Origin of the sequence: Cellulosimicrobium marinum, from assembly GCF_020551945.1 — a bacterium.
Lineage (GTDB): Bacteria > Actinomycetota > Actinomycetes > Actinomycetales > Cellulomonadaceae > Cellulosimicrobium > Cellulosimicrobium marinum.
Map to the genome: position 1 here is coordinate 114,034 of NZ_JAJBZH010000004.1, position 114,379 is coordinate 228,412.

Annotated in this window: 100 protein-coding genes, 3 tRNA genes and 1 pseudogene (2 of these 104 running past the window's edge); 56 read left to right on the forward strand and 48 right to left on the reverse strand. The window is 75.0% G+C overall.

The window, feature by feature from the left end:
* From LGQ04_RS10390 to LGQ04_RS10405, 4 genes are all read right to left on the reverse strand, one after another.
* A protein-coding gene (locus LGQ04_RS10390) for an ATP-binding cassette domain-containing protein (RefSeq protein ID WP_229243632.1) crosses the window boundary here: on the reverse strand, positions 1-177 show its 5' end (the start). Its footprint begins 822 nt before the window's first position; the window shows 177 of its 999 coding nt (coding positions 1-177); its start codon is at positions 175-177; its stop codon lies beyond the left edge, outside the window.
* Positions 178-383: 206 nt separating this feature from the next.
* Positions 384-1,697, reverse strand: coding sequence for an aspartate aminotransferase type Ic (locus LGQ04_RS10395; protein ID WP_229243633.1), 1,314 nt, complete (start codon positions 1,695-1,697; stop codon positions 384-386).
* A 10-nt stretch (positions 1,698-1,707) separates the two neighbouring features.
* Positions 1,708-2,991, reverse strand: a complete 1,284-nt coding sequence (rocD, locus tag LGQ04_RS10400) for an ornithine--oxo-acid transaminase (RefSeq protein WP_229243634.1) — start codon at positions 2,989-2,991, stop codon at positions 1,708-1,710.
* Positions 2,988-3,914 (reverse strand): dimethylarginine dimethylaminohydrolase family protein, encoded by a 927-nt coding sequence (locus LGQ04_RS10405; protein WP_229243635.1) that lies wholly within the window; start codon positions 3,912-3,914, stop codon positions 2,988-2,990. The genes rocD and LGQ04_RS10405 overlap by 4 nt, the downstream gene beginning before the upstream one ends.
* A 315-nt stretch (positions 3,915-4,229) precedes the next feature.
* On the opposite strand from LGQ04_RS10405, the gene LGQ04_RS10410 reads away from it, so the two are divergent.
* Positions 4,230-5,048: a PadR family transcriptional regulator gene (locus tag LGQ04_RS10410; protein ID WP_229243636.1), complete on the forward strand. Its 819-nt coding sequence runs from the start codon at positions 4,230-4,232 to the stop codon at positions 5,046-5,048.
* A gap of 121 nt (positions 5,049-5,169) precedes the next feature.
* Here LGQ04_RS10410 and LGQ04_RS10415 read toward each other — a convergent pair whose 3' ends face one another.
* Genes LGQ04_RS10415 through LGQ04_RS10425 form a run of 3 tightly spaced genes read right to left on the reverse strand, consistent with a single transcriptional unit; the run spans position 5,170 to position 7,135 of the window.
* The gene (locus LGQ04_RS10415) at positions 5,170-5,655 is read right to left on the reverse strand and encodes an SRPBCC family protein (protein ID WP_229243637.1); all 486 of its coding nucleotides are present in this window, start codon (positions 5,653-5,655) and stop codon (positions 5,170-5,172) included.
* A complete protein-coding gene (locus LGQ04_RS10420) occupies positions 5,652-6,605 on the reverse strand; it encodes a hypothetical protein (RefSeq protein ID WP_229243638.1) in 954 nt (317 codons plus the stop codon). The genes LGQ04_RS10415 and LGQ04_RS10420 overlap by 4 nt, the downstream gene beginning before the upstream one ends.
* A gap of 11 nt (positions 6,606-6,616) precedes the next feature.
* The gene (locus tag LGQ04_RS10425) at positions 6,617-7,135 is read right to left on the reverse strand and encodes an OsmC family protein (protein ID WP_229243639.1); all 519 of its coding nucleotides are present in this window, start codon (positions 7,133-7,135) and stop codon (positions 6,617-6,619) included.
* Between the two features lie 86 nt (positions 7,136-7,221).
* Here LGQ04_RS10425 and LGQ04_RS10430 point away from each other — a divergent pair, with 86 nt between their 5' ends.
* Genes LGQ04_RS10430 through LGQ04_RS10445 form a run of 4 tightly spaced genes read left to right on the forward strand, consistent with a single transcriptional unit; the run spans position 7,222 to position 9,786 of the window.
* Positions 7,222-8,046 (forward strand): thymidylate synthase, encoded by an 825-nt coding sequence (locus LGQ04_RS10430; protein ID WP_229243920.1) that lies wholly within the window; start codon positions 7,222-7,224, stop codon positions 8,044-8,046.
* Positions 8,046-8,582, forward strand: a complete 537-nt coding sequence (locus LGQ04_RS10435; protein WP_229243640.1) for a dihydrofolate reductase — start codon at positions 8,046-8,048, stop codon at positions 8,580-8,582. The genes LGQ04_RS10430 and LGQ04_RS10435 overlap by 1 nt, the downstream gene beginning before the upstream one ends.
* 53 nt (positions 8,583-8,635) lie before the next feature.
* On the forward strand, positions 8,636-9,004 hold the full coding sequence (locus tag LGQ04_RS10440) for a PadR family transcriptional regulator (RefSeq protein ID WP_229243641.1): 369 nt from the start codon (positions 8,636-8,638) through the stop codon (positions 9,002-9,004).
* The gene (locus LGQ04_RS10445) at positions 9,001-9,786 is read left to right on the forward strand and encodes a hypothetical protein (protein ID WP_229243642.1); all 786 of its coding nucleotides are present in this window, start codon (positions 9,001-9,003) and stop codon (positions 9,784-9,786) included. Before LGQ04_RS10440 ends, LGQ04_RS10445 begins: the two co-directional genes overlap by 4 nt.
* A 42-nt stretch (positions 9,787-9,828) precedes the next feature.
* On the opposite strand, the gene LGQ04_RS10450 is transcribed toward LGQ04_RS10445, so the two are convergent.
* Positions 9,829-10,593 (reverse strand): GntR family transcriptional regulator, encoded by a 765-nt coding sequence (locus LGQ04_RS10450; protein ID WP_229243643.1) that lies wholly within the window; start codon positions 10,591-10,593, stop codon positions 9,829-9,831.
* Between the two features lie 369 nt (positions 10,594-10,962).
* On the opposite strand from LGQ04_RS10450, the gene LGQ04_RS10455 reads away from it, so the two are divergent.
* From LGQ04_RS10455 to LGQ04_RS10480, 6 genes are all read left to right on the forward strand, one after another.
* Positions 10,963-11,919: a transporter substrate-binding domain-containing protein gene (locus LGQ04_RS10455; protein WP_229243644.1), complete on the forward strand. Its 957-nt coding sequence runs from the start codon at positions 10,963-10,965 to the stop codon at positions 11,917-11,919.
* A gap of 4 nt (positions 11,920-11,923) precedes the next feature.
* Positions 11,924-12,670, forward strand: a complete 747-nt coding sequence (gene ehuC, locus LGQ04_RS10460; protein ID WP_229243645.1) for an ectoine/hydroxyectoine ABC transporter permease subunit EhuC — start codon at positions 11,924-11,926, stop codon at positions 12,668-12,670.
* Entirely contained in the window at positions 12,667-13,314 is a 648-nt protein-coding gene (gene ehuD, locus LGQ04_RS10465) for an ectoine/hydroxyectoine ABC transporter permease subunit EhuD (protein WP_229243646.1), read from the forward strand. The genes ehuC and ehuD overlap by 4 nt, the downstream gene beginning before the upstream one ends.
* A 37-nt stretch (positions 13,315-13,351) precedes the next feature.
* Entirely contained in the window at positions 13,352-14,137 is a 786-nt protein-coding gene (ehuA, locus tag LGQ04_RS10470; RefSeq protein WP_229243647.1) for an ectoine/hydroxyectoine ABC transporter ATP-binding protein EhuA, read from the forward strand.
* A 107-nt stretch (positions 14,138-14,244) separates the two neighbouring features.
* A tRNA-Arg gene (locus LGQ04_RS10475) sits at positions 14,245-14,317 on the forward strand.
* Positions 14,318-14,392: 75 nt separating this feature from the next.
* On the forward strand, positions 14,393-14,965 hold the full coding sequence (locus LGQ04_RS10480) for a mycothiol transferase (protein WP_229243648.1): 573 nt from the start codon (positions 14,393-14,395) through the stop codon (positions 14,963-14,965).
* A 36-nt stretch (positions 14,966-15,001) separates the two neighbouring features.
* On the opposite strand, the gene LGQ04_RS10485 is transcribed toward LGQ04_RS10480, so the two are convergent.
* Complete coding sequence (locus LGQ04_RS10485; RefSeq protein ID WP_229243649.1) at positions 15,002-15,394, reverse strand: hypothetical protein; 393 nt, start codon at positions 15,392-15,394, stop codon at positions 15,002-15,004.
* Between the two features lie 67 nt (positions 15,395-15,461).
* Entirely contained in the window at positions 15,462-16,538 is a 1,077-nt protein-coding gene (locus tag LGQ04_RS10490; protein WP_229243650.1) for a hypothetical protein, read from the reverse strand.
* Between the two features lie 813 nt (positions 16,539-17,351).
* Between LGQ04_RS10490 and LGQ04_RS10495 the strand changes: the two genes are divergently transcribed.
* On the forward strand, positions 17,352-21,434 hold the full coding sequence (locus LGQ04_RS10495) for a PDDEXK-like endonuclease domain-containing protein (RefSeq protein WP_229243651.1): 4,083 nt from the start codon (positions 17,352-17,354) through the stop codon (positions 21,432-21,434).
* A 54-nt stretch (positions 21,435-21,488) separates the two neighbouring features.
* On the forward strand, positions 21,489-21,707 hold the full coding sequence (locus LGQ04_RS10500; RefSeq protein WP_229243652.1) for a hypothetical protein: 219 nt from the start codon (positions 21,489-21,491) through the stop codon (positions 21,705-21,707).
* 30 nt (positions 21,708-21,737) lie between these two features.
* Here the strand turns inward: LGQ04_RS10500 and mscL are convergent, their stop codons facing one another.
* From mscL to LGQ04_RS10515, 3 genes are all read right to left on the reverse strand, one after another.
* Positions 21,738-22,208, reverse strand: coding sequence for a large conductance mechanosensitive channel protein MscL (gene mscL, locus LGQ04_RS10505; RefSeq protein WP_229243653.1), 471 nt, complete (start codon positions 22,206-22,208; stop codon positions 21,738-21,740).
* Positions 22,209-22,308: 100 nt separating this feature from the next.
* Complete coding sequence (locus LGQ04_RS10510) at positions 22,309-23,022, reverse strand: SAF domain-containing protein (protein ID WP_229243654.1); 714 nt, start codon at positions 23,020-23,022, stop codon at positions 22,309-22,311.
* 163 nt (positions 23,023-23,185) lie between these two features.
* Entirely contained in the window at positions 23,186-23,503 is a 318-nt protein-coding gene (locus tag LGQ04_RS10515) for an FmdB family zinc ribbon protein (protein ID WP_229243655.1), read from the reverse strand.
* Between the two features lie 141 nt (positions 23,504-23,644).
* Here LGQ04_RS10515 and LGQ04_RS10520 point away from each other — a divergent pair, with 141 nt between their 5' ends.
* Positions 23,645-26,272, forward strand: a complete 2,628-nt coding sequence (locus tag LGQ04_RS10520; protein WP_229243656.1) for a penicillin acylase family protein — start codon at positions 23,645-23,647, stop codon at positions 26,270-26,272.
* 5 nt (positions 26,273-26,277) lie between these two features.
* Here the strand turns inward: LGQ04_RS10520 and LGQ04_RS10525 are convergent, their stop codons facing one another.
* Entirely contained in the window at positions 26,278-26,910 is a 633-nt protein-coding gene (locus LGQ04_RS10525; protein ID WP_229243657.1) for a 5-formyltetrahydrofolate cyclo-ligase, read from the reverse strand.
* A 206-nt stretch (positions 26,911-27,116) separates the two neighbouring features.
* On the opposite strand from LGQ04_RS10525, the gene LGQ04_RS10530 reads away from it, so the two are divergent.
* From LGQ04_RS10530 to LGQ04_RS10555, 6 genes are all read left to right on the forward strand, one after another.
* Complete coding sequence (locus LGQ04_RS10530) at positions 27,117-29,396, forward strand: NTP transferase domain-containing protein (RefSeq protein WP_229243658.1); 2,280 nt, start codon at positions 27,117-27,119, stop codon at positions 29,394-29,396.
* Between the two features lie 76 nt (positions 29,397-29,472).
* Positions 29,473-31,929, forward strand: a complete 2,457-nt coding sequence (locus LGQ04_RS10535; protein WP_229243659.1) for a glycoside hydrolase family 94 protein — start codon at positions 29,473-29,475, stop codon at positions 31,927-31,929.
* A gap of 137 nt (positions 31,930-32,066) precedes the next feature.
* Complete coding sequence (locus LGQ04_RS10540; RefSeq protein WP_229243660.1) at positions 32,067-32,711, forward strand: GNAT family N-acetyltransferase; 645 nt, start codon at positions 32,067-32,069, stop codon at positions 32,709-32,711.
* A gap of 71 nt (positions 32,712-32,782) precedes the next feature.
* Positions 32,783-34,012 carry a hypothetical protein gene (locus LGQ04_RS10545; protein WP_229243661.1) on the forward strand — a complete coding sequence of 410 codons (1,230 nt, stop codon included), beginning with the start codon at positions 32,783-32,785 and terminating at the stop codon, positions 34,010-34,012.
* 68 nt (positions 34,013-34,080) lie between these two features.
* Positions 34,081-34,156: transfer RNA gene (locus LGQ04_RS10550), tRNA-Ala, on the forward strand.
* A gap of 261 nt (positions 34,157-34,417) precedes the next feature.
* Positions 34,418-34,921 (forward strand): helix-turn-helix domain-containing protein, encoded by a 504-nt coding sequence (locus LGQ04_RS10555; RefSeq protein WP_229243662.1) that lies wholly within the window; start codon positions 34,418-34,420, stop codon positions 34,919-34,921.
* Here the strand turns inward: LGQ04_RS10555 and LGQ04_RS10560 are convergent.
* The gene (locus LGQ04_RS10560; RefSeq protein ID WP_229243663.1) at positions 34,918-35,202 is read right to left on the reverse strand and encodes a putative quinol monooxygenase; all 285 of its coding nucleotides are present in this window, start codon (positions 35,200-35,202) and stop codon (positions 34,918-34,920) included. The two genes, LGQ04_RS10555 and LGQ04_RS10560, sit on opposite strands and share 4 nt — an antisense overlap.
* A 102-nt stretch (positions 35,203-35,304) precedes the next feature.
* A complete protein-coding gene (locus LGQ04_RS10565; RefSeq protein ID WP_229243664.1) occupies positions 35,305-35,793 on the reverse strand; it encodes a DUF4190 domain-containing protein in 489 nt (162 codons plus the stop codon).
* Between the two features lie 180 nt (positions 35,794-35,973).
* Between LGQ04_RS10565 and LGQ04_RS10570 the strand changes: the two genes are divergently transcribed.
* From LGQ04_RS10570 to LGQ04_RS10580, 3 genes are all read left to right on the forward strand, one after another.
* On the forward strand, positions 35,974-37,566 hold the full coding sequence (locus tag LGQ04_RS10570; protein WP_229243665.1) for a hypothetical protein: 1,593 nt from the start codon (positions 35,974-35,976) through the stop codon (positions 37,564-37,566).
* Between the two features lie 138 nt (positions 37,567-37,704).
* Positions 37,705-39,144 (forward strand): beta-N-acetylhexosaminidase, encoded by a 1,440-nt coding sequence (locus LGQ04_RS10575; RefSeq protein WP_229243666.1) that lies wholly within the window; start codon positions 37,705-37,707, stop codon positions 39,142-39,144.
* 164 nt (positions 39,145-39,308) lie between these two features.
* The gene (locus LGQ04_RS10580) at positions 39,309-41,000 is read left to right on the forward strand and encodes an IolE/MocC family protein (protein ID WP_229243667.1); all 1,692 of its coding nucleotides are present in this window, start codon (positions 39,309-39,311) and stop codon (positions 40,998-41,000) included.
* 4 nt (positions 41,001-41,004) lie between these two features.
* Here LGQ04_RS10580 and LGQ04_RS10585 read toward each other — a convergent pair whose 3' ends face one another.
* Entirely contained in the window at positions 41,005-42,717 is a 1,713-nt protein-coding gene (locus LGQ04_RS10585) for a dolichyl-phosphate-mannose--protein mannosyltransferase (protein WP_267494742.1), read from the reverse strand.
* Positions 42,718-42,749: 32 nt separating this feature from the next.
* Here LGQ04_RS10585 and rsmI point away from each other — a divergent pair, with 32 nt between their 5' ends.
* Entirely contained in the window at positions 42,750-43,643 is an 894-nt protein-coding gene (gene rsmI, locus LGQ04_RS10590) for a 16S rRNA (cytidine(1402)-2'-O)-methyltransferase (RefSeq protein WP_229243669.1), read from the forward strand.
* A gap of 19 nt (positions 43,644-43,662) precedes the next feature.
* On the opposite strand, the gene LGQ04_RS10595 is transcribed toward rsmI, so the two are convergent.
* Both LGQ04_RS10595 and LGQ04_RS10600 read right to left on the reverse strand, forming a co-directional pair.
* Positions 43,663-44,190, reverse strand: coding sequence for a septum formation family protein (locus LGQ04_RS10595; protein WP_229243670.1), 528 nt, complete (start codon positions 44,188-44,190; stop codon positions 43,663-43,665).
* A 105-nt stretch (positions 44,191-44,295) separates the two neighbouring features.
* Entirely contained in the window at positions 44,296-44,892 is a 597-nt protein-coding gene (locus tag LGQ04_RS10600; protein ID WP_229243671.1) for an isochorismatase family protein, read from the reverse strand.
* 75 nt (positions 44,893-44,967) lie between these two features.
* Here LGQ04_RS10600 and LGQ04_RS10605 point away from each other — a divergent pair, with 75 nt between their 5' ends.
* Together LGQ04_RS10605 and LGQ04_RS10610 are read left to right on the forward strand one after the other, a co-directional pair.
* Positions 44,968-45,399 carry a MarR family winged helix-turn-helix transcriptional regulator gene (locus LGQ04_RS10605; protein ID WP_229243672.1) on the forward strand — a complete coding sequence of 144 codons (432 nt, stop codon included), beginning with the start codon at positions 44,968-44,970 and terminating at the stop codon, positions 45,397-45,399.
* Positions 45,400-45,566: 167 nt separating this feature from the next.
* A complete protein-coding gene (locus LGQ04_RS10610; RefSeq protein WP_229243673.1) occupies positions 45,567-46,751 on the forward strand; it encodes an aminotransferase class I/II-fold pyridoxal phosphate-dependent enzyme in 1,185 nt (394 codons plus the stop codon).
* 307 nt (positions 46,752-47,058) lie between these two features.
* Here LGQ04_RS10610 and LGQ04_RS10615 read toward each other — a convergent pair whose 3' ends face one another.
* Positions 47,059-47,493: a phage holin family protein gene (locus tag LGQ04_RS10615; RefSeq protein ID WP_229243674.1), complete on the reverse strand. Its 435-nt coding sequence runs from the start codon at positions 47,491-47,493 to the stop codon at positions 47,059-47,061.
* A gap of 130 nt (positions 47,494-47,623) precedes the next feature.
* On the opposite strand from LGQ04_RS10615, the gene LGQ04_RS10620 reads away from it, so the two are divergent.
* The 4 genes from LGQ04_RS10620 (at position 47,624) to LGQ04_RS10635 (ending at position 53,949) form a co-directional block, all read left to right on the forward strand.
* Positions 47,624-48,886, forward strand: a complete 1,263-nt coding sequence (locus LGQ04_RS10620; RefSeq protein WP_229243675.1) for a PQQ-dependent sugar dehydrogenase — start codon at positions 47,624-47,626, stop codon at positions 48,884-48,886.
* A gap of 248 nt (positions 48,887-49,134) precedes the next feature.
* Positions 49,135-50,427 (forward strand): resuscitation-promoting factor, encoded by a 1,293-nt coding sequence (locus LGQ04_RS10625; protein WP_229243676.1) that lies wholly within the window; start codon positions 49,135-49,137, stop codon positions 50,425-50,427.
* A 507-nt stretch (positions 50,428-50,934) separates the two neighbouring features.
* Positions 50,935-52,728, forward strand: coding sequence for a methionine--tRNA ligase (gene metG, locus LGQ04_RS10630; RefSeq protein ID WP_229243677.1), 1,794 nt, complete (start codon positions 50,935-50,937; stop codon positions 52,726-52,728).
* A gap of 189 nt (positions 52,729-52,917) precedes the next feature.
* Positions 52,918-53,949, forward strand: coding sequence for a TatD family hydrolase (locus LGQ04_RS10635; protein ID WP_229243678.1), 1,032 nt, complete (start codon positions 52,918-52,920; stop codon positions 53,947-53,949).
* A gap of 16 nt (positions 53,950-53,965) precedes the next feature.
* Here LGQ04_RS10635 and LGQ04_RS10640 read toward each other — a convergent pair whose 3' ends face one another.
* A complete protein-coding gene (locus tag LGQ04_RS10640) occupies positions 53,966-54,490 on the reverse strand; it encodes a DUF1648 domain-containing protein (protein WP_229243679.1) in 525 nt (174 codons plus the stop codon).
* Between the two features lie 189 nt (positions 54,491-54,679).
* Between LGQ04_RS10640 and LGQ04_RS10645 the strand changes: the two genes are divergently transcribed.
* From LGQ04_RS10645 to LGQ04_RS10660, 4 genes are all read left to right on the forward strand, one after another.
* On the forward strand, positions 54,680-55,852 hold the full coding sequence (locus tag LGQ04_RS10645; RefSeq protein WP_229243680.1) for a resuscitation-promoting factor: 1,173 nt from the start codon (positions 54,680-54,682) through the stop codon (positions 55,850-55,852).
* Positions 55,853-56,202: 350 nt separating this feature from the next.
* The gene (locus LGQ04_RS17745; RefSeq protein WP_229243681.1) at positions 56,203-57,654 is read left to right on the forward strand and encodes a resuscitation-promoting factor; all 1,452 of its coding nucleotides are present in this window, start codon (positions 56,203-56,205) and stop codon (positions 57,652-57,654) included.
* 98 nt (positions 57,655-57,752) lie between these two features.
* Complete coding sequence (gene rsmA, locus LGQ04_RS10655; RefSeq protein WP_229243682.1) at positions 57,753-58,643, forward strand: 16S rRNA (adenine(1518)-N(6)/adenine(1519)-N(6))-dimethyltransferase RsmA; 891 nt, start codon at positions 57,753-57,755, stop codon at positions 58,641-58,643.
* Positions 58,640-59,578, forward strand: coding sequence for a 4-(cytidine 5'-diphospho)-2-C-methyl-D-erythritol kinase (locus LGQ04_RS10660; RefSeq protein ID WP_229243683.1), 939 nt, complete (start codon positions 58,640-58,642; stop codon positions 59,576-59,578). The genes rsmA and LGQ04_RS10660 overlap by 4 nt, the downstream gene beginning before the upstream one ends.
* A gap of 74 nt (positions 59,579-59,652) precedes the next feature.
* Here LGQ04_RS10660 and LGQ04_RS10665 read toward each other — a convergent pair whose 3' ends face one another.
* Entirely contained in the window at positions 59,653-60,684 is a 1,032-nt protein-coding gene (locus tag LGQ04_RS10665) for an acetylxylan esterase (protein ID WP_229243684.1), read from the reverse strand.
* Positions 60,685-60,762: 78 nt separating this feature from the next.
* On the opposite strand from LGQ04_RS10665, the pseudogene LGQ04_RS17905 reads away from it, so the two are divergent.
* Together LGQ04_RS17905 and LGQ04_RS10670 are read left to right on the forward strand one after the other, a co-directional pair.
* A pseudogene (locus LGQ04_RS17905) lies at positions 60,763-61,254 on the forward strand (ATP-binding cassette domain-containing protein); the annotation flags it as partial.
* Complete coding sequence (locus LGQ04_RS10670) at positions 61,255-62,658, forward strand: ABC-F family ATP-binding cassette domain-containing protein (protein ID WP_372470053.1); 1,404 nt, start codon at positions 61,255-61,257, stop codon at positions 62,656-62,658. It begins immediately after the preceding pseudogene.
* Positions 62,659-62,704: 46 nt separating this feature from the next.
* On the opposite strand, the gene LGQ04_RS10675 is transcribed toward LGQ04_RS10670, so the two are convergent.
* Positions 62,705-63,997 (reverse strand): MFS transporter, encoded by a 1,293-nt coding sequence (locus LGQ04_RS10675; protein ID WP_229243686.1) that lies wholly within the window; start codon positions 63,995-63,997, stop codon positions 62,705-62,707.
* A 60-nt stretch (positions 63,998-64,057) separates the two neighbouring features.
* On the reverse strand, positions 64,058-64,828 hold the full coding sequence (locus tag LGQ04_RS10680; RefSeq protein ID WP_229243687.1) for a hypothetical protein: 771 nt from the start codon (positions 64,826-64,828) through the stop codon (positions 64,058-64,060).
* Positions 64,829-65,065: 237 nt separating this feature from the next.
* Here LGQ04_RS10680 and LGQ04_RS10685 point away from each other — a divergent pair, with 237 nt between their 5' ends.
* Together LGQ04_RS10685 and LGQ04_RS17750 are read left to right on the forward strand one after the other, a co-directional pair.
* Positions 65,066-67,102, forward strand: coding sequence for a sensor histidine kinase (locus LGQ04_RS10685; RefSeq protein ID WP_229243688.1), 2,037 nt, complete (start codon positions 65,066-65,068; stop codon positions 67,100-67,102).
* The gene (locus LGQ04_RS17750) at positions 67,099-67,761 is read left to right on the forward strand and encodes a response regulator (protein WP_229243689.1); all 663 of its coding nucleotides are present in this window, start codon (positions 67,099-67,101) and stop codon (positions 67,759-67,761) included. The genes LGQ04_RS10685 and LGQ04_RS17750 overlap by 4 nt, the downstream gene beginning before the upstream one ends.
* Here LGQ04_RS17750 and LGQ04_RS10695 read toward each other — a convergent pair.
* The 4 genes from LGQ04_RS10695 to LGQ04_RS10710 form a co-directional block, all read right to left on the reverse strand.
* Positions 67,746-68,258 carry a MarR family winged helix-turn-helix transcriptional regulator gene (locus tag LGQ04_RS10695; RefSeq protein WP_229243690.1) on the reverse strand — a complete coding sequence of 171 codons (513 nt, stop codon included), beginning with the start codon at positions 68,256-68,258 and terminating at the stop codon, positions 67,746-67,748. The genes LGQ04_RS17750 and LGQ04_RS10695 overlap by 16 nt on opposite strands.
* A 98-nt stretch (positions 68,259-68,356) precedes the next feature.
* On the reverse strand, positions 68,357-69,604 hold the full coding sequence (locus tag LGQ04_RS10700) for an ABC transporter permease (protein ID WP_229243691.1): 1,248 nt from the start codon (positions 69,602-69,604) through the stop codon (positions 68,357-68,359).
* Positions 69,601-70,557, reverse strand: a complete 957-nt coding sequence (locus LGQ04_RS10705; protein ID WP_229243692.1) for an ABC transporter ATP-binding protein — start codon at positions 70,555-70,557, stop codon at positions 69,601-69,603. Before LGQ04_RS10705 ends, LGQ04_RS10700 begins: the two co-directional genes overlap by 4 nt.
* Positions 70,558-70,618: 61 nt before the next feature.
* Positions 70,619-71,227: a TetR/AcrR family transcriptional regulator gene (locus tag LGQ04_RS10710; RefSeq protein ID WP_229243921.1), complete on the reverse strand. Its 609-nt coding sequence runs from the start codon at positions 71,225-71,227 to the stop codon at positions 70,619-70,621.
* A gap of 230 nt (positions 71,228-71,457) precedes the next feature.
* Here LGQ04_RS10710 and LGQ04_RS10715 point away from each other — a divergent pair.
* From LGQ04_RS10715 to LGQ04_RS10725, 3 genes are all read left to right on the forward strand, one after another.
* A tRNA-Gln gene (locus LGQ04_RS10715) sits at positions 71,458-71,529 on the forward strand.
* A gap of 30 nt (positions 71,530-71,559) precedes the next feature.
* On the forward strand, positions 71,560-73,227 hold the full coding sequence (glmU, locus tag LGQ04_RS10720) for a bifunctional UDP-N-acetylglucosamine diphosphorylase/glucosamine-1-phosphate N-acetyltransferase GlmU (protein ID WP_229243693.1): 1,668 nt from the start codon (positions 71,560-71,562) through the stop codon (positions 73,225-73,227).
* 67 nt (positions 73,228-73,294) lie between these two features.
* Positions 73,295-74,278 carry a ribose-phosphate diphosphokinase gene (locus LGQ04_RS10725; protein ID WP_229243694.1) on the forward strand — a complete coding sequence of 328 codons (984 nt, stop codon included), beginning with the start codon at positions 73,295-73,297 and terminating at the stop codon, positions 74,276-74,278.
* A 45-nt stretch (positions 74,279-74,323) separates the two neighbouring features.
* On the opposite strand, the gene LGQ04_RS10730 is transcribed toward LGQ04_RS10725, so the two are convergent.
* Positions 74,324-77,254 (reverse strand): hypothetical protein, encoded by a 2,931-nt coding sequence (locus tag LGQ04_RS10730; protein WP_229243695.1) that lies wholly within the window; start codon positions 77,252-77,254, stop codon positions 74,324-74,326.
* Between the two features lie 252 nt (positions 77,255-77,506).
* Between LGQ04_RS10730 and LGQ04_RS10735 the strand changes: the two genes are divergently transcribed.
* The 6 genes from LGQ04_RS10735 (at position 77,507) to LGQ04_RS10760 (ending at position 84,167) form a co-directional block, all read left to right on the forward strand.
* The gene (locus LGQ04_RS10735; protein ID WP_229243696.1) at positions 77,507-78,235 is read left to right on the forward strand and encodes a GOLPH3/VPS74 family protein; all 729 of its coding nucleotides are present in this window, start codon (positions 77,507-77,509) and stop codon (positions 78,233-78,235) included.
* 321 nt (positions 78,236-78,556) lie between these two features.
* Positions 78,557-79,162 (forward strand): 50S ribosomal protein L25/general stress protein Ctc, encoded by a 606-nt coding sequence (locus LGQ04_RS10740; protein ID WP_229243922.1) that lies wholly within the window; start codon positions 78,557-78,559, stop codon positions 79,160-79,162.
* A gap of 105 nt (positions 79,163-79,267) precedes the next feature.
* Positions 79,268-79,870 (forward strand): aminoacyl-tRNA hydrolase, encoded by a 603-nt coding sequence (gene pth / locus LGQ04_RS10745; RefSeq protein ID WP_229243697.1) that lies wholly within the window; start codon positions 79,268-79,270, stop codon positions 79,868-79,870.
* Between the two features lie 96 nt (positions 79,871-79,966).
* Positions 79,967-81,130 carry a glycosyltransferase gene (locus LGQ04_RS10750; RefSeq protein ID WP_229243698.1) on the forward strand — a complete coding sequence of 388 codons (1,164 nt, stop codon included), beginning with the start codon at positions 79,967-79,969 and terminating at the stop codon, positions 81,128-81,130.
* The gene (locus LGQ04_RS10755) at positions 81,127-82,986 is read left to right on the forward strand and encodes a Wzz/FepE/Etk N-terminal domain-containing protein (protein WP_229243699.1); all 1,860 of its coding nucleotides are present in this window, start codon (positions 81,127-81,129) and stop codon (positions 82,984-82,986) included. The genes LGQ04_RS10750 and LGQ04_RS10755 overlap by 4 nt, the downstream gene beginning before the upstream one ends.
* Positions 82,983-84,167, forward strand: coding sequence for a glycosyltransferase family 4 protein (locus tag LGQ04_RS10760; protein ID WP_229243700.1), 1,185 nt, complete (start codon positions 82,983-82,985; stop codon positions 84,165-84,167). The genes LGQ04_RS10755 and LGQ04_RS10760 overlap by 4 nt, the downstream gene beginning before the upstream one ends.
* Here the strand turns inward: LGQ04_RS10760 and LGQ04_RS10765 are convergent.
* Genes LGQ04_RS10765 through LGQ04_RS10785 form a run of 5 tightly spaced genes read right to left on the reverse strand, consistent with a single transcriptional unit; the run spans position 84,115 to position 90,803 of the window.
* On the reverse strand, positions 84,115-85,257 hold the full coding sequence (locus LGQ04_RS10765; RefSeq protein ID WP_229243701.1) for a glycosyltransferase: 1,143 nt from the start codon (positions 85,255-85,257) through the stop codon (positions 84,115-84,117). The two genes, LGQ04_RS10760 and LGQ04_RS10765, sit on opposite strands and share 53 nt — an antisense overlap.
* Positions 85,254-86,291, reverse strand: coding sequence for a glycosyltransferase family 4 protein (locus LGQ04_RS10770; protein WP_229243702.1), 1,038 nt, complete (start codon positions 86,289-86,291; stop codon positions 85,254-85,256). The genes LGQ04_RS10765 and LGQ04_RS10770 overlap by 4 nt, the downstream gene beginning before the upstream one ends.
* Entirely contained in the window at positions 86,288-87,424 is a 1,137-nt protein-coding gene (locus tag LGQ04_RS10775; protein ID WP_229243703.1) for a glycosyltransferase family 4 protein, read from the reverse strand. The genes LGQ04_RS10770 and LGQ04_RS10775 overlap by 4 nt, the downstream gene beginning before the upstream one ends.
* A complete protein-coding gene (locus tag LGQ04_RS17755) occupies positions 87,421-88,758 on the reverse strand; it encodes an O-antigen ligase family protein (protein WP_229243704.1) in 1,338 nt (445 codons plus the stop codon). Before LGQ04_RS17755 ends, LGQ04_RS10775 begins: the two co-directional genes overlap by 4 nt.
* A complete protein-coding gene (locus tag LGQ04_RS10785; protein ID WP_229243705.1) occupies positions 88,755-90,803 on the reverse strand; it encodes a glycosyltransferase in 2,049 nt (682 codons plus the stop codon). Before LGQ04_RS10785 ends, LGQ04_RS17755 begins: the two co-directional genes overlap by 4 nt.
* A gap of 185 nt (positions 90,804-90,988) precedes the next feature.
* Here LGQ04_RS10785 and LGQ04_RS10790 point away from each other — a divergent pair, with 185 nt between their 5' ends.
* Genes LGQ04_RS10790 through LGQ04_RS10800 form a run of 3 tightly spaced genes read left to right on the forward strand, consistent with a single transcriptional unit; the run spans position 90,989 to position 94,145 of the window.
* Positions 90,989-92,032, forward strand: a complete 1,044-nt coding sequence (locus tag LGQ04_RS10790; RefSeq protein ID WP_229243706.1) for an NAD-dependent epimerase/dehydratase family protein — start codon at positions 90,989-90,991, stop codon at positions 92,030-92,032.
* Positions 92,029-93,273: a class I SAM-dependent methyltransferase gene (locus LGQ04_RS10795; RefSeq protein ID WP_229243707.1), complete on the forward strand. Its 1,245-nt coding sequence runs from the start codon at positions 92,029-92,031 to the stop codon at positions 93,271-93,273. Before LGQ04_RS10790 ends, LGQ04_RS10795 begins: the two co-directional genes overlap by 4 nt.
* Positions 93,270-94,145, forward strand: a complete 876-nt coding sequence (locus LGQ04_RS10800; protein ID WP_229243708.1) for a glycosyltransferase family 2 protein — start codon at positions 93,270-93,272, stop codon at positions 94,143-94,145. The genes LGQ04_RS10795 and LGQ04_RS10800 overlap by 4 nt, the downstream gene beginning before the upstream one ends.
* A gap of 57 nt (positions 94,146-94,202) precedes the next feature.
* Here LGQ04_RS10800 and LGQ04_RS10805 read toward each other — a convergent pair whose 3' ends face one another.
* Genes LGQ04_RS10805 through LGQ04_RS10820 form a run of 4 tightly spaced genes read right to left on the reverse strand, consistent with a single transcriptional unit; the run spans position 94,203 to position 97,933 of the window.
* The gene (locus LGQ04_RS10805) at positions 94,203-95,507 is read right to left on the reverse strand and encodes an NAD(P)H-dependent oxidoreductase (protein ID WP_229243709.1); all 1,305 of its coding nucleotides are present in this window, start codon (positions 95,505-95,507) and stop codon (positions 94,203-94,205) included.
* On the reverse strand, positions 95,504-96,052 hold the full coding sequence (gene rfbC / locus LGQ04_RS10810; protein WP_229243710.1) for a dTDP-4-dehydrorhamnose 3,5-epimerase: 549 nt from the start codon (positions 96,050-96,052) through the stop codon (positions 95,504-95,506). The genes LGQ04_RS10805 and rfbC overlap by 4 nt, the downstream gene beginning before the upstream one ends.
* 1 nt (position 96,053) lies before the next feature.
* Positions 96,054-96,854, reverse strand: a complete 801-nt coding sequence (locus LGQ04_RS10815) for a glucose-1-phosphate cytidylyltransferase (RefSeq protein WP_229243711.1) — start codon at positions 96,852-96,854, stop codon at positions 96,054-96,056.
* Positions 96,851-97,933: an acyltransferase family protein gene (locus tag LGQ04_RS10820; RefSeq protein ID WP_229243712.1), complete on the reverse strand. Its 1,083-nt coding sequence runs from the start codon at positions 97,931-97,933 to the stop codon at positions 96,851-96,853. The genes LGQ04_RS10815 and LGQ04_RS10820 overlap by 4 nt, the downstream gene beginning before the upstream one ends.
* 241 nt (positions 97,934-98,174) lie before the next feature.
* Here LGQ04_RS10820 and LGQ04_RS17760 point away from each other — a divergent pair, with 241 nt between their 5' ends.
* Genes LGQ04_RS17760 through LGQ04_RS10840 form a run of 4 tightly spaced genes read left to right on the forward strand, consistent with a single transcriptional unit; the run spans position 98,175 to position 101,937 of the window.
* Positions 98,175-98,777, forward strand: a complete 603-nt coding sequence (locus tag LGQ04_RS17760) for a serine O-acetyltransferase (RefSeq protein WP_229243713.1) — start codon at positions 98,175-98,177, stop codon at positions 98,775-98,777.
* The gene (locus LGQ04_RS10830; RefSeq protein WP_229243714.1) at positions 98,774-100,699 is read left to right on the forward strand and encodes an HAD-IIIC family phosphatase; all 1,926 of its coding nucleotides are present in this window, start codon (positions 98,774-98,776) and stop codon (positions 100,697-100,699) included. The genes LGQ04_RS17760 and LGQ04_RS10830 overlap by 4 nt, the downstream gene beginning before the upstream one ends.
* Positions 100,692-100,928 carry an acyl carrier protein gene (locus LGQ04_RS10835; RefSeq protein ID WP_229243715.1) on the forward strand — a complete coding sequence of 79 codons (237 nt, stop codon included), beginning with the start codon at positions 100,692-100,694 and terminating at the stop codon, positions 100,926-100,928. Before LGQ04_RS10830 ends, LGQ04_RS10835 begins: the two co-directional genes overlap by 8 nt.
* Positions 100,929-100,938: 10 nt before the next feature.
* On the forward strand, positions 100,939-101,937 hold the full coding sequence (locus tag LGQ04_RS10840; protein ID WP_229243716.1) for a glycosyltransferase family 2 protein: 999 nt from the start codon (positions 100,939-100,941) through the stop codon (positions 101,935-101,937).
* Positions 101,938-101,974: 37 nt separating this feature from the next.
* Here the strand turns inward: LGQ04_RS10840 and LGQ04_RS10845 are convergent, their stop codons facing one another.
* From LGQ04_RS10845 to LGQ04_RS10885, 9 genes are read right to left on the reverse strand one after another with little or no spacing between them, the layout of a single operon-like run.
* On the reverse strand, positions 101,975-102,760 hold the full coding sequence (locus tag LGQ04_RS10845) for a polysaccharide deacetylase family protein (RefSeq protein ID WP_229243717.1): 786 nt from the start codon (positions 102,758-102,760) through the stop codon (positions 101,975-101,977).
* The gene (locus LGQ04_RS10850) at positions 102,757-103,899 is read right to left on the reverse strand and encodes a glycosyltransferase family 4 protein (protein WP_229243718.1); all 1,143 of its coding nucleotides are present in this window, start codon (positions 103,897-103,899) and stop codon (positions 102,757-102,759) included. Before LGQ04_RS10850 ends, LGQ04_RS10845 begins: the two co-directional genes overlap by 4 nt.
* Positions 103,896-105,026 (reverse strand): glycosyltransferase family 4 protein, encoded by a 1,131-nt coding sequence (locus tag LGQ04_RS10855; RefSeq protein WP_229243719.1) that lies wholly within the window; start codon positions 105,024-105,026, stop codon positions 103,896-103,898. Before LGQ04_RS10855 ends, LGQ04_RS10850 begins: the two co-directional genes overlap by 4 nt.
* Complete coding sequence (locus LGQ04_RS10860) at positions 105,023-106,228, reverse strand: glycosyltransferase family 4 protein (RefSeq protein ID WP_229243720.1); 1,206 nt, start codon at positions 106,226-106,228, stop codon at positions 105,023-105,025. Before LGQ04_RS10860 ends, LGQ04_RS10855 begins: the two co-directional genes overlap by 4 nt.
* Positions 106,225-107,175 (reverse strand): glycosyltransferase family 2 protein, encoded by a 951-nt coding sequence (locus LGQ04_RS10865; RefSeq protein WP_229243721.1) that lies wholly within the window; start codon positions 107,173-107,175, stop codon positions 106,225-106,227. Before LGQ04_RS10865 ends, LGQ04_RS10860 begins: the two co-directional genes overlap by 4 nt.
* Positions 107,172-108,137 (reverse strand): beta-1,6-N-acetylglucosaminyltransferase, encoded by a 966-nt coding sequence (locus LGQ04_RS10870; RefSeq protein ID WP_229243722.1) that lies wholly within the window; start codon positions 108,135-108,137, stop codon positions 107,172-107,174. The genes LGQ04_RS10865 and LGQ04_RS10870 overlap by 4 nt, the downstream gene beginning before the upstream one ends.
* Positions 108,127-108,945 (reverse strand): ABC transporter permease, encoded by an 819-nt coding sequence (locus LGQ04_RS10875; protein WP_229243723.1) that lies wholly within the window; start codon positions 108,943-108,945, stop codon positions 108,127-108,129. Before LGQ04_RS10875 ends, LGQ04_RS10870 begins: the two co-directional genes overlap by 11 nt.
* Before the next feature lie 19 nt (positions 108,946-108,964).
* Positions 108,965-110,179 carry an ABC transporter ATP-binding protein gene (locus tag LGQ04_RS10880; protein ID WP_229243724.1) on the reverse strand — a complete coding sequence of 405 codons (1,215 nt, stop codon included), beginning with the start codon at positions 110,177-110,179 and terminating at the stop codon, positions 108,965-108,967.
* 52 nt (positions 110,180-110,231) lie between these two features.
* The gene (locus LGQ04_RS10885) at positions 110,232-111,080 is read right to left on the reverse strand and encodes a hypothetical protein (protein WP_229243725.1); all 849 of its coding nucleotides are present in this window, start codon (positions 111,078-111,080) and stop codon (positions 110,232-110,234) included.
* 164 nt (positions 111,081-111,244) lie between these two features.
* On the opposite strand from LGQ04_RS10885, the gene LGQ04_RS10890 reads away from it, so the two are divergent.
* On the forward strand, positions 111,245-112,204 hold the full coding sequence (locus tag LGQ04_RS10890) for a glycosyltransferase family 2 protein (RefSeq protein WP_229243726.1): 960 nt from the start codon (positions 111,245-111,247) through the stop codon (positions 112,202-112,204).
* Here LGQ04_RS10890 and LGQ04_RS10895 read toward each other — a convergent pair.
* Positions 112,201-113,253: a glycosyltransferase family 4 protein gene (locus tag LGQ04_RS10895; RefSeq protein ID WP_229243727.1), complete on the reverse strand. Its 1,053-nt coding sequence runs from the start codon at positions 113,251-113,253 to the stop codon at positions 112,201-112,203. The genes LGQ04_RS10890 and LGQ04_RS10895 overlap by 4 nt on opposite strands.
* A gap of 224 nt (positions 113,254-113,477) precedes the next feature.
* On the opposite strand from LGQ04_RS10895, the gene LGQ04_RS10900 reads away from it, so the two are divergent.
* Positions 113,478-114,379: the 5' portion of a glycosyltransferase family 4 protein gene (locus tag LGQ04_RS10900; RefSeq protein ID WP_229243728.1), read on the forward strand. 247 nt of this gene lie beyond the right edge of the window; the window shows 902 of its 1,149 coding nt (coding positions 1-902); it begins with the start codon at positions 113,478-113,480; its stop codon lies beyond the right edge, outside the window.

Below are 114,379 nucleotides of genomic sequence, written 5' to 3' on the forward strand. Positions count from 1 at the left end.
GGCGAGCATCCGGACGGCCGTCGTCTTGCCCGCACCGTTCGGTCCGAGCACACCGAGGACGGTTCCCTCGGGCACGGCGAGGTCGATGCCGTCGACCGCCTTGGTCACGGACTTCCCGGACGTGAAGTGCTTGACGAGGCCTCGCGCCTCGATCGCGAGGTCGCTGGTCGCGGTCATGTCCCCTCCTGGCCGTCGCAGAGCCGCCCGGAGCCCCGGGCCACCCACCACCGACCGTCGCGGCCGGCGGAACTCATCGGTGGTGCGCGACCTCCATCGTGCGCCGCGCCACCCACACGTGGCCAGTGAGATTCGTCAGGAGCGGAACCGCCGCGCCCGGGGTGAGTACCAAGGTTCCCGAGTTACTCCCTCGGCGGACCGCGGTACTACTTCGCGGCCTGCTCCGCCGCGGCGAGGAGGACGCACGTCGCGACGCCGTCCATGGCGACGCGGACCTCGTCCAGCGGGGGGAGCGAGGGGGCGAGGCGCAGCACGGTGTCCTGCGGGTCCTTGCCGTACGGGTAGGCGGCGCCGGCGGGGGTGAGGGCGATGCCTGCGGCCTTCGCGAGCTCGACGACGCGCGACGCGGTCCCGGCGGGGACCTCGAGGCTGACGAAGTAGCCGCCCTTCGGGTCGGTCCACGACCCGACGCCCCACGGGCCGAGGCGCTCGGCGAGGATGCCGGTGACAGCCTCGAACTTGGGCGCGAGGATGTCGCGGTGCTTGCGCATGTGGGCGCGCACGCCCTCGGCGTCGCCGAAGAACAGGGCGTGGCGGAGCTGGTTGACCTTGTCGGGGCCGATGGCGCGCGACGACAGGTGGGTGCGGTGGGCGGCGACGTTCGCGGGCGAGGACGCGAGGAACGCGACGCCCGCCCCGGCGAAGGTGATCTTCGACGTGGAGGCGAACAGGACGACCCGGTCCGGGTTGCCCGCCTCGGCGGCGAGCCCGATCGCGTCGGCGGTGGTGACCTCGTCCTGCGTGAGGTGGTGCAGCGCGTAGGCGTTGTCCCACAGGATGCGGAAGTCGGGGGCGGCGGTCGGCATGGACACGAGGCGCCGGGCGACGTCGTCGGTGACGACCGACCCGTCGGGGTTGGCGTACGTCGGCACGACCCACATGCCCTTGATGCTCGGGTCGTCGGCGACGAGCGCGGCGACGGCCTCGGCGTCGGGGCCGTCGGGCGTCATGGGCACGGTGATCATCTCGATGCCGAGGGCCTCGCACACGGCGAAGTGGCGGTCGTAGCCGGGCACGGGGCAGATCCACCGCACGCGCTCCTCGCGGCCCCAGGGGCGCGTCGACCCGGGGACGCCGTACAGCACGGCGTCGGCGAGGGTGTCATACATGAGGGTGAGGCTCGCGTTGCCCGCGGCGAGGAGCTGGTCGACGGGCACGCCGAGCAGCTCGGCGAAGATGCGCCGGAGCTGGGGGAGGCCGTCGAGGCCGCCGTAGTTGCGCACGTCCGTGCCGGTGTCGTCCGTGTGGACGCCTTCGCCCGGGAGGGCGAGCAGCGCCTCGGACAGGTCGAGCTGTTCCGCGGACGGCTTGCCCCGCGTGAGGTCGAGCCGCAGGCCGAGGGCCTGCAGGTCGGCGTACGCGCGGCGCAGGTCGTCGAGCGACGCCGCGAGCGCGGCGGGGTCGGCGGTGGTCGCGGCGGTGGTGTCGGTGGGCTCGGACGGGTGCGCGGCGGTGGTCACCCTCCGGACTCTACCGACCGTGCGCGAGCGCCGTCAGCGCGTCCTCCAGCGCGGACAGGCCGGTCTCGAGGTCGGTCGCGGTGAGGGTGAGCGGGGGTGCGAGGCGGATGGTGGAGCCGTGGGTGTCCTTGGCGAGCACGCCGCGCGCGAGCAGCGCCTCGCACAGGTCGCGCCCCGTCCCGCGCGCGGGGTCGAGGTCGAGACCGGCCCACAGCCCGACGCCGCGCACCCGCTCGAGCAGCCCCGCGTCCACGAGCCCGTCGAGGCGCGCCCGGAACACCGCGCCGAGCGAGCGTGCTGCCGCCTGCGGCTCGCCCGTGCGCAGGAGGTCGACGACGGCGAGCGCGACGGCGCACGCGAGCGGGTTGCCGCCGAACGTCGAGCCGTGCGTGCCGGGCGTGAGGACGTCGAGCACGTCGCGGCGCCCGACGACGGCGGAGACCGGCACGACCCCGCCGCCGAGCGCCTTGCCGAGCGTCACGAGGTCGGGGCGCACGTCCCACAGCTCGCACGCCAGGGTCGTGCCGGTGCGGCCGAGCCCGGACTGGATCTCGTCGGCGACGAGCAGGACGTCGCGCTCGGCGGTGAGCGCACGCAGCGCGGGCCAGTACCCGTCCGGTGGCACGACGACGCCCGACTCGCCCTGGACGGGCTCCATGAGCACGGCGACGGTCGTGTCGTCGAGGGCCGCGGCGACGGCGTCCGCGTCGCCGAAGGGCACGACCCGGAAGCCGGGCGTGTACGGGGCGAAGCCGTCGCGCGCGTCGGGGTCGTCGGAGAACGACACGATCGTCGTGGTCCGTCCGTGGAAGTTGCCGGACGCGACGACGATCGTCGCCTCGCCGGGCGGGACGCCGCGCACGTCGTACCCCCACTTGCGGGCGGTCTTGATCGCGGTCTCCACGGCCTCGGCGCCCGTGTTCATGGGGAGCACGCTCGTGCCCGGGCCGGCGGCGACGCTCCCGTCCGCGCGCTCGCCGCCCCCGGCGGTGAGCGGTCCGACGAGCGCGGCGAGCGCGTCGGCGAACGGCTGGAGGAGGTCGTGGTCGAACGCGCGCGACGTGAGGGTGACGCGGCCGAGTTGGCGCGCCGCGGCGTCGACCAGGGCGGGGTGGCGGTGGCCGAAGTTCAGGGCGGAGTACCCGGCGAGGAGGTCGAGGTAGCGGCGCCCGGCCGTGTCGGTGACCCACGCGCCGTCGGCGGTCGCGATCGTCACGGGCAGCGGGTGGTAGTTGTGCGCGAGGGTGCCGCCCGGTGCGGGTCGGGCCGTGCGGCGCACGTCCTGCGCGGTCACGACGCGTGCCCGTCGCGCGCCGGGCGGACCTCGAGCGTGCAGCACTTCGCCCCGCCGCCGCCACGCAGCAGCTCGGACGTGTCGACGCCGACGGTCTCGTAGCCGCGCTCGCGCAGCGCGCCCGCGAGGTGCTCGGCGCGCGGGTTGAGCACGACGTGCGTCCCGTCGCTCACGGCGTTGAGCCCGAGGACGACGGCGTCCTCCTCGGACGCGAGGTGCGCGTCGGGGAAGCGGTCGCGCAGCACCTCCTGGGAGGCGGGGGAGAAGGCCTGCGGGTAGTACGCGACGTCGGGCGGGTCGCCCAGGAGGCCGGGGTGCTGAACCCCCGGGCCGGCCGCGCGACCGGCCGAGGCGCCCGGGGCGCTCGCCGGGGCGGTCGGACGGCCGCCCTGGTTCCCGCGGAGCACGACGAGCGCGGTGTCGAGGTGGTAGAAGCGCGGGTCGACGAGCTCCAGCGTGACGACCTCGCGCCCCCACAGCGCGGCGGCCTCGGCGTGCGCGGCCCGGTCGGTGCGGAACCCCGTCCCGGCGAGCACGACGTCGCCCGCGACGAGCAGGTCGCCCTCGCCCTCGTTGACGTGCTCGGCGAGGTGGGTGACGTACCCGTGGTCGGCGAACCACTTGAGGTAGGCGGGGCCCTCGGGGCCGCGCTCGGGGTGCCGGAACCTCGCGGAGTAGACGAGCCCGTCGACGACGGTGGCGCCGTTCGCGGCGTAGACCATGTCGGGCAGCCCCGGGGCGGGGTCGATCGTCTCGACGGTGTGCCCGAGGTCGCGGTGGGTGTCGCGCAGGCGTTCCCACTGGGCGACGGCGAGCGGGGTGTCGACGGGTCGGCTGCGGTCCATCCAGGGGTTGATCTCGTAGCTGACCGTGAAGTAGGTCGGCCGGCACATGAGGTAGTGCCGCCGGTGGTCTGCGTGCATCGCCGCCTCCTCGGTGAGCCGGGCCACGGGTGTCGGCCCGGGGTGCGCCGGGCGGTGGGTGGCCGCCCGGGGACGTGCTGGCTGCCAGCGTACGTCCGGGCGGTGCGGGCGGCCCGGCGCCGCGCTCACCGATCTCGGCGTTGACAGCGATACTCTGTCGATATATCGTCAGCGTATCGCTGAGTTGCCTGGTCCCGAGTCTCCGGACCCCCGACCAGGACCGCGACCCGGCCGGACGACGCGACACCCGTCGCGCCCGGCCCTCCACCCGGGCGGACGCGTCCCGGGTCCCCGACACACACCTCAGGAGCACCCATGAACCACGCACACCAGCACCGGGGCCGTCGCCCCGAGACCATGTCCCAGCCGTTCGGCGAGCAGGGGGGCGGGCGCGGCCCGGGCCGCCGTCGCCGTGACGGCTTCCCGCCCGTGCCCGACGACGCGGCCTGGTTCCGCGGCGACGTCCCCTCCGGCCGTGGCCGGGGCGGCGCGCGCCGCCCCGGCCACGGCGGCTTCGGCGGCCCCGAGGGCCGCGGACCGGGCTCTGGTCCCGGCTTCGGCCCGGGGTTCGGTCCGGGGTTCGGTCCGGGCGGGCGCGGCGGCCACCGTGGCCACCGCGGACCGCGCCGCGCCGGTCGCGGCGACGTCCGCGCCGCGATCCTCCTGCTCCTCGCGGAGCAGCCCATGCACGGCTACCAGCTGATCCAGGAGATCGGCGAGCGCAGCGAGGGCCAGTGGCGTCCGAGCCCGGGCGCCGTCTACCCGGCGCTCAACCTCCTCCAGGACGAAGGGCTCGTCGAGCTCTCCGCCGAGGGCGGGCGGCGCATGGCGTCCCTGACCGAGGCGGGCACCGCGCACGTCGCGGAGCACGGCGACACCCTCGGCGACCCGTTCGCCGACGCCGCCGACCGCGGCGGGCGCTCGCGCCACGCGCTGCGCGCCGGGGTCGAGGCCGTCGCGGCCGCCGTGCACCAGGTCGCCCGCACGGGCACCGACGAGCAGGCGAAGGCCGCGGCCGAGCTGCTCGAGCGCACCCGCCGCGACCTCTACCTCGTCCTCGCCGGCCCGGCGACCACGGACCCGGTCGAGGACGCACCCGTGGACGACGCACCCGGGGAGGACGAGCGGGACTGACCCCCGGCCCCCTCCCCGCCGAACCCCGGTTTGATCGGCACCGACAGTCGTCCGTGCCGCACAACCCGGGGTTCGGTACGTCCACGGGCTGCGCGGGTCGGGGCGCGGGTCGGGGCGCGGGTCAGGCCGCGTGGGACGCGAGCCGTGCGTCGAGCCGACGCAGCGACACGTGCATCATGACGCGCAGCGCGAGCCCGACGAGCGGGGCGGTGACGGCGCGGGGGAGCGGTCCGGCGAGGTAGGCCTCCTCCCACCACACGACGCGGCAGCGTCCGGCGTCCAGCGGCTCGACGTCGAACCCGGCGTCCCCCAGCAGGACGGGTCCTTCCTTGCGCACGCTGGTGCGTCCGGTCGTGCCCGCCGCCGCGGAGGGGCGCTCCACCGACGTCACGACCATGCGGTCGACGAACCCGCGCCACCCGCGCGCGACGCCCGGACCGCTGACCATCGCGAACCGGTCCCCGACCTCGGGGCCTCGAGCGGCGGGCGTCGCCATGCGCGTGAGGGGGATGAACCGTGGGTGCGTGCGCGGGTCGGCGACCCACGCGAACGCGACGCTCGCCGCAACGGGCAGCTCGCGACCGACGGCGACCCGGTGCGTCGTCACTCGGCGTCGCGGGTCGGGTCGTGCTTCGTACGACGGCGCGGCAGGAAGCGGCGACCGCGGCGCGGTGCGGCGTTCTCCGGCACCGGCACGAGCGTGGGGCGGGCGTCCTCGGTCGGCGCCTCGACGACCTCCAGGAGGCGACCGAACGTCGACGGGGGCGGCCCGAACGCGCGACGCGACTGCGCGACGACGCCGTGGCCGAGCGCACGCGCCCCGGCCACCCCGACGACCGCGCCGATCCCGAACGGCACGAGCCGCCCGAGCGCGAGGCCGGACTGCTTCGCGAGCTGCGTGCGCAGGAAACGGTTGCCGAGCGCCTTGTTGACCTTGACGAGCGTCCCGGCGGGCATGCGCGTGAGGAGCACCTTCCCCCAGGCGAGGCCCGAGCCCTGCGCGGCCCGTTCGACGTCGCGGGCGCCCTTCTCCCCGAGCACCGAGGCGAGCAGCAGGGCGCGGCGGCGCGCGACGTCGTCCACGGCGATGCCGTGCACGTCCGCGACGGCGAGCGAGAACGCGGCCGACGACGCGAAGAACGTCGCGATGTCGCTCGTCGTCAGCACGACCCCGACCCCGGTGCCGACGGCCGGGAACCCGGCCGCCGCCCCCACCGCGCCGCCCGCGGCCTGGATGACGAGCAGGTACTCGCGCTCCAGGATGCGGATGACCTCCGCCGGGCCCGCCTCCGGGTTGCGGCGCCGCACCGCGTCCACGTGGGACCGGACGACCTGCGACGGGATCGTCACCGCCTTGTCGAGCGCGGCGTCGAGCAGCGGGGTGGGCCGGTACGACCCCCACTCGGCGGCGTCCTGCGTCCCCACCGCGTCCTGCGACCCGGGAAGGTCCTGCGACGTCACCACCGTGCCCGCGGGGCCGTGGGGCGCGCCCGGCGTCCCGTAGTCGGGCGTGCCGTCGGGCGTCGTGCCCCGTGCGGGTTCCTGCTCGTGCGCCATCGCGCCTCCCGTCATCCCTGGGGCTGGACCTCGCGCCCGGACCCCTCCGGCTGGAAGAGGTACTCGACCTCCGCGCCGGCCTTGACCGTGCGTCCTACCGTGCACGCCTTGTCGATCGCTCGCGCGGCGACCGTGACGAGCCGGTCGCGCACGTCGTCGTCGAGCGACGACAGGTCGATGTCGTACGTGCCCGTGATCGTCGGGTAGCGGTCCTCCTCGACGAGCTTGGCGCCCTCGACACGGATCGTCACCTGGTAGTCGTCGCCGAGGCGTCGCGCGAACGTCTGGTCCGTGCTCATGCCCGCGCACGCCGCGAGCGCGATCTTCAACAGCTCACCGGGCGTGAACACCGCGCCCTCGCTCGCCGGGCCGATCGACACCTGCGCGCCGCGCCCCGAGAAGCCCGTGTACGTGCGCGTGCCCGTCCGCTCCACCCACAGCGGATCGGTCGGGGCGGGCGAGGCGGGCGGCACGTCGCGCTCGGCCTCGGCGGCGGGGCTCAGGGAGTCGTCGGCAGGCTGGGTCGTCATGGCCCGATCCTCGCACCTCCGTGGGGCGGGCGTGCATCACGTGCGCTGCGGCGTGCTCGTCATTGCCCACCTAGACTGGCGCCGTGGTGAGCGACGAGACGCCGATCCCGACCCCCATTCCGACGCCCTACGAGGACCTCCTGCGGGACGTCCTGGAGAACGGGACCCCGAAGGGCGACCGGACGGGGACGGGCACGCGCAGCGTGTTCGGCCGGCAGGTCCGGTTCGACCTGTCGCAGGGGTTCCCGCTGATCACGACGAAGCGCGTGCACCTCAAGTCGGTCGCGTACGAGCTGCTGTGGTTCCTGCGGGGCGACTCCAACGTCCGCTGGCTCCAGGAGCGCGGCGTGAAGATCTGGGACGAGTGGGCGGACGCCGACGGCGAGCTCGGGCCGGTCTACGGCGTGCAGTGGCGCTCGTGGCCGACGCCGGACGGGCGCCACGTGGACCAGATCGCGCAGGTGATCGAGCAGATCCGGTCGAACCCCGACTCGCGCCGCCACGTCGTGTCGGCCTGGAACGTCGCGGAGATCGATCGGATGGCCTTGCCACCCTGTCACACGATGTTCCAGTTCTACGTCGCCGACGGCCGCCTCTCGTGCCAGCTCTACCAGCGCTCGGCCGACCTCTTCCTCGGCGTGCCGTTCAACATCGCCTCGTACGCGCTGCTGGTCCACATGGTCGCCGCGCAGACCGGTCTCGCGGTCGGCGACTTCGTGTGGACCGGCGGTGACGTGCACATCTACGACAACCACGTCGAGCAGGTGCGCGAGCAGCTCGCGCGCGACCCCTACCCCTCGCCGACGCTGACGCTCGCCCCGCGCGACTCGATCGACGCGTACGAGTACGAGGACATCGAGGTCGTCGGGTACCAGCACCACCCGACGATCACGGCACCGATCGCCGTCTGATGCTCGGACTGATCTGGGCCCAGGCGCGCGACCGCGCCGGGCGACCCGTCATCGGCGCGGGCGGCACCATGCCGTGGCACCTGCCGGAGGACCTCGCCCACTTCCGGCGCGTCACGTCGGGTCACTCCGTCGTCATGGGGCGCCGCACCTGGGACTCGCTCCCGCCCCGGTTCCGTCCGCTGCCCGGCCGGGCGAACGTCGTCGTCACCCGGCAGGCCGGGTGGGTGCCCGACGACGGCCCCGCGCCCGGCCGTCCCGACGCACCGGTGCACGTGGCCGGGTCGGTCGAGGACGCGCTCGCCGTCGCCCGCGACGCCGCCGGGCCCGACGGCGAGGTGTGGGTCATGGGGGGCGCGCAGCTCTACACGGCGACGATCGGGCGGGCGGACCGCTGCGTCGTCACGGAGATCGACCTCGTCGTGGACGGCGACACCGTCGCGCCCGAGGTCCCCGCGGGGTGGCGGACCGCCACGGGGGAGTGGGCGACGTCGTCCACCGGCCTGCGCTACCGGACGGTCACCCACCGACTACGGTAGGTCTCCTGGCGATGTAGGTTGTCTGCCGATCTAGTCAGCGATACTGTCTAGTCGTGCCCCACGATCCCGACTGGCCCGGCGAATGGCTCCGCGGCGTCCTCGCGGTGTGCGTGCTGCGGGTGCTCGCGGACGGCCCCACCTACGGCTACGCGATCGCCGCGGCGCTCGCGGACGGCGGTCTCGGCCCGGTCAAGGGCGGGACGCTCTACCCGCTGCTCAAGCGGCTCGAGGACGCCGGGCGGGTGGTCGCCGAGTGGCGCCCCGGCGAGGGCGGCCCGGGTCGCAAGTACTACGCGCTCACCCCCGCGGGGGTCGAGGAGCTGCGCCGGTCCGGCGATCGCTGGGAGGAGTTCACGGCGACGACGCTCCGGCTCGTCCGCGGCGGCGCGCCGCGCACGACCACGACGGAGGGGACCCGATGACGACCACGGCCCAGGAGCGGCGCGACGCCCGCCGGTACGCCGTCGAGCGCGAGCTCGCGCCGCACGTCGACCCGCGCTGGGCCGAGGCGATGCTGCTTGAGCTGAGGATCGAGGGCGTCGCGGGCCACCACATCGGCGAGGCCCTGAGCGAGGTGGAGTCGCACTGCGCCGAGAGCGGGGCGACGGCGGACGAGGCGTTCGGCGACCCGGTCGCGTACGCGCGGTCGCTCGGGCTGCCGCGCAGCCCCGGACAGGGCTCGTCGGCGGTCGTCCGTGCTGTGCTCCCCACGCTCGTCCAGCTCGCGGGGATGTTCCTCACGCTCTGGTCCGTGCCGGAGCTTGCCCCGGGCGGCGCGGTGGAGGTCACGGTCGGGCAGGTGCTCGCCGCGGCCGCGCTCGGGGGTGCGGTCCTGCTGCTCGCGTGGCGCTCCGAGCCCGTGCTGCGGGTGCTCGTCCGCCGGCCGGTCGTGGGCACCCTCGCGTTCGGGGCGGCGTCGGCGGCGCTCGTCGTGCCGTTCGTCCTGCTCCGCGGCGCGCTGGTCGCGCTGCCCGCGGCGGCCACCTGCGCCGCCGGGGTCGCGCTCCTCGCCGCCGGCGTGGCCGTCGAGGTGTCCCGCACCCGGCGGCCCGACGACGCGGACCCCGTCGTGGCGCCGCTCCAGGACTCGGCCTCGACGGCGCGGCGTCGGCGGGCCGACCTCCGGGTGCGGCTGCTGGGCGTGCTCCTCGTCCCGGCCTGGACCGTCGTCGTCGCGCTGCTCCTGTGGGGGCTGACCCGCTGACGAGGCGCGCGCGGCGCTCGCCCGCGCCGGGAAAGGCGCCGGTCAGAGGCCCGTCGGCTCGATCGGGTCGAGGCGCGGCGGGGGGACGGGGTGGGGTTCCTCGAGCGTCTCGACGTCGGCCTCCTGCGGGGCGGTGAGCCGCTCGACCGCGGCGGCGAGGTTTGCCGTGATCGCCGCGACGAGGCCGTCAACGTCGCGGGCCTCCAGCCGCTCGACGATGTCGGCGTGCGACTCGGCCGAGTCCCGGCGCACCGCGTACTCGTCGCTCACGGTGAAGCTCGCGACCCGCACCTCGACGATGAGGGTGGTCATCCAGCGCAGCAGCCACGGGTTGCCCGCCGCCGCGACGAGCGACCAGTGCAGCGAGAGGTCTGCGTCGCCGATGCGGCGGGCGTCCTGCGAGCGCCCGGCCTCGACGAGGGCGTCGTACGCGTCGCGCACGACGGCGACCTCCGGGTCCGTGGCGCGGGCCACGGCCAGCCGGGCGGCCGTCGTCTCGACCGTGGTGCGGGCGGCGTAGAGGGCGGGGATGCGGTCGCGGCCGATGGTCACGACGCTGAGACCGCGGCCGGGGGTGGACGTGAAGAGCCCTTCCTGGACGAGCCGCTGGGCGGCCTCGCGGAACGGCCCGCGGCTCACGCCGAGCTGGCTCGCGATCTCGACCTCGCGGATCGGCGCACCGACGCGCAGGGCGCCGGAGTACACGGCGTCGCGGAGCTCGCGGGCGATGAGGTCGACCGTCGAGGGGCGCGTCACCGGAGAGAGGAACGGTGCGGTGCCGAGCGGCGCGCGGGAGGTCGGGCTCATCGGTACTCCTTCCGTGGGGTCGTGCGGCGTGCCGCGGCGGTCGGGTCGGGGTCCAGGTCACGATCCGGTATCACATCATCCCCTGTCTTTCCCCTGTCTCGGGCGTTCCGGTGGTCGGTGCGCGGGTCCGGCCGCGCGGGTCGGGCGGCGGTGCGGTCGGGCGACGTCTGTGCTGGTCACCGCGGCTTTTCGGCGAGCACGCCGCACCGGGTACGTCCGGGCAGGACGCCGCGCGCTCGTCTGATTGTAGACAATCCGACGATCAGACGATCGGATTGTCGAACGCTCGACATGCCGCTAGCGTGGACGATCGTCCAACCACCCCACGACCGTCCGCGACCGCTCGCGTCGACGGGCACGAAGGGAACCATGACTTCCACGCGAACCACCGCGTCCCGACGCCGCGCGCTCCTCGGAGGCGGCGCGGCAGTCCTCCTCGCCGCCACCACGGCCTGCAGCAGCGTCGACGACGGCGGCAGCGAGACGTCGGACGGCGAGGGCGGCGGCACGCTCGCCGAGCTCCAGGACTCCGGCAGCATCACCGTCGGCTTCGCCGGCGAGGAGCCCTACAGCTACGAGGACGACGGCGGCGAGCTCACCGGCGCGGCCGTGGCGCTCAACGAGGCCGTCTACGCCGAGCTCGGCATCGACACCGTCGAGGGCACCCTCACGGAGTGGGGCTCGCTCATCCCGAACCTCAACGCGGGCCGCGTCGACTCCATCAGCGCCGGCATGTCGATCCTCCCGGAGCGCTGCGAGCAGGCCGCGTTCTCCGAGCCGGAGATCATGTACACCACGGCGTTCCTCGTGCCCGAGGGCAACCCGCAGAACCTCACCGACTGGCAGTCCGCCGTCGACGGCGGCGTCACGCTCGCCGTGATGTCCGGTGCCATCGAGGCCGGGTACGCCGAGCAGACCGACGTGTCGACGCTCGACGTCGGCAGCCCGCAGGACGGCCTCGACGCCGTCGTCGCCGGCCGCGCCGACGCGTTCGCGCTCACCGGCATCTCGCTGCGCGCGCTCGCCGAGAGCACCGACGCGGCCGTCGAGGCCACCGACGCGTTCGTCGCCGTGATCGACGGCGTGCCGCAGATCGGCGCCGGGTCGACCGTCTTCCGCCAGGGCGACACCGACCTCGTCGAGGCGTACAACGAGAAGGCGCAGGAGATCATCTCCGACCCCGACCGCTACGCCGAGGTGCTCGGGCCGTTCGGCTTCACCGACGCCGAGCGCCCGCCGTCGGGCCTGACCACCGAGATGCTCTGCGAGGGCGACCTCGAGGCCATCGCGGACGAGATCGGCCCGGAGCTGGGGCTGGACTCCTGACCTGATGTCCGACGACATCCAGACACTGGTCGACCGGCTGCCCCGCCTCGGGGACGCACTGCTGGTCACGCTGGAGCTGACGGTCGGCGGCGCGCTCCTCGCGATCGTCGTCGCCTTCCTCCTCGGGTTCGGCTCGCGCGCCCGCTCCTTGTGGGTGCGCGGGCCGTCCCGGGTCGTCGTGGAGTTCTTCCGCGGCACGTCCCTCGTGGTGCAGCTCTTCTGGATCTTCTACGTGCTGCCGGTGTTCGGGTACGAGATGGCGGCCCTCGCGGTCGGCATCGTCGCGCTCGGCCTCAACTACGGCGCCTACGGGTCCGAGGTGGTGCGCGGGTCCATCGAGTCCGTCCCGAAGGGCCAGTGGGAGGCCTGCACGGCGCTCAACATGAGCTGGGCGCACAAGGTGCGCCGCGTGATCTTCCCGCAGGCGTGGGCCCTCATGATCCCCATGCTCGCGAACCTGCTCATCCAGCTCCTCAAGGGGTCCGCGCTGGCGTACTACATCACGCTGCACGACCTCAACTACTGGACCGACCAGCTGCGCCGCGCCACGAACGACATCTTCTTCAGCTACACCGTCGGCCTGCTCGGTTACTTCGCGATCGCCTACCTGCTGACGTGGGGCATGAACTACCTCGAGGAGCGTGCCAAGCGCCGGCTCGGCCGCGGCACGCGCCCCTCGATCCGTGAGGCGCTGCGCGTCAAGCCCGACGTCGGCCCCGAGGCCATCGCCGGGAAGGGGGTCGCCGCGTGAACGACGACACCATCTGGCGCTGGGACCGCGCCTGGGAGGTGCTGCCGCACCTCCTCGAAGGCCTGCGCATCACCGTTCTCGCGACCGTGGTCGGCATGGTCATCGCCTCGATCCTCGGGCTGCTCATCGCCCTCGCGATGCGCACGCCGACCCGCTGGGTCCGGATCCCGCTGCGGCTCGTCACCGACTTCGTCCGGATGACGCCGCTGCCCGTGCAGCTCGTGTTCATCTGGCTCCTGCTGCCGACCGTGCCGTCCCTCGTCATCGGCTGCACCGTCCTCGGCGTCCACTACGCGACGTACATGTCCGAGGTGTACCGCGCCGGGATCGAGGCCGTGCCGCGCGGCCAGTGGGAGGCCGCCACCGCGCTCAACCTCCCGCGCTCGCGCACCTGGGTGGCCGTCGTGCTGCCCCAGGCGGTCCGCAACACCCTGCCGGGCCTCGGGAACTACGCGATCTCCATGTTCAAGGAGACGCCGTTCCTCTTCGTCATCTCGGTCGTGGAGATGTTCACCGAGGCGCAGAAGTTCGGCGCCAACACGTTCTCGTACATCGAGCCGCTGACGATGGTCGGGCTGCTCTTCCTCCTGGTGAGCTACCCGACGTCGCTGCTGGTGCGACGGATGGAGACCCGCCTTGCCTGAGACGACCGCCGAGACCACCACCGCTGGGAGCACGACCATGACCGACACCCCCGGGACCGTCCCCGCGATCGAGTTCCGCGACGTCGTCAAGAGGTTCGGCGACAACGTCGTGCTCGACGGTCTGAACTTCAGCGTCGCCCAGGGCGACCGCGTGACGCTCATCGGCCCGTCCGGCTCCGGCAAGACGACGATCCTGCGCCTCCTCATGACGTTGGAGGAGGCGAACGGCGGGCTCATCCTCATCGACGGCGACCCGTACACGCACGAGTACCGCGGCGAGAAGTGGGTCGAGGTCCCCGAGAAGCGGCGGCGCGTGGTGCGCAACCGCGTGGGGATGGTGTTCCAGCAGTTCAACCTGTTCCCCAACATGACCGTGCTGGAGAACATCATCGAGGCGCCCGTGCACGTCCTGCGCCAGTCGAAGGGCGAGGCGGTCGCTCGCGCCGAGCAGCTGCTGGAGCAGGTCGGGATGTCGGACAAGCGCGACTTCCGCACCAACCAGCTCTCCGGCGGCCAGCAGCAGCGCGTCGCCATCGCGCGCGCGCTCGCCATGGACCCCGAGATCCTGCTGCTCGACGAGGTCACCTCCGCGCTCGACCCCGAGATCGTCGCCGACGTCCTCGGCGTCCTGCGCGAGATCGCCGAGACCACGGACATCACGATGCTCCTCGTCACGCACGAGATGCAGTTCGCGCGCGAGGTGTCCAACCGGGTGCTCATGTTCGACCACGGACGCATCGTCGAGGAGGCCGACCCCGAGACGATGTTCACCGCGCCGAAGCACGAGCGCACGCAGGAGTTCCTCAAGGCCGTCCTCGGCTGAGCGCACGCCCGTCGCCGCCCCGGCTCGTCGAGCCCGGGCGGCGACGCGGCTTCGCGCCCCACCCGCCCGGGCGGCTAGGCTGTGCTGCGGCCCTGACCCGGGGCCACGCGCCTGTAGCTCAGGGGATAGAGCACCGCTCTCCTAAAGCGGGTGTCGGCAGTTCGAATCTGCCCAGGCGCACCGACACGACGCTGACGGCGTCGGTGGTCGCGCGTACGGTGGGTGGCGTCACGCCGAGCCGAGAGGACGCGCGCCATGACCGACCCGCTCTGGGAACCCCCGCTCGCCGGGACCGACGTCGAGCACCTCGTCGGGACACTCGAACGGCTGCGGGCGACGTTCCGCTGGAAGGCCGACGGGCTCGACGTCGACCAGCTCCGCGCCCGAGCCGTCCCCACGTCGGAGCTCACCATCGGGGGGCTGCTCAAGCACCTCGCGGTGTGCGAGGACGACGTCTTCTCCTGGCGGATGTCGGGCCGCGTCCCGGTCACCTGGGCGTCGGTCCCGGAGGACGACGTCGCGCGGTGGCAGTTCACCGTCGACCCGGACGAGACGGCCTCGCAGGTCTACGCCCTGTGGGACGCCGCCGTGGGTCGCTCGCGCGTGCGGCTCCGTGAGCTCCTGGCCGACGGCGGCCTCGACCAGCCGGGGCACCTCGAGTTCCACGACGCCCGGCCCACCGTGCGGCGGCACCTGCACGACCTCGTCGAGGAGTACGGCCGGCACACGGGCCACATGGACCTCTTGCGCGAGGCGATCGACGGCCGGGTCGGGGAGGACCCGCCGCCCGACTGGCCGATGCTGCCGCCCGACCCGGCGTCCCCCTGACGAACCCGCCCTGACGCGCCTGCTCTGACACCGCCCTCAGTCGAGGACGCGCACCGCCTCGACGTCGCACTGCACCGGGAAGGACTCGGCGCACACCTCGCCGACCCACACCTCGACCGCGTCGCCGGTCACGACGTCGGCCGGGTCGAGCGCCGCTCCGTCGCGGTCCACGAGGAGCGTGTCGCCCAGGTCGAGCGACATCCGCTCGTAGTAGGGGTCGGACGGCTCGACGAGCACGGCGCCCTCCCCGGACGACTCCGCGACCCCGGTCACCGTGGGCTCGCGGTCCGGGACGCCCGTGTCGCCACCCCCACAGGCGGAGAGGCCGGTCGCGACCAGCACGGTCAGCGTGACGGCCAGCGTCGAGGTCGGCGTCGAGGTGCCGGCCGTGGAGCGTCGTGCGGGGTGGTGAGGGCGTCGTCGGGTCACGGGGTCAGCGTGACCGAGCGCGTCCGCTGCTGTCGACCGTCGTCGACCAGGGGCGGAGAGCGGGAGCCTAGGCCGCGAGCCCGACGCTCGCGGACGGCGTCGGCGTGGGCTCGACCTGCTCGGTGGACCCGGTGTCCTCGCCCGAGGCGTCGCCGCTCTCACCGGTCCCCGTGCCGGTCCCGGTGCCTCCACCCGTGCCTGCGGAGCCGGCGCCCTCCCCGGGCCCCGCGGTGCCCGACCCGTCGGACCCGGTGCCGGGAGTCGCCGGGTCGGTGGGCTCCGGCGTCGTCTCGGGCTCCTCGGTCGGCTCGTCCGTCGGGGTGCTCGTCGGGTCCTCGGTGGGCGCGGGGGCCGGGTCCTCGGTGGCGGGGTCGGTGGGCTCGTCGGCGGGGACGGGCTCCTCGGACGTCGTGCCCGACGGCTCGTCCTGGAGCGGGGTGACGGGCTCCTCGACGGTGGTGGTCCGGCTGATCGACGTCCCCGAGCCCTCCTGGCCGCGCACCGCGTCGGACAACGGCTTGCCGATCGCGAGCTCCACCACGAGCACCACACCCATGACGACCACGAACAGCAGCGCCGCCGACGCGGCGAGGACCTTGCCCTTGCCGTAGCGGTCGATGAGACGGAACCACGGTCCCGGGCGCGACGCGTCGTCCCCGGTGTCGGTGGTGGTCCGGGCCGTGGAGTCGGCCGTCGAGCCGGCCGTGGGGTCGGCGGCGGAGTCCGCGAGGTCCGTCGTCGTGCCGCGCGGGACGCGCACCGCCTCCAGGGTCTCCGCGCCGCGGGCGCGGGGGAGGGGCTGCGTCTCCTCGCCGCGCGGCACCGGCGTGATCTGCGTGGTCGTCGTCGTGCGCCCGCGCGGGGCGAGGTGGCTGACGACCGGCTTGAGCTGGGCGTGGGTGCGCTGGATCGAGCGCGTGTAGAAGTAGTTCGCGAGGACGGTGACGACGCTCGCCGCGCCCGCGCCGATGATGGTGCCGGCGATGCCGAAGTACGACATGAGCACGGTGGTGCTCACGGCGGCGAGCGCGCTCGCGACGATCTGGGTGAGCGAGAGCTTCGGGGCCTCGGGTGCCGTCGAGTCGGGCTCGGGCGTCGCGTCGTCGGGCGCGCTCGGGGTGCGGCTGGCGGGGGTCTGGGTCACGTGGCTGCTCGTCCGGGTCCTCGGGTGGTGGTGGCCGCCCGCTCGTCCCGCCGGCCGTGGCCGCGCGCGCCGCGGTCCGGCGTCGGGCGCGGGCGTCCCTCCACGGTAGCCCGGCCGTGTGCGCGCCGCTCAGGGCGCCGGTGAGCGCGACGTGACGGAACGAGGAGATCGTGTGAGGACGGTGTCTCGGGACTTCCGTCCCTGAACCTAGACGCGTGTCGTGGTTTATCGTGGGAGGGCCGGGCGACCCGGCGAACCGTCCCCTCGACGGGTCGCCCGGCGACGACGGGCCGGGTCTCGGCCGACGTCGCACCCACCCCTCCACCGGCCGGTGACCCGGATTTTCCTGTGCTCGTCATGGACAGGTGTCCAAGAGCGATGACAGCGCGAGCGGGTGAATTCGCGCCCACGGCCGTCGCGAGTTGACGCACCCTCCTGACAGCGTGCAGACTAGAGCCCGACGGCGCGCATCGCCTGCCCCCTGCGCGGTGCGCGCCGTCTTCTCGTCCCGGCTCGACGCCGGAAGGCTGGAGCCCCGGACCTCGGTCCGGGGCTCTTCGCATTTGCGCGCCGAGGAGCCATTCCTGCGCGATTCTCACAGGAAACCTTCGGGTTTGCGCCCGCGCGCTCATGGACGGGCGTCTGGCGCAGTGGGCGACCGTCCCGGCGCGGTCCCCGGCGACCGGACCCAGGCCCGTCGCCGTCCGACCCGGAGCGCGCTCCTGCCCGGCGTGCCTCGTCCCCGGCGCCCGTCCGCGCGGTTAGCGTCGGAGGGTGAACGCCGCAGCCCGAACCAGCTCAGCCGCCCGGAGCGTGGCCGATCCGGACCGGCTGACACCGGACCCCGCCGGGACGCCCCGCGAGGACGGTGCCGCGCCCGCACCGCAGCGGCCCGCCCTCGTCCCCGAACCGACGACCGCCGACCTCGTCGAGGACGCCGTGACCCGGTGGCGCGGCGGTCTCGTCGAGCTCGCGGGCGGGTCGTCCCTCGCCGACATCTCGCTCCTCGGCGACGCCGTCGTCGACCTCACGGCCGCGCACCCCTCCGGGGTTGCCCAGCTCTTCGCCGGGCGGCCGACCCGGCTGTCCAACCTCTTCCGCGAGGGCGGCTCCCTGCCCGCCGCGCGCCGTCGGGCCCGCGCGGTCGTCGTCCGCGCCGCCGAGCACGCCCAGCGGTACGGCGTGGCGCCGACCTACCTCGCGATCGGCGTCGCGACCTGGACCGAGGGGGCCGTCGACCCCGAGCAGGCGGACGACGTCGGAGCCCTCGCCCGGGTCGCCGGACGCGGCCCGACCGTCCACGTGACCGCGGACGCCGCAGGGGACACGGCGACCCAGGAGCCCGCGGACGAGTCCCGCCCCGGCGAGACCTCTCCTGCCGAGAGCGCCCCGGACGAGAGCTCCCCCCACGACGACACCGCCCGCGAGCACTCCGGCCGCGACGACGCCGCCCGTGACGAGGAGTCCCCGGCCGACGCCGCGCCCGACGTGCGCACCGTGCGCGCGCCCGTCCTCCTGCGACCGGTGACCGTCACGCCGCGCGGCGACGGCGAGACCGACTACGAGCTCACGCTCGAACCGACGGCGGAGGTCAACCCGCTCCTCGCCCGCACCCTGCGCGCCCACGGCGCGCTGCTCGACCCCGTGACGCTCGCCCGCAGCACGTTCACGGGCGCGGGGTTCGACCCGGGCGACGCGACCGACCGCATCGCGGCGCTCGGGCGTGCGGTGCTCGGCGACTTCGAGCTCACCCACCGGGTGCTCGCCGGCACGTTCGTCCACCCCGGCCAGGTGCTCGTCGACGACCTCGACGAGCTCGCCCCGGGTCTGCCGCGCCACGAGATCGTCGCCGCCCTCGCGGGGGACGACGCCGCCACCGCCCGCCTGCGCCGCGACCTGCCCGCCCCGCGCGTGGGCGACGCGGACCCGGAGCTGGAGCGCGGCGTCGGGGACCTCGACCCGTCGCAGCGGCACGTCGTCGACGTGCTGACGACGGGGGCGCACCTGTTCGTCGACGCCCCGGCCGGGGCGGACGTGAGCGGCACCCTCGCCGCGGTCGTCGCCGAGGCGGCCGCGAGCGGGCGGCAGGTCCTCTACGTGCCGGGGCACCGGCGTGCGGCCGACTCGCTCGTCGCCCGGCTGGAGTCGCTCGGTCTGGGCGGGCTCGTGCTCGACGTCGCCCCCGAGCCCACGTGGCGCGCCGACGTCTCCCACCGTCTGCTCTCGGCGATGGCCACCGAGCCCGAGCCGGTGGAGGACGACGAGCTCGCCCGGACCCGCGACGCCCTCCTCGGGTCCCGCGCACGGCTCGCCGGATACATCGAGGCCCTCCACCTCACGCGCGACCCGTGGCACGTCTCCGCGTACGACGCGCTCCAGGCGCTCGCGCGGCTCGTGGCCCAGCGCCCCGCGCCCGACACGACGGTGCGCCTGGCGCCCGAGGTGGTGCTCGGCGTCGGGCCGCGGCGCGACGAGGTCGCGGCGGACCTGCGCGAGGCGGCCGAGCTCGGCGTGTTCACCGCGCGCGCGACGGCGACCCCCTGGTACGGCGCGGACCTCACGACCGGGGAGGCCGCGCAGGACGCGCTGGTCCGGGTCGAGCGCTTGCGCTCGCACACGCTGCCCCGGCTGCGCGCGCAGATCGAGAGCGTCGCCGAGGTCACCGGGCTCACGCCCGCGACGACCCTGCGCCAGTGGGGCGACCAGCTCCGCATGCTCGGCGGGATGCGCGGCACGCTCGACGTGTTCCAGCCCATGATCTTCGAGCGCACCGCGCAGGACATGGTCGAGGCGACGGCGAGCCGTGCGTGGCGCGAGGAGCACGGCGTCGACATGGGCTGGTTCGCCCGGCGGCGCCTGCGCCGCCGGGCCAAGGACATGGTGCGCCCGGGCGTGCGCGTCCCCGACCTGCACGCGGCCCTCGTCGAGGTGCAGGCGCAGCGCGCCGTCTGGCAGGCGCAGTGCCCCGGGGGCGGCTGGCCCCGGCTGCCCGAGGGGCTTGCCGGCATCGAGGACACCCACGAGGCCGTGCGCATCGACACCGAGGAGCTCGAGCCGGTCCTGCGCGGCACGCGGCACGGCGGCGGCCTCCTCGACGCCCCGCTCGACGACCTCGCCGCGCGGCTCGACGAGCTCGCCGACGACACCGAGTCCCTCGACCAGCTGCCCCGCCGCACCGCGGTGCGGCGCCGGCTCTCCGCCGCCGGTCTCGACGACCTCGTCGCCGACCTCACGGCGCGGCGGGTCGAGCCGGACCTCGTGGGTGCCGAGCTCGAGCTCGCGTGGTGGAGCTCGGTGTTCGAGCAGGTGCTCGCCCAGGACCAGGCGCTCGCCGGCCAGGACGGCGCGGGCCTCGACGCCCTCGCGCGGCGGTTCCGCGACCTCGACCGCACGCACGTCGCGTCGCTCGCGGCACCGGTCCGGGCGGCGGTGCGCGAGCACCTCGCCACCGCGATGCGCGAGCACCGCGACGAGGCGGAGGACCTGTTCACCGAGCTCCTCGAGGGCCGGCTCGTCAGCCTCCGGGAGACGTCGGAGAAGCACCCCGAGGTGCTGCGGCGGCTGCGTCCCGTCCTCGTCGCCACGCCGACCCTCGTCCCGCACCTGCTCCCCGCCACCCGCACGGTCGACCTCGTCGTGCTCGACGCCGTCGAGCACGCGCCCGTCGAGCTCGTGCTCTCGGCGCTCGCCCGCGGCCGCCAGGTCGTCGTGGTCGGCGACCGGCGCGCCGCGTCCGCCTCGACGGTCGGCGACCTCGCCGACCTGCTGCCTATGGTGCGGCTCCTCGCCGACGGCTCGCGCCGCGACCCGTACGTCACCTCGTTCCTCGCCGCGCACGGGTACGACGGCGTGCTGCGCCCTTCGCCCCTGCCGCGCGCCGAGGCGCTCGTCCAGCTCGACGTCGTGGACGGCGCGGGGATGCCCGACCCGGTCTCGGGGGCCGTGGAGAGCACGCAGGCCGAGGTGGAACGGGTCGTCGAGGTCGCGATCGAGCACGCGCTCACCCGCCCCGACGACTCGCTCGCGATCGTCACCATCAGCACCGCGCACGCCGACCGCATCCGCGACGCCCTCCTCGTCGAGGTGCGCCGCAACCCCGCGCTCGCCGGGTTCTTCTCGACGTCACGGCCCGAGCCGGTCGTCGTCGCCGACATCTCCGGGGTCGCCGGTCTCGTGCGCGACACCGTCGTGCTGTCCGTCGGCTTCGGCCGCACCCCGCACGGACGCGTCCTGCACCGGTTCGGCATCCTCGGGACGCCCGGCAGCGAGGCGATGCTCCTCGACACCGTCGGTGCGACCCGGCGACGCCTGCACGTCGTGTCCTGCTTCACCGCCTCCGACCTCGACCCCGAACGGCTGCGCGGCCCCGGCGCCCGGCTGCTCGCCGAGGTGCTGGACCTCGCCGAGCAGCGCAGCGGAGCCGCCGACCAGGTCTTGCTCGGCAACGGCGTGGACGTCGGCGGCAGCCCGGACCGCCTCGTGCTCGACCTCGCCGAGCGGCTGTGGCGCGCCGGCCTCGTCGTCGAGACCGACTACGGCATCGGGGACGGCGACCGGGTCCCGCTCGTGGTGGGCCACCCCGACCTGCCGGGCGAGCTGCTCGTCGCCGTGCTGACCGACGACGCGGCGTACGTCGCGGAGCGCAGCGTGCGCGTGCGCGACCGGCAGATCGGCGAACGCCTCGAACGGCTCGGGTGGACGGTCGCCCAGGTGTGGTCCGCCGCGGCGTTCCTCGACCCGGCGAAGGAGGCGGAGCGCATCCGGCGCGTCGTGCAGGACGTGCGCGACGCGCGGCTGCCGGAGTCCGGGGGCGTCGCCCAGACCGGCGGGGGCGACCGGATCGTCGTCGTGCCGGTGCTCGACGACGACGCCGACCACGGCGACGACGACCTCTGAGGGACGACCCGCGGGAACGGTCCGGTGCGCCGATTCCGGTGGGACGATGGGGTCGTGACGACCTCACCCGATCCCGCGCCCGAGCCTGACCGACCGCGCGCCCGCAGGCCGCGGCGCGCCGTCCGGCGCGGGACCGAGACGTCGGCCGTCGCCGGGCTCAGCGAGGACGAGCGCCCCGGGGGCTGGGGCGACGCCGCGCCGTCACCCGAGAGCCGTGGCGCGGACGACGAGCGCCTGCTCCGCGACGTCCCGCCGCACTACGGCCGGCATTGACGCTCGGACAGGACGGTTCAGGCGCTGCGATCAGATCCGGTCGGACGGGCCGGCCGAGGGGCCGCCCGCCGCCGGACCGCCACCCAGGGAGCCGGTGCCGGGCGCGGAAGCCTGCGCGGCGAGCAGGTCGCGGATCTCCTGGAGGACCCGGACGTCCTCGGCCGGGGCCTCGGGCTCCGGCTCGACGTCCTTCTTGCGCCGGGCGGCGAGGTGGTTCATCGGCACGACGATGACGAAGTAGATCGCGAGCGCCACGAGCAGGAACTGCAAGATCGCGTTGAGGATGAGGCCCATGTCGATGGTCGCCTCGTTGATGGGACCGATCATCCAGATGTTCGAGATGTCGGGCTTGCCGAAGATCATCGCGATGAGCGGGCTGATGAGCCCGTCGACGATCGCCGTGACGACCGCACCGAACGCGGCACCGATGGCCACGCCGACCGCGAGGTCGATCGCGTTGCCGCGGAGCACGAACTCCTTGAACCCGTTGAGCATCCCCATGGGAGGTCCCTTCACGTCGCTGACCGCGTGGCGACGGCGCCACGACCGTGCAGAGACGATCCTGACAACGGTGACGGTGGGCGGCAACAGCGCGCGCAGCTCAGGGCACGAGCACGGCGGTCACCTCGCCCCAGCCCGCGACGGCCGCGAGGCGCTCCGCCTCGCCCGCGCGCACGGCGACGAGGGTGACGTCGGCACCGCCCCCGGACGCGGTCCCGAGCAGGCCGCCGCCCGAGGGTTCCGCAGCCCGGCCAGGGACGACGACGGCGCCGCGCGCCAGGTAGGGGTCGTCGGCGCCCGCCTGCGCCCCGGCGTCCGGGGGAGCGGCCAGCCCGGGCGCGACGAGCAGGTCCACGCGGTCGCCCGGCGCGAGCAGGCCACCGACCGCCGGGTCGAGCCGCACGGGGGCGACGACCGTCCCGTCGGGCGCGGCGGCGACGAGCTCCCCGGCCGCGACGAGCGACTCCTGGAGGAGCGTCCCCGGGGCGAGGCGGACCGAGGCGGTGCGACCCACCGCGTCGGCGGTCGAGCGGAGCGCGGCGGGGGCAGAGGCGGCCGCGACCTCGACCAGGCGCACGTCGTCGGAGCCGACCGGCTCCCCGGCCTCCACCTCGCGCGTCGTCAGGACGACGGGGACGGTGTCCGGGGGAGGTGGGCGCAGCGCGGCGACCGAGGCCGTGGCGGCGAGGCCGCAGCACAGCGCGGCGGCGACGAAGCGCAGGCGCCACCAGGCCGCGCCGAGGAGGCGGCGGGCCGAGCGCGCACGGGCACGGGCGTCGTCGGGCAGGCGGGGGCCACGGGCGAGGGGGTCCATGGGCCGCGACCGTAGCCGGGGCACGGGTGCCGGCCGCCGGAGCCTGTGGACGGGTGGGGCGCGGGGTCGCGTCCTCCACGAGCGAGGCCGACGCTGTGGTCGACTTTCGGAGGTGGTGTGTCGCGCTCGAGGGCCAGGAGCCCGAGGGCCAGGAGGCCGAGGGTCAGGAGGCCGAGGAGCCCGTCGACGACGAACCGGTCGACGAACCCGAGCTCGACGTCGAGGCGGCCGCGCCGGACGAGGCGCCGCCCTTCGCGGTCTTCGACGACGAGCCTGACGACGCGCCCGACGACGAGCCCTTCCCCGCGCGCGAGTCGTTGCGGTAGAAGCCCGAGCCCTTGAAGGTCACGCCGACGGACGAGAACACCTTGCGCAGACGGCCGGAGCACTCCGGGCACACCGTGAGCGCGTCGTCGGTGAAGGCCTGGTGGATGTCGAAGGCGTGTCCGCAGGCGGTGCAGGTGTAGGCATAGGTGGGCACGGGTTCTCCTCGTTCACGTGACGGCGCCGTGCCGGGGACCGGTCGCTGCCGCCAGGTCGCCACGGGCTGGCACTCGAAACTTCCGAGTGCTAATCATACGCGGGGCCGGGCGGGGTGACGGCCCGGGGTAGTCTCGCACCCGTGTCTGCCCACGAGAACGCCCCCGACGGAGAGGCCGCCCCGACCCCGGCCGAGACCCCCCGCCGACGCTCGACAGGCCGCCGGGTCCTCGTCGGCGTCGCGGCGCTGCTCGTCGTGGCCCTCGTCGCGGGCGCGGCGTTCGTCGTCGTGACGGTGCGTCGTCCGCTCCCGCAGGCCGGGGGCGAGATCCAGCTGTCCGGCCTGGACGCCGAGGTCACGGTGCTGCGCGACGCGCAGGGCGTGCCCCACGTCTACGCGGACACCCCCGAGGACCTGTTCCGCGCCCAGGGCTACGTGCAGGCGCAGGACCGCTTCTTCGAGATGGACTACCGGCGGCACGTCACGGCCGGGCGCCTCGCGGAGCTCGTCGGCGACAACCCCGACGCGATCGCCGCGGACAAGGTCACCCGCACCTTCGGGTGGCGGGAGGTCGCGGAGGCGGAGTGGGAGGTCGTCGAACCCGAGACGCAGGCCTATCTCCAGGCGTACGCCGAGGGCGTCAACGCCTACCTCGACGACCGCAGCCCGGGCGAGCTCGGGCTCGAGTACACGGTCCTGGGCCTCCAGGTCGAGGTCACCGACCCGGAGCCGTGGGACCCGATCGACTCGCTCGCGTGGCTCAAGGCAATGGCCTGGGACCTGCGCGGCAACTACGACGACGAGCTCGAGCGCGCCCTCGCCTACGGCACGATGCAGGACACGGCGCGCGTCGCCGAGCTGTTCCCCGCGTACCCGAGCGACGTCAACGCCCCGATCCTCCAACCGGGCGAGCTGGAGAACCCGCAGCGCGTCTCGGCCGACCTCACGGCGGAGGGGGAGGAGACGTTCGCGTCCGACCACCTCCAGGCCGCCGTCGAGGCCGCGGACCGCGCGCTCGACGCCGTCCCCGTGCTGATCGGCCGCGGCGAGGGCACGGGCTCGAACTCGTGGGTCGTCTCGGGCGAGCACACCGCGACGGGGCAGCCGATCCTCGCGAACGACCCCCACCTGAGCCTCGGCGCCCCGGGCATCTGGGCGCAGGTCGGTCTGCACTGCACCGAGGTCGGCCCCGACTGCGGGTTCGACGTCGCGGGCTTCTCCTTCGCCGGCTTCCCCGGCGTGGTCATCGGGCACAACGCGCAGGTCGCGTGGGGCCTGACGAACATGGGTGCCGACGTCACGGACTTCTTCATCGAGCGCGTGCGCGACGACACGTACCTGCGCGGCGACGAGTGGGTGCCGCTCGAGACCCGGACGGAGACGCTGCGCGTCGCCGGCGGGGAGGACGTCGAGCTGGAGATCCGCTCCACCGTGCACGGGCCCGTCGTGTCCGGGGTGGTCGGCGAGCTCGACGCGGTCACCCAGTCACCGGTCGACGGCACACGGCTCGGGGAGTACGCGGTCGCGCTCCAGTGGACCGCGCTCGAGCCCGGCCGCACCGCGGACGCCGTCTTCGCGTTCAACCTCGCCGCGGACGCCGAGGACATGCAGGCCGCCGCGGCGCTGTTCGAGGTGCCGGCACAGAACATCGTGTTCGCCACGACCGACGGGCAGATCGGGTACCAGGCCCCCGGGAAGATCCCGGTGCGAGGCTCCGTCTCCGGGCCCGTCGCGTCCGACGGCTCCTGGCCGCGCCCCGGCTGGGACGAGCGCTACGACTGGCAGGGCTACGTCCCGAGCGAGCAGATGCCGCGCGTCGTCGACCCCGCCGAGGGGTTCGTCGTCGCCGCCAACCAGGCCGTGCTCCCCGCAGGCGTCGAGCCGTTCCTCACGACCGACTGGGACTACGGCTACCGCGCGCAGCGCATCCGCCAGCTCCTGCAGGACGAGATCGCGGCGGGCCGCGAGATCGACGTCGACACCATGAACGAGATCCAGGTGGACGACCGCAGCCCGTACGCGGAGGTGCTCGTCCCGATCCTCCTCGACCAGGAGATCGACGACGACTTCGCCGCCCAGGGTCAGGAGCTCCTCGCGGACTGGGACTACCGGACCGACACCGACTCCGCCGCGGCCGCGTACTTCGCCGCCGTGTGGCGCAACCTCCTCGAGCTGACGTTCTGGGACGACCTGCCGGAGTCCGCGCGACCGAACGGCGGGAGCCGGTGGCTCGCCGTCGTGCAGGGCCTGGTCGACAACCCGACGGACGCGTTCTGGGACGACCGCGAGACCGTGAGCGTCGTGGAGACGCGGGACGAGGTGCTCACGCAGGCGCTCGTGTCCGCGCGGCTCGACCTCACGGTGGAGCAGAGCAAGGAGCCGGACGACTGGCGGTGGGGGAACCTCCACGTCCTCGCGCTGCAGCACCCCGTCCTCGGCGGGGAGTCGATCCCGGCGCCGGTCCGCGACTACGTCAACCCCGACCCCGTCGGCATGCCGGGCGGGTCGTCGATCGTCAACGCCACGGCGTGGGACGCGGCCTCCGGCTCGTTCGAGGTGACCGCGGGCCCGTCGATGCGCATGGTCGTCGACCTCGACGACCTCGACCGGTCCACGTGGGTGACGGTGACCGGGACGTCGGGCCACCCGGCGTCGCGCCACTACGACGACCAGCTCGCGACGTGGGCCCGGGGCGAGACGTTCGCGTGGCCGTTCGGCGTCCAGGCGGTCGCCGACGCGGCCGAGGACGAGCTCACCCTCGTCCCGTAGCCCGGTCAGGGCAGCCAGCGCCACCCGTTCGGCGTCGCGACGGCGTCGACGGGGCGGTCGTGCGCCTCGCGCGGCAGGGGGCGGTCCGCGGCGTCGTAGACCTCCTCGGGGAAGACGACGGCCACGACCTTCGCGTCGGGGCGTGCGTGCTCCAGGGCGCGGTCGTACCAGCCGCCGCCCTGGCCCAGGCGCACGGCCCGCGTGTCGACCGCGAGCGCAGGGGCGACGACCACGTCGGCGAGGCCGATCGCCTCGGGGCCGAGGGGGTCGCTGCCGGGCTCGGGCGGGCGTCCGGGCGCGCGCACCTGGAGGTCCTCGGGGCCGGCGTACTCCGCCCAGTCGCGCTGCAGCCCCGCGCCGAGGACGGGCAGGAGGATGCGGACGCCGCGGCCCGCGAGCCGCTCCAGGAGGTCGAGGGTGCCGGGCTCGGCGGGCCGCGCCGCGTACGACGCGACGCAGGTCGCCGCCGCGACCTCGGGGATCGTCTCGACCACGTCCGCGATGGCGGCGGCCGCTTCCTTGCGGAGCCGCTCGGACCGGGTCTGGCGGTTGGTGCGGATGGCCTTGCGGAGGATCTCCTTCGCGTCCTCGGCTTCGATGCTTCCGTGCAGGGGGTACGGCTGGACCGGGCCACTCATGTCCCTATTGTCACCCCGCGGGACCCGCCGGGGGTGCACGAGCGGCGGCGCGCCCGTCCGCGCGGTCGCGGATCGGCGGGTGAGAACGGTGTGGACGAGTTCCGCGCACGGCTCGGGCGGGCCTATGATCGGAGCGCGTAGTAGTTCGGACTCCTGACAAACACGGTCTCGCCGGGTCCGGCCCACCACCGACCCTGAGGGGCGACATGACCGCACCGTCCATCGCACCGACCACCGCGGCGAGCGCCGCGTCACCCGCCGCGCGCGGCGCGTCCGTCCCCCTGGCCGCGGGCGCCCCGCGGGCCGCACGGGCCGCCGTCGTCCTCGCCGCCGGGCACGACGCCGCGTCGCGCGACCTCCTGACCCGCCCCCTGGGCAGCGCCACCGTCGTGGAGCTGGCCGTCGCGAACGTCCGCAAGATCGTCGACCCGTCGCGCGTCGTCGTCGTGGTCTCGCCCGACGACCCGACGGTGCGCGAGCTGCTCGGCGAGGACGTCGTCTACGTCGAGCAGGCGGAGCCGCGCGGCACGGGGGACGCGGTCCTCGCGGCGCGGGGCGCGATCGCGTCGGTCCTCGGCGCCGGTGCCGAGGGCTCCGTCCTCGTCGCGTACGCGGACACGCCGCTCCTGCGCTCCGAGTCGCTCCTCGGCCTGCTCACGCGCCACGCGCTGACCGGCGCGGACCTGTCGCTGCTGTCGGCCGTCGTCGACGAGCCGCAGCCGAGCTCGGGCCTCGTGGTCCGCGCGGAGGGCCAGATCAGCGCGATCGTCGAGGCCGAGGACCGTGCGGGCGCGCCGGTCGGGGACCGCCCGGAGGTCAACGTCGGGGCGTACGTCGCGTCGCCCGACCTGCTGTTCCGCGAGCTGGAGACGATGGCGGCGGGCGGGGAGCACCGGCTCACCGAGCTCGCGCGCCGCGTCATCGGCGCGGGTCGTCGCATCTCGTCGTACCGCATCTACGACACGGACGAGGTGCGCGGCATCAACACGCCCGCCGAGCTCGAGGAGGCCGCCGACGTCGTCCTCAAGCGCCTGTTCGTGCCGAAGAAGAACACCGACACGAAGATCGTGTTCGGCACCGGCGGGTGGCGCGCCGTCATCGGCGAGGGGTACACGCTCGCGAACGTGCGCCGCCTGTGCCAGGCGATCGCCAACGAGACGGTGCGGCAGGGGATCGACGGCCGCGGGGTCGTCATCGGCGGCGACCGCCGCTTCCTGTCCCGCGAGTCCGCGATCGCGGCGGCCGAGGTGTTCGCCGGCAACAACATCGCCGTGACCCTCCTGCCCGACGACGTCCCCACGCCCCTCGTGACGTTCGCCGCCCCCTACCTCGGCGCCGCGTACGGCATCATCGTCACGTCGAGCCACAACCCGCCCGAGTGGAACGGCATGAAGGTGTTCCGCGCCGACGGCTCGCTCCCGCTCGACGAGGAGACGGACCGCTACCAGGACGAGGCCAACGCGCTGTCCGTGGACGACGTCATCACGCTCGACATCGACATCGCGCGCCGCACGGGCGTCGTCGTCGACCGCGTCCTCACCGACCCGTACGTCGACGCGATCGAGGAGATCATCGACGTCGACGCGGTGCGCGGCTCCGACCTGCAGGTCGTCGTCGACCCGATGTACGGCACGAGCCAGCTCACGCTCGGCACCATCCTGTCGGACATGCGGGTGCGCTCGGAGTTCATCCACGCCGCGCACAACCCGCTGTTCGGCGGCGTGGCGCCCGCACCGGACCTGCAGCGCCTGAGCACGCTCGTCACGATGATCCGCAACGGCGGCGGCCGCTACGACCTGGGCATGGCGACCGACGGCGACTCCGACCGGATCGGCATCGTCGACGAGACCGGCGAGTACATCTCGACGAACGACCTCCTGCTCCTCCTCTACTGGTACCTGCACGAGGTCCGCGGGGAGAAGGGCGGCGTCGTGCGCAACCTCGCGACGACGCACCTGCTCGACCGGCTCGCCGCCCACCTGGGCGAGGAGTCGCGCGAGGTCAAGGTCGGCTTCAAGCACGTCACGGCGGGCATGGAGGAGATCGGGGCGGTGCTCGGCGGCGAGTCGTCGGGCGGCCTGACGATCCGCGGCTGGATCCTCGGCAAGGACGGCATCTTCGCGTGCGCGCTCGTCGCCGAGATGCTGGCCCGCACGGGCAAGCGGATCTCCGAGCTGCGCGCGATGATCTACGAGATCACGGGCCGCCTGTACACGCTCGAGGCGGGCGTGCCCGCCACGCCCGAGATGCGCGTCGAGGTGCCGCGTCGTCTGGAGGCCGAGCCCCTCACGCACGTCGGGCCGTACCCGGTCGTGTCCGTGTCGCACCTCGACGGCACGAAGATCCTCCTCGAGAACGACAACTGGGCCCTGCTGCGGTTCTCCGGCACCGAGCCCGTGCTGCGCATGTTCGTCGAGGCGGACACCCCCGAGAAGGCCGCCGAGCTGCTCGACTGGCTCAAGGGCTTCGTCACCGCCGGCGTCTGACCGGCACGGCGCCCGGCCGCTCCGGGCGTCCGCACCACCCGCCACGCCGCACCACCGGATTGGAACCAGAGCAACGATGCGTTACGGCCACTTCGACACCGCGCGCGACGAGTACGTCGTCGAGCGCCCCGACGTCCCGGTCTCCTGGACGAACTACCTGGGCAGCAAGAACCTGTGCACGGTGCTGTCCCACACCGGCGGCGGGTACTCGTACTACAAGAGCTCGCAGTACGGCAGGATCACGCGGTTCCGTCAGAACGGCGTGCCCGTGGACCGTCCCGGCCACTACGTGTACCTGCGCGACGCGGCGGACGGCGACTACTGGTCGGTGTCGTGGCAGCCGGTCGGCAAGCCGTTCGTCGGCCCGGGCGAGGAGCTCGACCCGACCGGGGGCGCGGGCCGGTGGACCACGCGGCACGGCCTCGGCTACTCGACGTTCCGCGCCGAGTACAAGGGCGTCGACGCCGAGCAGACGATCTTCATCCCGGTGGACGACGACGTCGAGGTCTGGGACGTGCGCCTGACCAACACCACGGACGAGGTCCGCGAGCTGTCCGTCGGGTCGTACGTGGAGTTCAGCTTCCACACCATCACGATCGACAACCAGAACCTGCAGATGTCGCTCTACGCGTCCGGGTCCTCGTACGAGGACGGGATCATCGAGTACGACTTCTACTACGAGCCGTGGACGTACCACTTCTTCGCGTCGAGCGAGACGCCGTCGTCGTACGACTCGCTGCGCGACAACTTCATCGGGCCGTACCGCAGCGAGGCGAACCCGATCGCGATCGAGCGCGGCGAGGGCAGCAACGAGTCCGCCACGACGCAGAACCACTGCGGCTCGCTCCAGCACACCGTCACCCTCGCGCCGGGCGAGACGAAGCGCCTCGTGTACATGCTCGGCTACGGGTCGCGCGACGCCGCGGGCCGCGCGATCCAGGCGAAGTACTCCGACCTCGCGACGGTCGACGCCGAGCGGGCCCGCCTGCGCGACTTTTGGCGCGCCAAGCAGGACAAGCTGCGGATCCGCACGCCGCACGAGGGCATGAACACGATGATCAACACGTGGACGCTGCTCCAGGCGGAGACGTGCGTGCAGTGGTCGCGGTTCGCGTCGTTCGTCGAGGTGGGCGGCCGTGCCGGGCTGGGGTACCGCGACACGGCGCAGGACGTCATGAGCGTCATCCACTCGAACCCGGGCAAGACCCGCCAGCGCATCGTCGAGCTGCTGCGCGCCCAGACGGAGGCCGGGTACGGCCTGCACCTGTTCGACCCGAAGGCGTTCGACCCGGACGCGGAGAAGCTGCCCGACGTCCCGTCGCCGACGATCGTCCCGACGGTCGACCCGAAGGACCTCATCCACGGTCTCGAGGACACGTGCTCGGACGACCACCTGTGGCTCGTGCCGTCGGTCGTGGAGTACGTCAAGGAGACGGGCGACCGCGCGTTCCTCGACCTGGAGATCCCGTTCGCGGAGGGCACGCCCGCGACGGTCTACGACCACCTGGTCAAGGCGCTGGAGTTCTCCGCGGAGCAGGTCGGCCAGAACGGCGTCGCGCTCGGGCTGCGCGCCGACTGGAACGACTGCCTCAACCTGGGCGGCGGCGAGACGTCGCTCGTGACGTTCCTCCACGCGTGGGCGATCGGCGCGTTCCTCGAGATCGCGCAGCCGCTCGCCGCCGCGGGGGACGAGCGTGCCGAGGCCGACGTCGCGCGCTTCTCCGCGGAGCGCGAGCGCATCGCGAAGGTCGCCGACGCGCAGCTGTGGGACGGCCGCTGGTGGATCCGCGGCTACACGCGCGACGGCGTGAAGATCGGCTCGGCCGAGAACGAGGAGGGCAAGATCTTCCTCGAGCACCAGGCGTGGCCGGTCATCGCGGGCATCACGAGCCAGGAGCGCGGCGAGGCGTCGATGGACGCGGTGCGCGAGCTCCTCGGTTCCGAGTACGGCAACCACCTCAACTGGCCGGCGTTCACGAAGGTCGACGACACCGTCGGCTTCGTGACGCGCGTCTACCCGGGCATCAAGGAGAACGCCGCGATCTTCTCCCACCCGAACGCGTGGCCGATCATCGCCGAGGCGATGCTGGGCCGCGGCGACGAGGCGGTGCAGTTCTACGACGCGATCCTCCCGTTCAACCAGAACGACAACATCGAGGTGCGCGGCGCCGAGCCGTACGCCTACGTGCAGTTCCTCTACGGGCGCGACCACGAGTGGTTCGGCAAGGCGCAGAACCCGTGGCTCACCGGCACCGCCGGGTGGATGTACACGGCCGTGACGAAGTACGTCCTCGGCGTGCGTCTCGCGCTCGACGGCCTGGTCGTCGACCCGTCGATCCCGAAGGACTGGGACGGGTTCGAGGTGCGTCGCGAGTGGCGCGGCGCCGTCTACGACATCGAGGTCCGCAACCCGGACCACGTCTCGAAGGGCGTGCGCTCGGTCACGGTCGACGGCGTCGAGCACGACCCCGCCATCCCGGTCCCCGCGCAGCCCGCGGGCAGCGAGGTGCGCGTCGTCGTCACCCTCGGCTGACCGACACGGCCACGGCCACGGCTGCGGGTGGTGGTGCCACCCGCAGCCGTGGTAGATCCTGTCAGCGAGGCCGGGACGTCCGTGCTTCGGCACGGGAGAGGTGGGCCGACGATGGACCCTGCGCGAGAGGTCGTGCGATGACGGGACGGCCCGCCCGGGCGTGGACCGTCGCGAAGCCGTGGCCGGTCACGCTGCGCGAGGACGCGCTCGACGGGTCGGTCGTGCTGCGTCCGCTGCGCCGCCGGGACGGGCAGGCGTGGATGCGCCTGCGCGCGCACAACGCCGAGTGGTTGGAGCAGTGGGAGGCCACGTCGCCGCGCCCGGGCCCCGGCGGGCCTCCGACCTTCGCCGAGTACGTGCGCGCGCTGTCCGCCCAGGCGCGCAGCGGGTCGTCGCTGCCGTTCGCGGTGGAGTTCGACGGCGCCCTCGTCGGTCAGCTCACCGTCTCCTCCATCACGTACGGCTCGTTGTGCGGCGCGAGCATCGGGTACTGGGTGAGCGAGCACGTCGCGGGGCGCGGCATCATCCCCACCGCGGTCGCCATGGCGACCGACTACTGCTTCTCCGTCCTGGGGCTGCACCGCATCGAGATCAACATCCGCCCCGAGAACGGGCCGAGCCTGCGCGTCGTCGAGAAGCTCGGCCTGCGCGACGAGGGGGTGCGCGAGCGGTTCCTCCACATCCAGGGCGACTGGCGCGACCACCGGACGTTCGCCCTCACGGCCGAGGAGGTGCCGCACGGCCTGCTCGCCCGCTGGCAGGCCGCACGCCGAGACCCCTGACCGACGACGCGCACCCCGACACGCCGGGGCGCGTGCGCCCTGCCCGCGACGGCCTCGCCTACCGTCGGAACGTGGAATCAGCCTCAGGGGTCGTCGCGCTCGCGGTGGTCCTGCTGTGGCTGGGCTACTACGTGCCCCACCGGGTGCGCCAGCGTCAGCAGCTGCTGGAGGCCCGCACGGAGGACCGGTTCTCCGGTGCGCTGCGCGTCCTCGCCGTCGCGGGGCCACGGCTCGCCGCGCCGGACGGGCTGCGGGTGGGGCTCGACGGCGCCGCCGCGATCGCGGGTGGACCGACGGGGGAGGTGCGGGCTCTGCTCGGCGCCGCTCCCGCCGTGACGGGGGAGCAGGACCGGCCGTCCGGCCGGCGGGACGACGAGGAAGAGGACGCCATGCAGACCAGCGTCGGTGCGGCACCCCCGCAGGGTGCGCCTCCCGCCCGTCCTCCCGCGTCACGGCTCGCCCTGCTCGAACGTCGTGCCGCGGCGGCACGGCGTCGTCTCGCCCTGACCGTCGTGCTGCTGCTCGCGAGCGTCGTGGTGTGGGTCGTCGTCGGTCTCGGGCTCGCCCCGTGGTGGGCCGGCGCGATCCCGACGGCCCTGCTCGCGCTCGTCCTCGTGCTGGGCCGCCGCGCCGTGCTGTCCGCCCGCCGGGCCGACGCCGCGTGGCTGGCCGAGCGGCGTCGCGCCACCCGCCCGGCGCGCGCCCCGGCCGGGGCGCCGGCCGCACCCCGCAACGTCCGGCCCCGTGTCACCGGCCGGGCCGTGCACGGGTCGCAGGTGAGCACGCAGATGATCCCGCGCGTCACGCCGCAGGACCTCGCGCGGGCCACCGCGACGGCGACGGCGTCGGCCACCGCGACGGCGACGGCGCAGGGCGCGCCGCGGTCCGCCTCCGCGCGCGAGGCGTCGTCGTCGCGCGCCAGCGGCTCCGACGACGCCGAGGAGGGAGTCCCCGCGGTCGTGACGCCCGCTCCCGCAGGCGGTGCGGAGACGCCTGTCGTCGCGGAGAACTCCGATGCTGTGGAGGGTTCCGACGGCCCGGAGGTCGAGCACGTGCCGTCGGGTCGCGCCTGGGACCCGGTCCCGGTGCCGCGGCCGACGTACACGATGAAGGCCCCCGCGCCGCGTCGCGAGCCCGCGCCGCTCACGGACGGTGACGTCACCTCCGCGGCGGACGACGCGGCTCCCGTGCCCGTCTCCGCGCCGGAGCCCGCGGACGGAGACGTCCGCAAGCCGTCGACCGAGACCCTCGGCCTGGCGCTCGACGAGATCCTCGCCCGACGCCGCGCGTCCGGGCAGTAGCGGTGTCCCCCGGGGGCGGCTGGTTTGCGGGACCCCGCCCCCGGGGTGCTAGTCTGTACACCGCTCAAGGGGCTATGGCGCAGTTGGTAGCGCGTCTCGTTCGCAATGAGAAGGTCGGGGGTTCGAATCCCCCTAGCTCCACCAGACAGGCCGCTGATCCGCACGTCGTGCAGATCAGCGGCCTTCGTCGTTCTGCGGGCCTCACCGGATCTTCTGCGGGTCCACCCGGCCGAGAGCTCCAGGGCCGGCGCGGTCGGGCGTGCCGGCGCGGGCGACGACCCGCCGGCGGCGACTGAGGTATCACCGCAGGTCAGCGCCACTGGCGGGGAGGTGGCGGGTGGTTGGCGGGTGCCTGTCGGGTGCGTGTCGTTCCCGTGTCGGGGGCCGAGAACTAGGTTGATGGCCATGAACACGAACACGACCCGCATCCCCGAGCTCCGACGGTCCCGCGGCTGGACGCAGGAGCGCCTCGCCGAGGCGTCGAGCGTCGCGGTCCGCACGATCCAGCGCCTCGAGTCCGGGGCCGACGCGTCCCTCGAGAGCCTCTCCCTGATCGCCGGTGCTCTGGACGTCCCTGTCTCCGAGCTCTTCCAGGAGGTCGCACGGGACGACTTCGCCGCCTCCGTCCAGGCCCTCGACGAGCGCACGCGGGTCGAGCAGGCGAACGCCCAGCGTGCTCAGCGTGCGCGGGTCGAGCAGGGCTACGACCAGATCTTCTGGGCGGTCGGCGTCGTCCTCTTCCTGGCTGCCGTGATCCTCTACCTCACGGACGTCACCGGCTGGCAGGTGGTCCTCGTCCCCGTCCTCGTCGTCGGTGCGGGCCGACCGCTGCTCCAGGGCCTCAAGCAGACGGTCATTGGCTCGCGTCTCGACGCGCGGTTCCCGCTGACCGCGTCGGCCGGACGCTAGGGCCCGTCGTCCCGGTCGACGCGGTAGCGGCGCGTGATGCCCGCGGTGGCCGTCCCCCAGGTGCTCGCCGCGACGCGCTCCTGGTGGGCGCGGAACGCGGCCTCGTCGACGAAGCACTCGTCGACCCGCCAGACGAGCGGGTCCTCGGTGGGTGCGACGTCGAACGCCGTGCAGCCGGGCTCGCGGAGCGTCAGCGCGACGTGCCGTGGCAGATGCTCGCGCACGGTCGCGGCCTGCGCGGCGTCGTCGCAGACGAGCTCACCGGTCAGTCGGACGGGCACGCGGGCCTCCTCGCTCGGGTCGGGTCGGGCGGGACGACCGAAGGCCCCCGCCGTGGGCGGGAGCCTTCGGGTGCGACGCGGTCGGTCGCGGGTGGTGCGGCGTCAGGGGCAGGTGACGTTGACGCCCTCGTAGACGGTCGTGCCGCCGGAGGGGATGCCCTCGCAGGCCTCGTTGATGATCTGCAGGCCCTGCCAGAAGACGACACCGGAGATGATCGTCCCGATGAGGACGACGGCGCCGATGATGATGCCGGCGAGCGCGAGACCGTTGCTGAAGCCGGCCTTCTTCGACTTGTTGAGCGCGACGATGCTCAGGATGATGCCGACGATCGACAGGCAGCCGAGGAACGACAGCACGAAGCCGACGATCCCCATGGTCTTGCCCGGGTTCTGGGCGGGGGCGGCGGAGTAGCCGGGCGTGCCGCTGCCGTACTGCGGCGCCTGGGGCGCGCCGTACTGCGGGGCGGACGGTGCGCCGTACTGCGGTGCCTGCGTGGGCTCCCCGGGCTGGGAGGCGCCGTACGCGGGCGGGCCGGACGGCGTCGGCTGCTGAGGGTCCTGGGGGCGCTCAGGCTGGTCAGGGGTGGACATGCAGGTGCTCTCCTCGGATGTGTGTACAGGCGCGGCCAGTATGCCGGTGCTGGTGCCGCCTGACCAGGCCCCGTCCCGGCGCGCCCGGGAACGACCGGGTGCGGGGCGGGTGCGGCAGGCTCCACCACTCCCTCACACGCGTGGGTCGTCCCGCCGGTGCGGGTGCGCGATGATGGAGCCGTGAATTCACGGAACGCCCGATTCGTCACGCTCGCCGCATCTGCCGCGCTCGTCGTCGCGGCGGTCCCTCTGCTCGCCGGGTGCGCGACCGGCCGCGCGGAGGCCGACGGCGGTCCGCGCCCGACGGGCCTGGTGGCCCGCGCGGCCGAGCCCCAGGACACGGCGCTGGTGCTGGGTTCCACGGACGCGGCGGAGCTGGCGCTGACGGCGAGCCAGGCGTTCTTCGCGACGGCGCCCGTGGTGGTCGTCGCGGCGGCGGGCGACCCGTCGGCGCAGGCCGTCGCCGCGGCCGCGGCGGCAGAGCTCACGGCTCCGGTGCTGCTCGTGGGGGGTGCGATCTCGGCGGAGGGCCTGCGCACGGAGATCCAGCGGCTGGGCGCGGTCGCGGTGGTCGAGGTGGGCGAGGAGGCGACGCCGCCCGGCAGCGACGACACGGAGCAGGCCGCCCCGACGACGTCGCTGGACGGCCTCGGGGGCGTGCAGGTGGTGCGCCTGGACGTGGACGCGCTGACGCCCGACGGCGAGCTCGACCCGCGTGACGTGGACGACCTGCGTGCGGAGCTTCCCGACCGGGGCGACGCGGACGTGCTCACGGAGGTGCTGGTGCTCGCGCAGCCGGGCGAGACGCAGCTCGCGGCCGTCGCGACGGCGCGGGCGGCAGGCGCGCTCCCGCTGGAGGTCCCGGGCGGTGACCCGCGGGCGGACGCGGCGGTGGTGGAGGAGATCGCGTCGGCGAAGGCGTTGGCCGTGGTCGGGATCGGTGCCGAGCTCGGGACCTCCGAGGAGCTCGCGTGGCGCGTGCGGGCGGCGGAGTCGGGGGCGCTGCTGCCGTCGGGCTCGCAGCTCGTGCTGCCGGGCGAGACGCGCGCGGTGGTCGTGGAGGCGGACCCGGTGACGCCTGCGCTGGAGGCGGTCCCCGCGGAGGTGGCGGACGCCGCCCTCGCGCGGGCGTCGGACGCGGCGGACGCGTTCGCGGCGCAGGACGAGCGGACGACCGTCCCCGTGGTCGAGGTGGCCGCGACGCGCCTCTCGTCCGTGGCGGGCGAGGACGGCGACTACTCCACCGAGGTTCCGAGCGCGGCCCTGCGCCCCTTCGTCGAGGCGGCGGCGGACGCGGGCGTCCACGTGCTGCTGCGGTTCGAGCCGGGCGGGTCGACGTTCGAGGAGCAGGTCGCGGAGTACGCGGACCTCCTCGCCGACCCGGGGACGGGCGTCGTCCTGGACGTGTCCTCCCGCGACGTGGACGGGTGGCCCGAGGTGGTGGGCGCGGACGAGGTCGACGCCGCGGTGCGCGGCGTGGGGGAGGTCGTGCGTGCCGAGGGGACGCCGCAGAAGCTCGTGGTGCTGCGCCTGCCGGAGGTGGGTGCGGTCGAGGACCTCGCGGGGACGCGGGTCGGTGACGGCGAGGTCGCGGTCGTCGTGCAGGCGGTCGCGAGCGGGTACACGCAGCGGGTCGCGCTGTGGGACGAGGTGAACGCTGCGCTCCCGGAGGGCACGCTCGCGGGGTGGACCACGGGGTCGCAGGACCCGGCGCGCGACGTCGCGGGCGTCCTCGCCCTGGACCCGGCCCCGCGGTACGTCGCCGCTCCCTGACCGCACCGGGGCGCGTCCCGGGGTCCTCTTGGTTCCGCGCGCGGAGCGCGTTACGGTGGCGTCCTCGCAAACGCCCGAATCGATTCGATCACGGCGTGGCGAGCGTCAGACCACCCCGACGACGACGAGGTTCCTCCGATGGTCTCCCTCCTCCCGCAGCCGCTGGACGTCCGCACCAGCGGCGCGTCCCTGACCCTGGCCGGGGTCCGCGTCCAGGCGGACGTCCCGGACGCCCCCGACCTCGCGGACCTCGCGGCCGGCCTCCTCGCCGACGTCGCGGGCGCCCCGGGTGCCGGGTCGCCCACCCCGGTCGCGCTCCGCCTCGACCCCGCGGCGGGCCCGGCGGGGTCCACCTCCGCGGAGCGGTACTCGCTCGTCGTCGACGCCGACGGCGTGGTCGCCACCGCGGCGCAGCCCGCCGGCCTGCTGCACGCGGTCCGGTCGCTGCGCCAGCTCGTCGAGCGGGACGACGACGGCGCCGGCCGGGTCCCGCACGCCGTCGTGCACGACGCGCCGCGCTACCCGTGGCGCGGCCTGTCCGTCGACCTGGCGCGCACCTTCTTCGGGCCGGACGCCCTGCGCGCCGTGATCGACGTCATGGGCGCGTACAAGCTCAACGTGCTGCACCTGCACCTCACGGACGACCAGGGCTGGCGCATCGAGTCGCCGTCCCGGCCCGAGCTCGCGAAGCTGTCGTCGGGGGGCGACTGCGCGGGCGGCACGGGCGGGTACCTGTCCCTCGCGGACTTCCACGCGCTGCAGGAGTACGCGGCGCAGCGGTACGTGACGGTGGTCCCGGAGATCGACGTCCCGGGGCACATCAACGCCGCGACGCACGTCTACGGCGAGCTCGTGCCCGACGGGACGCCGACGGACGAGTACTTCGGCATCGAGGTCGGGTTCTCCCGGCTGACGTTCGACCTGCCGGCGACGGAGCCGTTCCTGCGGGACGTGTTTACCGACCTCGCGCACGCCACCGACGGCGAGTACGTCCACCTCGGCGGCGACGAGGTGCTGAAGATGGAGCCCGCCGAGTACGGGCGGTTCGTCGAGCTGTGCGAGCGCGTGATCCTCGAGGCGGGGAAGAAGCCCGTGGCGTGGCAGGAGGCGGCGCGTGCGCCGCTGCGGCCGGGCACGGTCGTGCAGTACTGGGACACGCACCCGATGGACCTCACGTACCTCGTCGACGCGGCGAAGGCGGGGGCGCGCATCCTCATGTCGCCCGCGAACAAGGTGTACCTCGACATGAAGTACACCGCGGACTTCCCGCTCGGCCAGGACTGGGCGGGGCTCGTCGAGCTGCGCGACTCCTACGACTGGGACCCCGAGCACGTGGTCGACGGCATGCCCGCCGACGCCATCGAGGGTGTCGAGGCGGCCGTGTGGACCGAGCGGATCGCGACGACCGACGAGCTGTTCACGATGCTCCTGCCGCGGCTGTCCGCGGTCGCCGAGGTCGCGTGGACCGCGCCCGACCGCAAGGACTGGGAGGACTACCGGCGGCGCGTGGCGGTCGAGGCCGCGTCCTGGCGCCGCGACGGCCGCGCGTTCCACCCGTCGCCGCAGGTCGACTGGTGACCCGCGGGGGCGGGTGAGGCACCTCACCCGCACCCCGGTCGCGCGCCACGGCGCGCGTTGCCACCATCGATGAGGTGCTCGTCCCCGTGCCTCCGCCCGCCCCGTCCCGTCCCACCGCGTCGTCCGGTCCCACCGCCCCGTCCCGTCGCGGTGCCCGACGCCGCGTGGTCGCCCTCGCGGCGACGCTCGCCCTCGCCGTGGGGGTCGCGGGGTGCACGGGCGGGACGCCGCAGCCCGCGCCGTCGGACGCCACGAGCAGCACGACCGCGCCGCCGCGTCCCGTCGCGCGCGGCGCCGCGCCAGAGGGTGTGACGACGCTCGACGAGCAGGACGCGTCGCTCCTCGCGCTCGCCACGAGCCGGACGTTCTTCGAGGCGGCGCCGCTCGCCGTCCTGGTCGACACGGCGGGGGACGACGGGTCGACCGCTGCCGCGGCGGCGGGCGCGCTCGCCGAGCAGGTCGGGGCGCCCGTGCTCGTGACCGGGGGCGCGGCGAGCGACGACGACCTCGTGGCCGAGCTCGACCGCCTGGGCGCGGTCGGGACGGTGCGCGTCGGCCCGCCGCCTGCGGACGCGACGGCCGAGCCGACCGCCGACCCGACCGACGCCACCACCGACCCGACCACCGACGCCCCGACCGATGAGGACACCGACGCCCCGACCGGGGCTGCCCCGCAGGACCTCGGCCGCGCGACCGTGTCGGTCGACCCGGGCGACGTGCTCGCCGACGACGGCACGCCCGACGACGCGGCGCTGGCGGCCGCGGTGGACGCCGCGCGTGCGGAGCTCCCGCCCGTGGGCGAGACCGAGCGCGTGACCGGGGTGCTCGCGCTCACCGACCGGGCGACGACCCCGGGGAGCGTGCTCGCCGGGGCGACGGCCCGCGCGTCGGGCGCCCGGGTGCTGGACGTGCCCGGGGGCGACCCGCGTGCGACGTCCGCCACCGTCCAGGGCGTGCACGACGCGCGGGCGGAGGGCGCGACGTCGGGCACCGTGGGGCTCGGTCCCTCGTTCGGGACGGGCGACGACCTGGCGTGGCGCGTGGAGACCGCCGCGACGGGGGCGGAGCTGCCCGGCGGGGGCCAGGTCGCCCTGCCGGGCCGCACCTACGTGGCGCTGTACGGGGCGCCGGGAGCCCCGGTGCTCGGAGTGCTCGGCGAGCAGGACGTCCCGGCCACGATCGCCCGCGCGCAGGAGCACGCCGCGGCCTACGAGGCGCTCACCGACCAGCCCGTGGTCCCGACGCTCGAGATCATCACCACGGTCGCGTCCGGGTCGGCGGGGGACGACGGCAACTACTCCAACGAGCGGTCCGCGGACCTCGTGCGGCCCTACGTCGACGCCGCGCGTGATGCGGGGGTCTACGTCGTGCTGGACCTCCAGCCGGGCCGTACCGACTTCCTCACGCAGGCGCGGGAGTACGAGGACCTGCTGCGCGAGCCGCACGTCGGCCTCGCGCTCGACCCGGAGTGGCGGCTCGCCCCGGACGAGGTGCACCTGGAGCAGATCGGGTCCGTCGACGTGGACGAGGTGAACGCCGTCGGGGACTGGCTCGCCGACATGGTGCGCGAGCACGACCTGCCGCAGAAGATCTTCCTCCTGCACCAGTTCCGCACGTCGATGATCACGGACCGCGACCGCCTCGACACCGCGCACCCGGAGCTCGCGGTCGTGATCCACGCCGACGGGCAGGGCGGCCAGGCGGCGAAGGCCGCGACGTGGCGCCGGCTGCACGAGGACGCGCCGCCCGGGGTGTGGTGGGGCTGGAAGAACTTCTACGACGAGGACGCGCCCATGCTCACGCCCGAGCAGACGTGGCAGGTCGAGCCCACACCGGACTTCGTGAGCTACCAGTGACGCGTCAGATCCAGCTCGGCAGCCACATGTGCATGTTCCAGAACCAGTACGGCACCTGCCACCCCGACCAGAGCGGGTAGAAGAACACGCTGACCACCCCGATCACGGCGAGCAGCACCCCGATGCCCCGGCGCACCAGCCGGCGCCCCGAGGACCTCTCCGTCCGTTCGAGCGCGACCGTGAGCACGTACACCAGCGTGAGGACCACCCACGGCGTGAACACGATCGAGTAGAAGGTGAAGATGGTCCGCTCGGCGTAGACGAACCACGGCACCCACCCGGCGACGAGCCCGCTGAGCACCGCGAGCGCCCGCCAGTCCTTGAGCCGCCACAGCAGGACGAGCGTCACGAGGACGGCCGCCGCCGCCGTCCACCACAGGACCGGGTTGCCGAGGGACGTGATGGCGCGGGCGCACCGCTCGACCTCGCAGCCCTCCTGGCCGGGGTCGTAGGAGCGCCAGTAGAACGACGTCGGCCGCCACTGGACGATCCACCCGAGCGGGTGCGACTCGTAGGGGTGCTCCGACGTCAGGCCCGTGTGGAACGTCCACATGCTCGTGTGGTACTCCCACAGCGAGCGCAGCGCGGGCGGGAGCCACTGCACGCCCTCGCCGGGGTTCTCGAGCGCCCACTGGCGCATGTACGCGCCGGGGGAGCGGAACCACGACGTCCAGGTCGCGAGGTAGGCCAGGGCGGCGGTGGGGAGCATGACGAGGGCGGCGGGGATCGCGTCGACGAGCAGCGCGTCCTCCCACCACCGCTCGATCCCGGCGGTGCGGCGGGCGGTCGCGTCCCACAGGACCGACAGCACGGCGAACACGGCGAGGAAGTACAGCCCCGACCACTTCACCCCGCACGCGAGGCCGAGCGACACGGCCGCTGCGAACCGCCACCACCGCCAGCCGAGCCGGGGCCCGTACCGGCCGATCGTCCCGCCCGCGTCGAGGATCGCCCCGCAGCGCTCCGCGAGGCGCCGTCGTGCCTGCTCGCGGTCCAGCAGGAGGAACACGAACGCGAGGAGCACCCAGAACATGAGCATGTTGTCGAGCAGCCCGGTGCGGGCGTGCACGATCGCCTCGCCGTCGACCGCCATGAGCGCGCCCGCGACGATCCCCATGGCCGTCGACGCGAACAGCCGTCGCGCGGCCCACGCCACGAGCACCACGGCGAGCACCCCGACGACCGCGGACGCGAGGCGCCACGACACCGGGTCGTCCGCACCGCCCATGACCTTCATGCCGGCGGCGATCATCCACTTGCCGAGCGGCGGGTGGACCACGTAGTCGGCGGTCGGGAGGTACGAGTCCACGTCGCCGGCCTCGAACGCCGGGTTGGGCTCCTCCGGCCAGTCGGCCTCGTACCCCACCTGGAGCAGCGTCCACGCCTGCTTCACGTAGTACGTCTCGTCGAAGACCAGGGTGTCCGGGCGGCCCACGTGCCACAGCCGCAGCACCGCCGCGACCACCGCCACGATCGTGACGCCCAGCCAGGCCCACAGGCGGTCGTGCGCGGTGGCGCCCAGCGCGAGGCGGCGCGGGCCCAGGAGGGCCAACAGGAGGCGCTCGCGGTGCGTCGGGGCCGGGGCGTCCGGGGCGCTCACCGGCGCGGCACCGGGGGGCGCGCCGCCCTGCGCGGCCGCCGGGGCGTCGTCGGGCACGGGAGGGAACGGGCTCGACGCGGGACGCGCGTCCACGGGCGGCTGGGACACGCAGGCCATGGTAGGGGCAGGCGTGTGGAACCCTGGACGCCATGACCTCCGCGCCCGCCGATCCCGCCGTGCCCGACGCCGCCACGACCCCGCGCGAGGCGGGTCACCTCGTGCTCGCGGGCACCCCGATCGGCAACGCCGAGGACGCCAGCCCGCGGCTGCGGCGCCTGCTCGCGGAGGCGGACGTCGTCGCCGCGGAGGATACCCGGCGGCTGCGCGCCCTCGCGGCGCGCGTCGGGGTGGAGGTCGGCGGCCGGGTCGTGAGCTTCCACGAGCACAACGAGGCCGAGAAGGCCGACGACCTGCTCGACGTGGTCGACGACGGCGGGACCGTGCTCGTCGTGTCCGACGCCGGGATGCCCAGCGTGTCCGACCCCGGCTTCCGGGTCGTCGCGCGCGCCGTGGAGCGCGGCGTGCCCGTGACGGCCGCGCCCGGCCCGAGCGCCGTGCTCACCGCGCTCGCCCTGTCCGGGCTGCCCACCGACCGGTTCTGCTTCGAAGGGTTCCTGCCCCGCAAGGCGGGGGAGCGGGCGCGCACGCTCGCCGCCCTCGCGGACGAGCCCCGCACCCTCGTGTTCTTCGAGGCGCCGCACCGCGTCGCCGAGACCCTCGCCGCGATGGCCGACGCGTTCGGCGCCGACCGGCCCGGCGCCGTCGCGCGCGAGCTCACCAAGACGTACGAGGAGGTGCTGCGCGGCGACCTCGCGGAGCTCGCGGAACGCGCCGGCGCGGAGCCGCTGCGCGGGGAGATCTGCGTCGTCGTCGGTGGTGCCCCGGCGCGCGGACCGGTGCCCGTCGCCGACCTCGTCCCCGAGGTGCTCGCGCGTGTCGACGGCGGGGAACGGCTCAAGACCGCCGTCGCCGACGTCGCCGACGCCGCCGGCGTGCACAAGCGCGACCTGTACGCGGCGGCGCTCGCGGCCCGGGGCCGCTGAGCGCCGCCGCGCGGGGCGGTCAGCCCCCGATCGCCTTGAGCGTGCCCGTGACCTTCTCCAGCTCGCCGTGGTACACGAGGCACAGGATCTCGCGGTCGCCCGTCGCCCAGCTCTCGGCCGTCGGGTACATGGGCCAGTAGTCGTACGCCGACTCCTCGTACGCGGCGCCGACGAAGCCCTCGAACTCCCCGAGGCAGCGCTCGTCCGCCTCCGCCTCGACGACCTCGAGACCGGGGTAGTCGCCGTCGTCGAGCAGGACGGACGCGTACACCTCGTTGTCGTGCGGCTCGCCGCACGGGACGACGGCGACCGTCGAGATCTCCTCCGCCTCGGTGCTCGACGCGTCCTCGGCGTCGTCGGTGCAGTCGCCGACGGCGATGGAGAACACGTCGGCGGCGTCGTCCGCCTCGGTGATCGCGCCCGCCTCGTCGCGCACGGGCTCGGAGCCGGGCAGCAGGACGCCGCAGGCGGACGTGGCGAGGAGGCAGGAGGTGACGAGCAGGACGGCGGCAGGGCGCACCGGACGGCGCAGGGCAGGGCGTGACATGGGGTTCGCTCTCGGAACGGTGTCGTCGGCCCGGTGCCGACGACGGCAGGGCGAGAGTAGTGCCTCGCGCCGACACCGGGAACCGGATTCCGCGCCGCCGCGACCTCAGACGTCGTCGCTGGTCACGAGGGTCACACCCGCCGCGGCGAGCTCCTCGCGCGCCGCCGCGCCGAGCTCCGGCGTGACCGGCACCGTGAGGTCGGTCAGCACGCGCGTGGCGAGCCCCAGCGCGTGCGCGTCGAGCGCCGTCGCACGCACGCAGTGCGACTCCGCGATCCCCACGACGTCGACCGCCTCGACCCCGGCCCCGCGCAGCACGTCGGCGAGCGTCCGGCCGTCCGTCTCGACCCCCTCGAACCCCGAGTAGGCGGCCTCGTACTCGCCCTTCTTCACCGACGCGTCCGGCGCGAGGTCCGCGAGCGCCGGGTGCAGCTCGGCGTTCGGCGAGCCCGCGACACCGTGCGGGGGCCACGTGTCGACGAAGTCCGGCGTCGCGCTCCAGTGGTCGCCCGGGTCGACGTGCCAGTCCTGCGTCGTCACGACGAGGTCGTACCGGTCGCGGTGGTCCCGCGCGTGGTCCGCGATGCGCCGCGCCACGGCGTTCCCGCCCTCCACGCCGAGCTCGCCGCCCTCGCAGAAGGTCGGCTGGACGTCGACGACGATCAGGGCGCGCCGCGCACGGGAGGCCAGGTTCTCGCTCATGGTGCCCACTCTGCCACCCGGTGCGACAGTGAGGGCAGGCGCGGCCCGCGCGGACGTCGACCACGAGGAGGACCCATGACGGACGACCGCCCGATCGGCTACTGGCTCAAGCTCGTCGACCGGCTCATCGACGAGAACGTCGACGGCGTGTTCCACCACTCCGGCCTGACCCGGCGGCACTGGCAGGTGCTCAACACGATCCGGGACGGCGTGAGCGAGGAGACCGCGGTCGACGGCGTCCTCTCGCCCTTCACCGGGGCGGGCGCACCCGGCGGGCAGGCCGCGGCCGTGACCGCGGAGGTCGACGACCTCGTGCGGCGCGGCTGGGTCGCGCGCGGCGACGCCGGCCTCCACGTCACCGTCGCAGGCAACCATGCGTACCACGACCTGCTCGACGCGGTGTCGCGCACCCGCGAGCAGGTCGCGGAGGGCATCAGCCCCGAGCAGTACGCCACCACGGTCGCCACCCTCCAGCGCATGGCGCGCAACCTCGGCCGCACCCCCTGACCTGTCAGCACCCCACGGGTCCAGGGGCCGACGACGCGCTGACAGGTCGGGGGAGGCGCGCCGCGAGACACGACCACGCGGCGTCGGGCAGCAGGCGTACGCTGCGAAACCCGCGACCCGCGCGCACCCCCGCGCGCGGGGGCGTCCCACGGAGCAGGAGCACTGCGATGGAGTTCCGCCGGATCCCCGGTCTGCCGCCCTACGTCTTCACCATCATCGACGGGCTCAAGATCGAGGCACGCCGAGCAGGACGCGACGTCGTGGACCTCGGGTTCGGCAACCCCGACCTGCCGAGCCCGCAGGTCGCGGTCGACAAGCTTGCCGAGGCCGCGCAGAACTCCCGCAACCACCGCTACTCCGCGTCGCGCGGCATCCCCAAGCTGCGCGAGGCCGTCGCCGGGCTGTACCGGCGCCGGTTCGGCGTCACCCTCGACCCCGACACCGAGATCATCTCGACCATCGGCGCCAAGGAAGGCTTCAGCCACCTCATGTGGGTGCTGCTCCAGCCGGGCGACGTCGCCCTCGTCCCCACGCCGAGCTACCCCATCCACATCTGGGGCCCGTACTTCGCCGGCGCCGACGCGCGCCAGGTCCCCATCGGCGACGGGACCGACGCCGCGGGGTACATCGACCGCATCATCGAGGCGTGGGAGCTCGGCTGGCCCAAGCCGCGCGTCGTCGTGCTGTCGTTCCCGCACAACCCCACGACGACGGTCGCGACCAAGGAGGAGCTCCAGCGCCTCGTCGACTGGGCCCGCGACAAGGACGTCGTGCTCGTGCACGACCTCGCCTACGCCGACATGACGTTCGACGGGTTCCGCCCCCCGTCGATCATGGAGTGCGACGGCGCCCGCGAGGTCGCCGTCGAGCTGTACTCCATGACGAAGTCGTTCTCCATGGCGGGCTGGCGCGTCGCGTTCCTCGTGGGCCGCAAGGACGTGGTCGGCGCGCTCGCGAAGCTCAAGAGCTACCTCGACTACGGCACGTTCCAGCCCATCCAGATCGCCGCGACCGTCACCCTCAACGAGGCCACCGAGCACCCGCAGGAGATCTCCTCGGTGTACGAGTCGCGTCGCGACGCCCTGCACGACGGCCTCCAGCGCATCGGCTGGGACATCCACAAGCCCGGCGGCACGATGTTCGCCTGGGCCCGCATCCCCGAGCCCTACCGAGACATGGGCTCGATCGAGTTCGCGACGCACCTCGTCACCGAGTGCGACGTCGCCGTGTCGCCCGGCGTGGGCTTCGGTCCCGGCGGCGACGAGTTCGTGCGCTTCGCGCTCATCGAGAACGAGCACCGCATCGGCCAGGCGATCCGCGGCCTCCGGCGCGGCCTCACCCGCCTTCAGTAGCCCTGGTCTCGCAAGGTAGTACCGGGGTTCTCGTGCCCGACGGCGCGGGGTCGCCTCGGGTGTCGGGGCGGGTGGGGCGCCGCGTCTTCCCACCGCCGCTCGTCCCTCGCGGCTCCCGCCAGACCCGCCACGACGCGGCGCCCCACCCACCCCTCCCGGTGCCGTCCCACCCGGGGTGACCGCTCGCCGTCGGGCACCACCGACCAAGGACTGGGCCGTTGCCGGCGCACCTGGGTACTACCTCGGCAGACTGCGGTTCTACCTGGGCGGACTGCGGTACTCCCTCGGGACGGGGCGCGGCGGCGCGTCAGGCCGGGGAGGCGCTGGGCGGGGTCTGCCGGCGGCGCTGCTGGTAGCCGTCCACGCGGCGGCCTGCGGCGGCGACGGCGCGGTCGTCGACGAGGTCGTAGACGATCGTGCCGACCCAGACGATCAGCGTGGCCCACACCCAGGTCCAGAACCCGTCGATGTCGAACCCGCTCGACGGAGAGAGCAGCGCCGTGACGACGAGCGAGCCCAGGACGGTGACGAGGCCGAGGGTCCACGTCCAGCCATGGACGTGCTCGCCGAGGAGCCGCACGACGAGCGGGCGCAGCACCGTGATCGTGACGGTGAACAGCGCGACGGCGACGACGCCCCACAACCAGCCGATGCGCATCCCGTCGAGCACGAGGTTCGCGACGAGGAGGGTCACGCCGTAGGCGATGGCGGCGACGACGAAGCTGAGCACCTTCGCTCTCATCTCGGCCTCCCTGGGGCCGGGGCCGTGCGGATCACAGCCTTGTGCTTCCAGTGTCCCGCGACGCACGCGATCTGCTCGTCGAACGGGTGGCGCGGGTGCGGGCAGGACGATCGGCCCTGACGATGGGTGCATGCCCACCGCCCACCGCCCTGCCCGCCGCGCGGCGGCGGGCGTCGTCCTCGTGGGACTGCTCGCGGCGTGCACGGGCGACAACGCAGGGGACGGGGAGCCCGCGCCGTCGGGCACGACGAGCACCCCGACCACCCGGACGCCGACCGCGGAGACACCGACCACCGAGCCGCCCGAGACGTCCGACCCGCCCGACGGCGGCGCGCTGGTCGTCGTGCCGCAGGTCGAGGCCGAGGTCGAGGACGTGGCGACGGGCCTCGACGCGCCGTGGGGGATCGCGGCCCTGCCCGACGGGCACCTGCTCGTGTCGCAGCGCGACGAGCGGTCCCTCGTCGTCGTCGACCCGGCGACGGGGCAGACCCGGCCCGTCGGAGGGGCGGGGGCGCAAGAGCTGCGCGACGGCACGGTCACGGGCGGCGAGGCGGGCCTGCTCGGCGTCGCCGTGGGGCCCGACGACGGGGACGCACCGGGCGAGGTGTTCGTGTACCGGACCGCGGCGGACGGCAACGAGGTGCTGCGCGGCACGCTGGACGGCACCGAGCTGTCCGCCCTCGACGTCGTGCTCGACGGCATCCCGGCCGCGCAGTTCCACGACGGCGGGCGGCTCGCGTTTGGGCCCGACGGCCACCTCTACGTCGCGACGGGAGACGCCACGCAGCAGGGCGTGGCGCAGGACCCCGGGTCGCTCGGCGGGAAGATCCTGCGGGTCACCGTCGACGGGCGCGCCGCTCCGGGCAACCCCGACGGGTCGCCGGTCTGGAGCCTCGGGCACCGCAACGTCCAGGGGATCGCGTGGGACGCGACGGGCCGGATGCTCGCGAGCGAGTTCGGCCAGGACACGTGGGACGAGCTCAACGTCGTGGAGCCGGGCGGGAACCACGGGTGGCCCGACGTCGAGGGGACGGGCGGCGCGGACCAGGGGTTCGTGGACCCGGTGGCCACGTGGGGAACCGACGAGGCCTCGCCCAGCGGGCTCGCCGCGACGCGCGAGGGCGCCTACCTCGCCGGGCTGCGGGGCGAGACGCTGTGGCGCGTGCCGTTCGCCACGCCCGACGGCGGTGCGTCGCCCGACGCGTTCGGCGAGCCGCAGCCGCTGCTCACGGACCACGGCCGGCTGCGCGCGGTGCTGGTCGACCCGGCGACGCCCCTCGGGGACGACGGCGCGTCCGTGCTGTACGTCCTGACGAGCAACACCGACGGCCGGGGGGACGTGCGCGACGGCGACGACCGCCTCCTGCGGGTCACGCTCACGCCCGCGGGCTGACCGGAGCCGCGGGGACGCGCCGTGGCCAGCCGGTTTGGCGCTCGATAACGAATCGGTTACGGTCGGGTGTCCCGGCGTGCGGTGGAGTCCGCGAGGGTGTATGCGCCCAGGTCGGGACACGGCGGTCGCTCGCCCGGCGCGAGCGACGACGCCGGAGGACCGCCGGATCGGCGGATCGACCTCGGCGACCACGTGCCCCCGGCACGACACACCGCACGAGAGGCGCGACCGCGCCACGTCGACCGCCCGTGCCCGGGACCTTCGACGACTGGACCAGCGTGCAGCACCCCTTCCGACCGCGCACCAGCGCGCCCACGAGCCCGACCGAGCCCACCGGCACCACCCCCGCCGAACCGCCCGCCACCCGGGCCGCCGCGCGCGCCGCCACCACCCGCACCACGCGGCGCCGCCGCTGGGTCGGCGTCGCCGCCGCGACCGTCGTCACTCTCGTCGGGTCCGGCGCCGTCGCCTACGGCGAGGCGCAGAAGACCGTGACGATCGACGTCGACGGCGAGATCCGCACCCTCACCACCCTCGCCGGGTCCGTGCAGGGCGCCCTCGACGCCGCCGGCGTGACCGTCGACTCCCGCGACGTCGTCGCACCCGACCCCGACACCGCCCTCGACGACGGCGCCGACGTCGTCGTCCGCCTCGGCAAGAAGGTCACCGTCCAGACCGACGACGAGCAGTCCGACGTCTGGCTCACCGCGCTCGACGCCGACGAGGCCCTGCGCACCCTCGCCGACCGCGGAGGCGACGTCCACCTCGTCGCGTCCCGCTCCGGGGACCGCGCCTCCCTCGACCTCGACCTCGACACCGACGGCCCCGTCGACGTCGTCGCCGACGGCGAGACCACCGTCGCGCCCGACGGCGGCGTGGGCGTCCCCGCGCTCCTCGCCGAGCGCGACATCGAGCTCGGCGACCTCGACCGCGTCAGCGTGCAGCGCGTCGCGAAGCCCGCCGAGGGAGAGCCCACCGTCGCCCTCGTCGTGCAGCGCGTCACCGTCGAGCGCGAGGAGACGACCGAGGCCGTCGCCTACGAGACCGTCGAGAAGACCGACGCCGACCGGTACAGCGACGACCCCGCCGTCGAGCAGCGCACCGGTTCGAAGGGCGTGCGCACCACCGTCGCCGACGTCACCCTCGTCGACGGCGTCGAGGAGTCCCGCGACGTCGTCTCCGAGAAGGTCACGAAGAAGCCTGTCGACCGCGTCCTCGTGCGCGGCACCAAGGAGCGCCCCAAGGACCCGCGCGCCATCGGCCGGGCTCTCGCCGCCGAGCGGGGCTGGACCGGTGCGCAGTGGACGTGCCTGGAGAACCTGTGGACCAAGGAGTCCAACTGGAACCCTTCGGCCGACAACCCGACGTCCAGCGCCTACGGCATCCCCCAGGCGCTGCCCGGGTCCAAGATGGCGAGCGCCGGCGCCGACTGGGCCACCAACCCCGCGACCCAGATCTCCTGGGGCCTCGGCTACATCGCCTCCGTCTACGGCACCCCGTGCGGCGCCTGGTCGCACTCCCAGGCGGTCAACTGGTACTGAGCCGGAGCCCCTAGGCCGGTGGTCCGCAGTCGGGTCGGGTCGGGTCCGGTCGGGTCCGGTCGGTCCGGTCCGGTCCGCGGTCCTGCACCGAGAGGGCGCGGGTCTTCCATCCGCCGCTCGTCCCTCGCGGCTCCCGCCAGACCCGCCACGACCCGCGCCCTCTCGGTTCCGGCCCGCTCGACCGGTACGTCACCACCGCGCGGCCTCGTCCCGCACCTCGCCCTCGCGCCGCTCGCCGGCGCTTCCGGGCCGGGGTGCGGGACGTCGTCGTCCCGGAGCGACCGCACCAGGTGGGCCGACAGCCGAGGGCGGGACGGGGTGGGAGGCGGCGGGCCGTGGTGGGCCTGGCGGGAGCCCCGCGAGGCACGAGCGGGCGGATGGTAGGCCCACCGCCTCCCACCCCGGGACGTCCGCAACCGAGCGGCGCACGGCGAGACGTCCGCAACCGAGCCGCGCACGGCGAGACGACGGCCGACGCCGGGGGACGGACGACTAGGATCGGGCCCCATGACCCACATCCTCTCGGCCGTGGCGTGGCCGTACGCGAACGGCCCGCGCCACATCGGTCACGTCGCAGGTTTCGGTGTCCCGTCCGACGTCTTCAGCCGGCACATGCGGATGGCGGGTCATGACGTGCTCATGGTGTCGGGCACGGACGAGCACGGCACGCCGATCCTCGTGCAGGCGGACAAGGAGGGTGTGAGCCCGCAGGAGCTCGCGGACCGCTACAACCGCGTGATCACCAAGGACCTCGCGGACCTGGGCCTCTCCTACGACCTGTTCACCCGGACGACGACGCGCAACCACTACGCCGTGGTGCAGGAGATGTTCCGCACGGTGCACAAGAACGGCTACATGGTGGAGCAGTCGTCGATGGGCGCGATCTCGCCGTCGACGGGTCGTACGCTGCCGGACCGGTACATCGAGGGCACGTGCCCCATCTGCGGGTACGACGGCGCGCGCGGCGACCAGTGCGACAACTGCGGCAACCAGCTCGACGCGATCGACCTCATCAACCCGGTGAGCCGCATCAACGGCGAGACGCCGAAGTTCGTCGAGTCGAACCACTTCTTCCTCGACCTGCCGGCGTTCGTGGACGCGCTGGGGGACTGGCTGCGCACGCGGACGGCGTGGCGCCCGAACGTCCTGAAGTTCTCGCTCAACCTGCTGGACGACGTGCGCCCGCGCGCGATGACGCGTGACATCGACTGGGGCATCCCCGTGCCGCTGGAGGGCTGGGAGTCCAACCCGAGCAAGCGCCTGTACGTGTGGTTCGACGCGGTGATCGGGTACCTGTCGGCGTCGATCGAGTGGGCGCGGCGCACGGGCGACCCCGACGCGTGGCGCGCGTACTGGAACGACCCGGAGGCCCGCTCGTACTACTTCATGGGCAAGGACAACATCACGTTCCACTCCCAGATCTGGCCGGCCGAGCTGCTGGCGTACGACGGTCGCGGGAACAAGGGCGGCGCTCCGGGCCCGTACGGGAACCTGCAGCTGCCGACGGAGGTCGTGTCGAGCGAGTTCCTCAACGTGGAGGGGCAGAAGTTCTCGTCGTCGCGCGGCGTCGTGATCTACGTGCGGGACATGCTCGCGCGCTACCAGCCGGACGCGTTCCGCTACTACGTGGCGTCGGCGGGACCGGAGACGCAGGACGTCGACTTCACGTGGGCGGACTTCCAGCGCCGCACGAACGACGAGCTGGTCGCGGGCTGGGGCAACCTCGTGAACCGCACGGCGAACCTCGTCCACAAGAACTTCGGTGCGATCCCGACGCCGACCGAGCGGCAGCCGATCGACGAGGGCGTGCTCGCGACGACGACGACGGCGTTCGGCCGGGTGGGTGACCTCATCGCGTCGCACCGGCAGCGCGCCGCCGTGGCCGAGGCCATGAAGACGGTCGGCGAGGTGAACAAGTACGTGTCGGACACCGAGCCGTGGAAGCTCAAGACGGACCCGGACCGCCTCGCGACGGTGCTGCACACGGTCACCCAGGCGGTGAGCGACCTCAACACGATCCTGTCGCCGTTCCTCCCGCACTCGGCGCAGAAGGTGCACGAGGCGTTCGGCGGCACGGGCACGTTCGCGCCGCAGCCGCGCATCGAGGAGGTCACCGACCTCGACGACGACTCGCGCCACTACCCGGTCATCACGGGCGACTACCGCGCGGACGGCGTCCCGGGGTGGGAGCCGCGCGCCGTCGTCCCGGGGACCCCGGTGGGGAAGCCGACGCCGGTCTTCACCAAGCTGGACGACTCGATCGTCGAGGAGGAGCTCGACCGACTGCGCGAGTCCGCCTGACCTGGTGCGGCACCCGGTCGGCCGCTCAGGGCGGGTTCAGGGTGGGGCGGGACGTCGCGGGTCGTGGTGGGTCTGGCGGGAGCCGCGAGGCACGAGCGGCGGATGGTAGACCCGCGACGTCCCGCCCCACCCTGAAACCTCCGTACCCCATGTGGGTTCGCGCACGGCAGGACGAGAAGGAGCTGACGCATGGCGAAGCAGCGTGAGCGCGGGTGGCCGCCGGACCCTGAGCCGCTGCCCGTCGCGGTGGTGGACAACCACACGCACCTGGAGTCGATCGCGCACGTCCTGCCCGACGACGTCCTGCCCCCGAGCCCGGCGGCGCACCTGGAGCGTGCGGCGGCCGTGGGGGTGGAGCGGGTGGTGCAGGTCGGGTGCGACCTGCTCTCGGCCCGGTGGACGGACGCCCTCCTGCGGGGCGACGAGACGGTCTGGGGTGAGCCCGCGACGTCGGCCCCCGACCCTGCGCCGTCCCACGCCGAGCATGCGGTCGGCGCCCGTTCCGGCCCGTCGGCGGGCGACGACGGCATGGTCGGCGAGGTGCGACGGGTGCTCGGGGCCGTGGCGATCCACCCGAACGAGGCGGTCCTCCACGGTGGGGTCCGCGAGGTGGGGCCCGACGGGCTGGAGCCCGACCCGCGGCCGCACCACGCGACGTCGCTCGACGACGCGGTCGCCGAGATCGCGCGCATCGCGCGGCAGAACGACCGGGTGCGGGCCGTCGGCGAGACGGGGATGGACCTGTTCCGCACCGGCCCCGAGGGCGAGCGTGTCCAGCGGGCGTCGTTCCGGGCGCACGTCGCGCTCGCGAAGGAGCTCGGTCTCGCGCTGCAGATCCACGACCGCGACGCCCACGCCGAGGTGCTCGACGTGCTCGCGCGGGACGGGGCCCCGGAGCGTACGGTGTTCCACTGCTACTCCGGCGACGCGGAGATGGCGCGGTTCTGCGCCGCGCAGGGCTGGTACCTGTCGTTCGCGGGGCCGGTGACGTTCCGCGCCAACGACGAGCTCCGGGCCGCGCTGCGCGAGGTGCCGCCCGGTCAGGTGCTGGTCGAGACGGACGCCCCGTACCTCACGCCGCACCCGTACCGGGGCCGCCCGAACGCCCCGTACGTGCTGCCGCAGACGGTCCGGACGGTCGCGGAGGTCCTGGACCTCCCGCTGCCGGCGGTGTGCGAGCGGCTCGCCGCGACGTCGGAGGCCGTCTACGGCCCGTGGTGACGGGCGGCCCGACGCCTCAGTGCCGCGACCGGGCCGCGGCGTGCGACGTCCGGCCGGCGCGGACCGTGCGCCAGATCCCGACGACGCAGGCACCGAGCACCAGTGCGACACCCACGCCGATCAGCACGGCGAACGGGCCGCCGTCGGTGAAGATCGTCGCCGTCGCCCCCGCGGCGAGGACGAGGCAGCCGGCCCCGGTCCACACGAGCATCCGCTCGCCCTCCCGGTAGACCGCCTGGGCGTTGTCCTCGGTGATCGTCAACGGGTAGTTGAACGCGCGGGGGAACGGGGACAGCCCGAGGCACAGGGCCGCGCACGCGACGAGCACGACGACGGCGAGCGCACCCTCCAGGGGCGAGCCGAAGCGGTCGGGGTTCCCGGCCGCGTCCACGTGGACGGGGACCTGATCGTCGGCGCGGACCGCGAGGGCCACCGCGACCGCGACGACGACGCCGCGGCCCGCCCAGGACAGCAGCCGGACGAGGCGGGTGAGGGCGTCGGTCTCGTACGTGCGCGCGGGGCGGGGAGTCGTCGTCGGCATCGGCACCACCCTAGCCGCAGGGTTCTGACGCCGGGTCCCACGCCGGGTGCCACGCCGGTCCGCTCGCCGGTCAGCCGCCGGTTTCGTCCCGGTGCCGGGCTCCGCTACCGTCTGTGCCTGAGCGCCGTCGACGGCGCCCCGGGCGCCACCGCGTGCGGCGACCACCCCGAGCGCCACCCGACCGAGGAGATGCGTGTGCTCGCACCTGACGGAACGACCCGCCGCCGCGTGCAGCGGCTCGTCGCGCAGGGCGTCGTCGTGGTCGGGCTGGTCGGGGTGACGGGTGCCTTCGCCACCCTGCACAAGAGCGTGACCCTCGACGTCGACGGCGAGCTCTACGACGTGTCGGCCTACGGGCGCACCGTCGCCGAGGTGCTCGACTACCAGGACGTGGCGGTCGCGCCGGACGACCTGGTGGAACCCGCGCTCGACCGGTCCGCGCGCGACGGCGGCACGATCGTCGTCCGGACGAGCCAGGACGTCACCGTCGAGATCGACGGCCGTCTCCAGACGATCTCGACGACGGCGCGCACCGTGGGTGAGCTGCTGACCTACCTGGGGCCTCGTGCCGAGAACGCGGTGACGAACGTGTCCCGCTCCGCCGCGCTGGGCCGCGAGCCGGTGCGGGTCTCCACGCTGAAGACGGTGCACGTGGCCGTCGACGGCGCGGTCCTGCCGATCACGACGGCCGAGGCGACGGTGCGCGGCGTGCTCGTCGCGGCCGGGATCGTGCTCGGTGAGGACGACGACACGTCCGTGCCGCTGGACGCCGCCGCGGTGGACGGGATGCTCGTCATGGTGAGCCGCGCGGCGTCGTCCTCCGCGACGGTCACCGAGGTGCTGCCGTTCGCCACGGAGGAGGTCGAGGACCCGAACCTGCCGGAGGGCCACCGGGTGGTGGTGCAGTCGGGTCGGGTCGGCGAGGCCGTGACGACGTACGCGGTGCAGTCGCTGGGCGGGGCGGAGGTGTCCCGGACGGTGCTGACGCGGTCGGTGACGACGGAGCCGCGCGACGAGATCATCAAGGTCGGGACGATGGACGTCTCCGTCTCGGTGGACCCCGGCTCGGCACGCGCGATCGGCCGTTCGCTGGCCGCGCAGCGCGGGTGGGGTGACGACCAGTTCGTCTGTCTCGACAAGCTGTGGACCAAGGAGAGCAACTGGCGGGTCGACGCGGACAACCCGAGCTCGTCGGCGTACGGGATCCCGCAGGCGCTGCCGGGGTCGAAGATGGCGAGCGCGGGCGCGGACTGGATGACGAACCCGGCCACGCAGATCACGTGGGGTCTCGGGTACATCGAGGGTCGGTACGGGACGCCGTGCTCGGCGTGGTCGCACTCCGTCTCCGTCGGCTGGTACTGACGTCGTCGGGCGTGAACGTGTCGTGGAGGCTGCCCTGACATTCGGGGATGAAAGCGGACAGAACCTCTCATCCTAGCGGCGCATCGCTTGGTCTTCGATAACAGATCGGTTACGGTCGATCGTCGCTCGTACGTCAGCCGTGCCGTCGCCGCCCCCGACCAGGGTGCCCGACGACCGGACGACGACCGGGCGGTGCGCCGCCGTCGGGCCCTGGGGAAGGGGTGTCGAGGAGGCGCTGGCAGCCGGATCGGCCGCTCGAGACCCGCGGGCCCGCACCACCTCGGTGCGACCACGGTGCGCGCACGCGTGCGCACCCGCCGCGGGTGGTGCAACCGCGCCGTCGAGCTCCCGTGCCCGGGAACCACGACGACTGGACCCGAGTGAACAACCCCTTCCACCGGACCGCGGACGCGGCCGGAGCGCCCGAGAGCGCCGACACCACCCAGCCCCTCGACCTCTCCGACCCCACCGCCGCGCAGGGCGACACGAGCCCCGCGGCCACGACGGCCCGCCGTCGTCGCTGGCCCCTCGTCGCCGGCGCGACCGCCGTCGTCCTCCTCGCCACCGGTGCCGTCGCCTACGGCAACGCGCGCAAGACCGTCGAGCTCGACGTGGACGGCAAGACCGTCTCCGTCACCACCTTCGCCGGCTCCGTCGCGGGCCTCCTGGAGGAGCAGGGCGTCAGCGTCGGCGAGCGCGACCTCGTCGTCCCCGACGCCGACGCCGCGCTGCGCGGCGGGAGCGACGTCGTCGTGCGCTACGGCCGCGAGGTGCCCGTCCAGGTCGACGGCGAGCAGTCGTCCGTGTGGCTCACCGCCCTCGACGCCGACGAGGCCCTCACCACCCTCGCCTCGCGCGGCAGCGACGTGCGTCTCGTCGCGTCGCGCTCCGGCGAGCGCGCCTCCCTCCCGATCCGTCTCGACGCCGACGGTCCCGTCGCCGTCGTGGCCGACGGCGAGACGCAGGTCGCGCCCGACGGCAGCATCGGCATCGACGCGATCCTCGACCAGCAGGGCGTCGAGCTCGGCGACCTGGACCGCGTCCACGTCGAGAAGCTCGACGACGCGTCGCAGACCGAGGGCGGGGCGTCCGAGGACGCCCAGGCCACCGACACCGAGGCCACCGACACCGAGGCCGTCGAGACCGAGGCCACCGGCCCGGCGCTCGCCGAGGCGGGCGTCTCGCTCGTCGTCCAGCGGGTGAAGGTCGAGGAGGTCGCCAAGGAGAAGGCCGTCGACTTCACGACCGTCACGAAGGAGGACGCGGACCGGTACGAGGACCTCGCGCCGGTCGTGCAGCAGGAGGGCAAGAAGGGCGTCCACACGACGGTCTACCGTGTCACGACGGTCGACGGCGAGGAGGAGTCCCGCGAGCTCGTCTCGAAGGGCGTCACGGAGCCTGCCGTGGACGAGGTCGTCGTGAAGGGCACCAAGGAGCGCCCGGCGCCCGAGCCGGAGCCGGCCCCGGCGCCGTCGAGCAGCTCGTCGAGCTCGTCCGGCGGCTCGTCGTCGAGCGGGTCCTCGTCGTCCGGCTCCTCGTCGAGCGGGTCGCAGGGTTCCGCCCCGGCAGGCGTGTGGGCGCAGCTCGCGCAGTGCGAGTCCGGCGGCAACCCGGCGACGAACACCGGCAACGGCTACTACGGCCTCTACCAGTTCTCGCTGCCGACCTGGCAGGCGATGGGTGGCTCCGGTCTCCCGTCGGAGGCGTCCGCCGCCGAGCAGACGCAACGCGCGCAGGCGCTCCAGGCCCAGTCGGGCTGGGGCCAGTGGCCCGCGTGCGCCCGCAAGCTCGGGCTGCTCTGAGCACGGCCTGCGGTACCACCGCGAAGGGCGGGACGCGACGCGTCCCGCCCTTCGTCGTCCCCGTCTTCCCCCGCGGGGGGTCGGTAGGCTCTGACCTCATGAGCGACACCCGAGGCGCCCTGCTGGGACCGGCCGAGATCCGCGACCTGGCAGGGCGCCTCGGCGTGCGCCCCACGAAGACCCTGGGCCAGAACTTCGTGCACGACGGCGGCACGGTCCGCAAGATCGTGCGCGCGGCCGACGTGCGTCCCGGCGAGCGCGTCGTCGAGGTGGGGCCGGGTCTGGGCTCGCTCACCCTGGGGCTCCTGGAGGCGGGGGCGAGCGTCGTCGCGGTGGAGATCGACCCCGTGCTCGCCGCGCGCCTGCCGGCGACGGTGGCCGCGCACGTCCCCGACGTCGGGGACCGTCTGGAGGTCGTCGGCGCGGACGCGCTCGACGTGACGTCCCTGCCCGGCGAGCCGCCCACGGCCCTGGTCGCGAACCTCCCGTACAACGTCGCGGTGCCGGTGCTGCTCACGTTCCTGGAGCGCTTCGACTCGCTCGAGCGGGTGCTCGTCATGGTCCAGGCGGAGGTCGCGGACCGGCTCGCGGCGCCGCCCGGCAGCAGGACGTACGGTGTCCCGTCGGTCAAGGCCGCCTGGTACGCCGCGGCGCGCCGTGCCGGGACGGTGGGGCGCGCCGTCTTCTGGCCGGTGCCGAACGTGGACTCCGCGCTCGTCGCGCTCGACCGGCGCGAGCCCCCGGCCACGACCGCGACGCGCGAGGAGGTCTTCGCGGTGGTCGACGCCGCGTTCGCCCAGCGGCGCAAGATGCTGCGGTCCGCGCTCGCGGGCGTCGCGGGCTCGTCCGCCGCCGCGGCCGCCGCGCTCGAGGCCGCGGGGGTCGACCCGCAGGCGCGGGGCGAGACGTTGGACGTGACCGCGTTCGCGCGCATCGCCGAGCAGCTGTCGCGCCCGGGTGGCGACGGAGCGGGCACGGTGGAGGCGTGAGCCCCCACCTCGCCGCCGCGCCGCCGCCCTTCGTGCGGGTGCGCGCGCCCGGGAAGGTGAACCTGTCGTTGCGGGTGGGCGCCCTCCAGGACGACGGGCACCACCCGCTCGTGACGATCTTCCAGGCCGTGGGGCTCAGCGAGGAGGTCGTCGCGCACCAGGTCGCGCCGGGCTCCGGGGTCTCGTTGAGCGTCGAGGGGCTCCAGGCCGACCTCGTCCCGACGGACGACACCAATCTCGCGTGGCGCGCCGCCGAGGCCCTCGCGGCGCACGTGGGGATCGACCCCGACGTGCGGCTCCAGGTGGTCAAGGGCGTGCCGGTCGCGGGCGGCATGGCGGGCGGGTCGGCCGACGCCGCGGCGGCGCTCGTCGCGTGCGACGCGCTGTGGGAGACGGGGCTGTCGCGTGCCGAGCTCGTGCGCCTCGCGTCCGGGCTGGGCGCGGACGTCGCGTTCGGCCTCGTGGGGCACACCGCCGTCGGCACGGGCCGGGGGGACGTGCTCACGCCCGCGATGACGCGGGGGGAGTTCCACTGGGTGTTCGCCGTGCAGGCCGAGGGGCTCTCGACGCCCGTGGTGTTCCGGACGTTCGACGACACCGTCGGCGGCCCGGACGAGCCCGAGCTCGCCGCCGACACCGCGCTCATGCAGGCTCTGCGCGCCGGCGACCCGGTGGGTCTCGGCAGGGCCCTGCACAACGACCTGGAGGGTCCGGCGCTCGCCCTGCGGCCCGAGCTCGGGCGCACGCTCGACGTCGCGCGCGAGGCGGGGGCGCTCGGCGCGATCGTCTCCGGTTCCGGCCCCACGGTCGCCGCGCTCGCCCGCAGCCGCCAGCACGCGCTCGCGATCGCCGCGTCCTGGACGGCGGCCGACGCGTGCGACAGCGTCTGGTGCACGACCGCACCGGCCGCGGGGGCGCGCGTCGTCGCGCGCTGAGCGCCCGTCGTCGGGCCCGGGCTGCGTCGTCGGACGGCGGCACCGCGGGCGGCCCGGCCCGACCCGGCCCGCCGTCAGGCCCCGGCGTGGGTGCGCAGCCACTCCCGCTGGCGGTCGAACCGGAAGCCCTGGCCGCCCTCGTGGCCGTTGTACGGGTACACGTCGATCTCCCGTGCGGTGCCCGCGGCACCGGGCCTCGCCGACCCCCACGCGTTGTACGCCGCGTACACGGTCGAGGGCGGGCAGGTGACGTCCATGAGCGCGACGGAGAACAGCGCGGGCGCCGTCGCGCGCCGTGCCAGCAGGGCGACGTCGACGTAGGAGAGGGTGCGGAACACCGCCTCCTCCGCGTCGCGGTGCACCGCGAGGTAGCGGACCACCTCCGCGTACGGGTCGCTGTCCGTGATCGCGACGGCGCGGCGGAAGTGGGCGAGGAACGGGACGTCGGGCATCGCCGCGACGAGCCCGTCGACCAGGCCGGCGACGGCGATCGCGATGCCGCCGCCCTGGCTCGTGCCCGTGACCGCCACGCGCGCGGGGTCGACGCCCGGCAGGGTGCGCACGGCGTCCACGGCCCGCACGCCGTCGGTGAGCACGCGCCGGTAGTAGTGGTCGCGGGGGTCGTTGATGCCGCGCGTGAGGTAGCCCGGCGTCGCGGGGCCCGAGCCGACCGGGTCGGGCGTCGCGCCGCCGCTGCCCCAGCGGCTGCCCTGCCCGCGCGTGTCGACGACGAGGTGCGCGAAGCCGGCGTTCGCCCAGGTGAGGTGCTCGTGCGGGCGCCCGCGACCGCCGCCGTACCCGATGAACTCGACGACGACCGGCAGCGGGTCGCGCTCGCCCGTCTCGACGGCGCGCGCGGCGTCGGCCGGTCGCACGAGCCACGCCCGGATCGGGTGGCCGCCGAACCCGGGGAACGTCACGTCGTCGACCACGACGAGGCCGAGCCCCGTCTCGACGCGCTCCAGGCGGACCGTCTCGGCGAGGTCGCCGCCCGCCGTCCGCGACTCGGCCAGCGTGCCCGCCCAGAAGACGTCCAGGTCGTCGGGCTCAGGGATCGCGGGCTCGTAGGCCTCGAGGTCGGCGAGGGGCAGGTCGAAGTGCGGCACGGCAGGACCCTACCCGCCGGTCCGGCCACGGCCGGCGGTATTTCCGGCTCGTGCGCGGGGGCGCCTACGCTCGTCCGTGTGGCTCACCTCCTCGGCGCGGACGGCGTCTCGCTGACCGTCGGCACCCGCACCCTGCTCGACGACGTCTCCCTCGGCCTCGACGACGGCGACCGGGTCGGCATCGTCGGCCCCAACGGGGCGGGCAAGTCCACGCTCCTGCGCCTCCTCGCGGGGACCCAGGTGCCCGACGGCGGTCGCGTCACCCGGGTCGGCGGGCTGCGGGTCGGCCTGCTCGACCAGCGCGACGACACCGGCGCCGGGGCGTCGATCCGCGACCTCGTCCACGGCGACGCGGCGACGCACGCCTGGGCGTCCGACGCGAGCGTCCGCGCCGTGCACGACGGTCTCCTCACCGACCTCGACCTCGACGCCCCGGCGGGCACGCTCTCGGGCGGCCAGCGCCGCCGGGTGGCGCTCGCGGCCCTGCTCGTCGCGGACCACGACGTCCTGTTCCTCGACGAGCCCACGAACCACCTCGACGTCGAGGGGGTCGCGTGGCTCGCCGAGCACCTGCGGGAGCGGTTCGCGCGGCCGGGTGCGCGGGGGGCGCTCGTCGTCGTCACGCACGACCGGTGGTTCCTCGACGCGGTGTGCTCGCGCATGTGGGAGGTGCGGGGCGACGGGACCGGGCAGGTCGAGGGGTACGAGGGCGGGTACGCCGCGTACGTGCTGGCGCGTGCCGAGCGGCAGCGCACCGCGGCCGTCGCCGCGGAGAAGCGCGACAACCTGCTCCGCAAGGAGCTCGCGTGGCTGCGGCGCGGGGCGCCCGCGCGCACGAGCAAGCCGAAGTTCCGGCTCGACGCGGCGGCGGCCCTCATCGCCGACGTGCCGCCGCCGCGCGACACCATGGAGCTCACGCGCACCGCGACGAAACGCCTCGGCAAGGACGTGCTCGACCTCGAGGACGTCACCGTGAGCGTTCCCGCGCGACCCGTGACCGACCCGGCCCCCGGCGCGTCCGGGGAGACGGGAGACGGTGCGGGGGAGCGGCGCGTGCTGCTCGACGACGTGACGTGGCGGCTCGGGCCGGGGGACCGGTACGGGGTGGTCGGCGTCAACGGCGCGGGCAAGACGACGCTCCTCGCCCTCCTCGCGGGCCGGCGCGAGCCCGACGCGGGCCGGGTCAGGCGCGGCAAGACCGTGCACGTCGCCGAGCTGACACAGGACGTCGGCGAGCTCGACGACATCGCCGGGCGCCGCGTCGTGCAGGTGATCGAGGACGAGAAGCGGTCCGTCGTCGTGGACGGCAAGGAGCTCACCGCGTCCCAGCTCGTCGAACGGCTGGGTTTCACGCGCGAGCGCGCGCAGACCCTCGTGCGCGACCTCTCCGGCGGCGAGCGGCGCCGCCTCCAGCTCCTGCGGCTCCTCGTCGCGGAGCCGAACGTGCTGCTGCTCGACGAGCCCACGAACGACCTCGACACCGACACGCTCGCCGCCCTGGAGGACCTGCTCGACGGCTGGCCGGGCACGCTCGTCGTCGTCTCCCACGACCGCTACCTGCTGGAGCGCGTCGCCGACCGCCAGGTGGCCCTGCTCGGCGACGGCCGCGTGCGCGACCTGCCGGGCGGCGTCGAGCAGTACCTCGACCTGCGGCGGGCGGCGCTCGCGAGCGGTCCGGCACCCGCCGCCGGAGCCCCGGCGGCCGGCGCCCGCGACGGGGGCGTCGAGCAGGCAGAGCCGGTCCCGGTGGGGCCGAGCGCCGCGGAGGTCCGTGCGGCGAAGAAGGAGATCAACCGCATCGAGCGCCGCCTGACCAAGGTGGCCGAGCTGGAGGCGCGCCTCCACGACAAGATCGCCGCGCAGGCGACCGACTACGCCGCGGTGGCGGAGCTCGACGGCCAGCTCCGCGAGCTCGCGGCGGAGAAGGACGAGCTCGAGGCGGCCTGGCTGGAGGCCGCGGAGGTCGCCGGCTGACGGCGCCGAGCGGGACCCGCCGCGCGCCGTCGTGCAGGAGCCCGCGCTACCGCGCGGGCGCGCTCCGGGGCCCGGTGAGGACGACCCCGATCACCGCCATGACCGTCAGTGCGCCGAGCACGACGGCGACCGGGACGGTCCATGTGCCCGTGGCGGTGTGCAGCGCACCGGCGGCCGTCGGTGCCGCCGCGGCGAAGCAGTACCCCACGGACTGCACCGTCGCGGACGCCTGGCGTCCCCGCTGCACCGTGGGGAAGCGGCGGGCGACGAGCGTGAAGACGACGACGAAGTTCGCGGCCTGCGCGATCCCCGCGGCCGACGCCCAGACCGCCCACGCGGCCGGGGCGACGAGCAGCCCCAGCGGCAGGGTGAGCCACAGCACGGCGATGCCGACGAACGTCTGCCGCAACGACAGGCGGCGGACCGCGAGCGGCACGGCCAGACCGCCGACGATCGCGAACCCCTGGAACAGCGACGCCGCCCCGCCCGACGCGGACTCCGGCACGCCCGCGAGCTCCTCGAGCACGAGGGGCAGCCAGGCCGTCAGCGCGTAGAAGCTCGACGACTGCAGGGCGAACAGCGCGCACAGGGCCCAGGTGAACGGCGTCGCGAGGACGTGCCGCTCCGGCCGTGTGCCCGGCGTCGTTCCCGGGGTCGAGCCCGGGGTCGAGCCCGACGACGAGGTCGGCGGCGTCGCGGTCGGCGCGGGCGGGCCGGTGGGCGCACCTCTGCGCGGGGCCTCGGGCGGCACGGCGCGCCACCACCACACGAGCGCGACGACCGCGAGCACGGACCACGACGCGAGCGCCCAGCGCCACCCCACCGCCCCGGCCAGCGGCGCGGTGAGCGCCGTCGTCGCGACCGTCCCCACGTTGATCGCCGCCGTGTAGAGGCCGGTCACGGTGCTCACGTGCCCGGGGAAGTCCCGTTGCGCGATCATCGGGACGGCGAGGTTCGCCGTGGTGATCCCCAGGCCCAGCAGCACCGTGCCCGCGAACGTCCCGGCGGCGAGCGAGCCCGTCACACCCGACAGGTCCGCCGACCGCAGGATCGTGCCCGCGAGCACCAGGGCCAGGGCCACCGCCACCGCCGTGCGCAGCGACGACCGGCCGAGCAGGCCCGCGACCGCCGGCGTCGCGAGCGCGAAGCACAGCACCGGGATCCCGGTGAGCAGCCCCGCCGCGGCGGCCGTGAGGTGGAGGTCCGCCGCGACGTCGGACACCACCGGAGGCACCGCCGTGAGCGGCGCCCGCAGGTTGAGCGCGACGAGGAGCACCGCGACGAGCAGGACGCCGTCGATCCCGCCGCGGAACGGCGCGGCCGGACGAGGCGTCGTCATGGGGCTCCCGGGGGCGAGGTGGGCGGTGGGAGGGCCGTGGTCCCGCCCCCGGTCCGTCGGCTACACGAGCGGCGACGACGAGAGCGCGAGCACGAGCCCGGCCACGCCAGCGTAGAGGCCGCTCGCGAGGAGGAGCGCGGCCAGCGGCCGCCAGCCCGCACGCCCGCGCAGGACGACCCACGCGCCGAGGGCCCACGACAGGCCGAGGAGGACCAGGCTGAGGACGTCGTCCTCGGCCGTGCTCTCCACCGTGCCACCCGCCAGCCGCCAGACCACGGCCACCACCGCGGTCACCGCCCCGGCCACGCCGAGCGCCGCCGTGACCCCGCGGAGCGCACGACCTGGCGCGTCGTCGGCCGGCGCCCCGCCGCGCAGCACCTGGTGACCCTCCGGGTGGAGGCCGACGAACACCGCCGCCGACGCGGCGACCCACACCGCGGAGAACGCCACCATGGGCGCGACGTCGTGCCCCTGGACGAGGGCCGACACCCACGAGAAGGCGCCCGACAGCGCGACGCTCCCGCCCGCCCACGCGACCAGCCCCGACCGTCGCGACGGACGCACCGCGAGAACGACGAGCGCCGCGGCGACCACGACGAAGAACAGCCCCGCGGCGGCGTCCGCGAGCCGGTGCAGCTCCGGCGTGCGGTCCCACCCGTGGTCGGTGGTGTCGGGGAGGACGACCCACGGCGCGAGCAGGCCGCGCCACGCCCCGAACCCGACGACCAGGAGGAGCGCCAGCACGACGCAGAGCACGCGGAACACGGCGAGACGAACGGCGTGGAGCGCCGCACCGGCCGGTGCGGGGAGGACGGTCTCGGAAGCGGTCATGGTGCGTCCCTCTCGTCGGGGCCGCGGCCGTCGGTGGCGCGGCGGGACCACCACCGTGGGACGCCCGACCGTCCCGGGCACAGGGACCCGCGCCGCACGGTCCCGGGCGTCTCGCCCGCCCCGGGGTCGTCCGCGCCCGGTCGGCCGGGCGGCCGTCCCGGACGGGCGGGCGGACCGCCCGGCCCGGCAGCCCGCGTCCCGCTACCGCACCGCGCCCCGGCCCGCCACACTGAGGACATGCGGGTCCGCCGGGCGGTCGTGGGCGTCGCGTCCGTCGCGGCGGCCGCGCTCACCGTCGTGGCCGCGAGCGCCGAGCTCACCGTCCAGGCCGCCGCAGGAGCGCCGTGGACGACGACGGTCCCCGCGGTGGTCCTGGCGACGGTCGCGGCCGCGTGGTTCGCCGCCGGGGCGTACCTGGCGCTCGTGCGGCCGGGCAACGCGCTCGGTCCGCTCCTCGCGTCGGTCGGCCTCGTGACGCAGCTCGGGGTGGCGGGCGACGCGGTGGAGCGGGCGGGCTGGGCGTCGTGGTCGTCGACGGCCGGCGGCCGTACGGTCGACCTCCTCGCGGGCCTGGCGCTGTACCTCGTCCTCGCGCTGCTCCCCGTCTGGTACCCGTCCGGGCGCGTCGTGGGGCGTGCGCCCCTGGTCGTGGCGGGGCTCGCGGTGACCGGTGCCGTGCTGCTGCAGGCGCAGTGGTGGCGGGCGCAGGTCGACCCCGCGTGGACGTGGGCGTTCGGCGACCCGGGGTCGTCCACGGCCCTGGGGTGGTACCTCGCGGTCCCCGTCGTGCTCTACGGGGCCGGCGTCGTCGGCGCGTGGGGGGTGTGCGTCGTGCGCCTCGTGCGCGCCCGGTACCCGGAGCGTCAGCAGCTCGCGTGGCTGCTCGTCGCGGTCGTCGTGCTCGTCGTGACGATGGCCCTCGGCGGGTCGCCCGCCGCGCAGGCCGCGCAGGCGGCCGCGCTGCTCGGGCTCCCGTTCGCCGTCGGGGTCGGGGTCGTGCGGTACCGGCTGCTCGACGTCCGCACCGCGGCGCCGCGGGTCCTCACCGCGGTGGCGCTCGCGGCCGCGGTCGCGGCCGCGTACGGGGTGACGACGGCGCTCGCCGGGACGCGCCCGGGCGCGACGGGCCTGCAGGTGGTCGTGGTGGGTGTCGTCGCGCTCGCGCTCCTCCCCGTGCACGCGCGCCTGCGCCGGCTCGTGGACCGGTTCGTGTACGGCACGCGCGCGGACCCCGTGCGTGCGGCCACGGGCCTGCGGGCCGCGGTGGCGGACGCCGGGGAGGAGGTCCCGCTCGACGCGGCGCTGGCCGAGGTCGCGGTGGCGTTCCTCGCCCCGGCGGCCCGCGTCCGGGACCCGGACGGCGCGGTCGCGGCACAGGTGGGCAGCGCCGACGCCTGGCAGGAGGACGAGCCGTGCCTGACGGCCGACCTCGTGGTCGCCGGTGACGTGCTCGGGTCGCTCGAGCTCGCAGCGCGCCGACCGGGCGAGCGGTACACCCGTGCCGACCGTGCGGCGCTCACCGCGATGGCGGGCACGGTCGCGCTCGTCGTCCGCGGGACCGCGCTCGCCGCGGAGCTCGAGGCGCAGCGCGACGCCGTCCTCGGTGCGTCGCGCGTCGCGCGCGAGCGGCTGCGGCAGGACCTGCACGACGGTCTCGGGCCGTCCCTCACCGGGCTGCGCCTGGGCCTGGACGCGCTCGCGGACGCGCTGGCCGCGGGCGCGGTCGACCGTGCCGCCGACCTCGTCGCGGTGCTCGGGGAGGAGGTGGACCGGTCCGTCGGCGAGGTGCGGCGCATCATCGACGACCTGCGACCGCTCGACCTGGTCCACGCGGACCTGTCGACGGCGCTGCGGCGTCGGCTGTCGACGTCGCTGCCGGTGCCCGTCACGGTCCGTGCGGGTGCGCTGCCGCCGCTGCCCGCCGTCCTGGAGGACGCCGTGTTCCGTGTGGTCACGGAGGCCGTGGCGAACGCGCGACGCCACGCCGCGGCCCGCTCCGTCGTCGTGCACGTCCGGGTCGAGGGGTCGACACTCGTCGCGAGCGTCGCGGACGACGGGTGCGGCCTGCCGGACGACGCGCGGCCGGGGGTCGGCCTGCGCTCGATGCGAGCGCGAGCCGAGGACCTGGGCGGCGCGCTGTCGATCGCGGCAGGGCCGGGCGGGACCGTCGTCACGCTCCGCGTCCCGCTGACGGAAGACGGTCCGGCGCACCACGCGCCGAGCCGTCGGGAGCAGCTCACGGCGCGGGACCAGCTGACCGGGGCGGACGCGTGAGCGGCCCGGTCCGGGTGGTCCTCGCCGACGACCACCCCATGTTCCGCTTCGGGCTCCGGGCCGCGCTGGACGCCGTCGAGGAGGTCGAGGTGGTGGGCGAGGCGGCGGACGGCGCCGAGCTGGTCGCCCTGGTCGCGCGCCTGCGGCCCGACGTCGCCCTGACCGACCTCGCGATGCCGGGCACGGACGGCACGACCGCGGTGGCGCAGATCTCGGCGCGCTTCCCCGACGTCGCGACGCTCGTGCTCACCATGTCGGACTCGGACGACGCGGTGCTCGGCGCCCTCCGCGCGGGCGCACGCGGCTACCTGCTCAAGGACGCCCGGCGCGAGGAGATCGTGCTCGCGATCCGCACGGTCGCCGCCGGGTCCACGGTGTTCGGTGCGAGGGTGGGCCGCCGCGTCGTGCACGGGGCGACGACACCGCCGACGTCGCCCGCGGACCTGTTCCCCGGCCTCACGCGGCGGGAGACGCAGGTGCTGGAGCTCGTCGCCGTGGGGCGGTCCAACCGGGAGATCGCCCGCTCGTTGTCCCTCGCCGAGAAGACCGTGCGGAACGTCGTGGCAACCGTCCTCGCGAAGCTCGGCCTGCGCGACCGCACCGCGGCCGTCCTCCTGGCGCGCGAGCGCGGCCTGGGGGTGGCTCAGTCGTCGAACTGACCGACGACGGTGCGCAGCAGCGCGGCGAGCGCGGGACGTTCGCCGGGGGCGAGGGCGTCGAGGATGCGGGCCTCCACGGCGAGCAGGTCGGTCATCGCGGTGTCGACGCGCTCCAGCCCCTCGGCGGTGAGTTCGACCAGCACGCCTCGCCGGTCGTCGGGGGAGCGACGGCGCACCACGAGCCCGCGGGCCTCGAGCCGGTCGATCCGGTTCGTCATCGTGCCGCTCGTGACGAGGGTCTGCGTGACCAGCGCGCCCGGCGAGAGCCGGTACGGGGCCCCGGCGCGCCGCAGCGCGGACAGCACGTCGAACTCCCACGTCTCCAGGTGCCCCCGCGCGAACGCGGTCCGGCGGGCCCGGTCGAGGTGGCGGGCGAGACGGTCGACGCGCGAGAACACGGTGAGCGGCTCGAGCTCGAGGTCGGGCCGCTCGTGCTGCCACGCGGCGACGATGCGGTCGACCTCGTCCGCGCGCTCGCCGCCGGGGTGCTGCTCCATGACGCGAGGGTACTCGATATGTCTCGACGTCAAGACTCTTGACGGTCCATCACGCCACGTGAGGCAGTACCTCGCGGGACCGGGGTACTCCCTCGGCGTCAGGCGGTGCGCAGGGCGTCCTTGAGCCGGACGCGGGCACCGGTGCGGAGCACGGCGTTGGAGTAGATCCTCGCGGCGAGCCACACGAGCACGGGGACGACGGCGACGGACAGGCCGAGCGCGAGGAGCACCTCCCACGTCTCGGCGCTGCCGAGCGCGATGCGCACCGGCATGAGGAGCGGCGAGCACAGCGGCACGTACGACAACCAGACGACGAGGGGGTTGTCGGGCGCCCACGGCGCGACGGACACGCCGACGACGTACGGCACGACCATGAGGAACGTGACGGGGGTGGTGACGGCGCCGACGTCCTCCTGCCGGGAGACGAGCGCGCCGAGCGCGGCCATGAGCAGGGCGTAGGAGACGAAGCCGACGACGAACCACACGAGCGCCCACACGGCGGCGGTGCCGAGGTCGATGGTCGACGTGTCGACGAGGCCGAGCCCGAGCGCCGTCCCGACGCCCGCGGCGACGACGAGCGCGACCTGCCCGAGCCCGACGAGCCCGATGCCGAGCACCTTGCCGGCCATGAGGTGCCAGGGGCGCACGCTGGCGAGCAGGAGCTCGACGACGCGGCTCGTCTTCTCCTCGACGACGCCCTGGGCGATGAGCTGGCCGCTGATCATGATGGCCATGAACAGCAGGATGCCGGTGACGAGCCCGGTGACGTAGCGGGCGGGGTCGAACTCGCTGGGTTCGCCGACGGTCCGCACGGAGGGCGCGGCGGTGGCGACGTCGCCGGCGACCTGGGCGGGGTCGCCGCCGAGCGCGGTGACGGCGTCGGCGAGGGCGGTCTGCTGGGCGAGCGTGGTGAAGACGGGGGCGAGGGCGTCCCCGAGGCCGGTGTCGACGACGACGGTCCAGTCGTCGGGGGTGCCGGTGACGACGGCGTCGAGGTCGCCGTCGCGCACCTGCTGCTCGCCGGCGGCGTCGTCGGTGACGTCGACGGTCTCGATCTGCGTCCCGAGCGCGTCGCCGGTGGCGGTGATGCTCTCGGCGAGCGGGGCGGTGGAGGTGGTGAGGCCGACGCGCTGCGCGGTGGGTCCGGAGGACGTCGCGAGGTTGAGCACGAACCCGCCGAGCACGACGACGACGACGAGCAGGACGGTGAGCCAGACGAAGGAGCGGGACCGCAGGCGGGTCATGATCTCGCGCCCGGCGACGAGGCGGATCGCGCCCCAGGAGGAGAGGGAGCCGCCGGTGGCGGTCGCGGCGGGGGTCTCGGTGCGGGGTCGGGTCGTGGTCATGCGGGGACCTCCTGGCCCGTGGTGGTCTGCGCGTCGTCGGCGGGCGAGCTCACGACGTCCCGGTACAGCTCGGTGAGGGAGGGGCGCTGGCGGGCGAACTCCCGCACGGGCCCGGCGGCGAGCGCGGCGCGCAGGACGGCCTGCTCGCGCCCGGGCGACCCGTCGTGGGCGGCGTCGGGGGTGAGCTCGACGACGGTGCGCGACCCCTCGAGGACGACGGCCCGCGCGTCGGGCACCGCCCCGATCCACGACGCGCCGGGTGGGCCGTCGACGACCCACCGCTCGGTGTCGGTGCTGCGCAGCTCGTCGATGGTGCCGACCTCGACCATCGCGCCGTCCTTGATGATGCCGACCCGGTCGCAGAGGCGTTCGACGAGGTCGAGCTGGTGGGAGGAGAAGACGACGGGGACGCCGGCGTCGGCGCGGTCGCGCAGGACCCCGCTCATGACGTCGACGGCGACGGGGTCGAGCCCGGAGAACGGTTCGTCGAGCACGAGGAGGTCGGGGTCGTGGGTGAGCGCGGCGGCGAGCTGGACGCGTTGCTGGTTGCCGAGCGACAGCTTCTGCACCTCGTCGGCGACGCGCGCGTCGACGCCGAGGGTGCGGGTCCACCGCGCGGTCGCCTCGCGGGCCGCGGCGGCGTCGAGGCCGTGCAGGCGGGCGAGGTAGGTGAGCTGGTCGCCGACACGCATGCGGGGGTAGAGGCCGCGTTCCTCGGGCATGTAGCCGATGCGGCGGCGCGCGTCGTGGTCGAGGGGGCGGCCGTCCCACCGCACCTCGCCCGCGTCGGCCGCGAGGACGCCGAGCACGATCCGCATGGTCGTCGTCTTCCCGGCGCCGTTGGAGCCGACGAAGCCGAAGATCTCGCCGGCGCGCACGTCGAAGGACGTGCCGCGCAGCGCGCGGACGTCACCGTAGGACTTGGTGAGGCCGTCGATCTCGAGGGTCGCCATGGGTCCAGGGAACCACCGTCGGTCCGGGGGCGCCCGGGACATTCGTCACGAGTCGTGGCGGTCAGGTCGGCTTCGTCGTGGTGATGAGGCGGGGGCGCTTCTCCATGTCGGCGAGGCCGTTCCACGCGAGGTTGACGAGGTGCGCGGCGACCTCGGTCTTCTTCGGGGAGCGGGCGTCGAGCCAGTACTGCCCGGTGAGCGCGACCATCCCCACGAGCATCTGCGCGTAGATCGGCGCGACCTTCGGGTCGAGGCCCCGCGACTTGAACTGGTCGGCGAGGAGGTGCTCCACCTGCGTCGCGACGTCGCCGATGAGGCTGGAGAACGTGCCGGTGGCCTGCGCGACGGGGGAGTCGCGCACGAGGATGCGGAACCCGTCCTCGGACGCCTCGATGTACGACAGCAGGGCGAGGGCGGTGCGCTCCAGCAGCACCTTCGGGTGCCCGCCCTCGTCGAGCGCGCCCGACAGCGCCGCGGTGAGCGCCTGCACCTCGCGGTCGACGACGACGGCGTAGATGCCCTCCTTGCCGCCGAAGTGCTCGTACACGACGGGCTTGGACACCTCGGCGCGCGCCGCGATCTCCTCGACGCTCGTCCCCTCGAACCCCTTCTCCGCGAACAGGCCGCGGCTGACGGCGAGGAGCTGCTCGCGCCGTTGGCTCGCGGTCATGCGGGAACGGGGGGTGCGTCGGGTGTCGGCCACGGGTCCATCATGCCGTGCCGTCGTGCGCGGGCCCGGGACGGGTGTGGCGCGGCCCACGCCCGGTGCGCGGTGCGGAACGTCACGAGTCGGGCGCTCGCGGCGTCGGGCACGACCGCCGACCTGGCAGACTGTCCCTGGACGCACCTGCCGCGGCAGAGGGGGCCGTACCCGGCGCCCGTCGCGCGCCCGGGGTCCGGTCCGCCTTGGTGTAATCGGCAGCACAAGGGTTTTTGGTGCCCTTGGTCCAGGTTCGAGTCCTGGGGGCGGAGCACGTGCCATCGAACCCGAGGGGAACACCCATGGAAGCTCGGCTGGGTACCGACACGACCGTCGCTCCCGCTGCCGTGATCGTCCTCGCCGCCGGCGAGGGTACGCGGATGAAGTCGTCCACCCCGAAGATGCTGCACACGATCGCGGGCCGCAGCCTGCTCGGTCACGTGCTCGTCGCCGCCCGGTCGCTCGACCCCGAGCTGCTCGCCGTCGTCGTGCGGCACGAGCGCGACCGGGTCGCGGAGCACGCGCAGAGCGTCGACGCCGGCGTGCTCGTCGTCGACCAGGACGAGGTCCCGGGGACGGGGCGGGCCGTGCAGTGCGCGCTCGCAGCGCTCGACGCGAAGCTGCACGCGCAGGCCGTGGTCGACGGCGTGCCCGACGGCGCGGAGGGCCGCGGTCTCGGTGACGGGCTGGAGGGGCCCGTGGTGGTCACCGCGGGCGACACCCCGCTCCTGGACGGCGGCACGCTCGCCCAGCTCCTCGCCGCGCACGTCGCGGACGGCAACGCGGTGACGATGCTCACGACCGAGCTCGCGGACGCGACCGGCTACGGCCGCGTGGTGCGCGACGCCGCCGGGGACGTGCAGCGCATCGTGGAGCACAAGGACGCGTCGGCCGACGAGCGGGCGATCCGCGAGATCAACGCGTCGATCTACGTGTTCGACGCCGCGGTGCTGCGCCGGGGTCTCGGCACCCTGGGGCGCGACAACGCCCAGGGCGAGGTGTACCTCACGGACGTCGTCGCGGCGGCCCGCGCCGAGGGCGACACCGTGCGTGCGCTGCTGTCCGACGACCCGACGGTGGTCGAGGGCGTCAACGACCGCGTCCAGCTCGCGACGCTGCGCGCCGAGCTGAACCGCCGGGTCCTCGAGGACTGGATGCGCGAGGGCGTCACGGTGGTCGACCCGGCCACGACGTGGGTGGACGTCGACGTCGAGCTCGCGCGCGACGTGACCCTCCTGCCGGGCACGCAGCTCCACGGCGCCACGGTCGTCGCCGAGGGCGCGACGATCGGCCCGGACACGACGCTCACGGACACCGAGGTGGGCCCCGGCGCGACGGTGACGCGCACCCACGGCAGCCTCGCGGTGCTCGGCGCGGGGACGAGCGTCGGACCGTTCGCCTACCTGCGCCCGGGCACGGTGCTCGGCGCGCAGGGCAAGATCGGCACGTTCGTGGAGACGAAGAACGCGGAGATCGGCGAGGGGTCGAAGATCCCGCACCTGTCCTACGTGGGGGACGCGACGATCGGCGACCACACGAACGTCGGTGCCGCGTCGGTCACGGTGAACTACGACGGCGTGCACAAGCACCGCACGGTGATCGGCTCGCACGCGCGCACGGGCGCGGACAACATGTTCGTCGCCCCGGTGACGGTGGGCGACGGCGCGTACACCGCGGCAGGCTCCGTGATCCGGCGCGATGTGCCCGCGGGCGCGCTCGGCGTGAGCGGCGGCCAGCAGCGCAACATCGACGGCTGGGTGGAGCGCCGCCGGGCCGGGACCGCCGCGGCGCGGGCCGCGGCGGCCGCGCGCGCGACGGACCCCGAGACCCCGGTCGTGGGCGCGCAGGCGCAGGCCCAGCTCGCCGACCACTCGGCCGCGGCGACCGCCGACCGGCCCAGCCCGCCCCCGCCCGGCCCGGACCTCGAGAGCACGCTCGACGCGATGCGCAGCGCGCGCACCACGGACTGAACCGGCAGACTGCCCCCTACGACTCCCGACCGACCCGCCCCGCCCGGACACCGAAGGAAAGCACCGCATGAGCAGCACGATCGCCGGAAACGGGGACAAGTCCCTCGTCCTCGTCTCGGGGCGCGCGCACCCCGAGCTCGCCACCGACGTCGCCCGCGAGCTGGGCATCGACCTGCTCCCCACCACCGCGTACGACTTCGCGAACGGGGAGATCTACGTCCGGTTCGGGGAGTCGGTCCGCGGCGCGGACGTCTTCGTCCTGCAGAGCCACACCGCGCCGATCAACCAGTGGATCATGGAGCAGCTGCTCATGGTCGACGCCGCGAAGCGCGCCTCGGCCCGCACGATCACCGTCGTGCAGCCGTTCTACGGGTACGCCCGCCAGGACAAGAAGCACCGGGGCCGCGAGCCGATCTCGGCCCGCCTCATGACGGACCTGTTCACCGCCGCCGGCGCGGACCGCCTCATGAGCGTGGACCTGCACGCCGCGCAGACGCAGGGCTTCTTCGACGGCCCGGTGGACCACCTGTGGGCCATGCCGATCCTCACGGACTACGTGCGCACGCGCGTCGACACGTCGAACGTCACCGTGGTCTCCCCGGACGCGGGCCGCATCCGCGTCGCGGAGCAGTGGGCCGCGAAGCTCGGTGGCGGGCCGCTCGCCTTCGTCCACAAGACGCGTGACATCACGCGCCCCAACCAGGCCGTCGCGAACCGCGTCGTCGGCGAGGTCGAGGGGCGCGACTGCGTGCTCGTCGACGACCTCATCGACACCGGCGGCACCATCGCCGAGGCCGTGCGCGTGGTCCTCGCGGCGGGCGCGAAGTCCGTCGTCGTCGCGGCGACGCACGGCGTGCTGTCCGACCCGGCGGCGCAGCGCCTCTCCGAGTGCGGGGCGAGCGAGGTCGTCATCACCGACACGCTGCCCATCGCCGCGGAGAAGCGGTTCCCCCAGCTCACCGTGCTGTCCATCGCGCCGCTCGTCGCGCGCGCGATCCGCGAGGTGTTCGACGACGGGTCGGTCACCTCGCTGTTCGACGGCAACAGCTGACCCGCCGCGGCGGGCGGCTCCGCGGAGGCGCGGACGAGGTGCCGCTCACGCGTCGTCGTCCCGCACGGTGAGCAGCCACACGCGGGCGAACAGGGAGACCTCGTCGGCCGTGAGCGCGCTGTCGACCCGTGCCAGCACGTCCGTCGCGATCGCCCGGGACAGCGCGGCCACCTCGTCGTCCCGCAGAGGTCCGAGGGTCGCGCGCATGGTACGACCACGGCGCCACAATGCGTCCACGAGCTCGACCGTCAGGACGGCCGTCCCGTCGGGCCAGACGAAGGGTATGGCGGCCTCGGCCGTCCTGTCGGCCGTCGCGTGCAGCCGTGCGACGTCGCGCAGTGCGAGCGCTCGCGCGCCGGAGACGCCCGCGACGTCGACCAGGGCGGCCGGTGCCAGCGTCAGCAGACCGACGGCGTCGCGGACCCCGACGGTCCCGAGCCTCTCCCGGAGGCCGTCGAACGCGCCGACGTCGAGCAGGTCGTCGCGCGGAGGGCGCCGGGACAGTGCCACGTACTCCGGCGTCTTCCGGAACGTGCGCAGCTGGGGGTCGTCGGGCTCCCACTCGGCCAAGTCCGGAGAAGCGACGGCAAGACGGAGGTGCTCCGCGGCCCGGACAGGGTCCGGCTGCGCCTTGGTCGCGTGGAAGCAGGCGCGGTTGTAGTGCGCCGTCGGGCTGAGCTCCACCGGTGACGGCACCCGGAGCACGGGCACGTGTCGCAGGCTCAGCTCGAGCACCCGCAGAACGTCCCGTCGGACGGCGGATCGTCCTGCAGGTCCCCACCCAGCCGCACGCCGGGTCACGCTCTCGAGCACGGTCCGCGACAGGGGGTGCAGTGCGGCGAGGTCCGGCCCGGCGGGCAGGTCGGGGCCGACGGCCGTGTGCACCGGGGCGAGCTCGGAACGGATGCGCCGCGCACAGAGCTCCACCGCATCGGGTGAGAGCCCCGATCGGCGGACGGCGTCCCGGGCGTGCTGGACGGCGTCGGCGGCCAGCGAGCGGGCGGGGAGCGCCGCGGCACGCAGGGTGTCCAGGAGCAGGGCGTGCCCTGGTTCTCCGACGCCTGTCGGCTGCTGACCGGGTTCCGCGTTGAGTGCCGTGACGAGCCGGACGACGTCGTCCACCGCGTCGGCCCCGAAGGTCGTGACATCCCGGCCGGCGGCGAACTGCTCGTTGATCGCGAGGCATGCACGAGCGTAGAGGGCGCGCAGCCGCAGGGGCGCGAAGGCGGGGTTCCCGGGTCCGAGCACGGGATGCACGTCGTCCAGGTCCTCCGCGCCCTCGTAGGCGGCCCGCTCACCACCGTCGAGGAGCAGCGTCAGCCACTTCCGGTAGGCACCCAGGACCGCCGGGTCGGTGCTCCGGCGTTCGACGGTGCTGCGGTAGGCGAGCTGGGCGGGCCAGCTGCCCGGGTCGAGGTCGAGGGCCCGTGCGAGCAGCGCGCACCGGAGCGCAGGGTGGCGCCGACAGTCGGACGTCGCGACGTGGTACAGCGCGAGCGCGCGCCAGTCCGTCGTGCCGCACAGGCCGTCGAAACCGGGGTGGTGGCGTGCGAGGGTCGTGACGACCAGCGCGGCCACCGCCTTGTGGAGGTCGACGGTGTCGAGAACCTCGGCAGACTCCGGCGCAGCCCCGGCGTCCGTCGCGACGCGCAGCAGGACGTCACGCTCCACGACCGCGGTCCCCGCGGTGCGCCCGTTCCGCGTCACGACGACCGCCACCGACTTCGTGCCGTTCTCGTCGACGAGGACACGCCAGGGGGTGGTGCCGAGGAGACCCTGCACGATCGAGGTCAAGGTGCGGAGCACCGGGTTGTCGGGCAGGGACGCCAGGGCACCGCCCTTGAGGGCGTCCACATCCGTCCCTCGCGGCACTTCGAGGCCCGCCGGGGGGTCCGCGGCGAGCTCGCGCAAGTAGGCGAGCACCCGGCCGGACGCCTCGCTGGCCGTGTCGGTCGACCCGACGACGACGGCGACCCGCAGCCCGGTGGCGAGGGCGGTGGTCGTGAGGAGGATGCCCAGCGGCACGAGCGCCGCGCCGGCGAGCACGAATCCCGACGACAGGTGCCCCGACGTCCGGAACGGGACGACCAGCAGGATGCCCACCACCGCGAGGGCGGACGTGCCGACGCGGGCGACACGCCACGCACGAGAGGCCCTGCGGACGAAGAAGAGCGCACCCACGGTCGCGAAGACCAGGACGAGGGCGGTGGCCAGGGTGACCCCGAAGAACCGCGGCGGGACGTCGGTGGGGGTGACGAGGTTGCCCCAGGTGAGCCCGACCGCCGCGACGGCGAGAGTGGCTGGTCCGAGGGCAAGGAACAGGACGCGTAGCTGCGGGGTGAGTCGTGGCCAGGACAGGGTCGACGGTGTGAGCGCACGGGCCACGACGAGCAGCGCGAGGAACGTCGTGAGGAGCGCCACGACCGGTGCGACCGCCGGGGAGAGCGTCGACTCCACGAAGTCGGACCACCGGGCCTGGACACGCTCGGCACCGGTCTCCAGACCTTCCTCGGCCTCGGAACGCAGCGTGGCGGCGGCACGCGAGTCCGCATCGAGCGCGAGCGCGCGGTCCGCCGCCGAGAGCGCCGCGTCCCAGGGAGGTTCGCGCCCCGTCGCGACCGCGTGGTCGACCCGCAGGCGGGCCGCCCGCGTGATCGACCGCGCCCCCTCCCGCGCGGATCGTGCGAGCACGAGCTGAGGCGCGCACACGTCCGTGCCGATGGTCGTCGTGGTGGTCGTGGTCTGGGGCGACGACCCCGTGGCCGGGGGCGGATCGGTCGTGGTGGTGGTCGTCGTCGTCGACCGAGAGCCACGTTCCACGACGATCAGACGGATCGCCCGACGAGGGTGGGACTCGTCGATCAGCCGCTGCGCCTCGACGCAGACGTCGCCGATCGCGGATCGGACGGCCGAGGAGCGGGTCGTCCCCGAGGCGGCGACTGGCGCGGACGCGAGCACCAGCGCGACCAGCACCACGAGGAGCGGTCTGCGGGCCGGTCGGAGAGGTCTCTCGGCCCCGGTGCGTCGTCGCATGTCGGCTCCCGTCGGGTGAGAGCGGCCCTCGAACCACGTCGTGAGGCGTCGGTCCATGTCGAGCGTCCCACCGCACGAGGCCCGGCGCCCGCGGTCACGGGGGTGAATTCCGGGTACCCGCGCGAGCCGGGACACGGGCGCGGTCGTGACATACGGCACGGGTCCGGCGCAGGGGTTCGTCCTAGCGTGGACGGCATGCTCATCCTCGAGGACTACCTCCTGCTGACGCTGGACGACGAGACGGGCAAGGCGGTCGTCGACGCCTCGTACCGCGAGCAGGTCGCCGCGGGTGCGCTGCTGGTCGAGCTCGCGCTGCTCGGTCGTGCGGACCTCGCGGGTGACGGCGACGGTGGTCGGGTGGGGCGCATCGTCGTGCGCGACTCGACCTCGACGGGTGACGCCCTGCTCGACGAGACGCTCGACGTCGTGCGGGCGAAGGAGGGTTCGAGGCCGAAGGCGCTCGTCGCGCCGATCGCCCGGCTGAAGCCCGCGGCGCGCGCGGTGGCGTCGCTCGCGGAGCGCGGGTTCCTGCGGCGCGAGGACGGCCGCGTGCTCGCCATCTTCCCGACGACGCGGTGGCCCGCCGCGGACTCCCGGCACGAGGACGCCGTCCGGGGCGAGCTCTGGCGCGTGCTGGTCGACGGCGGCGCCCCGGACCAGCGGACGGTCGGGCTCGTCGCGGTCCTGTCCGCGACGGGCCAGGCGGGCCGGGTCCTCGCGGCGGGCGGCGTGCGGGGCGCGCCGGACGGCACCGACGCCGGGTACGCGTGGACGGCCGCGCGGCGTCGTGCCGTGGACCGCCGGGCGAAGGAGGTCGCGCAGGGCGCGTGGGCGAGCGAGGCGGTGCGCGCGTACGTGGACGAGATCAGCGCGGCGGTCCTCGTCGGCGCGACGGTCGCGGCCACGGCAGCGGCGACGTCCTGAGCGCCCCGGCGAGCGTCCCGGCAGGCGGGCGAGCAGGTTTCGCCCCGGGCCCCGGCCCGGGTACAGTAGTCAGGTTGCCTCGGCGAGGGACGTCTGACGGCCGGTGAACGCGGAACCACGGGAGCACCCGTGGGCGCGGACCGGGTGGAGTCAGCCAGACCTGTTGGATCTCCGTTATCGACTGGGCGGTCGTCCTCCTGCGCGCGTCCGTCACACGTCCCGCGCCGACGCAGCCGCCGTCCGGGAGGCCCTCTCACCGTCCGGACAGCCGACCGCTCCCCACTGGCGGCCGGCCCGCAACAGTCTTCAGGAGTGATCCACGTGTCCGAGATCAAGCTCGCAGCCGAGGCCCGCACCGAGTTCGGCAAGGGTGCCGCCCGCCGCATCCGCCGCGCCGACAAGATCCCCGCCGTCCTCTACGGGCACGGCAGCGACCCCGTCCACGTGACGCTCCCGGGCCACGAGACGATGATGGCGCTCAAGCACTCGAACGCGCTGTTCTCCATCCAGCTCGACGGCAAGGGCCAGCTCGCGATCGCCAAGGACGTCCAGCGCGACCCGGTCCGCGGCATCATCGAGCACGTCGACCTGCTCATCGTGAAGAAGGGCGAGAAGGTCGCCGTCGACGTCCCCGTGCACGTCGTGGGCGAGTCGGCCCCCGGCACGATCCACCTCGTCGACCTCCAGACCCTCGCCATCGAGGCCGAGGCCACGCACCTGCCGGAGACCGTCGAGGTCTCCATCGAGGGCCTCGAGGCCGGCTCCTCGGTCACGGCCGGCGAGGTGACGCTGCCGAAGGGCGCGACCCTCACCGCCGACCCGGAGCTCGTCGTCGTCACCGTCTCGGTGCCGCAGGCGGAGGAGCTGCCCGAGGACGAGGCCGCCGAGGAGGCCGAGGAAGCCCCGGCCGAGGCCGCCGCGGAGTGATCCTCCGCGTCGCGGCGACCGGCCGCGACGCGACCTGCCGGACGCCCGGTACCGTGACGGTGCCGGGCGTTCGCGCGCCCGAGACCGTGCGAAGGACGAGGTGACATGACCGACCAGCCCTGGCTCGTCGTCGGGCTCGGCAACCCCGGGGACCGGTATGCCGCGAACCGCCACAACCTGGGCCACATGGTCCTCGACGTCCTCGCGGGGCGGGCCGGCGTCCGGTTCTCCCGGCACCCGCGCGCCCAGGCGGTCGTCGGCGAGGGGCGGATCGGCACGCTGCCGGGCGGGCGTCCCGGGCCGCGCGTCGTCCTGGCGAAGCCGAGCACCTACATGAACGTCTCCGGCGGCCCCGTCGCGGGGCTGGCGACGTACTTCGGCGTGGACCCCGACCACGTCGTCGTGGTGCACGACGAGGTCGACATCCCGTTCGGCGCGGTGAAGCTGAAGATCGGCGGGGGTGAGGGCGGGCACAACGGCCTGCGCGACATCACGAAGGCGCTCGGGACGCGCGACTACGTCCGCGTGCGCGGCGGCGTCGGCCGCCCGCCCGGCCGCATGGACACCGCCGACTTCGTGCTGAAGAACTTCTCCGGGACCGAGGCGAAGGAGCTCCCCTTCCTCCTCGACGACGCTGCCGACGCGGTCGAGACGGTCCTCACGGACGGCCTGCTCGCGGCGCAGGGGAAGTTCCACACGCGCGCCTGACCGTCCGTTTTCACCCGGGTGACGTCCCTTCGTCCCCCCGGTCCGGGCCCTGACGGGCGCCTACCCTGGAACCTGCTTCGCCAGGGAGGGGCACGCATGACGGACGGTGTCGCGCTCGCGCACGACTACGCCACCCAGCGGGGCGGGGCGGAGCGTGTCGCGCTCATGCTCGCGCAGGCCTTTCCCGGCTCGCCGATGTACACGACCCTGTACGACGCCGCGGGGACCTTCCCGGAGTTCGCGGACCTCGACCTGCGCACGTCCGGGATCGACCGCGTCGACCTGCTGCGGCGCCACCACCGGCTCGCGCTGCCGCTCCTCGCCCGGGCCGTCGACCGGCAGCGCGTCGACGCGGACGTGCTGCTCGCGTCGTCGACGGGCTGGGCCCACGGGTACCGGGGCGCGCGCAGCACGGTGGTGTACTGCCACGCCCCGGCGCGCTGGCTCTACCAGCGCGACCGCTACCTGGGCGCCGACGACGGGCGTGTCGTGGAGCGTGCCCGACGGCGCGCGGTCGCCACCGCGCTCGGCGTCCTCGCCCCGGGGCTGCGCCGGTGGGACGCCGCCGCTGCCGCGCGGGCCGACGTGTACCTCGCGAACTCGACCGTGACGCAGCGCGCGGTGCGCGACGCCTACGGCATCGAGGCCGAGGTGCTGCCACCTCCGCCCGCGATGCTCCCCGTGGGCGAGGAGCGCGCCGTGCCGGGCCTCGAGCCCGGGTTCCTGCTGTGCGTCGCGCGGCTCCTGCCGTACAAGAACGTGGACGCGGTGATCGGCGCCGCCCAGGCCACGGGCCGCACGCTCGTCGTCGTCGGCGACGGGCCCGACCGCGCCCGGCTCGACGAGCTCGCCACGCGGTCCCGCCCCGGGCTCGTGCGCCTGCTCGGCCGGGTCGACGACGCGACCCTGCGCTGGCTGTACGGGCACACCTCCGCGCTCGTCGCGGCGTCGTACGAGGACTACGGCCTCTCCCCGCTCGAGGCGGGCGCGTTCGGGCGGCCGAGCGTCGTGCTGCGCGACGGCGGCTACCTCGACACGGTCGTCGAGGACCGGACGGGGATCTTCTTCGACGCCCCCCGCGCCGACGCGATCGCGGGCGCCGTCGAGGCCGCGCACGCGCGTGCGTGGGATGATGGCGCGGTGAGGGCCCACGTCGCCGGATTCGGCCAGGAGCGTTTCGTCGCGCGCCTGCGCGAGGTGGTGAGCGGACTCCTCGACCCGGTGGTGTCCCGTGAGCCCGACGCAGGCGGTGGTCGATGACCCTCAGGGAGTTCCTCCGGACCGTCTGGGAAGGCAAGTACTACGTGCTCGCCGCGGTGCTCGTCGTCGTCGCGGGCGCGGTGTTCTACGTCGAGCGTCAGGAGACGGTCTACGAGGCCACGGCCGGCGTCCAGGTCGTCGCGGCGGAGTCGGTGCCGGGAGAGAACCAGCAGGCGTCGTCGGTGACGGTCGACACGGACCCGGAGATCGTGCGCGCCGTTGCCGTCATCGAGCCTGCTGCCGAGGCGCTCGGAGGCATGGACCCGCGCACCCTCGCGAGCTCCGTGAGCGGCTTCTACGTCGCCGACACCCTGACGATGTCCGTCATCGCCCAGGCGGGGACGCCCGAGGAGGCCGTGGCGCGGGCGAACGCCGTCGCGCAGTCGTACATCGCCCACCTGCCCACCGTGCTCGACGGCCAGGTCGCCGCGCTCGACGAACGGCGCGAGGCGCTGCGGGGCCAGCTCGACGAGATCCAGCGCGTCCTGGCCCGCGACGCCGACGACCCGCTCGCGCTCGCGGAGCGGGACACCATCGTCGGCCAGTACCAGTCGATCTCCGCGCTGCGGAGCACCTTCGAGTCGATCGTCAGCCCGGCCGTGCTGGTCGATCCGGCGACCTCGGCGGTGCCGCTCGGCATGCCCGCCCTGCTCGTCCTCGCCATCGCGGTGCTCACCGGCCTGGTGGCGGGTGTCGGGCTCGCGTTCGCGCGCCGCGGCCTGGACCTGCGCGTGCGTGGTCCGGGCGAGGCGGCGACGCTCGCCGAGACGCCCGTGCTGGCCGAGCTGTACGACGTCCGGGGCGCGGACAAGGACTTCCGCCGGACGGGGAACCTCCCGGTGTCGAGCCGCCACGCGTCCCCGTTCACGGAGTCCGTGCGCGAGCTGCGCACCGCGGTCCGGGTCTCCCTGGAGGACGCCCCGGACGCCGTGGTCGTGGTGACCGCCGCGGACCCGCACGCGCCGCGCGCGTTCATCACGGCGAACCTCGCGGCGTCGTTCGCGCTGAGCGGTCGGCCGACCATCGCGGTCTGCGGCGACCTGCGGCGCCCCCAGCTCGCCGAGCTCCTCCCGGCGCCCGAGTCGTGGAGCGGCGCGCCGGACGCGCTGCGGCCGACGACGATCCCCAACCTGCGGCTCATGCCCGTCCAGGACGAGGAGATGGACCCCGCGGACTTCCTCGCGACGGCCGGTGTCCGCGCGATGCTCGACGACCTCCGTGCCGAGGGCGCGATCGTCGTGGTCGACGCGCCGCCCGTGCTCGCGGCCGCCGACGCCACGATCCTCGGCGGGTACGCCAACGGGGTCGTGCTCGTCGCGTCGCTCGAACGGACGGACCGCGCCGTGCTGCAGGAGGCCGCCGAGCGGCTCCGCGTGAACCACGTCCCGCTCGCCGGGATCGCGCTGGCGGGCGTCAAGGGCGTCCGCCGGATGCACTACGCCACGTCGTACGGCACCGACGCGCCGCTCACCGCCGGCCCGGGGGACGCGGCGGCGCAGGAGCCGGGCACGGACGCTGCGAAGGCCGAGAGCGGGGACGCCGAGGCCACGGCGGCGTCCGAGGGCACGGCGGCGACCGAGGGCACGGTGCCGAGCCGGGCGACCCGTGGGGGTGCCCGGGCCAAGCGGCTCGCGAGCGAACCTGGCGCGCAGCGCCCCGCGTCGGAGAGCTCGACGGAGGCGCGGGCCACGAAGCCGGGCAAGGAGACCTCCGCCGCGGAGCAGGGCTCGTCGGTCGCCCGGTCCGCGGTCCGCCTCGAGCCCCGCTGGGCGAAGGTCCCCGCCTCGGAGGCCGAGCCCGACGACGAGGCCGAGAACGACGACGCCGGGATCCGCCGCCGACCCTTCCGATGGTGAGCGGGACCGAGACCGGCCCGCTGCGCGTCCTCGTCCTCGACCACACGGCCGAGCCGGGCGGGGCCGAGCTCGCGCTCGAGCGGCTCTGCGGTGCGCTCGACGCGTCGGTGTCCGTCCGCTGCGTCCTCTTCGCCGACGGCCCGCTCGTCGACCGCCTGCGCGGGCAGGGCGTGCCGACCCGGGTCGTGCCGCTCGACGCCCGGGTCGCCCGGGCCTCCCGGGCGGAGCTGGGCTCGGCGCGCGGCGGCGTCGTCCGCCGGGTGGTGACGGTCCTGCGGTTCCAGCGCACGCTTGCCGCCGAGATCCGCGCGGCGCGCCCCGACGTCGTGCACACGACGTCCCTCAAGGCGGACCTCCTCGCGCTGCTGCCGGCGGCCCTCGCGGGGACGCCGCTCGTGTGGCACGTGCACGACCGCGTGTCCGGCGACTACCTGCCCCGCCCGCTCCTCGTGCTCGTGCGGGCGGCGTCGTGGCTGCCGCGCGCGCTGGTGACGAACTCGCGCGCCACGGCGGCGACCCTGCCACGGGACTCGGTCGTCGCGTACCCCGGGCTGGGGCCGGAGCAGGTGCGACCACGGCCCCGACCTCGCCCCGACGGGCCTCCCGTCGTCGTGCTCGTCGGGCGCGTGAGCCCGACGAAGGGCCAGCGCGAGCTCGTGCGTGCCGCACCGCACGTGCTCCGCCACCACCCGGACGCGACGTTCCGGGTCGTCGGGGCGAGCACGTTCGGCGAGGAGGACTACGAGGCCGCGGTCCGTGCGGAGGCGCACGCGCTCGGCGTGGCGTCGCGGTTCACGTGGACGGGCCACGTCACCGACCCGGCCGCCGAGCTCGACGGTGCGAGCGTCGCCGTGCACGCCTCGCCGGTGCCCGAGCCGTTCGGGCAGGTGGTCGTCGAGGCGATGGCCCGGGGCGTGCCCGTCGTCGCGACCGACGCCGGCGGCGTGCCCGAGATCGTCGGGCGCGGACCGGACGCCCACGGGCTCCTCGTCCCCCCGGGCGACGTGGACGCCCTCGCCGCCGCGGTCGGCCGGCTCTTGGACGACCCCGAGGGCGCCGAGGAGCGGGCCGCGCGCGCGTGGGCGGACGTCCAGGAGCGCTTCTCCGTGGCGGGCACGGCCCGGACGGTCAGCGCGGTGTGGCGCCGTGCCGCGCGACCCGCGCGACGACGTCGGCCATGAGAGCCGCCTGACCGCGCCAGGTGGGGACGTCGCCCGCGTCCGCCGTGGCGCCGGGGGCGCGGAGCAGGGCGCGGACCGCCGCGGGGAAGTCGTCCGGCGCGGCCACGTGCACGTGGGACAGGCCGAGGTCCCGGAACCCGGCGACCGGGGTGGAGACGACCGGGCGTCCCACGGCCAGGTACTCGTACGCCTTGATCGGGTCGAGGCTCTCCGTGAACGGGGTGCGCACGTGCGGCACGAGGAGCACGTCCGCGTGCTGGAGGTACGCGGGCACGACGTCGCGCGGCCGGCTGCCGAGGACCGTGACGCCCGCGTCGGCGAACCCTGCGAGCACGGTCCGGTCGACGTCGACGACCGGGCCGACGAGCACCACCGACCCCGCGCCGTCGGCCTCCCGCGCCGTGCGGTCGAGGAGCGGGAGGTCGAACCGGTCCGGGTGCACCGTCCCCACGTAGACGGCCGTGCGTCCCGCGGGGAGGTCGGCGGGCCGGGGGAGCGGCGTGCGGTACCGCTCCACGTCCACCCCGTTGGTGACGAGCACGACGTCGCGCACCGCGCCCTTGGTGGTGACGAGCCCGGGCGAGCAGACCACCACCTCGGCGCAGCGGTCGAGCAGGAGGCCCTCGTCGGCGACGAGGCGGGCGTGCTCGTCCGGGGTGCGCTCGGCGGCGAGCCAGTCGTCGGTGACGTCGTAGAGCGCGGGCCACCCGGTGGCCGGGAGCATGCGTGCACCCGCCGGGTCGTTCACCCACAGCACCGGGTCGGTCATGCGGAGCCGGCGCGCGGCGGCCCGCGTGGCGCGGGCGAGCCGCTCGTCGACGCGCGGGTCCAGCCTGCGGGGCAGGCCCTTCGTGGGCTCGAACAGCCACAGCCGGTCCGCGCCCACGCCGTCGAGCGCGGGTCCTCGCCGCAGGCCACGGCCCGGTCGGGGCGCGCGCCGTCGGCTGGCCTGGAACAACGGGTCCGCGGCGGGCTCGACGAACAGGACGCGCAGGTCCGGGTCGGCCCGCAGCATCTCGGCGACGAGGTACTGGTTGCGGCGCCAGACGGCGTCCCACGCCTCCAGAGACAGCAGCACGAGGTCGGTCACCGGGCCTCCAGCGCGCGACGGTAGACCGCTGCCGTCCCGGCCACCCACGCGTCCGGCGTGTAGCGGTCGACCTGGCGGCGGCGTGCCGCGTCGGCGAGGGCGTCGCGACGGTCGGGCGCGGCGGCGAGCGCGGCCAGCGCGGCGGCGGCCGCCGCGGGGTCCGTGGGGTCGTGGAGCGCGGCGTCGTCGAGCCCGTCGAGCAGCTCGACGTGCCCGCCCGCGCGGGCCGCGACGACGGGCAGGCCGCTCGACATCGCCTCCAGGACGCTCAGGCCCAGCCCCTCGACGGCGCACGGCGCGAGGAGCAGCGCGGCGCGCGCCATGAGCGCGTCGACGTCGCCGCGACGTCCGAGGAACCGCACGGCCGTCCCGATGCCGAGACCCGCGGCGAGCGCCTCGAGTTCCGTGCGCAGCGCGCCGTCCCCCGCCACGTCGAGGTGCCACCCGGCGTCGGCCAGGCCGGACGCGGCGAACGCACGCAGGGCGACGTCGGTGCCCTTCTCCGGCTCGAGCCGCTGCGCGAGGAGCGCGACCCGCTCGCGCTCGGCGGCGCGCGGGGCCGGGCCGCGGTCCTCGACCCCCGGGGGCACGACGACGCTCGGTCCGTCCACGGAGTCGGCGACGAACCGGCTGATGGCGACCTGCGCGACGACGGGCCGGCGGGCCACGGCGGCGACGGCGGGGCCGAACCGCCCGGTGCCGCGGGGGCGGGCGAAGTGCCGGGTGCTCACGACGGGCCCGACGCGCGGACGCAGCACGGTGGCGACCGACGCCGCGACCTCCGCCGCGGTCATGTGCACGTGCACGACGTCGGCCCCCGGCCCGTGGGAGAGCAGCGCACGCAGGACGTCGGTGGTCGACGCGGCGGGCAGCAGCCGCACCGGCGCGTCGCCGGTGGTGGCCCGCATCCCGGCCGGGTCGCCGCCCACGACGACGACGCCGTCCCCGTGCGCGGACTGCGCGCGGGCGAGACGCGCGACGTGCCGCTCGACGCCCGCGAACCCGTCCGAGCGGACGGCGTGGAGGACCCTCATGCCGCACGTCCTGTCTGCGGGGCGAGCTCCGCCGCGAGCGCGAGGTAGCGCCGGGCGACGGCGTCCCAGCCGTGGACCTCGGCGGTCTCCCGCGCCGCGCGCGCGACGGCGGAACGGGCGTCGGGGTCGAGGGCCGCGACGGCGCGGAGCCCGCGGGCGACCCCCTCGACCGTCCGTTCGACGATCCATCCGTTCCGGCCGTCGTCGAGCACGTCGGGCACGTAGCCGACCGGTGTCGCGACGACCGGGACGCCGCACGCGAGCGCTTCGAGGACCACCAGGGCGTTGGCCTCGTAGGCGCTCGGCAGGGCGAGGGCGTCGGCCGCGTGCAGCCAGGGCAGCGGGTCGTCGACCCGGCCCGCGAGCCGGACGCGGTCGCCCGTGCCGAGACGGTCGACGTGCGCCCGGACGTCCGCGAGCATGTCGGGCGTCCCCCCGACGACGCCGACGTGGACGGTGGGGACGGTGGCCGCCGCGTCGAGGAGCAGCCCGAGCCCCTTGCGCGAGAACTCGTGCCCGACGAACACGACGTGCACCGCGTCGTCGGGCACGCCGGCCGCCGCGCGGGCGGCGGCGCGGTCGACGTCGGAGGGCGGGGCGAACCGTGCGACGTCGACGCCGTTGGCCACGACGACCGCCGGGACGCGCAGGCGCGGGTACGTCGCCCGCAGCGCCTCGCGCTCGCCCTCGGTGAGGTTGACGACCACACGATGGGTGCGGCCCCGGTAGCGCACCGCGTCGCGGAGCGCCGTGAACAGGTGGAGGGGGTTGCGGACCATGCGCCACGCGTAGCCGCCGCGCGCACGCATGGCGACGCGCAGGATCCCGTGGTTGACGTAGACGTCGCCCGCGAGCACGTCGTTGTGGCAGATCGACACCGCGCCGGGCCTCGCGGCGAGGAAGCGGCGTGCCAGGACGGTGCCCACGGTGGAGAACCACACGACGCGCGCGAGGAGGGCGAGGCGGCCGCGCAGGCCCGCGCCCGGCTCGGGCAGCCAGGTGCCGCGCGCCTCGGCCAGCGTGAAGCGCTCGGTGGCGACACCGGCACGCCGGAACGACTGCTCGAGGTGGTGCGCGACTCCGCCGACGCCGCTTCCCGCGGCGACCTCCGGGGCGATCTGGACGATCCTCATCGGCGGGCGGTCTCCATCTCCTGGACGGACGGGAGGGTGCGGTCCGGGTCGTCGGGGACCAGCCCGGACCGGTACGCCTCGCGGGAGCGGGCGTAGGCCTCGGCCCCGACGCAGACCCCGGCGATCGCGAAGGGCACGGTGACGACGATCGCCGACCAGAACAGGTCGAACTGGCCCTGGACGAACCGCGACAGCAGCACGGTGAGGGCGAGGGTGCCGAACCGCGGGTTCATCCGCCAGAGCACGACGACGCTGCCGGCGAAGAGGACGAGGAATCCGAGCAGGCCGACGGCGCCCGCCGAGGACAGCACCTCGAGCTCCGCGTTCGGCGGCTGGAACGTGTACTCGGTGCGCCCGGCGGTCCACCAGCGCAGCCCGACGCCGAACCACGGGCTCGAGCGCCACACCTCGAGCGCCTGCTGGTACCAGGTGAGGCGCTGGTTGGCCGAGTTGAACGGGTTGTCGGACGAGAGCTGATCCTGCACGGCGAGCCACACGAACCAGATCGCGGGGATCGCGGCGAGCAGGATGAGCTTGGACCGCTTGCGGTCGGGGTCGGTGCGCAGCGTGATGAGCATGACGCCGACCGCGAGGCCGACGAGCGCCTGCCGCGCCTCGGACGCCGCGACGCCGACCGTGCAGAGCGCGAACGACGCGTAGGTGAACCAGCGCGGCCACCCCACCCACCAGGGACGCGCGTACGCGACGAGCGCGGCGATGCCGAGCACGCACCCGATGAGGTTCTTGTGCATCCCGAAGGGCCACGTGAGGTAGACCGGCCCGTCGTAGCCCGCCGCGAGGTTCTGCGCCCACGCGACGCACGTGAGCAGAGCGATGAGCAGGCACGGGATCATGAAGAGGGTCAGCCCGACGCGGGCCCGGCCGGAACGACCCACGGCCCACCCCACGACGAGCGCGCCGCCCGTGGACAGCCACGCGTGGAACCACTCGACGGTGTTCGCGAGGTAGGGGTTGGCGATGACGGTGAAGAGCGTCGTGACCTGGTAGAAGAAGGTCAGCCACAGCAGGGACCGCATCGCCGCGGAGTAGGGGCGGGGCGCGAGGACGAGGGACGCCCAGAACGCGGCGAAGGCCGCGAGGTCGCTCAGGGTGAGGTCGACGCCCCCGCCGGCGACGCGCTGCACGACGACGAGCGCGGGCATCGCGAGGACGGGCAGGGCGGCCTGGTCGTACGCGGTGAGGCCGACGACGAGGACCGCGGCCGCACCGGCGACGGCGAAGGGGGTCGAGGCGGGGACGAGGTACCCGAGCAGGGCGAGGGCGCCGGCGACGGCGACCGTGCCGACGACCCAGGCGGCGGACCTGCGGATCACGCCGGCTCCGGCGTGCGGTAGCGGCGCTCGGCCGCCGCGGGTCCGGCGAGGTACAGCCGGAGGCGGCGCCGCGCGCTCGCCCGGGTCTCGCCCCGGGCCAGGACGCCGCGCGCCGCGGCGCCGGCCACGGCGCCCGCGCGGGCCGCCGCCCAGCCCGCGGCACCGAAGTGCTTGCGCTGGAAGTGCTCCTGGGACGCGTAGAAGTGCGTGTCGCGCCGCAGCGGGTCGGAGCTGGTCGCGCCGCCCAGGTGCAGCGCGGTAACCTCGGGGTCGACGACGTGGCGCCACCCGCGCAGGTTCGCCCGGTACGCCCAGTCGGACTCCTCGGCGTAGAGGAAGAAGCGCTCGTCGAACGTCCCGACGTCGGCGAGCGCCTCGGCGGACAGGAGCAGGACCGAGCCGATGACGAAGCTGCGGTCGGGCGGGGTGCGGCGCAGGCGTCCGAGGCCGACGGCCTCGACCCACGTGGCGAGGGGAGACGGGTACGGCCAGACGACGCGCGCGGGACGCCCGTCGCCGTCGACCTGGGCGGGCCCGACGCTCGCGGTGCGCCCCCGGGCGTGGAGGGTGCGGACGAGGCGGCGGACGTCGTCGGCGTCGACCTCGGCGTCGGGGTTGAGGAGCAGGACGTCGCGGCCGGGAGCCTGCCGGTGCGCGAGCGCCTGGTTGACGCCGGCCGCGAAGCCGCCGTTGCGGCCGGGGTCGAGGTACCGCCCGCCCGCGAGCTCGACGATCTCGCGGATCTCGGGCAAGGACGAGTTGTCCACGACGGTGAGCGGGAACTTCCCCGCGAGCGGCGCGACCGCGCGCTCGACGAGGTGGGGCGACCCGTAGGCGACGAGCACGACCTCGGGGTCCTCGACGGCGTCGGGTGCCGCCGGTCCGTGGCTCGGGGCGCTCCCCGGGCGCAGGACCTCCTCGTACATCTCCCGGTACTGCCGTGCGACCTGCTCCCAGGAGCACGCCGCGGCACGGCGCAGGCCCGCGGTGCGCAGCCGTCCGGCGAGGGCGGTGTCCGTGCCGACGCGCACGAGCGCGTCCCGCAGGGCGACCACGTCGTCGGGCGGGACGAGGACCCCGGCGTCCGCGACGACGTCGGGCAGGGCACCCGTCCGGCTCGCCACGACCGGCACGCCGCACGCCATCGCCTCGACCGCGACCCGGCCGAACTGCTCCACCCAGCCCGGCGTCGCGCGCGACGGCACGGCGAGCACGTCGAGGCCGCGGTACAGGTCCGCGAGCCCGGCGTCGTCGAGCGACCCCACGAACCGGACCCGGTCGCCGAGCGACCGCGCCCGCTCCCGCAGCGCCTCGCGGTCCGGGCCGTCCCCGGCCACGACGAGCTCCAGCCGGTCGTCCGCGGCCACCGCGTCCACGACGAGGTCGACGCCCTTGTGCTGCGCGAGCCGGCCGACGTACCCGACGACGGCGCGGCCCGGCGCACGGGACCCGGCGCCCGACCTCGTGTCCGGCCCGGCGTCGGCCGGGCGGAAGACGCGCGGGTCCACCCCGAGGGGCACCGTCCGCACGATCCCCCGCGCGCCCTTGCGCCGCACGATCCGCCCCGCCTCGTCGTTGCACACGCTCACCGCCGCGGCACCCCGCAGGGCGCGGGCCTCGAACGCCCGGAACGGCCACGAGTAGGTCTTGTCGAGGTTCTGCGCCGAGTAGAGCAGGTACGGCGCCGCAGGGCCGACGTCGCGCCCACGCGCCCGGTCCACGACGCGGCGCAGCCACCGCAGCGCCAGCACCTCGGCCGTCGCGAGCGCGAACGGCTCCTCGTGGAGGTCGAGGACGTCCCAGCGCTCCCCGAGCGCGCGCCACAGCGGCCGCGGGTCGTAGAGGAACAGGGCCGGGTGGCTCCCGACCGTCGCGACGCCCGCGACGGGCTCGCCAGGCCGCGGCTCCAGCGGCACCCGCGCACCACCCTCGTCCCAGACGCGCGCCGACAGCAGCCGCACGTCCACGCCGACGCGGCGCAGCTCGCGCTCGCGCTCGCGCCACGGCGTCACGACGGCGCTGTGGGACACCCGCAGGACCTTCACGCGGCCGATTCTTCCGCAGGGAACCGGCCCGGTGGGTATGTCCGCACGGATATCACCCGGTCGAGACGGCACGGATCGTGCCGGTCGGGGGAGATCGCGCGAATTCCACCCGCTCAGCCCCTTCCCGCAGGGCCGAGGGTGAGTAAGTTCGGACCCGTCGTAGCGGACCAGCGGAGGGGACAGGCGTGCGCGTGCTCGTGGACGGGGACCGGGGCTACGTGGGAGCGGTGCTCGTACCGTTCCTGCAGGCGGCGGGGCACGAGGTGGTCGGCCTCGACGTGGGGTGGTACGACGGGTGCGACTTCGGGCCGCCCGTCACGGGGTACGAGCAGCGCACCGGGGACATCCGCGACGTGCGCCCTCAGGACCTCGAGGGGTTCGACGCCGTCGTGCACCTCGCGGCGATCTCCAACGACCCCCTCGGCCACCTCAACCCCGAGGCGACCTACGCCGTGAACGCCCACGGCGCGGTGCACATGGCCCGCGCCGCGAAGGACGCCGGCGTCCCGCGGTTCCTCTTCTCGTCCTCGTGCTCGCTCTACGGCGCGGGCGGCGACGCCCCCGTCGCCGAGGACGGCGCGTTCCGGCCCGTCACCCCCTACGGGGAGAGCAAGGTCATGGCCGAGCAGGGCATCTCGGCGCTCGCGGACGACACGTTCTCGCCGACCTACCTGCGCAACGCCACCGCGTACGGGTCCTCCCCGCGGCTGCGGGCGGACATCGTCGTCAACAACCTCACGGGCACCGCGTTCACGCGCGGCGAGGTGCGGCTCCAGTCCGACGGCACGCCGTGGCGGCCGCTCGTGCACGTCGAGGACATCGCGCGCGCGTTCCTCGCGGCGCTCGAGGCGCCGCGCGACGTCGTGCACGACGAGGCGTTCAACGTGGGCCGCGACGAGGACGTCGTGCAGATCCGCACGATCGCCGAGCAGGTCAGCGAGATCACCGGCGCTCCCGTGTCGTTCGCGGCCGGGGCAGGCCCGGACACGCGCGACTACCGGGTCGACTTCACCAAGATCCGTGGGACGCTCCCCGCCGCCGACCCCGCGTGGACCGTCCCGGACGGGATCCGTGAGATCTGGACGCACGCCGGCGAGCGCGACCTCACGGCCGCCGACTTCGAGGGACCGCGGTTCGTGCGGCTGCGGCGCATCGAGGAGCTCGCCGCCTCCGGTCGCCTCGACGTCGCGACGCTGCGGCTCGACGACGCACCGGCGGTGACCGCATGACCGTGCGCCGCTGCCGGCTCTGCGACGCCGAGCTCACGACGACCTTCGTCGACCTCGGGATGAGCCCGCCCGTGCAGAGCTTCGTGCCCGCCGACCGGGTCGACGAGCCCGAGACCTTCTACCCGCTGCACGTGCGCGTGTGCGACCGCTGCCTGCTCGTCCAGCTGCCCACGTACGTCCCGGCGGAGGACATCTTCACGGACTACGCGTACTTCTCCTCCTACTCGGACTCGTGGGTGCGGCACGCCGCGACCTTCGTGGACGACGCCGTGGAACGCCTCGGGCTGGACGCGTCCTCGTTCGTCGTCGAGATCGCGAGCAACGACGGGTACCTCCTGCAGCACGTCGTGGACCGCGGCATCCGCTGCCTCGGCGTCGAGCCCGCGGCGAACGTCGCCCAGGCCGCGGTGGACCGCGGCGTGCCCACGGAGGTCGAGTTCCTCGGCGCGGCGACGGGCGCGGCGCTCGCGGGGCGCCACGGCGGGGCCGACCTCGTCGTGGCGAACAACGTCATCGGTCACGTCCCGGACCTGCGCGACTTCGTCGCCGGACTGCGCGCGCTCGTCGCGGACGACGGCTGGGTCTCGATCGAGATCCCGCACCTGCCCCGGCTCATCGCGGGCAACGAGTTCGACACGATCTACCACGAGCACTTCCAGTACTACACGCTCCTGACCATGCAGCGTGCGCTCGCCGTCGCCGGGCTGGAGGTCGTCGACGTCGAGGAGCTGGGGACGCACGGCGGGTCGTTCCGCACGTGGGCACGACCCACGGAGGCCGCCGGTCCGCCGTCCGCGGCGGTCGCCCGCGTCCTCGACGCGGAACGGGCCGCGGGCCTGCACGAGCTCGCCGGGTACGCCGGGTTCGCCGAACGGGTCCGGCAAGTGCGGGACGACCTCGTCCGGTTCCTCCTCGACCGCTCCGCCGAGGGCGCCACCGTGGCGGCCTACGGCGCCGCGGCGAAGGGCAACACGCTGCTCAACTACTGCGGGGTGCGGCCCGACCTGCTCGCGTTCTGCGTCGACCGCAACCCCGTCAAGCAGGGCACGTTACTGCCGGGGACCCGCATCCCGGTGCTCGCCGAGGAGGCGCTGCGCGAGGCCCGGCCGGACTACGTGCTCGTCGTGCCGTGGAACCTGCGCGACGAGATCGTCGACCAGCTCGCCTACGTCGCGCAGTGGGGCGGGAGGCTGGTCGTCGCGCTGCCCCGGCTCGAGGTGCTCGACCCCGTCCCCGCATGAGCGCCGCGCCGCGCGTCAGCGTCTGCCTCCCCGTGTACAACGGCGAGCGCTACCTCGACGAGACCCTCCGCTCGGTCCGGGAGCAGACGTTCGCCGACCTGGAGGTGGTGCTGAACGACAACGCCTCGACGGACGGCACGCAGGAGATCTGCCGCGCGCACGCCGCCGAGGACCCGCGCGTCCGGTACGTGCGGCACGACGTGAACCGCGGCGGCCTGTGGAACTTCAACGACGCGATGCGCCGCGCGCGGGGCGCGACGGTCAAGCTCGCGGCCGCGGACGACGTCCTGCGGCCGCGGTTCCTCGAGACCTGCGTCGACGCCCTGCACGACGGCGGCGAGGGCGTGGTCCTCGCCTACCCCCGGACGCAGATCATCGACGGGGAGGGGCGCGTCACCGAGGACCTCCACGACGACGGGCTGCACGGCGACCGGCCGACCCCGCACGAGCGGATCACGGAGTTCCTGCGCGCGCAGGCCGCGCACCTCGTGTTCGGCCTGTACCGGGCCGACGTGCTGCGCACGACCCGCGGGCTGCGCCCCACCATCGGCAACGACGTGGTCCTGCTCACCGAGATGGCGTGCCGGGGGCGGTTCGCGCTGGTGCCCGAACAGCTCTTCCTCCAGCGTCGGCACGCCACGCAGTACTCCGCCCAGGGCGCACGGCAGGTGCAGTTCCACGCCCCAGGCAAGGACGTCCGTTTCGACTTCCCGCACGCGCGCCTCGCGGGCCAGCTGTGGTCCGCCGTGACCTCGTCGCACCTGCCGCCCGCGGAGACGGGCCGCTCGCTCGCCGCGGTCACGACGAGCTGGGTGCTCCCGCGCTGGCGCGGCGTGGCGGGCGACGTGCGCCGCGCGGTCACCGGCCGCTGACGTCGCCGGTCGCTGATGTCGCCGGTCCCTGACCGCGTCGTCCGGGGCGGGCGGGGATCAGACGGGCGTGGGCAGGGCGTGACGGTCGGCCTGGGCGGCGCGCAGCGCGTCGGCGACCCGTCCGGGCGGCACGGTGACGTCCGCGTACGTGACCACCTGGTCCCGTGCGACGGGCCGCACGACGGTGCACCCGTGCGCGAGGCCCACCGGCAGGAGCCCGTCGCGGGCCGTGACGTCCGCCCGCTCGCACTCGCCGAAGTAGTGGTAGCCGCCGAGGTCGTCGAGCACCGTCCCCGGCGCGAGGTCCGTCTTCGCGACCGTGACGACGTCGACCGTCGGCGGCCCCGCGGGGTGCAGCGTCGTCTCGCCCAGCAGCACCGCACGCGCGATCGTGTCCGGCACCTCGAAGTGGCACAGGTGGTACGGCGTGTAGAACGAGTAGAGCGGCCCCGTGCCGAGCTTGTACAGCTCGAGGTAGTGCTGCTGGCGCGGGTCGTCCATCGCACCGAGCACGTACACGCCGGGGCCCGGGCGAGCGCCGACGACGTAGTCCACCGCCCCGCCGAGGGCGCGCAGCTCGTCCACGTCGTACATCGTCGTGAGCTCGTCGATGTGCCCGTCGTGGTCGCGGCCCAGCAGCCCGCGGCGGTGCACCGACATCCCGGTCGCGTTCGCCACGAGCGCCTGCTCCACGTTGACCTTGGTGCCGTCGGCGAAGCTCGACACCATGCGCGGGTCCTGGCCCCAGCGCTGTGCGAAGCCCTGCTGCGTCGTCGGGTTGCGGAACCGGTCCTGCAACCCCTTGACGTTCCCGCACACGAGCGGGGTCAGCCCGATGCGCCGGACGAACCGGTACAGGTTCATCTGGACGCCCGGCTGGTCGCCGTCGCACCCCGTGTAGACCACGCCCGCCTCGGCCGCGCGGCACGCGAGCTCCCACCCGACCGTCGCGTCGAGCTCGGCGTTCATGAGGACGAGGTGCTTGCCGTGCGCGAACGCGCTCAGCGCCGCGACGGCACCGAACTCGACGGCGCCCGTGACGTCGACGACGACGTCCACCTCGTCCGCCGCGGTGACGGCCTCGACGTCCTGCGTGAGCGCCACGCGTCCGGCGCGGGCGGTGCGGTCCACCTCGGCCGCGGAGCCGACGACGTCGACGTCGTGCACCCCCGCCCACTCGAGCGCCGCGCGCGCCTTGTCGACGTCGCGGCAGTGCACGGCGGTGACGACCATCCCGGGTGCGGTGCCCATGATCTGCAGGATCAGGGCCTTGCCCATGAACCCGGGCCCGAGCACGCCGACGCGCACGGGCCGTCCCTCGCGCTCCCGGCCGGCGACGAGGAGGTCGGTGGTGATGGTCACGGGGTGGGTCCCTCTCGGTCGGCGAGCAGCGGCCAGGCGGCGTCCTTCGGCGAGACGAGGCGTACCGGCAGGGGCCACTCGATGCCGAACGCCGGGTCGTCGTGCCGGTAGCCGTCCTCGCCCTCGGGCGCGTACGGGACCGAGCACAGGTAGATCATCTCGACGTCGTCGGTGAGCGCCTGGTAGCCGTGCGCGACGTGCGGGGGCACGAACAGCGCGCGCCGGTTCGTCGCGGACAGCTCGACCATGACGTGCTCGCCGAACGTCGGCGAGCCGGGGCGCACGTCGACCGCGACGTCCGCGACGGCGCCTGCGACGCACCGCACGAGCTTGCCCTCGGCGTGCGGGGGCGCGAGCCGGTGCAGCCCGCGCACGGTGCCCGCGGACCGGTTGTACGACATGCTGGCCTGCGCGACCTGCGAGGTCAGGCCCGCCGCGGCGAACTCGGCGGCGTCGAACGCGCGCGCGAAGAAGCCGCGGTCGTCGGAGAGCAGGTCGAGGTCGACGACCGTCACGCCCTCGATCGCCGTGGGTGTCAGTCGCACGTCAGGCCCACACCTTCCACGGGGCGTCGCCGGTGTCCCACCGGCGGTTCAGCTCGGTCCAGTCGCGGAACGTGTCCATGCCCATCCAGAACCCGGTGTGCTCGAACACCCCGAGCTCGCCGTCGCGGGCCAGCTTCTGCAGGGGCCGGTGCTCGAGCATCTCGTCCGGGTCGTCCACGAGGTAGTCGTCGAGGAACGCGCGCTCGAAGAGGAAGAACCCGCCGTTGACCCAGCCCGTCGCGAGCGTCGGCTTCTCGTTGAACTCCGTCACGGCCTCGCCGGTCACGTGCATCTCGCCGTAGCGGCTGCTCGGGTGCACCCCGGTGACGGTGCCGACGGTGCCCGCGCGCTCGTGCTGGGCGAGGAGGGCGTCGAGCCGCACGTCCCCGATCCCGTCGCCGTACGTCACCGCGAAGCGGGGGGCGTCGAGGTAGCGGGCCGCGCGGAAGATGCGCGCCGCGGTCGCGGTCGTGAGGCCCGTCTCCGCGAACGTCACGCACCAGTCCTCCACCTCGTCCGTGTGGAACACGGCGGGCTCGCCCGTGGAGAGGTCCAGGGTGAAGTCGGCCGTGAGGGTGCGGTAGTTGAGGAAGTACTGCTTGATGAGCTCGGACTTGTAGCCGAGCAGGAGGACGAACTTGCGGAAGCCGTAGTGGGAGTACGTCTTCATGACGTGCCACAGGATCGGTCGGCCGCCGATGTCCACGAGCGGCTTCGGGAGGCGTTCGCTCGCCTCGCGCAACCGCGTGCCCATGCCTCCGCAGAGGATGACGACGGGGATGTCTGCCGGGTCGGTGCTCATCTCACGCTCTCTCCGGGACGGACGTCGCCGGGTTCGGGCGACGGGGACGGGGCGGGCGCCCAGCGGCGCGGGACGGCCCGGGCGGGCCACTCGAACAACCAGCCGACGACGGCGTACCGGCGCAGCCGGACGAGCGCGTAGCCGACGGCCACGGCGAGCGCGAACGCGCCGAGCACGGTCAGGACGGCGGCACCGGCGGGGAGCACGCCGACGCCGGCCGCTCCCAGCGCGGCGGCCACCACGACGAACAGGGGGTAATGCGTCACGTACGTGACGACGCTGTGCCGCCCCAGGGTCTCCACGCCGTGCGTGCGCGGACCGACGACCGCCGTCGTCAGCGCGACGGCACCCAGGACGCCCACGGCGGACGCGAGGGCGAACAGCCCCTCGTGCGTGAACGTGCCCGTCGACACCGCGAGGACGCCCGGCAGCGGGGCGAGGCCGATCGCGACCCAGCGTCCGCGACCGGCCGTCACCGCCGCGACGACGCCGGGGGAGCGGGCGAGCGCGTAGCCGGCGACGAAGAAGGCCCCGAGGTAGAGCAGGGCCTTGGTCCGGCCGTCGGCGGCGGCGTCCATCGGGGTCGAGACCACGACGAGCGCGACCGCGACGACGACGAGGAGCCACCGTGGTGCGCGCCGCAGCACCGGCGCCACGGAGAAGTACACGAGGAGGTAGAAGACGAACCACAGGTAGCTCGTCGCGTACCACGTGCGCGGCTCGAGGAGCGGCCCGGGGGCGCCCCCGACCGCCGCGAGCACCACGACCCACACGACGTACGGCCACAGCAGGGTGCGGGCCTTGCCGAGGTAGTAGGCCGGGAGCGGCTTGCCGAACGCGCGCGGCAGCAGCATCCCGGACAGCACCATGAGCGCCGGCATGCGGTACGGCGCGAAGAACACGTCGACGGTGTCCATCCAGCGCGGGGCGCCGACCACGGACCCGACCACCGCCGTGGCGTGGCTCAGCACGACGAGGAGGATGGCCGAGCCCCGCAGGACGTCCATCCACCGGGCGCGTCCCTGCCCCGTGAGCGGCACGGTTCCCGGCACGACCGTCGCGGGTCGCGTGCTGGTCATGCCGTCCACCCCCAGTGCCGCGGTCTTCGTGGATCGTATCGAGGGCCGGACTGCCGCCTGAAGGCCCGCCGCGGGTGAATCGTGCACGGCCGCGCGCACGCAGCCGGAGCCCCGGGTGAAATGTGCGCCGATCGCCGCTCGCACGTCCACGGTCCCTCGCCCCGGGCCTGGTCCACGGACTACCTTCGCCCGTAGGCCAGGGAGGCCGGACGACCGCCCAGCGGTCCGGGGAAGGAGCACCGTGGTCGAGGTGGAGCGCGCGCCCGTCGGAACCGGGTCGGGGGACCGCGCGCCGCAGGCGCCGGCGTCGTTCGCCGAGCTGCTGCGGCTCGTCCGTGAGGACCACCGCATCAACAGCGAGGGTCTGTGGACGCCGGGGTTCTACGCAGTCGCGACGCAGCGCGTCGGTGCCTACGCGGCGTCGCCCGGGTGCCCGCGACCGCTGCGGGCCGTCCTGCGGCCTGCCGCAGAGCTCGCGTCGATCGTGGTCCGCAACCTCTTCGGCATCCAGCTGCCCCCGACCGTCCGGCTGGGACGCCGGGTCCGCATCGCCCACCAGCACGGCATCGTGATCCACCCGCACGCGACCCTCGGGGACGACTGCGTCGTGCGCCAGGGCGTCACCCTGGGCGCGGGCAGCGACGAGACCGAGGCGTTCCTGCGCCAGGCCCCCGTCGTCGGGGCGCGCGTGTCGCTCGGTGCGGGGTGCGTCGTCGTCGGCGCCGTGCGGATCGGCGACGACGCGAAGATCGGCCCCAACGCGGTCGTCATGACGCACGTGCCCGCGGGGGCGACGGTGATCGCGCAGCCCCCGCGGGTCATCCGCCCGAGGGCGTCGTCGTGAGCGCCGAGCTGCTCGCCGAGGCCCGCCGGCTCGCCGACGCGGGCGACGCCGCGGGGTGCGCCGCGGTCCTCGCCCGCGTCGCGGCCGACCCGGGCAGCACGAGCGCGTGGGCCGCGGCCGACCGTCTCGCGGCGCGCCTGCCCCGCTCGGACGACGGGACCGCTCCCTGGGCGCGGCGCACCGTGCGCCTCGCGCTGCTCGCGTCCCACACGAGCGGCCCGATGGCGTCGGCGCTGCGTGTCGCGGCGCTCGCGCACGGCGTCGCGCTCGACGTCCACGAGGCGCCCTACCACGCGTACGAGCAGGAGATCGCGGACCCGACCTCGGGCACCTACGCGTCCCGGCCGGACGTCGTGCTGCTCGCCGTCGACCAGCGCGAGGCGCGGCTGGCCGAGGTCTCCGGGGCGCCGGACGACGACGTGCGGCGCGAGGTGCAGCGGTGGCGGGCGCACTGGGACCTGCTGCGCGAGCGCAGCCGCGCCCTCGTGCTCCAGACGTCGTTCGTGCCGCCCGCGCACGACGCGCTGGGCGACGTCGCGCTGCGGACCCCCGGTGCGCGCCGTCGGCTCCTGCGGCGCGTCAACGACGAGCTCGCGCTCGCGGGAGACGCGGGCGCGGTCCTCGTCGACGCGGAGGCGGTCGCCGCCCAGGTGGGCGCGGCCGTGTGGGAGGAGCCGCGGTACTGGTTCGCGGGCAAGCAGGCCGTCGGTCCGGGTGCGCTGCCGTTCCTCGCCCGCCGGGTGGCCGACGTCCTGGCCGGCGCCCTCGGGCTCGGGCGCAAGGTCGTCGTGCTCGACCTCGACAACACGCTGTGGGGCGGGGTCGTCGGCGAGGACGGCGTGGGCGGCCTGGTCCTCGGGGACGGTCCCGCGGGCGAGGCGTTCGCCGCGTTCCAGGCGTACGCGGCGTCGCTGCGCACGCGCGGGCTGCTGCTCGCCGTCTGCTCGAAGAACAACCCGGCCGACGCGCGGGCCCCGTTCGAGCAGCACCCCGAGATGCGCCTGCGGCTCGACGACCTCGTCGCGTTCGAGGCCTCCTGGGACACCAAGCCCGAGGCCCTGCGGCGCATCGCCAAGCAGCTCGACGTCGGCCTCGACGCCCTCGTCCTCGTCGACGACAACCCGGCCGAGCGGGAGATCGTGCGCCAGCTCCTCCCGCAGGTGGGCGTCGTCGAGCTGCCCGCCCAGCCCAGCGGGTACGTCGCGGCCGTCGCGTCGTACCCCGGGCTGCAGTCGGCGGGGCTGACGGCCGACGACGCGCGCCGCACCGAGCAGTACCACGCCCGCCGGGAGGCGGCCGAGCTGGAGGGACGTGCCGCGACCCGGGAGGACTTCCTCGCGAGCCTGCGGACCACGGCCCGGGTCGAGCCCCTCGACGACGTGAACCTCGCCCGCGTGGTGCAGCTCGTCGGCAAGACGAACCAGCTCAACCTCACGGGCCGCCGTCACCAGGCCGCCGACCTGCTCGACCTCGCCGCCCGGCCGGGCGGCCTCGTATGGGGCCTGCGCGTCGCGGACCGGTTCGACGACCACGGGCTCGTCGGCGTCGTCGCCGCCGTGCCCAGCGGCCACGACCTGCGCGTCGACACGTTCGTGCTGTCCTGCCGCGTCCTCGGCCGCACCGCCGAGCGTGCGCTCCTCGACGCCCTGCACGCGCGCGCCGCGGTCGACGGCAGGCGGCGGATCCTCGGCGAGTTCGTCGCGACCGAGCGCAACGCGCCCGCGCGACCGATTCTCGCCGAGGCCGGGTTCCGACCCGTCGAGGCGCCGCCGGGCGGCGACCCGGCGGCCGAGTGGTGGGCGCTCGACGTCGCGGAGCAGCGGGTCGGGTCGCCGTACGTCGCGTGGACGGGGCCGGACGGCTCCGCCGGAGGAGGGGAGGCCGGAGCGCCGCCCCCGGACGAGGAGGACGCACGTGGATGACGTGGAGGCGGGCGTGGTCGAGGTGCTGCGCGAGGTGTTCGCCCGGCCGGACCTGGAGGTGACGCCGGCGACCACCGCCGCCGACGTCGAGGGCTGGGACTCCCTCGCGCACCTCAGCGTCCTCTTCTCGCTGGAGAGCAGGTTCGGCGTCCAGTTCACCGACACCGAGATGGGGTCCATCCAGGACGTCGGTGAGCTCACCGAGTCCATCCGGGCCAAGCGCGGCTGAGGAGCACGCCGTGACCGTCACGTCCCCCGTGGTGTCGGTCGTCATCCCCGCGCGCGACGCCGCGGCGACGCTGGGCGAGCAGCTGCTCGCCCTGTGCCCGCAGGTCGAGGCCGTCCGGGGCGAGGTCGTCGTCGCCGACAACGGGTCGCGCGACGCCACCCCCGACGTCGTCGCACGCGCCGCGCGGCGCTGGCCCGTCGTGCGCCTGGTCGACGCGTCCTCCGGGCACGGTCCCGGCGGGGCGCGCAACGTCGGTGTCGCCGCGGCGCGGGCGCCCGTCGTCGCGTTCTGCGACGCCGACGACGTCGTCTCCGGCGGGTGGCTCGCCGCGCTGCTGAGCGCCGCGCAGGACGGGCGCCTCGTCGCGGGCCCGCTCGACCGCGAGCGCCTCGGCGGCGGTCAGTCCTGGCAGCAGCAGGTCGACGGGCTCATGCGCAACCCGATCATGCCGGGCCTGTACTGCGCGGGGGCGGGCAACCTCGCGCTGCGCCGCGTCGACTTCCTCGCCCTGGGCGGGTTCGTCGCGGAGCTGCGCGCGGGCGAGGACGTCGACCTGTGCTGGCGCGCCCAGCTCGCCGGCCTGGAGATGGCCCTCGCCGAGAGTGCCGTGGTGCACGTCCGGGCGCGGTCGTCGCTGCGCGGTCTCTACCGCCAGATGTACGGCTGGGGGACGGGGTCGCGGGTCCTCGAGCAGCGGTACGCGGTGCTGCGGGCCGCGGGCCTCGGCGACGGCCCGGACGGAGCCCCCGAGGCGCCTGCCGTCGACGAGGGCAGCGGGGGCGAGGCGCCGCTCCCGGTGTCCGCCCGCAAGACGCTCGTCCGACGCGCCGCACGGCTCCTCACGACGTCGGGGCGTGCCGACGCGGCGTCGGCGCTCGCGGAACGGCGCGGGCGTGCGCGCGGTGACTTCGGCACCCCGGTCCCCGTCCTCACGCTCGCCGACGTCGCGGCTGCCCGCGAGCGCGTCCGGCGCGCGCACGCGGAGGACGACGGCGCGCCCCCGGCCTGACCAGGCCGGCCGTCCGGTCGCGTGAGCACGCGGTGCGTCAGCGCACGAGGTCGGGGCCGTAGCTGCGCAGGGCGCCGTCGGCGAGGAGGTCGCCCACCGGGCCGGGGCGCAGGCCCGCCTCGGTGGTCCCGGCGAGGATCCGGCGCAGGAGGTCGGCCCGGTCGAACCGGGGCAGCTCCGCGGGGTCGTCGGCGAGCTCGGGGTCGGCCCGGTCGTCGTGCAGCAGGAGGAACGCCCCGGGCCGCAGCGTGCTCAGGGCGTGCGCCGCGAGGTCGGCCTCCGTGCCGTGCACCCAGTCGCGCGCCTCGGCGGTCCACAGGACCACGTCGAGGCCCCGGGCGCGCAGGAGCGCGTTGACGCGCAGCGTGCTCGCGCCGTACGGCGGGCGGAACAGCCGGACCGGTACCTGCGCGACGTCCTCCACGGCTCGGCGCGCGTCGAGCACCGACGAGACCGCGGCCCGGGTCGGCAGGTGCGTCAGGCGCCGGTGGTCCGCCCCGTGCAGCGCGACCTCGTGCCCCTCGGCGACCATCCGGGCGAGAAGTGCCGGGTTGCGCCGGGCCGGGCCGGCCAGCACGAAGAACGTCGCGCGGACGCCGTGGGCGGCGAGCACGTCGAGGACGCGCGGCGTGTGCTCGGGGTGGGGGCCGTCGTCGTACGTCAGGGCGACGCGGTCCGTCGCCGGGGCGCCCCGGAACGCGGGCAGCACCGGGCGGAGCAACGCACCCGCCACCGTCTCCAGCAGCCGGTCCCGCGCACCCACCGGCCGGGGCACGTCGGCGTCCCCGAGCACGCGGCGGCGCACCACCCGGTCGCGGTTCACGGGACCCGGTCCAGCACGGCGTCGAGGTCTGCGCGGGACCGACCCCAGGAGCACGCCTCCGCGTGCGTCCTCGCCGCCACCTGCGCCCGCACGAGCGCCGCGCGGTCGTCCGCGAGGTGCTCGAGGGCCTCGGCCAGCTCACGCTCGTCGTCGGGGCGGACCAGGAGGGCCGCGTCGCCCGCGAGCTCCGGGATGCCGCCGACCGCGCTCGCGACCACCGCGGCGCCGCTCGCCATGCCCTCCAGGACCGTGAGCCCGCTCGGCTCGGCCCAGACCGACGGCACGACGACGACGTCGGCGTCCTGCAGGAGGGCCGCGAGCGCCGGCCGGTCCTGGAAGGGCAGGAACGTCACCCGGTCCGCGACGGGCGCGGCGCGCTCGCGCAGCGACCGCTCGTACGCCGAGGGCGCGGCGGTCGCGTCGAAGCCCTGCGAACCGACCACCGTGGTCCGGACGTCCGGCCGGTCGAGCCGCGCCAGGGCGTCGAGGAGCACGTGGACGCCCTTGTCCGGGACGACGCGGCCCACGAACAGCACGTGCAGCACCCCGTCGTCGCGTCGAGCGGCCGGGGGGTGGAAGACGTCGGTGTCCACCCCGTTGCGCACGACCTCGACCCGTCCCGCGAGCCCGGGACCCACCTGGTCGCGGACCCGGTCCGCGAGGAACGAGCTCACGCACACGATCGCGGCCGCACCGCCGAGCACGCGGCGGACCTCCGCGGCGCCGTAGCTGCGCAGCAGGTCGTTGTGCGCGTACAGGACCGCCGCGTGCCGCGCGTCGACGAGGGGGACGAGCTGCGGCGCGTTGTGCGCGACGACGACCGACCGCGGCCACGCGGTCTGGTCGACGAGGGCGGCGCGCAGCGGCCGTCGCGTCCCGGGCCGGGGGAGCCCGACGCGGCCGAGCGCGGCGTCGGCGTACCGCCACGCGCGGCCTGCGCCCGGGACCGGGGCGTACTCCAGGACGTCGGCGGACGCGTACCGGTCCGGGTAGGTGCCGTGCGCGACGAGGACCGCCGGGCGGCGCCGCGCGGCCCCGGCGAGACCGTGGACGACCGTCGGCACCGCCGACCCCGTGCGGGGCGAGAAGTGGTCGCCGGGCGTGAGGACGTGCACCTCGCGCGGCCGCTCCCCGGTCATGCGGGCCTCGGCGTCGCGTCGAGGACGTCGACCAGCGCCCCGACCGACGCCGACCAGGAGAAGGTCTCGGCACGTTCGCGCGCACGCCGTGCGAGGTCGGCACGGAGCGCCGGGTCCCGCTCGAGCCCGGCCAGCGCGTCGGCGACCGGTTCGGTACCGAGGTCGACGAGCCTCGCGCAGTCACCGACGACCTCGGCCAGCCCGCCGGACGGGACGGCGACGACGGCGCACCCCGACGCCATCGCCTCCAGGGCCGCCAGCGAGAACGGCTCGGGCACGGCGGTCAGCGCGAGGGCGACGTCCTGCTCGCGCAGGAGCCTGGGCATGTCGGCGTGCGGCACCTCGCCGACGTACGTGGCGCCGGCTCGGTCCAGGGCGGTGCGCAGCTCGTCCTGGTACGCGCGGACGCGGTCGGCGTCCATGCCGAACGTCCGCAGCGCCCCGGCCACGGTGAGCTCGACCGGGACTCCACGTGCCCGGAGCGCGGCGACGGCGCGGGCCGCGACGACCTGCCCCTTGTTCGGGTCGATCCGGGCGTGCACGACGACGCGGAGCGGCCCCGGGCGTCGCTCGCCCTCGCGCGGCCGGAAGGCGGCGACGTCGACGCCGTTGGGCACGACGTCGATCCGGTCGAGGGGGACGCCGTGCCGTTCCGCGGTCCAGCGCCGCACGTAGTCGCTTACGGCGACCATCCGGCACGTGGCTCCGGCGTCGGCGACGGCGTCGTCCACGACGAGGTTGTGGAGCCAGAGGACGACGCGGCGGTCGTGACGCGCGAGCTTCGCCGCGAGCCGGGCGTCGTTGTGGACCACGACGGTCCCGGCGGGAGCGGACGCGACCACCTGTGCGCGGTAGGTGTCGAAGGGGTCGGCCGGGCCTCGCCGCGCCAGCCGCCGGAGCCGGCGCGCCGCGCGGGTGACCGGCGACGGCGACGCGCTCCACGGCGTGGTGGTGAGGGCCACGTCGGCGAGGGGAGCGCCGCGCACGCGGGAGGAGACGACGGCCACCTCGCGGCCGCGCGCGACGAGACCCTGCGCGAGGTGGGCGGTGACCGTCGCGACGGCTCCGGAGCCGACCCGGCCGAACGGCTCGTCCGCCGGCAGCACGAACGTCGTGGGGGTGCTCATGCCGGGTCCGGGTCGGGGTCCGGGGCCGCCGGGGCCGACGGCCTCGCGTCGACGAGCGCCGACCACGTGCGCGACCACGTGAACGTCTCGGCACGGCGCCGGGCCGACGCGCCGAGTGCCGCACGGCGACCGGCGTCCGCCAGCAGGGGCTCGAGCGCCGCCGCCAGCTCCGACGGCGACTCGCGCGGGACGAGGACCCCCGCGTCGCCGACGAGCTCCGGCGTCCCGCCGGTCGCGGACGCGACGAGAGGCAGGCCCGTGGCGAGCCCTTCGAGGACCGTCAGGGCGCAGGGCTCGTCCCACCGGGACGCGAGGACCTGCACGTCGGCACGTCGCAGCACCGGGGGCAGGTCCGCCCGCGGGACGTGGCCGCTCGTCTCGACCTCGAGCCCGGCGGCGCGCAACGCACGCACCCGGTCCGCGACGGCCTCGCCGAACGGGCCGCCGTCGGAGAAGCCCCAGTTGGTGTCGCCGATGACGAGGACCCGGACCCGGACGCCACGGCGGTGCAGGATCCCGGCCGCGTCGAGGAAGACGTCGAGGCCCTTCTCGACGGCGACACGGCCCAGGTGGGCGACCGTCGGCACGTCGTCCGCACCGGGGGCGTCGTCGGCGGCCCGCGGCGCGAAGCGGGCCGTGTCCACCCCGTTGCGCGCGACGTCGACACTGCCCGGGGAGAGGCGGTAGACCTGCTCGACGGCGCGTGCGAGGTAGGCGCTCACTGCCACGGTGCGCACGCGCGAGCCGTGCACGGAGGCGTACGCGCGCCGCCAGCGGTCGTCGGCCACCTCGAGGTTGTGGAACCAGTGCACGACCCGCACGCCGGGCAGGGCACGGGCGAGGTGCACCGCGACCTCGGGGTCGTTGCTGCAGACCGCGACCTCGGGCGGGTCGCGACGCAGCTCCGCCGAGACGAGCCGCGCGAACGACGCCTGGTCGGCGTGGGCCCAGCCGGAGACGCGTCGCAGCGCGCGCCCCGCGCGCCGCCCGGCGAACGGGAGGGGGCGCGGTCGGACCACCCGGACGAGCGGGGTCGGGTAGGAGGGAGCCGTCGTGCCGCGGGTGACGACCCGGTCGACCCGGCGCGTCCCCTCCGGCGTGCGCAGCAGCTCCCACAGGCACGTCGCGATCGCGCCGCTCACCGTCGGGGTGAAGGTCTCCCGGGAGTTGTTGACGAGGGCGACGCGGCTCTCGGGGCTCATCCGGCGGCCTCCGGGCGCAGCACCAGCCCGCGCTCGTCGTACCGGGGCGGCACGGGCCGCAGCCGCAGCATCTCCCGGTGGAACGCGAGCTCGCGGCGCGCCTGGAGCAGACGTTCGTCGAACCCGTCCCGGGCGAGGGCGCGCCGGAGCGCCAGCCGTGCGCCGTGCGCCGCAAGCCGCGCGCGCTGCCACCGCAGCCTCGTGTGCAGCCAGTGGTGGTAGAGGAACGCGTCGCACCGGCCGTACCCCTCCGCCTGTCGGCCCAGGCGGTCGGCGTCGAGACGGTCCGGCGAGAAGTGGTGCCGCACGACGGCGTCCGCCACCCCCCGGACGCGGAAGCCCGCCTCGAGCGCCTGGACGTAGAGGACGACGTCCTCGGCACCGGGGTAGCGGGCCGTCCCCAGCATCGGGTCGAAGGACAGCGTGTCGAGCACGGCCCGGGAGAGCGCCACGTTCGCGCCCATGGGGCACGGGGAGACCGCCGGCGGCTCGGGCACGTGGGCGAAGTAGGACGCGCGCAGCAGGTCGGTCATCCAGGGTCGCTCGAGGTCGTCCGCCATCCGCACGCCGCCCGCGACGACGTCCGCCTCCCCGGCCCGGACGGGTGCCGTGAGCGCCACGAGCCAGTGGGGCGGGACGACCACGTCGTCGTCGGTGTAGGCGATGACCGCTCCGCGCGCCGCCCGGGCGCCGGTCTCGCGGGCGCGTCCGATGCCCGCGACGGGTTCGCCGACCCGCCGCACCCGGGAGTCCTGCGCGGCGACGTCGTCGACCAGCGAGGCGGTGCCGTCCCGGGAGCCGTTGTCGACGACGACGAGCTCGGTGGTGAGCCCGGCGTCGGCCGCGACGTCCAGGGCCTCGCGGACGGACGCGACCGACCGCCCGAGCCGCTCGGCCCGGTCCCGCGTGCAGACGACGACGGAGACGTCCACGTGCTCGCCGCTCACCCGGCCGCCACGAGCGCGTCGAGGTCGTCGGTGATGGCCGCGAGCGGCCCGTCGCCGACCTTGCGGGCGAACGCGGCGCGCGAGCGACGGGCGGCGTCGAGGTCCTCGGGCCGCAGGACGAGGTGCGGCAGGCGGTCGAACCTCTCCCACGGCGCGTAGGTGGTGCGGCGGTCGTGCACGACGAGCCCGGGGGTGTTGTGCAGGACGGACTGGAGGAACGACTCGTCGGGGACGAGGGTCCGGGAGAAGTGCCGCAGCACAGCCGGCGACGCGGCCAGCGCCGCCTCGCGCGCCGCGCTCCCGAGCGCCATCCACTGGTCGCCCTTGTGCAGGGTCCACCCTGGTTCGGGGAAGGGCGCCCGGCGCAGCGCGACGGCGTACCCACGACCCCAGAGCTGCATCGCCGCGGGGTACGCGTCGCGGTGGCCGAACCGCTCCTCGAGGCGGCGCGTCACCGCGTCGGCGACCCGGGCGACGGGTGCCGCCGACGGGCGCGGCACGACGAACCAGCGCGCCCCGTAGCGTCGCGTCTCGTCCCACGCGAGCGGGTGCCGCCCGTCCTCGGCCCGTGCGCGGCGCACCGGGCGGGAGCGGAGGACCGCGTCGGCGCCCGAGGTGCGGAGCTCGTCCTCGAACCCGGCGAGGTCACGGACCGGCCAGTCCTCGCCCGAGACGAGGACCGACCAGTCCGTCCCGGCCTCGGCGGCGGCCGCGAGCAGGGCGAGCGTGGCCTCCACGAGCGACCAGTCGCCCCACCGCGTCCGGACGCGACGCTCGATGACGTGCGCGCCGCGGGGCAGGTCACGGGGCGGCGGCTCCGTCGCGGAGGCGTCCCAGTGCACGAGGACCACGGCGTCCGGGCTGAGGGAGAGCACCCTCCGGGCGAGCCGCGTGACCTGCTCGGGTCGGCGGTGACCCAGGACGAGGTACGCGCACCGACCACGCCCGCCGTCAGATGACATCGGCGAACTCTCGCTCGAGGGCCTGGAAGACCAGCACGCCACCGAGGAAGACGACGGGGGCGACCACGGCCAGCGCGATCATCTGCCACCCGGGGGGCGCGGGGGTGCCGAGCAGGGACCACCGGAACGTCTCGAGCACCCAGGTGATCGGGTTGGCGGCGAACAGCGGCTGCAGCCGTGCGGGGACCTCGGACAGCGCGTACGCGACAGGGCTCGCGTAGAGGAGGATCTGGAAGAGCCAGGGCAGGACGTATCCCACGTCGCGGTACCGCACCATGAGGGCGGACGCCGCGATGCCGATGCCGGCCCCGAGCAGCGCCGCGAGCACGGCCCACACCGGCAGCGTGAGGACGGCCCACCCCGGGTTGATGCCGAACACGAAGAGCAGGACGACGGCGAGGGCGAGACCCACCAGGAAGTCGACCGCGACGGAGAACACCGTGGACAGCGGCACGAGGAGCCGCGGGAAGAAGACCTTGGAGACGAGCGCCTGGTTGCCGACCAGCGACGACGCCGAACGGGTCGCGATGCCGCTGAACAGCGTCCACGCGAGCATCCCGGCGAGGCTGAAGACGATGTACGGGACGTCCCCGCTGGAGAGGTTCGCGACCTCGCCGAAGACGATCGAGAAGATCCCGGCGGCCGCGAGCGGCTGGATGATCACCCAGGCCACGCCGAGCGCGGTCTGCCGGTACCGCAGGATGAGGTCGCGCTGCGCGAACCGGTAGAGCACCTCGCGCGAGGCCCACATCTCTCGCCAGCGCGGCAGGTTCAGGCGCCCCGGCGGGGTGATGACTGTCGTCTGCATCTCTCCTGCTCCGCGCCTCTCAGTACCGTTCGTAGGCGAAGTCCGCGTGGATCACGCCTCGCCCGATCCCGTCCGCCTCGGCCAGCTCCGGGTAGGGGAGGTCGGGCAGGACCTCGATCTGCGCCGCGCCCTCCCACGCGTCGAGCACGCCCGCCTGGCAGACGAACATGTCGATCGTGTAGCGGCCGGGCTTGAGCCACAGGTTCTTGATGACGAGGCGGCCGCGCTGGGTCGTGCCCGGGTCGAGCCACATGCCGACCAGGCGGGAGTCGCACTGGGCGATGACCGTGCCGTTCTCGTCGTTGACGTGGCACGACACGTAGTACTGCCCGGGGACGTCCGCGTTCGGCCCGACCTCGAACTCCACCGACTTGTCGGCGTCCGACGTGGTGTAGAGGTCCTCGACCGTCACGTCGGTGAACCGCAGCTGGCCCGACCCTCCGCGGTTCGTGGGGTCCGTCTGGGCGAGCGCGAAGCTCTCGAAGCTCGCCCGGTACTCGTGGAGCGTCGACTCGACGTCGCCGTGGTGGAGGAGCCGCCCCCGGTCGAGGAGGACGGCCGAGGTGCACAGCGCCTGCACGGTCTGGACCTGGTGGCTGACGTAGAGCACGGTGCGCCCGTGCTGGGCCGCGTCCCGCATCTTCGCGAGCGACTTGCGCTGGAACTCGGCGTCCCCCACCGCGAGCACCTCGTCGATGGCGAGGATCTCCGTGTCGAGGTGGGCGGCGACCGCGAACGCGAGCCGGACGTACATGCCGGACGAGTACCGCTTGACCGGCGTCTCCAGGAACTTCTCCACCCCGGAGAACGCCACGATCTCGTCGAACCGGCGCCGGATCTCCTCGCGCGTCATCCCCAGCAGGGCGCCGTTGAGGTAGATGTTCTCGCGACCCGTCAGCTCCGGGTGGAAGCCCGTCCCGACCTCGAGCAGGCTCCCGACCCGCCCGCGCATCTCGATGCGCCCCCGCGTCGGGGCGGTGATGCGGGTGAGGATCTTCAGCAGGGTCGACTTCCCCGCACCGTTGCGCCCGACGATGCCGAGCGCCTCACCGGGCGCCACGTCGAACGAGACGTCGTCGAGGGCGTCGAACGCGTTCCACGCCCGGGCGGCGCGCGGGTTGCGCAGACGCCTGAGCGCCGCCTCCGCGGCCGTCGCCGGGCGGTCGCCCGCAGCGCCGATCCGGTAGGTCTTGCCGACCCCGGACAGGCTGATCGCGGGAGGAGTGGACGTCACGCGAACACAGTAGGTCGTGCGCGGCGGGCCGAACCACGGACCACGGGGTGAATTATCCCGGTCCGGGCACGGTCCCGGGCACCACGCGGCGCTCGGCCTCGCGCGACCCGGTCCGGGCGTCCTGCCACCGTGCGCGCGCGAGGTGGACCTGGTGACGCAGCGCGTCGCGCACGCCGTCGCGCACCGGCCGCGACGACCTGCGGGGTGCGAGGTAGCCGCGCAGGAGCGCCCTGGCGGCCTGCTCGGCGTCGTCGAGCTGGTCCAGGAAGCGCTCCATCTGCGCCTCGGCGTCGTCCGTCCGGTACCCCCGCGACGGCGGGTGGCTCACGTGCAACGACGCGTCGACCAGGACCTCCTTGCCGGTCGACCGGGCGAAGCACGCGGCGGCCCAGTCGATGCCCCACCCCACGTTGTTCGCCCGGTAGTCGTGGCGGGCCAGCCGCTCGACCGTGTCCGGCGAGAGCGCCCACACGATGCCGTCCACGAGGGCGACGTGGTGGAGGTCGGGGCCCGCGTCGGCGAGACCGGTCAGCCGGAGCGGGAGCGGGGTGAAGCTGACGTCGGGTGCCCACACGGCGACCGCGTCGCGCGTCGCGAACACCGCGGCGCACCGGGCGGCGAGGCCGGGCCAGTCCTCGCAGGTCGCGTCCGCCTGGACCTGGAGCATGACAGCGCCCGGGTCGCGCTGCCCGTGGAGGCGGAGCGTGGCCGCGAACTTCGGCCCGTAGAACCACTCGTCCGGGACCTCGACCCACTCGCCGGGGCCGTCCCACGGTTCGCCGTCCTGGTTCGAGTAGACGACGGTGACGCTGCGGACCGCCGGCTCCAGGGCGGCAGCGATGGCACGGGCGGCCGCCTCGCGCCCCGTCCAGGCGATGATGTACGCGTCGATCTCGCTCACGGCCGCTCCGGTCGCCTGAGGGGGTGTGACGTGCCGAGCCGAGCGTACTCGCGGGTCCGCGTGCCGCGGCGGGTGAATCTCGGCCCGCGCCCGCCGTCGGGGTGTGCGGGTGAACTCTGCGACGGGGCTGCTGCCACGCCCCCGTGTGCGGATACCTTCGGTGCATGCCGAGCCTGACGGTCGCCGTCGTGATCCCGACGTACAACCGACCGGAGCACCTGCGCACCTGCCTCGACCACCTGGCGAGGCAGGACAGGCGCGCCGACACGGTCGTCGTCGTCGACGCGTCGGCGGGGGACGAGACCCGCCGGGTGGTCGCCGCCGCGGACGGGGTCGTCTACGCGCGCAACGCGCTCGGCGCGGGGCACACCGCCGGCTCCCGGCGCATCGGGGTGGCCGCCACGCAGACGGACGTGGTCGCCTTCCTCGACGACGACGCCTTCGCGAGCCCCGACTGGCTCGCCCGCCTCCTCGCGCCCTACGCGGACCCCGAGGTGGTCGCGGTCGGGGGACGGGCGGTGAACGGCGAGCCGGGCGAGGAGTCCGAGGGGGCCGAGGAGATCGGGCTCTTCCGTCGGGACGGGACGCTGACCGGTCACTTCGCGGCGGACCCCGGGCACGACGTCGACGTCGACCACCTCCTCGGCGCGAACATGTCCGTGCGTCGTCGCGCGCTCGACGCGGTCGGGGGGATCCGCGACGTCTACCCGGGGACGTGCCTGCGCGAGGAGACGGACCCGGTGCTGCGGATGCGGCTGCGCGGCGGCCGGGTCGTCTACACCCCGTCCGCGGTGGTGCGGCACGTGGCCGGACCGTACGCGAAGGGGCGGCGGTTCGACCTGCGCTACGCCTACTACGCCCAGCGCAACCACCTCGTGCTGCTCGGCGCCACCGTGGGCCTGGGCGACGCGCGGCTGCGTCGGTACGTCCTCGTGGGTCTCCGCGCGGCGGGCGGCGAGCTCGCCTACGCCGTGCGTGCCCTGGGACGCGTCCGCACGCGGCAGGGGTCGGTGGTGCGCGGGGTCGCGAACGGGGTGCTGCGGTCGGGCGTGACGCTCGTCGGGCTGGTCGCGGGCCTCGCCCGGGCCGCCACGCTCCCGGCCGGGGCGCGCCCGTCCCGCTAGGTCCCGGCGAGCACCTCGCGCCACACGGCCGCGTGCGCCGCGGCGCAGGCGTCCCACGTGAAGCGCTGCGACCGGGCCCGGCCCCGCGCGACGCGCTCGGTGACGTCCGTCGTCCCGGACAGGGCGTGCACGAGCCCGTCCGCGAGGCCCGCGCCGTCGGGCTCCACGAGGATGCCGGCGTCCCCGCACACCTCGGGCAACGATGAGCGGTCCGCGGCCACGACGGGGACCCCGGCGGCCATGGCCTCCAGCGCCGGGAGGCCGAAGCCCTCGTACAGGGACGGGACGACGACGGCGCGCGCCCCCGCGACGAGGCCCGGCAGCAGCTCGTCAGGGACGAGACCGACCCGCAGGGCGCCGTCGAGCGGGCCGAACAGCCGGTCGCGCCGCTGCGACGGCGGGCCGCTCAGCACGAGCCGGACGTCGGGGTGCGCGGAGCGCACGCGCGGCCACGCGGCGGCGAGCCCGTCGAGGTTCTTGCGCAGCGAGGAACCGCCGGCGTGCAGGACGTAGGGGCCGTCGACGCCGAGACCGCGCAGCTGCTCCGCGGCGAGCGGGACCGCGGCGAAGAAGCGGTCGTCGACCCCGTTGTGGACGACGTGGACGTGGTCGAGCCCCAGCCGCTCGGCGACGTCGTCGGCCGCGAACCGTGACACGGAGATCACCGCGCGCGCCCGTCGGGTCTCCTGAGCGGCGAACGGCTCGGGCGCCGACTCGTCGGGGAAGCGCCATGCGACCGTGTCGTGGACGGTGACGATCTCCGGCACGCGCGCGGGCGGCAGGGAGAGGCCCATGCGGTGGACGACGTCGGCGCGCGGGTACATCACGGCCCCGACCGCGCGCCGCACCGGTGCCGGGGCCTCGCGCAGCACCCAGTGGGGGAGCCGCACGGTGCCGGGCAGCGGCGAGCGCAGGGAGCGCGTCACCGACCGGTGCACCGTGACGCCGGGCCCGAGCGCCCGCTCGGCCCGGGCCGACACCTCGCGCTCGTAGACCTGCTGGCCCATCGGCACGCCCACGGCGATGGTCGCCAGCGTCAGTCGGGCCACGCCCGCACCTCCTCGTCGTCGGTCCGCACCGCGCGGACCTCCGCGCGGACCCCTCATTCTCACGGTCCGGCCCCTCCCGGACGAGGGATCGGCGCCGCCTTCACCCGGCGTCCGGAGACCGGGCGGCCGTTTTCACCCGGGCCCGCCCCCGGTGCGCGGGCGCGAGCGCCTAGGGTGCCAGCGTCGGCACCGCTCGGGCCGGTCGTGCACGCGGAGGAGGGACGATGGTCTCGGTCGCGCTCGTCACGAGCTCGTTCCTGCCTCGGGCGGGCGGGGTGGAGGAGCACGTCCTGCACGTCGCCCGGGCGCTGCACGCCGCGGGTCACCGCGTCGCGGTGTGGGCCGTCGACCAGGGCGACGAGGACGTCCCGGCCGCGGTGGACGACGTCGTCCCGGTCCGCTACCTGCCCGCCCCGCTGCCCGCACGGACGGGGTCGTCCCTGGCGTCGTTCGCGCGGACGGCGCCCCGGGCGTGGCGCGCGTGGCGTGCCGCGTGGCGTGCCGACCGTCCGGACGTGCTCCACGTGCACTGCTACGGGCCGCAGGGTCCGTGGGCGCACGCGCTCTCCCGCCGCACCCGCACCCCGCTCGTGGTCACGGGGCACGGCGAGACGTTCATGGACGCGCACGACGTGTTCGGCACGTCCGCCCTGCTGCGCACGGCCCTCACGCGCTCGCTCGCGCACGCCCACGCCGTGACGGCGTGCTCCGGCTACGCGCTCGCGGACCTCGAACGACGCTTCGGTCTGCCGGCCGGGACCGGGACGGTCGTCCACAACGGGATCGACCTCGACGAGCCGGGCGGGCCGCGCCCGCCGTGGCTGCCGGACCGGTACGTCCTGGCCGTCGGGCGGGTCGTGCGGACCAAGGGGTTCGACCTGCTCGTGCGGGCCTTCGCCCGCGCGGACCTGCCCGCGGACGTCCGGCTCGTCGTCGGCGGGGACGGGCCGGAGCTCGCCGGGCTCCGCGACCTCGCCGCGCGGGAGGGCGTCGAGGACCGCGTGGTCCTCCCGGGCCGTCTCGCGCGCCCGCAGGTGGTGACGGCGATGGCGTCCTCGCTGGCCCTCGTCGTGCCGAGCCGGGTCGAGGCGTTCGGGATCGTCGTCCTTGAGGGGTGGCGCGCGGG

Coding starts and splice junctions, on each gene's coding strand:
- LGQ04_RS10450 (WP_229243643.1), bottom strand. CDS start 10,593: ATGAGCCCGACCTCCCGCGCGCCGCTCGGCACCGCACCGTTCCTCTCT.
- LGQ04_RS10445 (WP_229243642.1), top strand. CDS start 9,001: ATGACGACCACGGCCCAGGAGCGGCGCGACGCCCGCCGGTACGCCGTC.
- LGQ04_RS10600 (WP_229243671.1), bottom strand. CDS start 44,892: ATGAGCGAGAACCTGGCCTCCCGTGCGCGGCGCGCCCTGATCGTCGTC.
- LGQ04_RS10595 (WP_229243670.1), bottom strand. CDS start 44,190: ATGTCACGCCCTGCCCTGCGCCGTCCGGTGCGCCCTGCCGCCGTCCTG.
- LGQ04_RS10530 (WP_229243658.1), top strand. CDS start 27,117: ATGACCGCACCGTCCATCGCACCGACCACCGCGGCGAGCGCCGCGTCA.
- LGQ04_RS10705 (WP_229243692.1), bottom strand. CDS start 70,557: ATGGCGACCCTCGAGATCGACGGCCTCACCAAGTCCTACGGTGACGTC.
- LGQ04_RS10890 (WP_229243726.1), top strand. CDS start 111,245: ATGCCGAGCCTGACGGTCGCCGTCGTGATCCCGACGTACAACCGACCG.
- LGQ04_RS10540 (WP_229243660.1), top strand. CDS start 32,067: ATGACGGGACGGCCCGCCCGGGCGTGGACCGTCGCGAAGCCGTGGCCG.
- LGQ04_RS10645 (WP_229243680.1), top strand. CDS start 54,680: ATGCGTGTGCTCGCACCTGACGGAACGACCCGCCGCCGCGTGCAGCGG.
- metG (WP_229243677.1), top strand. CDS start 50,935: ATGACCCACATCCTCTCGGCCGTGGCGTGGCCGTACGCGAACGGCCCG.
- LGQ04_RS10420 (WP_229243638.1), bottom strand. CDS start 6,605: ATGGCGCACGAGCAGGAACCCGCACGGGGCACGACGCCCGACGGCACG.
- ehuC (WP_229243645.1), top strand. CDS start 11,924: ATGTCCGACGACATCCAGACACTGGTCGACCGGCTGCCCCGCCTCGGG.
- LGQ04_RS10850 (WP_229243718.1), bottom strand. CDS start 103,899: ATGACCGGGGAGCGGCCGCGCGAGGTGCACGTCCTCACGCCCGGCGAC.
- LGQ04_RS10455 (WP_229243644.1), top strand. CDS start 10,963: ATGACTTCCACGCGAACCACCGCGTCCCGACGCCGCGCGCTCCTCGGA.
- LGQ04_RS10565 (WP_229243664.1), bottom strand. CDS start 35,793: ATGTCCACCCCTGACCAGCCTGAGCGCCCCCAGGACCCTCAGCAGCCG.
- rsmI (WP_229243669.1), top strand. CDS start 42,750: ATGACCTCCGCGCCCGCCGATCCCGCCGTGCCCGACGCCGCCACGACC.
- LGQ04_RS10605 (WP_229243672.1), top strand. CDS start 44,968: ATGACGGACGACCGCCCGATCGGCTACTGGCTCAAGCTCGTCGACCGG.
- LGQ04_RS10735 (WP_229243696.1), top strand. CDS start 77,507: ATGCTCATCCTCGAGGACTACCTCCTGCTGACGCTGGACGACGAGACG.
- LGQ04_RS10710 (WP_229243921.1), bottom strand. CDS start 71,227: ATGACCGCGAGCCAACGGCGCGAGCAGCTCCTCGCCGTCAGCCGCGGC.
- glmU (WP_229243693.1), top strand. CDS start 71,560: ATGGAAGCTCGGCTGGGTACCGACACGACCGTCGCTCCCGCTGCCGTG.
- LGQ04_RS10410 (WP_229243636.1), top strand. CDS start 4,230: ATGAACCACGCACACCAGCACCGGGGCCGTCGCCCCGAGACCATGTCC.
- LGQ04_RS10525 (WP_229243657.1), bottom strand. CDS start 26,910: ATGAGTGGCCCGGTCCAGCCGTACCCCCTGCACGGAAGCATCGAAGCC.
- LGQ04_RS10575 (WP_229243666.1), top strand. CDS start 37,705: ATGGTCTCCCTCCTCCCGCAGCCGCTGGACGTCCGCACCAGCGGCGCG.
- LGQ04_RS10675 (WP_229243686.1), bottom strand. CDS start 63,997: ATGACGACGCCTCGTCCGGCCGCGCCGTTCCGCGGCGGGATCGACGGC.
- LGQ04_RS10480 (WP_229243648.1), top strand. CDS start 14,393: ATGACCGACCCGCTCTGGGAACCCCCGCTCGCCGGGACCGACGTCGAG.
- LGQ04_RS10815 (WP_229243711.1), bottom strand. CDS start 96,854: ATGAGCACCGACCCGGCAGACATCCCCGTCGTCATCCTCTGCGGAGGC.
- LGQ04_RS10855 (WP_229243719.1), bottom strand. CDS start 105,026: ATGAGCACCCCCACGACGTTCGTGCTGCCGGCGGACGAGCCGTTCGGC.
- LGQ04_RS10620 (WP_229243675.1), top strand. CDS start 47,624: ATGCCCACCGCCCACCGCCCTGCCCGCCGCGCGGCGGCGGGCGTCGTC.
- LGQ04_RS10870 (WP_229243722.1), bottom strand. CDS start 108,137: ATGTCATCTGACGGCGGGCGTGGTCGGTGCGCGTACCTCGTCCTGGGT.
- LGQ04_RS10615 (WP_229243674.1), bottom strand. CDS start 47,493: ATGAGAGCGAAGGTGCTCAGCTTCGTCGTCGCCGCCATCGCCTACGGC.
- LGQ04_RS10725 (WP_229243694.1), top strand. CDS start 73,295: ATGAGCAGCACGATCGCCGGAAACGGGGACAAGTCCCTCGTCCTCGTC.
- LGQ04_RS10685 (WP_229243688.1), top strand. CDS start 65,066: ATGCGGGTCCGCCGGGCGGTCGTGGGCGTCGCGTCCGTCGCGGCGGCC.
- LGQ04_RS10700 (WP_229243691.1), bottom strand. CDS start 69,604: ATGACCACGACCCGACCCCGCACCGAGACCCCCGCCGCGACCGCCACC.
- LGQ04_RS10820 (WP_229243712.1), bottom strand. CDS start 97,933: ATGACCAGCACGCGACCCGCGACGGTCGTGCCGGGAACCGTGCCGCTC.
- LGQ04_RS10635 (WP_229243678.1), top strand. CDS start 52,918: ATGGCGAAGCAGCGTGAGCGCGGGTGGCCGCCGGACCCTGAGCCGCTG.
- LGQ04_RS10640 (WP_229243679.1), bottom strand. CDS start 54,490: ATGCCGACGACGACTCCCCGCCCCGCGCGCACGTACGAGACCGACGCC.
- rsmA (WP_229243682.1), top strand. CDS start 57,753: ATGAGCGACACCCGAGGCGCCCTGCTGGGACCGGCCGAGATCCGCGAC.
- LGQ04_RS10695 (WP_229243690.1), bottom strand. CDS start 68,258: ATGGAGCAGCACCCCGGCGGCGAGCGCGCGGACGAGGTCGACCGCATC.
- LGQ04_RS10770 (WP_229243702.1), bottom strand. CDS start 86,291: ATGAGGGTCCTCCACGCCGTCCGCTCGGACGGGTTCGCGGGCGTCGAG.
- LGQ04_RS10535 (WP_229243659.1), top strand. CDS start 29,473: ATGCGTTACGGCCACTTCGACACCGCGCGCGACGAGTACGTCGTCGAG.
- ehuA (WP_229243647.1), top strand. CDS start 13,352: ATGACCGACACCCCCGGGACCGTCCCCGCGATCGAGTTCCGCGACGTC.
- LGQ04_RS10585 (WP_267494742.1), bottom strand. CDS start 42,717: ATGGCCTGCGTGTCCCAGCCGCCCGTGGACGCGCGTCCCGCGTCGAGC.
- LGQ04_RS10750 (WP_229243698.1), top strand. CDS start 79,967: ATGACGGACGGTGTCGCGCTCGCGCACGACTACGCCACCCAGCGGGGC.
- LGQ04_RS10775 (WP_229243703.1), bottom strand. CDS start 87,424: ATGAGGATCGTCCAGATCGCCCCGGAGGTCGCCGCGGGAAGCGGCGTC.
- LGQ04_RS10555 (WP_229243662.1), top strand. CDS start 34,418: ATGAACACGAACACGACCCGCATCCCCGAGCTCCGACGGTCCCGCGGC.
- mscL (WP_229243653.1), bottom strand. CDS start 22,208: ATGGGGATGCTCAACGGGTTCAAGGAGTTCGTGCTCCGCGGCAACGCG.
- LGQ04_RS10800 (WP_229243708.1), top strand. CDS start 93,270: ATGAGCGCCGCGCCGCGCGTCAGCGTCTGCCTCCCCGTGTACAACGGC.
- pth (WP_229243697.1), top strand. CDS start 79,268: ATGACCGACCAGCCCTGGCTCGTCGTCGGGCTCGGCAACCCCGGGGAC.
- LGQ04_RS10755 (WP_229243699.1), top strand. CDS start 81,127: ATGACCCTCAGGGAGTTCCTCCGGACCGTCTGGGAAGGCAAGTACTAC.
- LGQ04_RS10860 (WP_229243720.1), bottom strand. CDS start 106,228: ATGAGCCCCGAGAGCCGCGTCGCCCTCGTCAACAACTCCCGGGAGACC.
- LGQ04_RS10425 (WP_229243639.1), bottom strand. CDS start 7,135: ATGACGACCCAGCCTGCCGACGACTCCCTGAGCCCCGCCGCCGAGGCC.
- LGQ04_RS10795 (WP_229243707.1), top strand. CDS start 92,029: ATGACCGTGCGCCGCTGCCGGCTCTGCGACGCCGAGCTCACGACGACC.
- LGQ04_RS10435 (WP_229243640.1), top strand. CDS start 8,046: ATGCTCGGACTGATCTGGGCCCAGGCGCGCGACCGCGCCGGGCGACCC.
- LGQ04_RS10610 (WP_229243673.1), top strand. CDS start 45,567: ATGGAGTTCCGCCGGATCCCCGGTCTGCCGCCCTACGTCTTCACCATC.
- LGQ04_RS10510 (WP_229243654.1), bottom strand. CDS start 23,022: ATGGACCCCCTCGCCCGTGGCCCCCGCCTGCCCGACGACGCCCGTGCC.
- LGQ04_RS10680 (WP_229243687.1), bottom strand. CDS start 64,828: ATGACCGCTTCCGAGACCGTCCTCCCCGCACCGGCCGGTGCGGCGCTC.
- LGQ04_RS10875 (WP_229243723.1), bottom strand. CDS start 108,945: ATGCAGACGACAGTCATCACCCCGCCGGGGCGCCTGAACCTGCCGCGC.
- LGQ04_RS10405 (WP_229243635.1), bottom strand. CDS start 3,914: ATGCACGCAGACCACCGGCGGCACTACCTCATGTGCCGGCCGACCTAC.